Source organism: Mycolicibacterium parafortuitum, from assembly GCF_002086815.1.
Classification (GTDB): domain Bacteria; phylum Actinomycetota; class Actinomycetes; order Mycobacteriales; family Mycobacteriaceae; genus Mycobacterium; species Mycobacterium parafortuitum.
The window spans coordinates 112001-199975 of record NZ_MVID01000008.1; the positions used below are offsets into that span (position 1 = coordinate 112001).

83 protein-coding genes (1 of these 83 running past the window's edge) are annotated in these 87975 nt (G+C 69.8%); 34 read left to right on the forward strand and 49 right to left on the reverse strand.

Annotation, left to right across the window (positions count from 1 at the left end):
- Both fadD12 and BST38_RS11840 read left to right on the forward strand, forming a co-directional pair.
- Positions 1-45, forward strand: the 3' portion of a protein-coding gene (fadD12, locus tag BST38_RS11835; protein ID WP_083143482.1) for an acyl-CoA ligase FadD12. It extends 1590 nt beyond the left edge of the window; the window shows 45 of its 1635 coding nt (coding positions 1591-1635); its start codon lies beyond the left edge, outside the window; the stop codon is at positions 43-45.
- On the forward strand, positions 38-1294 hold the full coding sequence (locus tag BST38_RS11840; protein WP_083143483.1) for an alpha/beta hydrolase: 1257 nt from the start codon (positions 38-40) through the stop codon (positions 1292-1294). The genes fadD12 and BST38_RS11840 overlap by 8 nt, the downstream gene beginning before the upstream one ends.
- A 12-nt stretch (positions 1295-1306) precedes the next feature.
- Here BST38_RS11840 and BST38_RS11845 read toward each other — a convergent pair whose 3' ends face one another.
- Complete coding sequence (locus BST38_RS11845; RefSeq protein ID WP_083143484.1) at positions 1307-1858, reverse strand: TetR/AcrR family transcriptional regulator; 552 nt, start codon at positions 1856-1858, stop codon at positions 1307-1309.
- A gap of 98 nt (positions 1859-1956) precedes the next feature.
- Between BST38_RS11845 and BST38_RS11850 the strand changes: the two genes are divergently transcribed.
- Positions 1957-2322, forward strand: coding sequence for a hypothetical protein (locus BST38_RS11850; RefSeq protein ID WP_083143485.1), 366 nt, complete (start codon positions 1957-1959; stop codon positions 2320-2322).
- Positions 2323-2329: 7 nt separating this feature from the next.
- Here the strand turns inward: BST38_RS11850 and BST38_RS11855 are convergent, their stop codons facing one another.
- Both BST38_RS11855 and BST38_RS11860 read right to left on the reverse strand, forming a co-directional pair.
- A complete protein-coding gene (locus BST38_RS11855) occupies positions 2330-3754 on the reverse strand; it encodes a WS/DGAT/MGAT family O-acyltransferase (protein ID WP_083143486.1) in 1425 nt (474 codons plus the stop codon).
- A 26-nt stretch (positions 3755-3780) separates the two neighbouring features.
- Positions 3781-5001, reverse strand: a complete 1221-nt coding sequence (locus BST38_RS11860) for an alpha/beta hydrolase (RefSeq protein WP_083143487.1) — start codon at positions 4999-5001, stop codon at positions 3781-3783.
- 171 nt (positions 5002-5172) lie between these two features.
- Between BST38_RS11860 and BST38_RS11865 the strand changes: the two genes are divergently transcribed.
- Together BST38_RS11865 and BST38_RS11870 are read left to right on the forward strand one after the other, a co-directional pair.
- Entirely contained in the window at positions 5173-7347 is a 2175-nt protein-coding gene (locus BST38_RS11865) for an acyl-CoA dehydrogenase family protein (protein WP_083143488.1), read from the forward strand.
- 33 nt (positions 7348-7380) lie between these two features.
- Positions 7381-8286 (forward strand): alpha/beta hydrolase, encoded by a 906-nt coding sequence (locus BST38_RS11870; protein WP_083143489.1) that lies wholly within the window; start codon positions 7381-7383, stop codon positions 8284-8286.
- Here the strand turns inward: BST38_RS11870 and BST38_RS11875 are convergent.
- From BST38_RS11875 to BST38_RS11885, 3 genes are read right to left on the reverse strand one after another with little or no spacing between them, the layout of a single operon-like run.
- The gene (locus BST38_RS11875) at positions 8283-9557 is read right to left on the reverse strand and encodes an amidohydrolase family protein (protein ID WP_083143490.1); all 1275 of its coding nucleotides are present in this window, start codon (positions 9555-9557) and stop codon (positions 8283-8285) included. The two genes, BST38_RS11870 and BST38_RS11875, sit on opposite strands and share 4 nt — an antisense overlap.
- The gene (locus tag BST38_RS11880) at positions 9551-10642 is read right to left on the reverse strand and encodes a CoA transferase (protein ID WP_181792092.1); all 1092 of its coding nucleotides are present in this window, start codon (positions 10640-10642) and stop codon (positions 9551-9553) included. The genes BST38_RS11875 and BST38_RS11880 overlap by 7 nt, the downstream gene beginning before the upstream one ends.
- Before the next feature lie 33 nt (positions 10643-10675).
- Positions 10676-11674: a MaoC family dehydratase gene (locus tag BST38_RS11885; RefSeq protein WP_237160749.1), complete on the reverse strand. Its 999-nt coding sequence runs from the start codon at positions 11672-11674 to the stop codon at positions 10676-10678.
- A 67-nt stretch (positions 11675-11741) separates the two neighbouring features.
- Here BST38_RS11885 and BST38_RS11890 point away from each other — a divergent pair, with 67 nt between their 5' ends.
- Positions 11742-12923, forward strand: coding sequence for an acyl-CoA dehydrogenase family protein (locus tag BST38_RS11890; RefSeq protein WP_435404622.1), 1182 nt, complete (start codon positions 11742-11744; stop codon positions 12921-12923).
- Entirely contained in the window at positions 12923-13645 is a 723-nt protein-coding gene (locus BST38_RS11895) for a GntR family transcriptional regulator (RefSeq protein ID WP_083143493.1), read from the forward strand. Before BST38_RS11890 ends, BST38_RS11895 begins: the two co-directional genes overlap by 1 nt.
- Here the strand turns inward: BST38_RS11895 and BST38_RS11900 are convergent.
- The 3 genes from BST38_RS11900 to BST38_RS11910 are packed head-to-tail and all read right to left on the reverse strand — an operon-like array spanning position 13623 to position 17622.
- Positions 13623-14528, reverse strand: a complete 906-nt coding sequence (locus BST38_RS11900) for an enoyl-CoA hydratase/isomerase family protein (RefSeq protein ID WP_083143494.1) — start codon at positions 14526-14528, stop codon at positions 13623-13625. The genes BST38_RS11895 and BST38_RS11900 overlap by 23 nt on opposite strands.
- Entirely contained in the window at positions 14525-16045 is a 1521-nt protein-coding gene (gene fadD4, locus BST38_RS11905) for a fatty-acid--CoA ligase FadD4 (RefSeq protein WP_083143495.1), read from the reverse strand. Before fadD4 ends, BST38_RS11900 begins: the two co-directional genes overlap by 4 nt.
- A 53-nt stretch (positions 16046-16098) precedes the next feature.
- A complete protein-coding gene (locus tag BST38_RS11910) occupies positions 16099-17622 on the reverse strand; it encodes a carotenoid oxygenase family protein (RefSeq protein WP_083143496.1) in 1524 nt (507 codons plus the stop codon).
- A 97-nt stretch (positions 17623-17719) separates the two neighbouring features.
- Between BST38_RS11910 and BST38_RS11915 the strand changes: the two genes are divergently transcribed.
- Entirely contained in the window at positions 17720-18277 is a 558-nt protein-coding gene (locus BST38_RS11915; RefSeq protein WP_083143573.1) for a TetR/AcrR family transcriptional regulator, read from the forward strand.
- Between the two features lie 73 nt (positions 18278-18350).
- Here BST38_RS11915 and BST38_RS11920 read toward each other — a convergent pair whose 3' ends face one another.
- The 3 genes from BST38_RS11920 to BST38_RS11930 form a co-directional block, all read right to left on the reverse strand.
- The gene (locus BST38_RS11920; protein WP_083143497.1) at positions 18351-20180 is read right to left on the reverse strand and encodes a phosphoenolpyruvate carboxykinase (GTP); all 1830 of its coding nucleotides are present in this window, start codon (positions 20178-20180) and stop codon (positions 18351-18353) included.
- A 197-nt stretch (positions 20181-20377) separates the two neighbouring features.
- Positions 20378-21559 carry a hypothetical protein gene (locus BST38_RS11925; RefSeq protein WP_083143498.1) on the reverse strand — a complete coding sequence of 394 codons (1182 nt, stop codon included), beginning with the start codon at positions 21557-21559 and terminating at the stop codon, positions 20378-20380.
- On the reverse strand, positions 21556-22527 hold the full coding sequence (locus BST38_RS11930) for a hypothetical protein (protein ID WP_237160750.1): 972 nt from the start codon (positions 22525-22527) through the stop codon (positions 21556-21558). Before BST38_RS11930 ends, BST38_RS11925 begins: the two co-directional genes overlap by 4 nt.
- A gap of 169 nt (positions 22528-22696) precedes the next feature.
- Between BST38_RS11930 and trmB the strand changes: the two genes are divergently transcribed.
- The 3 genes from trmB to BST38_RS11945 all read left to right on the forward strand — a co-directional run bounded on the left by trmB (position 22697) and on the right by BST38_RS11945 (position 27643).
- Positions 22697-23506 (forward strand): tRNA (guanosine(46)-N7)-methyltransferase TrmB, encoded by an 810-nt coding sequence (gene trmB, locus BST38_RS11935; RefSeq protein ID WP_083143575.1) that lies wholly within the window; start codon positions 22697-22699, stop codon positions 23504-23506.
- Positions 23503-24216, forward strand: a complete 714-nt coding sequence (locus tag BST38_RS11940) for an NYN domain-containing protein (protein WP_083143576.1) — start codon at positions 23503-23505, stop codon at positions 24214-24216. Before trmB ends, BST38_RS11940 begins: the two co-directional genes overlap by 4 nt.
- A 61-nt stretch (positions 24217-24277) precedes the next feature.
- Positions 24278-27643 (forward strand): MMPL family transporter, encoded by a 3366-nt coding sequence (locus BST38_RS11945; RefSeq protein ID WP_083143499.1) that lies wholly within the window; start codon positions 24278-24280, stop codon positions 27641-27643.
- A 73-nt stretch (positions 27644-27716) separates the two neighbouring features.
- Here the strand turns inward: BST38_RS11945 and BST38_RS11950 are convergent, their stop codons facing one another.
- Positions 27717-28868, reverse strand: a complete 1152-nt coding sequence (locus BST38_RS11950; protein ID WP_083143500.1) for an AI-2E family transporter — start codon at positions 28866-28868, stop codon at positions 27717-27719.
- 77 nt (positions 28869-28945) lie between these two features.
- Between BST38_RS11950 and BST38_RS11955 the strand changes: the two genes are divergently transcribed.
- From BST38_RS11955 to BST38_RS11965, 3 genes are read left to right on the forward strand one after another with little or no spacing between them, the layout of a single operon-like run.
- Positions 28946-30100, forward strand: a complete 1155-nt coding sequence (locus BST38_RS11955) for a lysylphosphatidylglycerol synthase transmembrane domain-containing protein (protein ID WP_083143501.1) — start codon at positions 28946-28948, stop codon at positions 30098-30100.
- A 9-nt stretch (positions 30101-30109) separates the two neighbouring features.
- On the forward strand, positions 30110-31360 hold the full coding sequence (locus BST38_RS11960; protein WP_083143502.1) for a M23 family metallopeptidase: 1251 nt from the start codon (positions 30110-30112) through the stop codon (positions 31358-31360).
- Complete coding sequence (locus BST38_RS11965; RefSeq protein WP_083143503.1) at positions 31347-31739, forward strand: DUF3054 domain-containing protein; 393 nt, start codon at positions 31347-31349, stop codon at positions 31737-31739. The genes BST38_RS11960 and BST38_RS11965 overlap by 14 nt, the downstream gene beginning before the upstream one ends.
- 8 nt (positions 31740-31747) lie before the next feature.
- Here BST38_RS11965 and BST38_RS11970 read toward each other — a convergent pair whose 3' ends face one another.
- The 4 genes from BST38_RS11970 to BST38_RS11985 form a co-directional block, all read right to left on the reverse strand.
- Positions 31748-33091 (reverse strand): sensor histidine kinase, encoded by a 1344-nt coding sequence (locus tag BST38_RS11970; RefSeq protein WP_083143504.1) that lies wholly within the window; start codon positions 33089-33091, stop codon positions 31748-31750.
- A gap of 36 nt (positions 33092-33127) precedes the next feature.
- Positions 33128-33874, reverse strand: coding sequence for a response regulator transcription factor (locus tag BST38_RS11975; RefSeq protein WP_083143505.1), 747 nt, complete (start codon positions 33872-33874; stop codon positions 33128-33130).
- Positions 33875-33880: 6 nt separating this feature from the next.
- The gene (locus BST38_RS11980) at positions 33881-34279 is read right to left on the reverse strand and encodes a heme-binding protein (protein ID WP_083143506.1); all 399 of its coding nucleotides are present in this window, start codon (positions 34277-34279) and stop codon (positions 33881-33883) included.
- A gap of 147 nt (positions 34280-34426) precedes the next feature.
- Entirely contained in the window at positions 34427-34858 is a 432-nt protein-coding gene (locus BST38_RS11985) for a hemophore (protein ID WP_083143507.1), read from the reverse strand.
- Between the two features lie 271 nt (positions 34859-35129).
- Between BST38_RS11985 and BST38_RS11990 the strand changes: the two genes are divergently transcribed.
- Together BST38_RS11990 and BST38_RS11995 are read left to right on the forward strand one after the other, a co-directional pair.
- The gene (locus BST38_RS11990; RefSeq protein WP_083143508.1) at positions 35130-38066 is read left to right on the forward strand and encodes an MMPL family transporter; all 2937 of its coding nucleotides are present in this window, start codon (positions 35130-35132) and stop codon (positions 38064-38066) included.
- Positions 38063-38545: a transcriptional regulator gene (locus tag BST38_RS11995; RefSeq protein WP_083143509.1), complete on the forward strand. Its 483-nt coding sequence runs from the start codon at positions 38063-38065 to the stop codon at positions 38543-38545. The genes BST38_RS11990 and BST38_RS11995 overlap by 4 nt, the downstream gene beginning before the upstream one ends.
- A gap of 13 nt (positions 38546-38558) precedes the next feature.
- Here the strand turns inward: BST38_RS11995 and BST38_RS12000 are convergent, their stop codons facing one another.
- The 5 genes from BST38_RS12000 to BST38_RS12020 form a co-directional block, all read right to left on the reverse strand.
- Positions 38559-39830 carry a glycosyltransferase gene (locus BST38_RS12000; protein ID WP_083143577.1) on the reverse strand — a complete coding sequence of 424 codons (1272 nt, stop codon included), beginning with the start codon at positions 39828-39830 and terminating at the stop codon, positions 38559-38561.
- Positions 39821-41980, reverse strand: a complete 2160-nt coding sequence (locus tag BST38_RS12005; RefSeq protein ID WP_083143510.1) for an MMPL family transporter — start codon at positions 41978-41980, stop codon at positions 39821-39823. Before BST38_RS12005 ends, BST38_RS12000 begins: the two co-directional genes overlap by 10 nt.
- 102 nt (positions 41981-42082) lie before the next feature.
- Complete coding sequence (locus tag BST38_RS12010) at positions 42083-43531, reverse strand: glycosyltransferase family 39 protein (protein ID WP_083143511.1); 1449 nt, start codon at positions 43529-43531, stop codon at positions 42083-42085.
- A 12-nt stretch (positions 43532-43543) separates the two neighbouring features.
- Positions 43544-44233, reverse strand: coding sequence for a hypothetical protein (locus tag BST38_RS12015; protein ID WP_083143512.1), 690 nt, complete (start codon positions 44231-44233; stop codon positions 43544-43546).
- Positions 44230-44817, reverse strand: a complete 588-nt coding sequence (locus BST38_RS12020; RefSeq protein ID WP_083143513.1) for an Rv1363c family protein — start codon at positions 44815-44817, stop codon at positions 44230-44232. Before BST38_RS12020 ends, BST38_RS12015 begins: the two co-directional genes overlap by 4 nt.
- Positions 44818-44874: 57 nt before the next feature.
- Between BST38_RS12020 and BST38_RS12025 the strand changes: the two genes are divergently transcribed.
- Entirely contained in the window at positions 44875-46872 is a 1998-nt protein-coding gene (locus BST38_RS12025) for a M13 family metallopeptidase (protein ID WP_083143514.1), read from the forward strand.
- 7 nt (positions 46873-46879) lie between these two features.
- Here the strand turns inward: BST38_RS12025 and BST38_RS12030 are convergent, their stop codons facing one another.
- From BST38_RS12030 to BST38_RS12060, 7 genes are all read right to left on the reverse strand, one after another.
- Positions 46880-47323 (reverse strand): thiol-disulfide oxidoreductase DCC family protein, encoded by a 444-nt coding sequence (locus BST38_RS12030; protein WP_083143515.1) that lies wholly within the window; start codon positions 47321-47323, stop codon positions 46880-46882.
- Positions 47324-47394: 71 nt separating this feature from the next.
- The gene (locus BST38_RS12035) at positions 47395-47799 is read right to left on the reverse strand and encodes a hypothetical protein (protein WP_083143516.1); all 405 of its coding nucleotides are present in this window, start codon (positions 47797-47799) and stop codon (positions 47395-47397) included.
- Positions 47796-49010 carry a DUF58 domain-containing protein gene (locus BST38_RS12040; RefSeq protein ID WP_083143517.1) on the reverse strand — a complete coding sequence of 405 codons (1215 nt, stop codon included), beginning with the start codon at positions 49008-49010 and terminating at the stop codon, positions 47796-47798. The genes BST38_RS12035 and BST38_RS12040 overlap by 4 nt, the downstream gene beginning before the upstream one ends.
- A gap of 4 nt (positions 49011-49014) precedes the next feature.
- Complete coding sequence (locus BST38_RS12045) at positions 49015-49968, reverse strand: AAA family ATPase (protein WP_083143518.1); 954 nt, start codon at positions 49966-49968, stop codon at positions 49015-49017.
- Positions 49965-50447: a hypothetical protein gene (locus tag BST38_RS12050; protein ID WP_083143519.1), complete on the reverse strand. Its 483-nt coding sequence runs from the start codon at positions 50445-50447 to the stop codon at positions 49965-49967. The genes BST38_RS12045 and BST38_RS12050 overlap by 4 nt, the downstream gene beginning before the upstream one ends.
- On the reverse strand, positions 50444-51406 hold the full coding sequence (locus tag BST38_RS12055; RefSeq protein ID WP_083143520.1) for a DUF4129 domain-containing protein: 963 nt from the start codon (positions 51404-51406) through the stop codon (positions 50444-50446). The genes BST38_RS12050 and BST38_RS12055 overlap by 4 nt, the downstream gene beginning before the upstream one ends.
- A gap of 98 nt (positions 51407-51504) precedes the next feature.
- The gene (locus tag BST38_RS12060) at positions 51505-52527 is read right to left on the reverse strand and encodes a L,D-transpeptidase (protein ID WP_083143521.1); all 1023 of its coding nucleotides are present in this window, start codon (positions 52525-52527) and stop codon (positions 51505-51507) included.
- A 177-nt stretch (positions 52528-52704) separates the two neighbouring features.
- Between BST38_RS12060 and BST38_RS12065 the strand changes: the two genes are divergently transcribed.
- Entirely contained in the window at positions 52705-53004 is a 300-nt protein-coding gene (locus tag BST38_RS12065; protein ID WP_083143522.1) for a thiamine-binding protein, read from the forward strand.
- A gap of 13 nt (positions 53005-53017) precedes the next feature.
- On the opposite strand, the gene BST38_RS12070 is transcribed toward BST38_RS12065, so the two are convergent.
- From BST38_RS12070 to BST38_RS12085, 4 genes are all read right to left on the reverse strand, one after another.
- Positions 53018-54088: a glycosyltransferase gene (locus BST38_RS12070; RefSeq protein ID WP_083143578.1), complete on the reverse strand. Its 1071-nt coding sequence runs from the start codon at positions 54086-54088 to the stop codon at positions 53018-53020.
- 81 nt (positions 54089-54169) lie between these two features.
- Positions 54170-55450: an HNH endonuclease gene (locus BST38_RS12075; protein ID WP_083143523.1), complete on the reverse strand. Its 1281-nt coding sequence runs from the start codon at positions 55448-55450 to the stop codon at positions 54170-54172.
- A 57-nt stretch (positions 55451-55507) separates the two neighbouring features.
- Positions 55508-55822, reverse strand: a complete 315-nt coding sequence (ricR, locus tag BST38_RS12080; protein WP_083143524.1) for a copper-sensing transcriptional repressor RicR — start codon at positions 55820-55822, stop codon at positions 55508-55510.
- Positions 55819-56445 (reverse strand): DUF305 domain-containing protein, encoded by a 627-nt coding sequence (locus BST38_RS12085; RefSeq protein WP_083143525.1) that lies wholly within the window; start codon positions 56443-56445, stop codon positions 55819-55821. The genes ricR and BST38_RS12085 overlap by 4 nt, the downstream gene beginning before the upstream one ends.
- A gap of 77 nt (positions 56446-56522) precedes the next feature.
- Between BST38_RS12085 and ilvD the strand changes: the two genes are divergently transcribed.
- Positions 56523-58232 (forward strand): dihydroxy-acid dehydratase, encoded by a 1710-nt coding sequence (gene ilvD / locus BST38_RS12090; protein WP_083143526.1) that lies wholly within the window; start codon positions 56523-56525, stop codon positions 58230-58232.
- A gap of 10 nt (positions 58233-58242) precedes the next feature.
- Here ilvD and BST38_RS12095 read toward each other — a convergent pair whose 3' ends face one another.
- On the reverse strand, positions 58243-58767 hold the full coding sequence (locus BST38_RS12095; RefSeq protein ID WP_110781732.1) for an MBOE_33420 family protein: 525 nt from the start codon (positions 58765-58767) through the stop codon (positions 58243-58245).
- A gap of 144 nt (positions 58768-58911) precedes the next feature.
- Between BST38_RS12095 and BST38_RS12100 the strand changes: the two genes are divergently transcribed.
- The 3 genes from BST38_RS12100 (at position 58912) to BST38_RS12110 (ending at position 61381) form a co-directional block, all read left to right on the forward strand.
- On the forward strand, positions 58912-59325 hold the full coding sequence (locus tag BST38_RS12100; RefSeq protein ID WP_237160751.1) for a hypothetical protein: 414 nt from the start codon (positions 58912-58914) through the stop codon (positions 59323-59325).
- A gap of 102 nt (positions 59326-59427) precedes the next feature.
- On the forward strand, positions 59428-60120 hold the full coding sequence (locus BST38_RS12105) for a chymotrypsin family serine protease (RefSeq protein WP_083143580.1): 693 nt from the start codon (positions 59428-59430) through the stop codon (positions 60118-60120).
- Between the two features lie 79 nt (positions 60121-60199).
- A complete protein-coding gene (locus tag BST38_RS12110; RefSeq protein WP_237160752.1) occupies positions 60200-61381 on the forward strand; it encodes a YbfB/YjiJ family MFS transporter in 1182 nt (393 codons plus the stop codon).
- On the opposite strand, the gene BST38_RS12115 is transcribed toward BST38_RS12110, so the two are convergent.
- Positions 61323-62246: a LysR family transcriptional regulator gene (locus BST38_RS12115; RefSeq protein WP_083143529.1), complete on the reverse strand. Its 924-nt coding sequence runs from the start codon at positions 62244-62246 to the stop codon at positions 61323-61325. The two genes, BST38_RS12110 and BST38_RS12115, sit on opposite strands and share 59 nt — an antisense overlap.
- A 125-nt stretch (positions 62247-62371) precedes the next feature.
- On the opposite strand from BST38_RS12115, the gene BST38_RS12120 reads away from it, so the two are divergent.
- From BST38_RS12120 to BST38_RS12130, 3 genes are read left to right on the forward strand one after another with little or no spacing between them, the layout of a single operon-like run.
- On the forward strand, positions 62372-63085 hold the full coding sequence (locus tag BST38_RS12120; RefSeq protein ID WP_083143530.1) for an SDR family NAD(P)-dependent oxidoreductase: 714 nt from the start codon (positions 62372-62374) through the stop codon (positions 63083-63085).
- A 1-nt stretch (position 63086) separates the two neighbouring features.
- On the forward strand, positions 63087-63467 hold the full coding sequence (locus BST38_RS12125; RefSeq protein ID WP_083143531.1) for an SgcJ/EcaC family oxidoreductase: 381 nt from the start codon (positions 63087-63089) through the stop codon (positions 63465-63467).
- Positions 63468-63498: 31 nt separating this feature from the next.
- Positions 63499-64362, forward strand: a complete 864-nt coding sequence (locus BST38_RS12130) for a nitroreductase family protein (protein WP_083143581.1) — start codon at positions 63499-63501, stop codon at positions 64360-64362.
- On the opposite strand, the gene arr is transcribed toward BST38_RS12130, so the two are convergent.
- From arr to BST38_RS12150, 4 genes are all read right to left on the reverse strand, one after another.
- The gene (gene arr / locus BST38_RS12135) at positions 64327-64755 is read right to left on the reverse strand and encodes an NAD(+)--rifampin ADP-ribosyltransferase (protein WP_083143532.1); all 429 of its coding nucleotides are present in this window, start codon (positions 64753-64755) and stop codon (positions 64327-64329) included. The genes BST38_RS12130 and arr overlap by 36 nt on opposite strands.
- A gap of 111 nt (positions 64756-64866) precedes the next feature.
- Complete coding sequence (locus BST38_RS12140; RefSeq protein WP_083143533.1) at positions 64867-65304, reverse strand: hypothetical protein; 438 nt, start codon at positions 65302-65304, stop codon at positions 64867-64869.
- Positions 65305-65335: 31 nt separating this feature from the next.
- Positions 65336-66226, reverse strand: a complete 891-nt coding sequence (locus tag BST38_RS12145; RefSeq protein ID WP_083143534.1) for a formylglycine-generating enzyme family protein — start codon at positions 66224-66226, stop codon at positions 65336-65338.
- A gap of 26 nt (positions 66227-66252) precedes the next feature.
- On the reverse strand, positions 66253-66528 hold the full coding sequence (locus tag BST38_RS12150; protein WP_083143535.1) for a hypothetical protein: 276 nt from the start codon (positions 66526-66528) through the stop codon (positions 66253-66255).
- Between the two features lie 150 nt (positions 66529-66678).
- Here BST38_RS12150 and BST38_RS12155 point away from each other — a divergent pair, with 150 nt between their 5' ends.
- The 6 genes from BST38_RS12155 (at position 66679) to BST38_RS12180 (ending at position 75480) form a co-directional block, all read left to right on the forward strand.
- Positions 66679-69042 (forward strand): PEP/pyruvate-binding domain-containing protein, encoded by a 2364-nt coding sequence (locus BST38_RS12155; RefSeq protein WP_083143536.1) that lies wholly within the window; start codon positions 66679-66681, stop codon positions 69040-69042.
- 185 nt (positions 69043-69227) lie between these two features.
- Positions 69228-69758, forward strand: a complete 531-nt coding sequence (locus BST38_RS12160) for a hypothetical protein (RefSeq protein ID WP_083143537.1) — start codon at positions 69228-69230, stop codon at positions 69756-69758.
- 212 nt (positions 69759-69970) lie between these two features.
- Positions 69971-70564: a sigma-70 family RNA polymerase sigma factor gene (locus BST38_RS12165; RefSeq protein ID WP_083143538.1), complete on the forward strand. Its 594-nt coding sequence runs from the start codon at positions 69971-69973 to the stop codon at positions 70562-70564.
- 147 nt (positions 70565-70711) lie between these two features.
- Positions 70712-71113, forward strand: a complete 402-nt coding sequence (locus BST38_RS12170; RefSeq protein ID WP_083143539.1) for an ester cyclase — start codon at positions 70712-70714, stop codon at positions 71111-71113.
- Positions 71114-71271: 158 nt separating this feature from the next.
- Positions 71272-73314, forward strand: coding sequence for a toprim domain-containing protein (locus tag BST38_RS12175; protein WP_083143540.1), 2043 nt, complete (start codon positions 71272-71274; stop codon positions 73312-73314).
- Between the two features lie 9 nt (positions 73315-73323).
- Positions 73324-75480, forward strand: coding sequence for a DNA gyrase subunit A (locus BST38_RS12180; protein WP_083143541.1), 2157 nt, complete (start codon positions 73324-73326; stop codon positions 75478-75480).
- Between the two features lie 24 nt (positions 75481-75504).
- Here BST38_RS12180 and BST38_RS12185 read toward each other — a convergent pair whose 3' ends face one another.
- From BST38_RS12185 to BST38_RS12225, 9 genes are all read right to left on the reverse strand, one after another.
- On the reverse strand, positions 75505-76503 hold the full coding sequence (locus tag BST38_RS12185) for a LacI family DNA-binding transcriptional regulator (protein WP_083143542.1): 999 nt from the start codon (positions 76501-76503) through the stop codon (positions 75505-75507).
- Positions 76500-77150, reverse strand: coding sequence for a nucleoside/nucleotide kinase family protein (locus BST38_RS12190; protein WP_083143543.1), 651 nt, complete (start codon positions 77148-77150; stop codon positions 76500-76502). Before BST38_RS12190 ends, BST38_RS12185 begins: the two co-directional genes overlap by 4 nt.
- Before the next feature lie 4 nt (positions 77151-77154).
- The gene (locus BST38_RS12195; protein WP_083143544.1) at positions 77155-78066 is read right to left on the reverse strand and encodes a PfkB family carbohydrate kinase; all 912 of its coding nucleotides are present in this window, start codon (positions 78064-78066) and stop codon (positions 77155-77157) included.
- On the reverse strand, positions 78044-78823 hold the full coding sequence (locus BST38_RS12200; RefSeq protein WP_181791984.1) for an ATP-binding cassette domain-containing protein: 780 nt from the start codon (positions 78821-78823) through the stop codon (positions 78044-78046). The genes BST38_RS12195 and BST38_RS12200 overlap by 23 nt, the downstream gene beginning before the upstream one ends.
- On the reverse strand, positions 78820-79761 hold the full coding sequence (locus BST38_RS12205; RefSeq protein ID WP_237160753.1) for an ABC transporter permease: 942 nt from the start codon (positions 79759-79761) through the stop codon (positions 78820-78822). Before BST38_RS12205 ends, BST38_RS12200 begins: the two co-directional genes overlap by 4 nt.
- Before the next feature lie 73 nt (positions 79762-79834).
- Positions 79835-80842: a substrate-binding domain-containing protein gene (locus BST38_RS12210; RefSeq protein ID WP_083143546.1), complete on the reverse strand. Its 1008-nt coding sequence runs from the start codon at positions 80840-80842 to the stop codon at positions 79835-79837.
- Between the two features lie 128 nt (positions 80843-80970).
- Positions 80971-82098, reverse strand: coding sequence for a coiled-coil domain-containing protein (locus BST38_RS12215; RefSeq protein WP_181791983.1), 1128 nt, complete (start codon positions 82096-82098; stop codon positions 80971-80973).
- A 52-nt stretch (positions 82099-82150) separates the two neighbouring features.
- A complete protein-coding gene (locus BST38_RS12220) occupies positions 82151-82846 on the reverse strand; it encodes a nitroreductase family protein (protein ID WP_237160755.1) in 696 nt (231 codons plus the stop codon).
- Complete coding sequence (locus BST38_RS12225; RefSeq protein ID WP_083143585.1) at positions 82843-83937, reverse strand: NAD(P)H-dependent amine dehydrogenase family protein; 1095 nt, start codon at positions 83935-83937, stop codon at positions 82843-82845. Before BST38_RS12225 ends, BST38_RS12220 begins: the two co-directional genes overlap by 4 nt.
- Before the next feature lie 121 nt (positions 83938-84058).
- Here BST38_RS12225 and BST38_RS12230 point away from each other — a divergent pair, with 121 nt between their 5' ends.
- Positions 84059-84967, forward strand: a complete 909-nt coding sequence (locus tag BST38_RS12230) for an enoyl-CoA hydratase (protein WP_083143586.1) — start codon at positions 84059-84061, stop codon at positions 84965-84967.
- Positions 84968-85134: 167 nt separating this feature from the next.
- Here the strand turns inward: BST38_RS12230 and BST38_RS12235 are convergent, their stop codons facing one another.
- Complete coding sequence (locus BST38_RS12235) at positions 85135-85935, reverse strand: TetR/AcrR family transcriptional regulator (protein WP_083143547.1); 801 nt, start codon at positions 85933-85935, stop codon at positions 85135-85137.
- 225 nt (positions 85936-86160) lie between these two features.
- On the opposite strand from BST38_RS12235, the gene BST38_RS12240 reads away from it, so the two are divergent.
- Positions 86161-87348, forward strand: coding sequence for an amidohydrolase family protein (locus BST38_RS12240; RefSeq protein WP_083143548.1), 1188 nt, complete (start codon positions 86161-86163; stop codon positions 87346-87348).
- Between the two features lie 41 nt (positions 87349-87389).
- The coding region (locus BST38_RS12245; RefSeq protein WP_165761583.1) for an amidohydrolase family protein at positions 87390-87975 on the forward strand (586 nt) is incomplete at its 3' end.

The window sequence follows — 87975 nt, forward strand, 5'->3', positions numbered from 1 at the left end:
AAGATCTCCCGCAAGGATCTGAAGGAACGCCTCGAGAATGCCTAAACGCCGGCCGCTGCTGCGGGCCACCGCGGAGTTGCTCAACGCCGCCAACGGGCTGCGGCCGCTGGCCCGCGAGGGATATCCGACGATCCCGGTCTTCGCGTTCGGGTGGCCGACCTCCGAGTTGTCGCCGCTGTACATGGCCGGCTCGATGCTCGACGCGGTGCGCCGCGGTATCCGCGGCGACTTCGGCGGCCCGCGCGGCCGGATCGCGCTGGCGCTGACCGCCGTGTCCTGGGCGGTGCTGTACCTGATCCACCGCCGCAACGTGGCGGCCCAACCGCATTTCGAGGACCCGCTGCGGGAGGCGCTCGGCGCCGACTACCAGGAGATCGCCGAGAAGGCGAAGTCCACCCGGCGCCGCTACATCGGTGTGCCGCCCAACGAGATCGTCCGCCGCCGCTACGTCGAGAAGGCCGGCACCGTGCACTACGGGCCGCTGCGGGTGAACCGGGCCGACATCTGGCGCCGCGCCGACCTGCCGCGCGACGGCAAAGCCCCTGTGCTGCTCCAGGTTCCGGGCGGCGCGTGGGCGATCGGGATGCGCAAGCCGCAGGCCTACCCGCTGCTGAGCCACCTCGCCGACCACGGCTGGATCTGTGTGTCGATCGACTACCGGGTCAGCCCGCGCAACACCTGGCCGGACCACATCGTCGACGTCAAGCGGGCGCTGGCCTGGATCAAGGAGCACATCGCCGAGTACGGCGGGGACCCGGATTTCGTCGCGATCACCGGCGGTTCGGCCGGCGGGCACCTGTCGGCGCTGGCCGCGCTGACCGCCGATGACCCGACGTTGCAGCCCGGGTTCGAGGACGCCGACACCTCCGTGGTCGCCGCGGTGCCGATCTACGGCCGCTACGACTGGGTCTCGGCAAAGGGCAACGGGCGCAAGGAGTTCATCGCGTTCCTGCAGAAGTTCGTCGTCAAGAAGCCGATCGCGCAGAACCGGCAGCTGTACGTCGACGCGTCACCGCTGCACCGGCTGCGCGCCGACGCGCCGCCGTTCTTCATCCTGCACGGCCAGGACGACTCGATCATCCCGGTGCCCGAGGGCCGTGAGTTCGCCGACGCGCTCAAGGATGTGTCGACGTCGCCGGTGGTGTACGCCGAAATCCCGCACGCGCAGCACGCTTTCGACTTCTACTACGGTTCACCGCGGGCGCATTACACGGCCCAGGCCGTCGAGGAGTTCCTGTCCTGGGTGATGGCGACGCGCAAGACCGCGGCGGGGAACCAGGTCGAAGCCGGCTGATCTCCCGGCCGATCACTGTGACACGCGCAGGATTCCGTCCAGCAGCGCGGCCAGTCGGGTGACCCAGGCGTCACCGACGGCGCCGGTGCGGGCCAGTTCGGCGACGTAGCTGCCGACGATCACGTCGATCACGGTGTCGGCGGTGGCCGCGTCGACCTCCAGCGCGTCGATGGCATGCCGCCGGTAGGCCACCAGGATCGAGCGGAACGCGTCGCTGAACTCCGGGTCCTCGTCGGTCAGCAGCGCGGCGAATCCTCCGGCGCCGATCCCGCGCGCGATCACGTCGACGGACTGCTCGATCACCCAGCGCAGTCGCTGCGCGCGGTCGGCGTCGGCGGGCACCGACGGGCGGTCGTCGAGCGTTTCCAGCGCGGCGGCCAGCAGGCTGCGCCGGTTCGGATGGCGCCGGTAGATGGTGGTCTTGGCGATGCCCGTCGCGTCGACGATGGCGTGCATCGTCACCGCCTTCGGACCGCGCGCTCGCAGAAGTTCCAGTGCCGCGTCGAGGATGCGGGCCCCGACCGTGTCGTCGGCCCTGTCGGCGCTGTCGGCGTTCTCGACCATGGTCCACCTCCTGGTTCGACGGGTGCGCGTTCGCGGATTCAACGCTACACTGGACGTAGCGCTACGCTACTCGTAGCGTATTGATAGAGGAGGTTGTCATGCGACGGACGTCGTTGAGCACTGCACCGCTGCCGGCGATCGGCTATGTGCTGACCCTGTTCGGCTTCGTATTCCTGGGGACCTTCACCGCGTCGCTGGCACTCGGCAGCAGCACCCTCGCGATCGTGTTCGGTGTCGCGATGGTCGCCAGTTACGGGCTGGGGCTGACCTGCTTCATGCTGCGCAAGCGCTACATCGCCACGGCCGATCCCGACGCCGACATCGCGCTCGGATTCGACCCGATCCGCGGCAACACCGACCGCCGCGCGGCCGAACGTTACCTGGCGCGGTACCGCGGCCGGGAGGCCGAAGTGGCCACGCTGCCGACGGGCGTATCCGAACCCGCGGTCCGGCGCGCGGCGTGACCGGGAACTAGTCCACGTTCGGCATCGCGGTGTCGACGACCGAGAACTCAGCGGGAAGCCCTGCGGCACGCCGGATCTCGGCGAACTCGTCGAGCATCGCACCGCTGAGTTCGTGCGGGTCCTTGAGTGTCCTGCCGTCGGAGAGCACCGAGATGTTGATCTGGTCGACGTAGCTCCACACGGTGATGTTGAGGCCGCTGCCGACGGTCAGTGGACCCACCGAGAAGATCTCGGTGACCAGCGCACCGCCCACGCGGGCCCGCTCGCGGGGGCCGGGCACATTGGAGATCGGCAGGTTCATGATCTTGTTCTGGCCGTCCTTGGTCCCCAGCCAGCGGAACAACGCCTCGGCGGGCGCGGGCGGAAAGTACGCCGACCACCGGCTGACCAGTTCGGGCCCGAGCAGGTTGTTGCTCTCCTTGCCGATCACGGCGGCCTCGTGCGCGGCGCGCACCCGCTCCAGCGGGTCGTCCAACTCGACGGGGATCGCGACCAGCACACCGGTGAACCTGTTCCCCGAGATCCGGTCGCGGGAGAAGTCGAAACTCACCGGCACCGACGCCAGCAGCGGATGCTCGGCGTGACCGTCGTAGCGCAGCAACAACTTTCGCAGCGCCCCGGCCGCCAGCGCGAGCACCATGTCGTTGATGGTCGCGCCGAGCGCCTTGCCGGTGCTCTTGACCTCGTCGAGCGACAGCGTCGCGGTGGCGAATCTGCGGGTCGCGTCGACCTGGTGGTTCATGAACGACGGCGGAGGAGTGAACGGCCGGGTGAGCTCGGGTGAGAGCTTCTGGCCGCTGCGTCGCACCCGGCGCATACCGGCGGCGGTGTAGCGCATCACGTCCGGGATCCGGCCGATCTGGCGGAGGTGGTCGTTGAACGCGGTCCGCACCAGTTCGCCCCGCGACGGCGCGGGATCCGTTGCGTACGAATCACGGTCGGCCTGCGGACCGTCCTGCAGGTCCATCCCACGCGCGAGCAGGTTCGCCGAAGCGACGCCGTCGGCGAGCGCGTGGTGGATCTTGCCGAGCACCGCGATGCGGCCGCCCGCCAGGCCTTCGATCAGATACATCTCCCACAGTGGCCGGTCCCGGCTCAGCGGGGTGCTCGCGATCCGGCCGACGGCCTCGTCGAGTTCACGGCGTCCGCCGGGAGCTTCGACGCGGACCGACCGCACGTGGTAATCGAGGTCGACCTCGGCGTTCTCCCGCCACATCGGATGGTGGAACTTGAACGGGATGTCGACCAGTTCGTAGCGGAACGGGTCGAGCTTGTAGAGCCGGCCGTGGATGACCTTGCGCAGCTCCTCCACCCCGAAGGTCGCGCCGCCGAGACCGTCGAGCTCGATCACCGCGAGCTTGAGGGTATGCATGTGGACGCTCGGGGTTTCGCTGTACAGCAGCACAGCGTCCCATCCACTCAGCCTTTTCACTGTGCCACCTTCCGTACAGGAGGTGACTATATAACCTCTTTGGCCCCGATCAGGCTTCGGTTTCGATGGATGTGGTTGAGGAACAAGCCGATTGCCGTCGACGCCGCTCCGGTGCGGGCACCGTCGGTCATATCGAAGCCGTGACCCGCGCCGGGCAGTTCCACATAGCCCACCACCGAGCGCGACACGCTGCGCAGCCGTTCGACGAAGCCCTGCGCCTGATGGACGGGGATGACGCTGTCGCCGGTGCCGTGGATCACCAGGAACGGCGGCGCCTCGGAATGCACACGCGCCATCGGCGAGGCGTTGCGGAACACATCGGGGTGCTTGTCGAACTTGCGCTTGACGACCACCCGCTCGAGGAAATCCATGAACCGGACGCGCTCGACGGTGGACTTGTCCTCCCAGTCGTAGCGTCCGTAGATCCCGACGACCGCGTCGACCGAGGTGTCGGAACCCTCGGGGAGTTCACCCTGCATCTCGGGGTCGTTGGCGGTCAGGCCGGCCAGCGCGGCGAGGTGGCCGCCGGCCGAGGTTCCGGCGATCGTGACGAAGTTGCGGTCACCGCCGAACTTGTCGACGTTGGCGCGCGCCCAGGCGATCGCGGTCTTCACGTCGGTGATGTGAGCCGGCCACGGGTTATGGGGTGCGACACGGTATTCCACCGACAGACACACCCAGCCCATCTCGGCCAGATGGGACATCAGCGCGTAGCCCTGCAGCACCCGGCCGCCGTGCACCCACGCGCCACCGGGCACGAAGATCATCACCGGCGCGTCCGACGACACATCCTTGCGCTTCCACACGTCGAGCAACTGCGTCGGGCGCGGCCCGTAACGCACCGAGGTGCGGTGCACATGGCGCCGGTGCTCGCGCATCTTCCACACCGGCGGGGTCCGCTCGGCCTCGGGCCACTCGATCTCGAGGTCCTTCGGCGACACCACACCGCGCAGCGCGGCCTCGGTGACGGCATTCGTGCAGTCGCGCTCCTGCTGCTTCTTTTCGGCGTCGTTGGGCGTTACCAGCGACTTCGCCAGGGCCCCGACGAAATCCGGGGCGTGGCGGGCTCCCCAGACCCCGGCCGCGGTCAACGCGCCCAGCGGCTCAAGATGTTTCCCGATCACCGGCAGCGACGCGGAGGCGACGCTGAGGGCCAGCATGTAGTCCGACGGCCCCGCGTTCAGCAACCATTCCAAACGCGTGGTGAGGGTCGGGCCGGGATACCGCGTATCCGGTCTTGGGGTCATGGCGGCGAGCGTACCCCGGTGACATAGATCTCAAACGACAATCCGCAGCAAGTTGTCTACTCAAGTTTGAGAAGTAGTCAATTCGTGACCGGGGTCACAGATGGAAGGCAGAGTGACCTCCGATAACGTCGGTCGACGACCGTCAATTTCAGCGAAGAAGGCCTTACTTCTGTGAGCAAGAGCGCGAGCGCGTCCACGTTAGCCATCACCGACGACCACCAGGACCTGGCGGACGCCGCATCCGGCCAGCTCACCAGGCTGCAGGCGCTGGCCGCGGCCCGCGCGACCCTCGACGGAGGTCCGTCGCACCCGGCGGACATCTGGTCGGCCGCCACCAACCTGGGCTGGACCGGTCTGGCGCTGGCCGAGGACGTCGGCGGCTCCGGCTTCGGGCTCTCCGAGCTGGCCGTCGTGCTCGAATGCCTGGGTCGCCGGCTCACGCCGGGCCCGTTCCTGCCCAGCACCGCCGCGGCGGTGGTGATCGACCGGTGCGCACCGGACGCCGTTCGCGCCGCGACCCTGCCCGACCTGGCCTCCGGCGCCGCCGTGGCGGCGCTCGGCGTGTCCGGCACCCTCACCGTCGACGACACCGTCACCGGCCAGAGCCCCGCGGTGCTCGGCGCGCCCGACGCCGCGCTGCTCGTGCTGGTCACCGGCGACGACGTGGTGATCGTCGACGCGGCCGCCGACGGCGTCACGGTGACCCCGCTCGATTCCCTGGACCCGACCCGCAGCATCGGTTCGGTGGCGCTGAGCGGCGTGTCCGTGCCGGCCGACCGGGTGCTGCGCGGTGCCGCGCGCAACGCCAGGACGGTGTTCCGCACCCTCGCCGCGGCCGAGGCGGTCGGGGTCAGCTGGGCGACACTGGACATGGCCGTCGAGTACGCGAAGGTGCGCGAGCAGTTCGGCCGCACCATCGGTACCTTCCAGGCGGTCAAACACCACGCGGCGAACATGCTCGTGGCCGCCGAAACGGCGACGGCCGCGGTGTGGGACGCCGCCCGGGCCGATGATCTCGACGGCGCGTGGTTCGCCGCGGCGGTCGCCGCGGCGCTGGCCATCCGCGCTCAGGTGTTCAGCGCGCAGAACAACATTCAGTTGCACGGCGGTATCGGCTTCACCTGGGAGCATGACGCGCACCTGTATCTGCGCCGGGCGCGCACCCTGGCCGCGCTGATGGCCGACGGTGCCGACCCGCTCGTCGACATCGTCGACGCGCAGCGTTGCGGGCAGGCACACGGGGCGTCGTTCACGCTGCCGGCGGAAGCCGAGCAGTACCGCAGCCAGGCCCGCGCCGCCGCCGCCGAGATCCGGTCGCTGCCCGCCGACCAGCAGCGCGACTTCCTCGTCGACTCCGGCTACCTGGTCCCGCACTGGCCGCGGCCGTGGGGCCGCGGCGCGAACGTGCTCGAACAACTCGTCATCGAGGAGGAGTTCGGCTCCGCGGGCATCGAGCGCGTCGACATGGGGATCACCGGCTGGGTCGCGCTGACGATCGCCCAGGCGGGCACCGACGACCAGCGTGAGCGCTGGGTCGAACCGGTGCTTCGCGGGCAAAGCATGTGGTGCCAGCTGTTCTCCGAACCCGGCGCCGGATCCGACGCCGCCGCCGTGCGCACGTCGGCGAAGAAGGTCGACGGCGGCTGGCGGGTGACCGGCCAGAAGGTGTGGACCAGCCTCGCGCACATGTGCCAGTGGGGGCTGGCGACCGTGCGCACCGATCCGGACGCCCCGAAGCACGCCGGGGTGACCATGATGGCGATCGACATGACCGCCGACGGCGTCACGGTCAACCCGCTGCGCGGCCTCACCGGGACCGCCCACTTCAACGAGGTGTTTTTCGACGACGTGTTCGTGCCCGACTCCGACGTGGTGGGCGACGTGAACAAGGGCTGGCTGGTCGCGCGGGCCACCCTCGGCAATGAACGCGTCTCGATCGGCGGCGGGTCCGGCGGGGCCACCGGCACCACGCCCGCGCACCTGGTCAAGCTGCTCGACAGCGCCCCCGAACCGGAACGCTACGTCCGCCAGGCCGGTGAGGTGATCGCCGAGATCCACTCGCTGAAGCTGCTGAACCTGCGCCGCGCGACCCGCGCGATCTCGGGAGCCGAGCCCGGCCCGGAGGGCAACGTGACCAAGCTTCTGGTCGCCGAGTCCGGCCAGCACCTGACGGAGCTGGCGTTCGAGCTGGCGGGCACCGCCGCGGTCACCGAACAGATTCCGCAACTGACGACCAGCTACCTGGGCAACCGGGCCATGACCATCGCGGGCGGCACCTCCGAGATCACCCGCAACACGATCGCCGAACGGATTCTCGGTCTGCCACGAGATCCGCTGCTTCGCTGACGGAGTGCGTTGTCGCGCACGCATACTGATCCGATGCATGGCATCGACTTCCATCCGGAGCTGCGGCGCGCCGCCCGGATGCTGCCCCGACAGATCATCACCCCGGTCACGCTGCCGCTGCTGCGCCGCGCGTCGCGGCTGATGTGGCGCCGCGCCCCGGCCGACGACGTCGAGGTGCTGACGCTGCCGTCCGGTGTCGGGGTCCGGTTGTTCCGCCCGGCCGGCGACGCCGGGACCACCCCCGCGCTGCTGTGGATCCACGGGGGCGGGTACGTCATCGGTGACGCCGCCCAGGACGACGTGCTGTGCCGGCGGTTCGCGCGTGAACTCGGCGCGACCGTCGCGTCGGTCGACTACCGGCTGGCACCGGACTTTCCGTATCCGGTGCCGCTGGAAGACTGCTACGAGGCGCTGAAGTGGCTGGCTGCGCTGCCCGCGGTGGACCCGTCGCGGATCGCGATCGGCGGGGCCAGTGCGGGCGGCGGACTGGCCGCGGCACTCGCGCTGCTGGCCCGTGACCGCGGTGAGATCCCGCTGGCGGCACAGCTTCTGGTGTACCCGATGATCGACGACCGCACCGTGTTGCGCGGCGGGCTGGACAATCCGGGACACCGGCTGTGGAACCAGGCCAGCAACCGGTTCGGTTGGCGCAGCTATCTCGGTGACGCCGATCCCGACGTCGCGGTGCCCGCGCGGCGGGAGGACCTCGCCGGGTTGCCGCCCGCATGGGTCGGTGTCGGCACGCTGGATCTGTTCCACGACGAGGACCTCGCCTACGCCGAGCGGTTACGCGCGGCGGGAGTGCCGTGCGAGGTGGAGGTGGTGCAGGGCGCGTTCCACGGCTTCGACGGCATCGCACCGAAAGCCGAAGTGTCGCTGGCGTTCTTCCGCAGTCAATGCGCACTGCTGCGGACGGCGTTCGCGCCCGCGGCAGCCTAGCGCTGGTAGACGACCTCGCCGCCGATCACGGTCGCGGTGACCGCGCCGGCGTCGAGGTCGGCCAGCGCCTCGTCCGGCGGGGTTTCCAGGACGACCAGGTTGCCCGCTCCACCCTGGGCGACGGCGACCGGTGCGCCCGGCTTGCGGCTCAGGAACAGCGCCAATGCCGTTGCCGCGCCGATACGTTCGTCCGGGCCGAGCACGTCGCCCGATCGAGTGCGGCGGTGCACGGCGGCCCGCATCGCCGCCCACGGGTCGGCGTCGCCGAACGGCGCGTCGGTGGACAGCGCGACGGGCACCCCGGCACGCAGCAGCGCGGCCAGCCGCCACAGCTCGTGGTGTTCGGCCGCCGGGACGTCGACGAGGTACTGATCGCCGCGCTCGGCGACGAAGTTCGGCTGCGTCACCACCGCGATCCCGCTCGCCGCGAGATCGCCGATGCTGCCGTCGGGCACCACCGCGGCGTGCTCGATGCGGTCGAGGGGGTGCCGGCCCGCCGCGCCGAACGCCGCCAGCCCGACCACCAACTGGGCGGCGGTGACGCAGTGCAGCGCCACCGGGACCCCGACCGAATGGGTGTGGCGGATCCAGCGGGTCAGCGCGTCGAGGTCCAGATCGTCGTCGTGCAGGATCCGTTTCCCCGGCGCCAGGCTGCGCACCGTCTGCGGCAGCCGCTCGTGCAGGTCGGTGATGTCGCCCGCACCGAGATCCGGTGTCGCGTCGGTGACGTCGGTGACGCCGTACCGGGCGAGGAGCAGTCCGAGCCCGTCGAGGTCCGGATCACTGTGCGGCAGCGCCCAACTCGGGTCGTCACTACGCAGAATCCCGTCCGGATGCCCGGATGATCCGATCCGGCGCAGCCCGGCGGTGTTGAGCGTCCACTGCACACCGCTTCGGTGCTGGACCCGGACCGGGGTGCCCGCGGCGATCTCGTCGAGGACATGTCTGTCCAGTGGTCCGGCGACCGAGTCGTGGTAGCCGACGGCGCGGATCCAGCCCTCGTCGTCGGGGGTGGCGCGGGTGAGAACGTCGGCGAGACCGTCCTTGCCGCGCACGTTCTCCGGCCCGACGCGCACCGAGTGCAGCGCGGCCGCGGCGGCCCGCAGGTGGATGTGGTGGTCGTGCAGCCCGGGCAGCACGGTGCCGCCGGCTGCGTCGAACTCGGCCTCGCCGGGCCTCGGTCTGAGCCCGTCACATACCTCGATGATCGTGTCCCCGACCCGGATGTCGGTTCGGGTGCCGTCGATCAGCACGGCACGGCGGATCAGCACGATGCCGCCGACCGGTCGCCGACCATGCGATCCACGGCCTCGGTGTCGGCACCGAGTTCTCGTGCGGTAGTTCGGATCGGTGGTGGTGCGGTGCAGGCGATGTCGTCGCCTCGCGGCAGTTGCGCGTACTCGGCGGCGACGGCGGCCATCGAGATCTCCAGCAGTTCGCCGCCACCCCGGTTGCGCGCGGCGAGCACCGCCGCGGCGGCGTGGATACCGGTCAGCGGATCGGCGATCGCGTCACCACAGAACTGCGGGTTCTCACCGGTCCCGCTGACCAGACCGCCGGATACCGCGGCGTCGTCACCGAAGGCCACCCAGCCGGCGCGCGCACCGTCGGTGCCGTGGCCGGTGATCCTGATCCAGACCCGGCCGGGCCGCGCCGGGATGTCCGCCGGGCTCAGGCCATGGCGCCCCAGTGCGGCGGGCCGCGACGACTCGATCACCACGTCGGCCGCGGCAAGCAACCGGCGCAACCCGACAGGGTCGGTGAAATCTGCTTCGTACGACAGTTTTCCGGCGTTCATCCAGTCGAAGAATTCCCGGGGTCCGCGCCGGGGGCCGTCGGGCCGGGCCCTGCTCTCCACCTTGACGACCGTCGCGCCGGTGTCGGCCAGCAGGCGCCCGCACAGCGGCCCCGCCCACATCGCCGACAGGTCGGCGACCAGAAGTTCGCGCGATCCCGGGGTGGCGCGGTTTCCGCTGCGGCGCACCGTGATCGGTGCCGGGACGGTCTCTCCGAGCACACCGACGGGCAGCCCGAGCAGCCGCGCCTGCTCGGCGAGAGTGGTCACCCCTATCTCGGCGGCACGCCTGCCGATGGCCTCCGACGGATCGCCGGGCACGTCGTCGACCTCGAGCAGGGCGGGTACGGCCTGCAGGTCGTCGGGCCGCGACAGCGTCAGCGCGCACCACCCGTCGGGTCCGCGCAGCAGCCGGGTCGCGCCACCCGCCGAAATCCGGTTGCCGGGCTGCCACCCGAACAGCGCGGCGCGGCCGCCGATCAGCGTCGCGGCGTCGGCACGCAACCCGGCCTCGTCCAGCAGGGTCTGCGCGTGCGCCGGCACGGCGGCGGGGACGCGCATCGGGCTCACCGCTCCATTGTCGGGGACGGCGGATCAGAACAGGACGCCGGTGAACCGCCAGTCGAGCACCTGCCGGTCCGCGCCGTCGTCGTCGTCGTCGTCATCGGCGGCGGCGACGAAAACCTTGGAGCGCAGCGCGACGGTGCCGCCGCGGCCGTCCCCGCGGGGCTCGGCGGACTCGACGGTCAACTCGCTGTAGAGCGTGTCGTTCTCGTGCACCGGGCCGGTGTGGTCGCAGGACTCCCAGCCGAGCACGGTGACAAGGTTCGGCAGCAGCCGCGACGCCTGCGCGAGCGCGAGCCCGATGGTGTGCCCGCCGTACACCAGCCGCTGTCCGGCGACTCGCGAATCATGATGGGTGGCAGCAATGTTCAGTGACAGGCGGGCCAGCTCGGGGGCGCTGCTGACCACGTCGGCCGTGCTGCGCAGCACCGTCCCGGCCAGTGCGGGGTCGAAGTGCGGGCCCGGCACCCGGGAGCGGTACGCGTCGGCGTCCCACTCGGAGACCGGATCCGCCTGCGGGGCCGCGGCGCCGATCGCGGACAGGTCGTCGTTGTGACCGGTCTGCACGTCGTCGCCGCTCAGCGGCAGCATCGCGCAGCGGTAGAAGTCCAGCACCAGCCGGCCGACCCCGTCGATGGTCGTCATCCGCAGCGCGGCCAGCCCGGTCGGCGCGCGGCCCGGCTTGGCCGAGTTCTGTTTCAGCCCGACGACTTCGGTGCGGGTGTAGAGCGTGTCCCCGATGACCGGGAACCGGTGGAAGGTCAGCCCGCGATAGAACAGGTTGGCCTTCACCCGCTGTGTCACCAGCGTGGACTGCCCGATCGCGACGTCACACACCAACGCCGGATGCGCGAGCGGGGCCGCCGCCCCCGTCACCGCGAACGACAGCTCGGCGTCGAGCGGCAGCCGCAGCCGGTCACCGAGGATCGCCTGATGCGTCGCGGCGACCCCCGGGGTCAACGTCATCGACGGCGCGGAGTCGAACACCTGCCCCACGGTCAGATCGTCGAAGAAGGGGCCACCGGACATTTGGCCGTACAAAGTCACGGGTGGCATGCTGGCATCGGTGTGCGGCCGTGTCAATATGGCCGTACAAATGTGGGCGGGCCGGGAGGGCACTGTGACGGACGGGTTGAACAGCGAAGAGGCCATGCTGGTCGAGACGGTCCGCGCGTTCGTCGATCGCGACGTGAAACCCACCGTGCGCGACGTCGAACACGCCAACACCTATCCCGAGGCGTGGATCGAGCAGATGAAGCAGATCGGCATCTACGGGCTCGCGGTCCCGGAGTCCTACGGCGGCACGCCGGTGTCGACCCGCTGCTACGTGCTGGTCACCCAGGAGTTGGCCCGGGGCTGGATGAGCCTGGCCGGAGCGATGGGCGGGCACACCGTGGTGGCCAAGCTGCTGACGCTGTTCGGCACCGAGGAACAGAAGCAGCGCTACCTGCCCGCGATGGCCACCGGGGAGCTTCGCGCGACGATGGCCCTGACCGAACCCGGCGGGGGTTCCGACCTGCAGGCGATGGGCACCGTCGCCCGCCGCGACGGGGACGATCTGGTGATCTCCGGGGCGAAGACGTGGATCTCCAACGCCCGCCGCTCGGGGCTGATCGCGCTGCTGTGCAAGACCGATCCCGACGCCACCCCCAAGCACAAGGGCATCTCGGTCGTGCTGGTCGAGAACCCGAGCCCGGGGCTGACGGTGTCACGGGATCTGCCCAAGCTCGGCTACAAGGGCGTCGAGTCCTGCGAGCTGTCGTTCGACGGGTGCCGGGTGCCGGGTGCGGCGATCCTCGGCGGCACAGCGGGCGAGGGCTTCGCGCAGATGATGAAAGGCCTTGAGACCGGCCGCATCCAGGTCGCGTCGCGCGCTCTCGGGGTCGCCTCGGCTGCCCTGGAGGACGCGCTGGCCTATGCGCAGGACCGGGAGAGCTTCGGCCTGCCGATCTGGAAGCACCAGGCCGTCGGGCACTACCTCGCCGATATGGCGACCAAACTCACGGCTGCACGTCAGTTGACGCTGTATGCCGCCGACCGCTACGACAGCGGCGAGCGCGCCGACATGGAGGCGGGCATGGCCAAGCTGTTCGCGTCCGAGGCCGCGATGGAGATCGCGCTGAACGCGGTCCGGATCCACGGCGGCTACGGTTACTCCACCGAGTACGACGTCGAACGCTACTTCCGGGATGCGCCGCTGATGATCGTCGGCGAGGGCACCAACGAGATCCAGCGCAACGTGATCGCCGGACAGTTGGTGGCCCGGGGCGGTATCTGATGCCCCCCGCCTATCAGGTGCTGCGCGAACGCCTCCGCGAGGAGATCGCGGGCGGGCGTTACCCCGACGGCATCCGGCTGCCCACCGAGTCCGAACTCGTGGCGAAGTACGGACTTTCACGCCAGACGGTGCGGCGCGCGTTCCAGGATCTGGTCGCCGACGGCACCGTCTTCCGGGTGCCGGGACGGGGCAGCTACGCCAGCGAACACGGCCGCCGCTACCTGCGCCAGCTCGGTTCCATCGAGGACCTGATGAGCCTGTCCGACGACACCACGATGGAGGTGCTCGACGGTCTGCACCGCCGCGTCGACATCGACGCGGCCAGTCGGCTGCGCCTCGACGGCGACGTCGTCTACACGGTGGTGTTCCGGCGCCTGCACGACGGTGTGGCGTTCGGACACACGACGATTCACCTGCCTCCGGCGGTGGCCACTGCGGTACTGGACTCCCCCGACCTGGCGACCGGGGCCGTCAGCACGCACACCGTGATCGGCCTGCTCGAACCGCACCTGAGACACCCGATCGCCGAAGCCGCGCAGTCGATCACGGTGACCGCGGCCGACCCGGCCGCCGCGGCGGCGGTCGGATGCGGGCCCGGCCATCCGATGCTGCGGGTGGACCGGCTCTACTCCGACGATCAGGGCTGCCCGGTCGAGCTGGCGGTCAGCCAGTTCCTGCCCGAGCAGTACACCTACCGCGTCACGCTGCGCCGGTCGAGCTAGCGGATCCGATCTCGTCGACCAGCCCCCACCGCAGCGCTGTCGCGGCGTCGATCGAGCGGCCCGACAACACCAGATACGCGGTGCGCCAACGTCCTATCCGCCGGGTGATGCTGACCGTGCCGCCGGCTCCCGGGATCAGGCCGAGCGCCAGCTCGGGCAGGCCGAGCACCGCATCGGGATGGCACGACACCGTCCCGCAGAACGCCGCCATCTCCAACCCGCTGCCCTGCACCTGACCGTGGATCTGCGCACGGCATCTGCCGCCCAACCGGGCGGTGATCTCGTCGAGCACGAGCGCGGGGCTGTGCCGGGTGCGTGCGAGATGCGCACTGGCCGGGTCGGCGAACGTGCCGAATTCCGCGAGATCGCCACCGCTGCAGAACGACGGCCCGTTGCCGGCGAGCACCACGTCGGTCACCGACGGATCGAGCCGGGCCACCTCCAGCGCCTCCAGCAGCGCCGCCCTCGCGTCGGTGGAGAACGCGTTGTGCCGCTGCGGCCGGTTGAACCGGATGGTCAGCCGGTCGCCGTCGCGGTCCGCGACAACGGGATCGGCGATCTCGGGCACCTGCCTGGGCCCGCGATCGGCGAGCCAGCGGGCGAACTCCGGTCCGGACTGCAGCGTCGAGTACGCCAGCGATTCGGTGACCACCCCGGTGAAGGTGGCACCGCGCGGGTCGAATGCCCGCAGCACGTCGTCGCAGACCGCGGCCGCCTGCGGCCAGCGTGCGCAGCGCTCGGTCAGCTCGGCGAGCGCATCGGGCACCGACGGCACCGTGACCGCGCGACGGTCGTCGGTCGCGGCCTCGGTCAGCGTGAACGTCGCGTCGTCGGTGGGTGTTCCGACTCCGACGACGATGCCTGCGGCGAGTTCGACGGTCACGAGTACTTCTTGATCAGCTCCTGCTTGTACAGCTTGCCGGTGTCGGTACGGGGCAGCTGCTCCTCGAACGACAGCGACCGCGGACACTTGTAGTGCGCCAGGCGATCCCGCAGCCACGCGATGAGTTCTTCGGCGAACTCGTCGGTGGCGTCGGCCGGGTCGACGGTCTGCACGACGGCCTTGACCTTCTGTCCCATCTCGTCGTCCGGCACGCCGAACACGGCCGCGTCCATCACCTTCGGATGCGTCACCAGCAGGTTCTCGGCTTCCTGCGGGTAGATGTTCACCCCACCGGAGATGATCATGTGGTGCCTGCGGTCGGTCAGGTAGAGGAAGCCCTCGTCGTCCAGATAGCCGATGTCCCCCACCGTCTTCCAGCCCTTCGGGTGGCGCGACGACTCGGTCTTGTCGGGGTCGTTGAGGTACTCGAAGTCGTAGCCGCCCTCGAAGTAGATCTCACCGGCCTGCCCGGGCGGCAGCTCCTCGCCGTCCTCCCCGACGATGTGGATCACGCCGGTCAGCGGCTTGCCGACCGAACCGGGGTGCTCCAGCCACTGCTCGGCGGTGATCAACGTCGAACCGTGTGCTTCCGAGGAGGCGTAGTACTCGTCGACGATCGGCCCCCACCAGTCGATCATCTGCTTCTTGACCTCGACCGGGCACGGCGCCGCGGCGTGCATGACGCGCTCCAGGCTGGAGACGTCGTACTTTCTGCGGATGTCCTCGGGCAGCTTCAACATGCGGGTGAACATCACCGGCACGAACTGCCCGTGCGTCACCTTGTACTTCTGGATCGCGTCGAGGGCACCCTCGGCGTCGAACTTCTCCATGATGACCGTGGTGATGCCCCCCGCCTGCGTCTGCATCGACCACACCGACGGCGCGGTGTGGTACAGCGGCGCCGGGCTGAGGTAGACGGCGTCGGGGTGCATCCAGAACGACACCAGCGCCGACATCAGGCCGGGCACCTCGGCCGGCGGCAGATGCGGCAGTTCGCGTTTGATGCCCTTCGGGCGGCCGGTGGTGCCCGACGAGTACTGCAGCAGGTCGCCGTCGATCTCGTCGGCGATCGGGGTGTCGGGCTTGTCGGCCACACACTCGGGATAACTCTGCCAGCCCTCCAGCTCGCCACCGGCGACCAGCAGCAGCGGAGGCAGACCGTTGGGCAGTTCGGCCCCGAGACCGGCGAGGGTGTCGGCGAGCTTGGCCGAGCCGACGATCGCCTTGGCGCCGCTGTTGTCGACGATGTAGGCGACCTCGGCGGCGGTGAGGTGGGTGTTGATCGGGACGTAGTACAGCCCGGCGCGACGCGCGGCCCACATCACGGCGTGGAAGTGCTCGCTGTTCTCCATCAGCAGCGCGACCGCGTCACCCTCGACGAGTCCCGCGTCGCGGAACAGATGCGCCAACCGATTGGCCCTGGCTTCGAGCTCTCCGAACGTCACCACCGTCCCGGACGGGTACATGATGACGGCGGGCTTGTCGGGCGTGGCGACGGCAGTGTCACGGATCTGCATGGGCCGACTTTACTTGGATCCACTTGACACGTGTCAAGAACCCCGCCGCGGCATCAGCGCCGGCGCGCCACGAAGCTGCCGTGGAACCCCTGCGGAAGGTGGCTGGTGAGCTGCGCGGTCGCGAGCGGGCCGCGACTCGGATCCGCGGCATCGAGGACGACCAGTCGCGACGTCTGCTGTGCGGCGCGGTACTCGACCGTCAGCAACCAGCCGTCGTCCTCGGCGGTGGCACCCAGGCGCGGCGCGAACACCGGCTCGCAGAAGCTGTTCCCGGGTTCGGGTGAGCTGTAGGTGCGCTCGGTGCGGTCCACGAGATCAAGCTTGGTGACCGAGTCGTAGAACGCGCACAGCCGCGTCCTGGTGTTGTAGTACGCGTAGCGATGCGGCCGCCCCTCGTACGCCGGGTGATGCCGCGGGAACTCACACGAGTTGTCCGACAGCGGCTCGGTGAGCACCCGTCCGGACGCGGTGATCCGGAACCGGGTGAACACCGACGGTGCGTCGTCGAGCGGGCTGGTCTGGAACCGCGCGATGCGTTCCAGCAGGCACGGGTCGCTGTAGGTGATGACGTCGACGACGACGTCACCGCCGTCGTCGAAGGCGTTGCTGAGGTGGAACTGCAGGATCGCGGCGTGGTCGATGCGGCGGATCCTGCCGCCGTCGCGGGGCACCAGGATGAACGTGCTGCCCTTGTCGGGGCGATAGCGCAGGGTGTCCCCGATCGGCGCACGCCCCAGCAGCACCGCCATTGCGTCGGGCAGGATCGGCGACACCAGGAACACCAGATAGCGCTCGGTGAGCGCGAAATCGTGGACCATCGCCGGGTACGGCAGCGGCGTCGACCGGAAGTGGCGCAGACGTCCGGTGTGGTCGGTGTGATAGATCCGCAGGTGCGGCCGCGGCACCAGCTCGACCCCGAAGTTGAACATCGCCCCGCTGCTCGGGCAGAAGCACGGATGCGCGGAAAATGATCCCAGCCAACGTAATTCACCGCCGAAGCGACGAACCCCGATCGTCTCCAGGGTGTCCGGGTCGATTTCGTGGGGCGGCCCGGCCTCCCACAGCGCGTAGAGGTGCCCGGCATGTTCGACCACACCGGTGTTGGCCAGGTTCGGCGGAACCCGACCGATGTTGGCCCGCCAGCCGCCCGGCGCGGCGGTCCCCATGTGGGTGACACCCGTGCGGCCCTGGAAGTGCCGGGTGCGCACGTAGCGGTTGCGATAGCGCACCCCGGCCCCATCCGCCCCGCCGTCGATGGTGAACGCCGACAGCATGCCGTCACCGTCGAACAGGTGGTGCAGCGGCCGGCCCGTGTGGTCCTGCCAACGTCCGGGGCCGTTGCGGTACAGCGTCCCGGCGAGCCCGTCGGGCAGGGTTCCGGTGATGTCGTCGACCCGGTAGTCGTGCTCGACGAGCTGCGGTTCGCTGGCACCGAAACTGAGCAGGTCCTCGGGCGAGAGCGCCGCGAGCCGGCCCAGCGCGGAACGCCGTTCGTCGCCGGACAGGTGGTCGAGGTAGCGGCGCAGCGACGGGAGAGAGGCCAGATCGACCGACGGCGCCACGGACATATCGGTCATCGATTCCCCCGCCTCTGAGACTGATTCCGAAAGTAGTCTCAGTCGGAGCTGATCGTCAACGCCTCTGCGGCGAGTCGGCTGCGGCAAAATGCGGGTGATGCCCTCGACCCGGTCGTTCGACGCGATGGTGAAGTCGGCGCTGCAGCTGATCGCATGCAGCGGCGTGGACTCGCTGACGCTGAGCCAGGTCGCGGCGCACGCCCAGGTGTCGCGCGCGACGGCCTACCGGGAGTTCGGCGACAAGGACGGGCTGATCGGGGCGATCGCGCGCCGCGAGATCGAGCTGATGCTCGCCGCGGTGCGCGCCGACATCGATCCCGCCGCCGACCCGTCACTACTGGTCGCCTCGATCGTCGTCTCGGTGTTGCGCTACCTGCGCCGTCACGACGCATTCACCTACGTGCGCGATCACGAGCCGCAATGGCTGCTCAACGCCGTGCTCGCAGTCGGCGATTCACGGATGAACCTGGTGCACACCGTCGCGACCATCGTCGCGCCCGCGGTGACGGTCGACGCCGCGCATCTGAGGCTGCCGGTCCTGCAGTCGACGGAGGTGATGGTGCGCGCGATCTTGTCGCACAGCCTGATTCCCGACAGCGCGCTGACGGATCAGGAGGTCGGCGAGGCGGTCGCCCACGCGGTCATCGCCGGCTGAGCGTGCGCAAAATAGCGCCGCGAGCGGCGTGTCCTGGGACAGACACGCACGCTCGCGGCGCAGGGGGCCTTGGCTAGCTTTCTTCGGCCAGGCGGGTCTTCAGCGCGTCGAACTCGTCCTTGATGCCGGTCGGCAGCTTCTCGCCGACGAACTCGAACCACTCCTCGATCAGCGGCACCTCGGCCTGCCACTCGTCGACCTTGACGGCCAGCGCCTCGTCGACATCGGCGGCGTCCACGTCCAGACCCTCGAGGTCCAGATCGGCAGCGGTGGGAACGATGCCGATCGGGGTGCTCTTGCCGTCGGCCTTGTGCTCGATGCGCTCGACGGCCCACTTCAGCACGCGGCTGTTCTCACCGAATCCGGGCCACAGGAAGCGACCGTCGTCGCCGCGGCGGAACCAGTTGACGAAGAACACCTTCGGCAGCTTCGACTCGTCGGCGTTCTTGCCGATGTTGATCCAGTGCGCGAAGTAGTCGCCGACGTTGTAGCCGAGGAACGGCAGCATCGCCATCGGGTCGCGGCGCACGGTGCCGACCTTGCCCTCGGCGGCGGCGGTCTGCTCGGAGCCCAGGGTGGCGCCGATGAACACGCCGTGCTGCCAGTCGCGGGCCTCGGTGATCAGCGGGACGGTGGTCTTGCGGCGGCCGCCGAACAGGATCGCCGAGATCGGCACACCCTGCGGGTCGTCCCACTCCGGGGCCAGCGTCGGGCACTGCGAGATCGGGGTGCAGTAGCGCGAGTTCGGGTGCGCCGCTTTGGTTTCCGTCTCCCGCAGGATCCAGTCGTTGCCCTTCCAGTCGATCAGGTGATCAGGCTCGCCCTCCAGACCCTCCCACCACACGTCGCCGTCGTCGGTCTTGGCGACGTTGGTGAAGACGGTGTTGCCCGCGGCGATCGTCTTCATCGCGTTCGGGTTGGAGTCCCAGTTGGTGCCCGGCGCGACGCCGAAGAAACCGAACTCGGGGTTGGTCGCGTACAGGCGGCCGTCCTTGCCGAAGCGCATCCACGCGATGTCGTCACCGACGGTCTCGGCGCGCCAGCCGGGGATCGTGGGCTGCAGCATCGCGAGGTTGGTCTTACCGCACGCCGACGGGAACGCCGCGGCGATGTAGTACGCCTTGTTCTCCGGGCTGATCAGCTTCAGGATCAGCATGTGCTCGGCGAGCCAGCCCTCGTCGTGGGCCATCGCCGACGCGATGCGCAGCGAGTAGCACTTCTTGCCCAGCAGCGCGTTGCCGCCGTAGCCCGAGCCGTAGCTCCAGATCTCGCGGGTCTCCGGGAAGTGGGTGATGTACTTCGTGTCGTTGCACGGCCACGGCACATCGGCCTGGCCCGGCTCCAGCGGGGCGCCGATCGAGTGCAGCGCCTTGACGAAGAAGCCGTCGTCGCCGATCTTCTCCAGCGCCGCCGAGCCCATCCGGGTCATAGTGCGCATCGACACGACGACGTACTCCGAGTCGGTGATCTCCACACCGAGCTTGGGATCCTCGGCGTCCAGCGGACCCATGCAGAACGGCACCACCCACAGGGTGCGGCCGCGCATCGAACCGCGGTACAGGTCGGTCATGATGCCGCGCATCTCGGCCGGGTCCATCCAGTTGTTGGTCGGACCGGCGTCGATCTCGCGCTCAGAGCAGATGTAGGTGCGCGATTCGACGCGCGCGACGTCGGACGGGTCGGACAGCGCGAGGTAGGAGTTCGGCTGCTTTTCGGGGTTCAGCTTCTGGAAGGTGCCGGCCTCGACCAGGTGCTCGCAGAGCCGGTTGTACTCCTCCTCCGAACCGTCGGCCCACGCGACCCGGTCGGGCTGGGTCAGCTCGGCGACTTCGCGAACCCACTCGAGGAGACCCTCGTGCTTGGTCGGTGCGGAATCCAGTCCCGGGATGGTCGCTGCGGTCATGCTGTGTTGTCTCCCCTGCATCTGCTGAGCGATCGGTCTGCCGGGCACGGGCGCCAAGGGTCGGCGCCTTGGCCCAAATGTTCGGCAGCCGCGGCCGTCACTATCCAATGAGGTTAACGCGGGTCACATACCCGCGGGAATTCAGGACTATGTCCAATCACTCACAGGAACGATTCAGATGACGCTCACCGGGTGGTCTACCGCCGAGTAACTTTCGCGGGCAGGTCCGCGGGCCGTGTGAGCTGGCGAAGTTCGGCGTCCAAGGCGGCAATCCGGCGCCCGATCTGCCGGTCCGCGGCGGTCTCCCCGACAGCCCCGGTTTCGGCGACGAGCAGCCCGGTCCCGATCCGCTCCTCAGCGGCGGCGCGCACCGCCGCGGCGGCCTCGCCGACCCATCCCGCCAGCACCGCCCGGTCGTGCAGCAGGGTCCGGGCCCGCACCACCCATGTCGTGGTCGCCAGCCCGGCGGCGGCACCGGCCACCAGCGCCACCGCGGTCAGCCCGGGTGCCAGGCCGGCCACGAACCGGGTGACCACCAGCGCGACCCCGAGACCGAAGCCGGCGCCGAGCACCGCGGTCAGCCGGCGCTCCAGCCGCCACGACTGCGCGGGCGGTTCCACCAGGTCGAGTTCGGCAGCGCCGGCGGACGGCAGTTGCCCGGTGCGCGCGGCGATGTCGTCGTCGACGCCGGCGAGGACGTCCGCGCAGCGCTGACGCGCCCGGGCCGGGAACCGCGCCAGCGCGCGCCGGTCTGCCGCGGCCGCGTCGTGCAGAAGTTCGGTGCGCAGCGCCGCGCACCGGCGCCGGGCGCCATGGGTCAGGGCCAGCCGGGCCTGCTGGGCGTCGTGGCGCCGCGCGGCCGCCTCGTCGAGGCGTGCCTGCCTGCGCGTGCGCACCAGCCGGTCCCGTTCCTCGCCGAGCCGGCCAAGTCGGGCCTGGGCGGCCAGCCGCGCCGCACGGGCATGCCGCGCCGGGTCGCCCAGCGCCGCGTCGAGCGCGGTGAGCACGTCGTCGACCTGTGGCTCTCCGAGCCGAGGCGCGGCCGCGGCACCGACCCAGGGCACACCCGCCAGCCGCACCGAACACCGTTGCGCGGTGGCCAGGTTGGCGTCGCGCACCCGCCGCCAGTCCCGATGGTCGTCGACCTTGGCGAGCACCGGGATCGTCACCGGGGTCCGGGCGGCGACGAGATCGGCCAGCGCACAATCGGATTCGGCCATCGGCGCGACCGCGGAGACGACGAACAGCGCCGCGGCCGGTGAATCCTGCGGCGCCGGGCGCTCGGTGAACCGGTACGCCGAGGGGCGGCGGTTCAGTGCGGCCACCATCGCGCTGACCCCCGCCCGCGGCGGCCCGGCCACCACGACCAACGCGCTCACCGTGACCTCGCCAGCAGGCGCAGCGAACCGCGGCTGACGTCGGCGGCGCCGCGGCGGTACAGCGCTGCCAGTGGGCCGTCGGCGTAGCGGCGCCATCGCACCGCGCGCCGCAGATGGGCGTCGGCGTCGTCACCCCGGTCGATACGCAGTCCGCAACTCTCCAGGTGATCGACCGCGGCAGCCATCACCGCGACGACGACGGCGTCCGACACCAGGAACGCGCCGAGTTCGTCGTCGCGGGTCTCGATCGCCACCCGGGTCAGCTCGGCGACGACGGCGCGCACCCGGCGGTAGCCGACCTCGGGGGCGAACCCGGCCAGCGCCGCGACCACCTCGCCGCTGCGGCTGAGGGTCCGCAGTGCGGCCTCGACGTCGGCACCGCCCGCGCCGTCGGCGACCGCGAGGACGGCGCGGGCGGTGCCGTAGCGGTCCAGTCGGGCAAGCAGCCGCTGCCGCACCGGCGCGGGCACCGGATGCTCGCCGGCGACGAACGCGTCCACCGACGACAGGTCGGCCGGTGTCGCCGCCAGCGCACGCAGCGCCGCGAACAGCTCGTCGTCGATCTCCACGCCCGCTAGCAGCGCGACCATCGGCACCACGGGACGGCCCAGCGGCGCCGCGAGCCGGGCCGCGATGCGGTCGGCCTCGGCAGGCGGCCCGCCCCGCACCCGGCCTGCCAGATCGGCCTTGTTCAACACGACCAGCGCCGGCCCGTCCGTCGCGAGCAGCGCCCGGTCCTCGGGCTTGACGGCCTCGGCGACCACGACGACCCGCACGTCGGCACGGGCCGAATCAGCCACCCGCAGCCCTGCCGCGGCCAATGCCTGGGCCACCGCGTGCCGTCCGGTGCCCGGCCGGCCGCGGACCTCGACCGTCAGCGGCGCGCGCACCCGCTCGGCGGCCGCTCTCACCGCGGGACGCGGCGTGCGCTCGGCGAACTCCGTGATTACGTCGGTGAAAATCGGCATGGCCCGCTCCCCGGTCGGCACGGCGTTCCCTCACCGAAAATCGTGGCACCGGCCGGAGGTGGCCGACGACACATCTTTTTGCCGATCGGCAGGCGGGGTACTTCCATGTACCAGGAGAAGGCAACTGTTGGGTATCAATCTGTAACACGATGCGGGGAGCATGCTCTTGATGAGCGACCATGGACGGATGGATTCGACGGGTTCTGAGGTCGCCGCGTCCGTGGCGCCGGAGCCCGACCAACCCGACACAGAAGCCGCGCACCCCCATTTCCACCGCCGGGTGACCAGCTTCCGCGCCCGCCGCTCCTCCATCTCGGACAACCAGCAGGCCGTCTGGGACCGGCTGTGGCCGCAGCTGGGCACCCAGGCCCGCGACGGCGACGAACCGGCCGGACCGCTCGACACCACGCCGGCGGGCCGGCTCGATACTGGCGCCTGGTTCGGCAGGCACGCCCCAGTGATCCTGGAGATCGGCTGCGGCACCGGCACCTCGACGCTGGCGATGGCCCAGGCCGAACCCGACCTCGACGTCGTCGCGGTCGAGGTCTACCGCAAGGGGTTGGCGCAGCTGCTCAGCGCGATCGACCGCACGGGCACCACCAACATCCGGATGGTCCGCGGCGACGGCGTCGACGTCCTCACCTATATGTTCGGCCCCGCGTCGCTGACCGGGGTGCGGGTGTTCTTCCCCGACCCGTGGCCCAAGGCCCGCCACCACAAGCGGCGGCTGCTGCAGACCGACACCGTCGCGCTGATCGCCGACCGGCTGCGTCCCGGCGGGGTGCTGCACGCCGCCACCGACCACCAGGGCTACGCCGAGCACATCGCCGAGGTCGGCGACGCCGAACCGCGGCTGCGCCGCATCGCGATGGACTCCGACCGGCTCCCGATGTCGGTGCACCGCCCCGTCACCAAGTACGAACGCAAGGCCCTCGCCGGTCCGGTCGTGACCGAGCTGCTGTGGGAGAGAACGCCGTGAGCATGACCGAGAACATCCCGTCGCTCACCGACGTGGACGACACCGCGGACGGCGGCGGGAACACCCCCACCGAGACCGCGGCCCGGGTGCTGCTGGTCTGGGATGCGCCGAACCTGGACATGGGGCTGGGCTCGATCCTCGGCGGCCGTCCCACCGCCGCGCACCGCCCTCGGTTCGACGCCCTGGGCCGCTGGTTGCTGTCCCGCACTGCCGACCTGTCCTCGTCCTACGCCGAGAGTGGCCGGTCGGTGCCGCTGGAACCCGAGGCGACGGTGTTCACCAACATCGCCCCCGGCAGCGCGGACGTCGTCCGGCCCTGGGTGGAGGCGCTGCGCAACGTCGGCTTCGCGGTGTTCGCCAAGCCCAAGATCGACGAGGACAGCGACGTCGACAGCGATATGCTGGCCCACATCGCGCTTCGTCGCCGCGAGGGTCTGGCCGGTCTGATCGTGGCCTCGGCCGACGGTCAGGCGTTCAAACTGCCGCTGGAGGACATCGCCAGAACAGGCGTCGAGGTCCAGGTGCTCGGATTTCGCGAACATGCCAGTTGGGCGTTAGCGTCGGATACCTTGGAGTTCGTCGACCTGGAGGACATCCCTGGTGTCTTCCGGGAACCGCTACCGAGAATCGGACTCGATTCGCTACCCGAGCAGGGCGCATGGCTGCAGCCATTCCGGCCGCTGTCGTCGCTACTGACCTCGCGCGTCTAGACATACAAGAGTTTCGGTTTCGACGTGCGCGGACCGACGACATGAACTGAAGGAGCTGAACGTGTTCGCCTGGTGGGGTCGAACGGTGTACCAGTACCGATACATAGTGATCGGTGTCATGGTCGCACTGTGCCTGGGCGGCGGCGTCTACGGCATGAGCCTGGGACAGCACGTCACCCAGAGCGGTTTCTACGACGAGGGCAGCCAGTCCGTCCACGCGTCGCTGGTGTCCGACGAGGCCTACGGCCGTGACCGGGCGAGCCATGTCGTCGCGATCCTCACGCCGCCCGACGGCGAGAAGGTCGACAACCCGCAGTGGCAGGAGAAGGTCACCGGTGAGCTGAACGACCTCGTCTCCGACAACGAAGACCGGATCGTCAGCTGGGTCGGCTGGTTGCGTGCGCCCAACGCCGAGTCCGAGACGGTCCAGCAGATGAAGACCGAGGATCTGTCCAAGACCTTCATCAGCGTCCCGCTCCAGGGCGACGACGACGACGAGATCCTGAAGAACTACCAGGCCATCGAACCGCAGCTCTCCGAGGTCAACGACGGCCGCATCCAGCTGGCCGGACTCCAGCCGTTGGCCAGCGAACTCACCGGAACCATCGGCGAAGACCAGAAGCGCGCCGAGGTGGCTGCCATCCCGCTGGTCTGCGTGGTGCTGTTCTTCGTCTTCGGCGGTGTGATCGCCGCGGCCCTGCCCGGCATCATCGGTGGCCTGACGATCGCCGGCGCGCTGGGCATCATGCGGTTGTTCGCCGAGTTCATGCCGGTGCACTTCTTCGCCCAACCGGTCGTCACGCTGATGGGCCTCGGTATCGCGATCGACTACGGCCTGTTCATGGTGAGCCGGTTCCGCGAGGAGATCGCCGAGGGCTACGACACCGAGGCGGCTGTCCGGCGCGCCGTGATGACCTCGGGCCGCACCGTGATGTTCTCGGCCGTCATCCTGGTGGCGTCCTCGGTGCCGCTGCTGCTGTTCCCGCAGGGCTTCCTGAAGTCGATCACCTACGCGATCATCGCGTCGGTCATGCTGGCCGCGATCCTGTCGGTGACCGTGCTGCCTGCCGCGCTGGCCATCCTCGGTCCCCGGGTCGACGCGCTCGGCGTGCGCTGGCTCCTGAAATTCATCAACAACGAGGTCTCCTCGGATCCGTCGAACACCCGCACCAACGCGCTGGCGATCGCGTCGATCCCGGCAGGCCTGCTGGTGCCGCCGGTGGGCATCGCGCTGGGGCATCTGGCCCGCAAGCGCATCAAGCAGTCCGGTGAGCAGGGGCTCCCGCTGACGCTGATCGGATTGACGCTCGGCTACCTGGGCACCCTCGGCGGAATCGCCTACCTCGCCATCGCCAACAGGGAGTCCCTGGGCGACGGCCTGTACTGGGTCCTGATCGGCGCCGTCATCTTCGTCGCCATCATCGCCGGCGGGCTGGCTCTGGCGCGGTACGTCCCACTGGCCCGCGGGCCGATCGTGTGGTGGATCGAATGGCTGGCAGAGAAGACGCAGAAGACCAAGACGCGCGCCGAGGTCGAGAAGGGCTTCTGGGGCAAGCTGGTCAACGTCGTGATGAAGCGGCCGATCGCGTTCGCCGCGCCGATCCTGATCGGCATGATCCTGCTGATCCTCCCGCTGGGCCAGCTGTCCCTCGGCGGTATCAGCGAGAAGTACCTGCCGCCGGACAACAGCGTCCGGACGGCGCAGGAGGACTTCGACCGCACCTTCCCCGGCTTCCGTACCGAGCCGCTGACGCTGGTGATCGAACGCACCGACGGCGAGCCGGTCACCGACCAGCAGCTCGCCGAGGTCCGTGCGAAGGCGATGACCGTCAACGGCTTCATCGACCCGGACAACGATCCGTCCAAGATGTGGCAGGAGCGCGCCGCCCAGGACACCGGAACGAAGGATCCGTCGATCCGGGTTCTGCAGAACGGCCTGGTCAACCGCAACGACGCGGCCCAGAAGATCGACGAGCTGCGCTCCATCCAGCCGCCACGCGGTCTGGAGATCTCGGTGGGCGGCACGCCCGCGCTGGAGCAGGACAGTATCCACAGCCTGTTCGACAAGCTGCCGCTGATGGCGGTAGTGCTGATCGTCACGACGACGATCCTGATGTTCCTCGCGTTCGGCTCGGTGGTGCTGCCGATCAAGGCCGCGCTGATGAGCGCGCTGACGCTCGGCTCGACGATGGGCATCCTGACCTGGATGTTCGTCGACGGGCACGGCGCCGGACTGATGAACTACACGCCGCAGCCGCTGATGGCGCCGATGATCGGCCTGATCATCGCGGTGATCTGGGGCCTGTCCACCGACTACGAGGTGTTCCTGGTGTCCCGCATGGTCGAGGCCCGCGAACGCGGCCTGTCGACCGCCGAGGCGATCCGGATCGGCACCGCGACCACGGGCCGCCTGATCACCGGCGCCGCGCTGGTGCTCGCCGTCGTGGCCGGGGCGTTCGTGTTCTCCGACCTGGTGATGATGAAGTACCTGGCGTTCGGCCTGCTGATCGCGCTGCTGCTGGACGCGACGATCATCCGGATGTTCCTGGTGCCCGCGATCATGAAGCTGCTCGGCGACGATTGCTGGTGGGCGCCGCGCTGGATGAAGCGACTGCAGGAGCGCCTCGGCCTCGGCGAGACCGAGCTGCCCGACGAGCGCAAGCGCCCGGTGGTCCGCGAGGAGCGCGACGAGCCGGCCGAGGCGCTGGTCGGTGCCGGTGGACCGCCGGTGATGGCCGCCGCGCGGGCCCTGCCGCACGACCCGACCCATCCCGCGCCCGGACGTCCGGCGCCGGTGCGGCCGCCGGCCACCACGACGCGGATGAACACGCCGGGTTACCCGGTGGACCCGGCGGTTGCGGGGACCACGCGGATCCCGGCCCCGCCGCGGCCCCCGGTCGCGCCTCCCCCGCCGCCTCCGCCCGCCGACGAACCGCAGACCACGCGGCTGTCGGTCGCGAAGAACGCGGTGCGCAACGCCGTCAGCGGCGCCGCCGCGGCCGCGCGGGGAGCCATGCCGTCCTCGACGCCGTCGTCGACATCCCAGCCCCCGTCGGCCCAGCCCTCGTCGGCCCAGCCCTCGTCGGCGCCGGGTCGCGAGGACCGCGAGATCGAGTCCTGGCTCGGTGATCTGCGCGGCGGCGACAAGTCGGATACGGCGGCACCGCAGCCGATGCGCCCGTCCGCGGAGCCGACCCGGGCGATCGGCAACGCAGACGACACGACGCAGGCCGAGGACGACTCCGACGACGCGGCGACCAGGGCGATCCCGGCGCAGCGCCCACCGGACGCCGAGACCGCGACCGAGAAGCTCAACACCCGGCCCGATACCGAGACACCGCCCCGCGGTGGTGACGAGAAGACCCGCCGCGGCAGCGGTCCCGGGGTCAGCGCGCAGGATCTGCTGCGCCGCGAAGGCCGGCTGTAGCCGACCGCGGTCGCTTCGCGAGACGGCCGTCACGGTAGTGATCGGGGCCTGACCGCGACTGTGGTGGCGCCGGCTATTCGCGGGTCTCGACGTCGTCGGGTTCGGCGTTGACCAGGCCCTCGTCCTCGGCCTCGAACGCCTCCTCGCGGGCGGCGGGGTCGTCGGCGAGGAGCACCCGGATCGCGCTGTTCAGGAACGCCAGCACCGGCACGGCCAGAAGTGCGCCGACGATACCGGCCAGCACGCCACCGCCGGCGATCGCGAGCACGATCGCCAGCGGGTGGATCGCGACGGCACGGCCCATCACCAGCGGCTGCAGCACATGGCCTTCCAGCTGCTGCACCGCGATGATCAGCCCGAACGTGATCAGCGCGTAGATCCAGCCCTTCGCGATCAGCGCGACGATGACCGCCAGGAAGCCCGTGACGACGGCGCCGACGAGCGGGATGAACGCGCCCATGAACACCAGCGACGCCAGCGGCAGCGCCAGAGGGACACCCATGATCGCCAGGCCCACGCCGATTCCGATCGCGTCGACGGCGGCCACCAGGAACGTCGCCCGTACATAGCCGATCAGCGAGCGGAACCCGGCCCGGCCGGCGTCATGCACCCGGTCGCGGACGTGCACCGGGAAGATCCGGGTGACGAAGCCGAAGATGTTGCGGCCACCGTGCAGCAGGAAGATCAGCGTGAAGAACACCAGCAGCGCGCCGGTGACGATCTCGGTCAGCGTGCCCGCCGTGGACAGCGCCCCGCTGGTCAGCTTCTCCTGGTTGCTCTGCAGCGCCTCGATCGCCGTGTCGCGGGCCTGGTTGATCTGCTGGTCGCTGACCTGCAGCGGCCCGTCGGTGAGCCACCTGCCGACACCCTCGATGCTGGTCGAGACCTGGCTGACCAGATCGGGTGCGCCCTCGACGAACTGGGTGACGACGAACGCCAGCAAGCCACCGAACAGCGAGAACCCGGTCAGCAGCACGAGCGCCACCGCGCCTCCGCGCGGTGCGCCGCGCCGGTCCAGGAAGTCGACGACGGGCAGCAGCAGCGCCGCGATGATCGTCGCGAGCGCCACCGGCACCACCAGGATCTCCAGGCGCAGCACCACCCACAGCACCGTGAGCACCGCGGCGAAGATCACCAGCAGGCGCCACGACCATGCGGCGGCGCGGCGGACGAAGGGGCTGACCGACTCGTCGGCGAAAGAGTCAAAGGACGGACGAGCAGACATTCCGGTAGCGTAACGGCGCTGCGCTACCGCGCCTTGGATCTGCGATTCCTGTGAACTCGCGGCTTACCCTGTAGGGCGTGTCACAGGACGTGCCGGCGCGCGACACCCAGGCCGCGACGGCCGGGGCGCAGCGGACCCGCGGCAAGTACTGGTGGGTGCGCTGGGTGATCATCGCGGTGGCCGTCATCGTGCTGGCCGTCGAGATAGCGCTGGTGCGCGATCAGTTGGCCCAGGCGTGGAAGAGCCTGCTGACGGCGAACTGGCTGTGGCTGGTCGCGGCCGCGGTCGCGGCGATGGCGTCGATGCACAGCTTCGCCCAGATCCAGCGCACGCTGCTGCGGTCGGCAGGGGTGCGGGTGCACCAGTGGCGCTCGGAGGCGGCGTTCTACGCGGGCAACGCGGTGTCCACCACGCTGCCCGGCGGCCCGGTGCTGTCCGCCACGTTCCTCTACCGTCAGCAGAGACTTTGGGGCGCAACACCTTTGGTGGCCTCCTGGCAGCTGGTGATGTCGGGTGTGCTGCAGGTGCTCGGGCTGGCGCTGCTCGGTCTGGGCGGGGCGTTCCTGCTGGGCGCCAGCAAGAACCCGATGTCGCTGATCTTCTCCCTCGGCGGATTCCTCGCGCTGCTGTTGCTCGCACAGGCGGTGATCAGCCGGCCCGAACTGATCGACGGGATCGGCGCGCGGGTGCTGGGGTGGTTCAACGCGGTGCGCGGCAAGCCCGCAGGCACCGGGCTGTCGAAATGGCGCGAGATCCTGGCCCAGCTGGAGTCGGTACAGCTCGGCCGCCGCGACCTCGGGGAGGCGTTCGGCTGGTCGGTGTTCAACTGGGTCGCCGACGTGGCCTGCCTGCTGTTCGCGTGTTACGCCAGCGGCGGGCATCCGTCGCTGGCCGGCGTCACGGTCGCGTACGCGGCGGCCCGCGCGGTCGGGTCGATCCCGTTGATGCCGGGCGGGCTGCTCGTCGTCGAGGCCGTGCTGGTGCCCGGCCTCGTCTCCAGCGGTATGCCGCTGGCCGCCGCGATCTCGGCGATGCTGATCTACCGGCTGATCAGCTGGATCTTCATCTCCGCGATCGGCTGGGTGGTGTTCTTCTTCATGTTCCGCACCGAGGGCCGGCTCGACCCGGACTCCACCGGCGACGTCCCCGAGGAGGCGCTGCAGCCCCCACAGTTCAGTCCCGAACCCGAGGCATTCCACCCGCCGGATGATCCGGACGATCCACGAAAGTAGTTGTGCCACATGAAGGTACATGCTCTTCTCGCTGCCGCCGCAGTATCGGTGCTCGCTGCCGGCTGTTCGTCGGCGCCGGAGACCACCACCGCCGCCACCAGCATGGCGGCCCCGGCGAACGGCCCGATCCCCCCGCCCCCGTCCGCGGTGCTGCCGCCGGGACCGTCGATGGCCACCCCGGTGGTGGGCCGGGTGCTGGCCGCACCCATCCCGGTGCCGGCCAGCGACGGCAAGACCCACCTGGCCTACGAGTTGCAGCTGACCAACACCCTTTCCCAGGACGTCACGTTGACCTCGGTCGACGTCCGCGCTGGGGACCGCACACTGTTGCAGCTGCCCGGTGACCGCCTCGCCTACTGGACTCGTGTCCTCGGAAGCCCCGACCCGGCGACGGTCCTCGGTCCCGCCCAGACCGCGACGGTGATTCTGGATGTCGCGCTGTCCCCGGACGAGGCGGTGCCCGAACAGTTGATCCACGCCGTAGGCATCACCGTGCCCGAGCCGATGCTGCCGCTGTTCCCTGCGGCGATGACCGCCGACATCGCCCCTGTGGCCGTGCAGACCCGCAAGCCTGTGGCCATCTCCCCGCCACTGGCCGGGCCGAACTGGCTGGATGCCAACAGCTGCTGCGATATGACGGCGCACCGGTCGGCACTGAATCCGATCAACGGTCAGATCTGGGCCGCGGAGCGTTTTGCGATCGACTACCTGCAGATCGGCCCGGATGGCCGGTTGTTCACCGGGGCCGAGGACAACGTCGAGAGCTACCCGTTCTACGGCAGCGAGATCCTGGCCGTCGGGGACGGTCCGGTGGTGGACGTCCAGGACGGGCTGCCCGAGCAGATCCCGGGCGTGACACCGACGGGGCTGGCCCTGAACGAGTACGGCGGCAACTACGTCGTCCAGGATCTCGGCGGCGGCAACTACGCGTTCTACGCGCACATGCAGACCGGCTCGGTGCAGGTCAAGCCGGGTGAACAGCTCACCGCCCGGCAGGTGATCGGCTCGCTGGGCAACAGCGGCAACAGCGATGCGCCGCACCTGCATTTCCACGTGATGGACTCTCCGGACCCGTTGGGCTCCAACGGGCTGCCGTTCGTCTTCACCGAGTATTCACTGGATTCTCGGCTGACCTCCGACGTCGCCGTCGAGGGCTTGCTGACCGGTGGCGCCGCGGAGCTTGAGCCGGGCTTCGCACCGCGTGACGAAAAGGGCACCAGCCCACTGGTTTACGATGTGACGACCTATGCCGAACGATGATCTCCCCGACCGTGGACTGGCGCTGAAGGCGCTCGCCGCCGATCTCGTGTGTGTGGTGGTGTTCTGCACGATCGGGCGGCGCAGTCACGCCGAAGGGCTCAGCCTGGCCGGGATCGCCGAGACGGCGTGGCCGTTCCTGACCGGGGCCGGCGCCGGCTGGCTGCTGGCCCGGGCGTGGCAGCGGCCGACGGCTCTGGTGCCGACGGGGCTGATCGTGTGGGCGGCGACGGTGATCGTCGGGATGCTGCTGCGCAAACTGACCTCGCAGGGCACCGCGCCGAGCTTCATCGTCGTCGCGTCGGTGACGACGGCGGTGCTGCTGCTCGGCTGGCGCGGCGTGGTGTGGGCCCTGGCGCGCCGGTCGACGACCCGGTCATGACATCCGAGTCACGGTACTGAATCATCGCGTACGACAGGCGACGTCGAGATCGTCAGCGTCGCACGCAGGCCGCCGAGCGGACTGTCGCTGAGTGCGATCGTGCCGCCGTGCAAGGCGGCCTGCTGAGCGACCAGCGCCAGGCCCAGCCCGGAACCGCCCGGCGCGGCGGTGCTGCCGCGCGAGAATCTGCCGAGCACGGCCTGGTGCTCGGCGGCGGGCAGCCCCTGCCCGTTGTCGTCGACGACGATCGTGATGTCGGACTGGTCCCGGCGGGCCGCGAGCACGACGTGCGACGCGGTGCCGTGGGTGACGGCGTTGCGCACCAGATTGTCCACGGCCAGCCGAAGCCCGGTCGGCCAGCCCAGCACGGTCCCGAGGTCGTCGGCGGCCTCGATGTCGATGCGGACATCCCGGTTGACCCGCATGTTCTCCCGGGCCACCCGCTCGAGCAGATCGGCGATGTCGATGACCTCGCGGTCCTCGGCCTGCGCCAGCTCGCCGGACGCGAGCTGGCCCAGCGCGGTGATGATGCTCTCGACGCGGCGCTGGGCGCGGGCCAGGTCGCCGACGACCTCCGCGCGTTCGTCTTCGGGCAGGTCGTGGATGCGCAGGGTGTCCAGATCGGCGCGCATCGCGGTCAGCGGGGTGCGCAGTTCGTGGGCGGCGGTGGCGGCGAAGTCCTGCGCGGCCTGCAGTGAGCTGGTGGTGACGCGCTGGGCGGCGGCGAGGCGGTCGAGCATCGCGCTCATCGCCTCGGACAGGTCCTCGGCCTCGCGTACGCCGCGCACCGCCGGGATCTTCTCGGTGCCGTCGCCGAGCCGCTTGGTGTGCTCGGTGAGCCTTCGCAGCGGCCGGATCGCCGGACCGGCCAGCAGCCAGCCCAGCACCCCGGCGATCAGCACGGTGACGACGCCGACGCCGATGTAGAACGGGATCCGCGCCCGGCTCAGCAGGATGCTGTCGGCCCGGATGCCGATCGACATCAGCACCCCGCCCTCGTCGTCGACCGGGATGGTCCGCACCCGGTACTCGACCCCGTTGACGACGACGGTGTCGGTGCCGGGCGGCAGCGGCGGCAGCTGGAAGCCGCGCTGGAACACCACCTGCCCCGAGGACCGGGACCGGCCGGTCTGCAGCACCCCGCGCCGCGGGTCGGTCAGCTGGTCGGGGAACACGCTGGCGTCGACGATCGCGTCGAGGCGCCGGTCGAGCTGGGCGTCGTCATTGTTGGCCAGAACCACCGAGGTCAGCAGCGTGAACGCGGCCACCACGGCCGCGGCGGCCGCCGCGGCGGCGATCGCCACCCGGGTGCGCAGGGAGGCGGAGGTGAGGAACCTCGGGACGCGGGGCACCTCACGATCCTCGCGCTGTGCTGCCCTTGCGGACCGTCACGCCTCTTCCCGCAGCACGTACCCGATGCCGCGCACCGTGTGGATGACCCGCGGCAACCCGTCGCGCTCCAGTTTGCGGCGCAGATAGGACACGAACACGTCGGCGACGTTGGTGTCGACGTCGAAGTCGTATCCCCACACCAGCTCCAGCAGGCGCTGGCGGCTCAGGACCACGCCGGCGTTCTCCGCGAGTGCGGCGAGTAGGTCGAATTCGCGCTTGGTCAGCTCGACCCGCTCCCCGGCGACGAACACCAGCCGGCGCGCGGTGTCGATGGTCAGCGACCCGACCGTCATCGTGTCCGACGTCGGATCGGAGTGGTGGGCCCGGCGCAGCAGCGCGTGCAGCCGGGCCACCAGCTCACCCAGGTCGAACGGTTTGGTCAGGTAGTCGTCGGCACCGGCCTCCAGACCCGCGATGCGGTCGTTGACGGTGTCGCGGGCCGACAGCACGCAGATCGGGATGTCGTTACCCAGCGCGCGCAGCGCGGTCACCACCGCGACCCCGTCGAGCTCCGGCATCTGCACGTCGAGCACCAGCGCATCGTGCGATTCGCTGGAGAGCAGCCGCAACGCCTCTTTGCCCGTCGCCGCGACGCGGACGTCGAACCCGGAGTGGCGCAGACCCCGGGCCACCGAGGTCCGCACATCCGGGTCGTCGTCCACCATCAGGACCGTCCGGCCCGCGCCGTCCTGGGCGGACGACTCCCCGCCGCGAGCGGGAGGAGTGTCCACCCTGTCTCGCATCAGCGTCTAGAAACCGGGGCCGTCCGGGTCCTCCGGCGTGAAGCCGCAGCGGTGCTTGATGTCGGCCAGCGGCTGACGCACGCCGCGCAGCTCCGCCTCGATCTGCGGGTTGTCGGCGAGGTACTCGGCGATCTCGGCGTCGAGCTGAGCACGCGGAGCACCGTGCAGGCTGGTGAAGAAGTTGTTCACCTCGGGATGGGTGAACAGGTATGCCGACGTCCCCGCCGAGACACCGGACGCGACACCGGCGAAGTCCGCCGCGGTGCAGTTCGGCGGCGGAGGCGGAGCGGGCTGAGCCGAGGCCGGAGCGGCGCCGAGCACGCCGAACAGCACAGCACCCGTAACCGCACCAGCGCCCAGCGCGCCTGCAACCGCACGGCGCACGATGGGGGCCGAGTTCAACATGGAGGCTCCTTCTTCAGGGTTGACGAGCCGGGACCCATTCCAGTCTCCGGCGACGACCATCCTAGAAAGCTAAGCAGAACCAGTACGCACTTTCTTGCCTAGCGGTTAACCAATCGTGAGAAAGTCCGGTTCGCCGGGCGCCCGCCGCTACGGCTGCGCCGGCGGCACCGGGGCCTGCGCGGCGGCCTGCATCAGCCCGAACAACTGCGGCAGCGTGACCGGCAGCGTGCAGGTGCGCGACAGCGTCACCAGCGGCTGCTGCAGCCGTTGCAGGTCGGCGGCCACCTTCGGGTTCGCGTCGAAATAGGTCGTCAGCGCCGCGACCGACTCCGGGCCGCTGGGTTTCTGCGAGATCGCGGTGATCGCGGCGTTGGCCTTCGGGTTGGCCTCCAGATAGTTGCCGGTGTAGGTCGCGACCTCGGCGACGGTCTTGGCGACCTCGCTCGCCGCGCACGGATCCGGCGCGGCAGCCGCGGTAGGCGCTGAATCGACGCCCGCGATAATTCCGATCAGGGTGAGTCCGGCTGCGGTGACCGCCCACCGGGCGGAAAACGGCCGGAAACCGGCGGGTGAATTCATTGCGAACTCCTAACGGTTTGCGTACACGTCACCCGTCTCGCAAACCTGCTGTGATCATTGGCAAAGGATCCCCGACGCCGCCCGCGGCTGTCTGGCCATAGTGCCACCGAGCGCGCCGGGGTGACCGGCCACACCGGCGAACCCGCAGGTATTAAGGCTGCATGAGGCATTCCTGGCAGCGCTTCTGAGGACCGCCGACCTACAGAAAGCTGCTGTACGCTTCCGCTACGAAGAGCCCGGGAGAAAGTGGGGAGTTCCGATCCAGCAGTTCATGATGCGCGTGAGCAGCAACCTGCGCAGGTTCCGCTGGGCGGTGTTCGCGGTCTGGCTGCTGCTCCTCGTGCCGTCGATCTACCTGGCGATGAACCAGGCCGGCAATCTGACCGGCGGCGGGTTCGAGGTCGAGGGCTCCCAGTCGCTGTACGTGCAGCAACAGCTCGAAGCGCAGTTCCCGGACCAGGGCGCGTCCCCGCTGGCGTTGGTGGCCGCACCGCGCCCGGACGCGACGTTCGAGGACATGAACAACGCGGTCGCCTATTTGGAGAGCCTGGCCGCCGAGATCCCCAGCCTCAAGGTCGTCCCGACCCCGCAGCAGCCCCCGCCGCAGCCCGACCGGCCGTACGTGATCACCCTGCAGCTGGACTTCGAGAACACCGGCGCCGTCGACATCGCCAAACAGCTGCGGGAGAAGGTCGGCGTCGACGGCGAGGAGCCGGGTGAGACGGAGAACGGCAAGGTCCGGCTGTATGTGATCGGGCAGGGCGCGCTCGGCGCCGCCGCGACGGAGGCCACCAAGCACGACATCGCCCAGGCAGAGAAGTGGAACTTCCCGATCGTCCTGGTCATCCTGCTCGCGGTGTTCGGTTCGCTGGCCGCCGCGGCGATGCCGCTGCTGCTCGGCGTGTGCACGGTCGTGGTGACCATGGGCGTGGTGTTCGTGCTGTCGATGTACACCACGATGTCGGTGTTCGTGACCTCGACGGTGTCGATGTTCGGCATCGCGGTCGCGATCGACTACTCGCTGTTCATCCTGATGCGGTTCCGCGAGGAGCTGCGCGCGGGACGAGAACCCGAGGACGCCGCCGACGCCGCGATGGCCACCTCGGGTCTGGCCGTGGTGCTGTCCGGACTGACCGTCATCGCGTCGGTCACCGGCATCTACCTGATCAACACCCCGGTGCTGCAGTCGATGGCGACGGGCGCGATCCTCGCCGTCGCGATCGCGGTGCTGACCTCGACGACGCTGACGCCGGCGGTGCTGGCGACGTTCGGCCGCCGGGCCGCCAAGCGTTCGTCGTACCTGCATTGGGGGCGCGGGGCGGAGGCGACGCAGTCGAGGTTCTGGACCCGCTGGACCGGCTGGGTGATGCGCAGGCCGTGGCTGTCGGCGATCGCGGCCGCGGCGGTGCTGCTGACCTTCGCCGCGCCGGCATTCTCGATGCTGCTCGGCAACAGCATGCAACGGCAGTTCGACGCCACCCACGAGATCCGCGGCGGGGTGAACGCAGCCGCGGAGGCGCTCGGCCCCGGCGCGCTCGGCCCGATCCGGGTGCTGGTCACGTTCCCCGAAGGCGGTGAGGGCGCGGTGGCCGCCAAGGAACCGCTGCTGGCCGAGCTGCGCCAGACGATGTCGGAGGCGCCGAACACGCTGTCGGTGACGCCCCCGGTGTTCGGCACCGACTACCGCAGCGCGCTGCTGTCGGCGGTGCTGTCGGTCGACCCGGAGGACATGGGCGCCCGCGACACCGTCGACTGGATGCGGGAGAAGCTGCCCCCGGTCGCCGGGGATGCGGCCCGCATCGACGTCGGCGGACCGACCGCGCTGATCAAGGACTTCGACGACCGGGTGTCGGCGACCCAGCCGCTGGTGTTCCTGTTCGTCGCGCTGATCGCGTTCGTGATGCTGCTGGTGTCGATCCGGTCGGTGTTCCTGGCGCTCAAGGGCGTCCTGATGACCGTGCTGTCGGTGGCGGCCGCGTACGGCTCGCTGGTGGTGGTGTTCCAGTGGGGCTGGCTCTCGGATCTCGGCTTCGACCAGATCCCGTCGCTGGACAGCACCATCCCGCCGCTGGTGCTGGCGCTGACGTTCGGCCTGTCGATGGACTACGAGATCTTCCTGCTGACCCGGATCCGGGAGCGGTTCCTGCAGACCGGCAACACCCGCGACGCGGTCGCCTACGGGGTGTCCACCAGCGCCCGCACCATCACCAGCGCGGCGCTGATCATGATCGCGGTGTTCATCGGTTTCGCGTTCGCGGGCATGCCGCTGGTCGCGCAGCTCGGCGTCGCGTGCGCGGTCGCGATCGCGGTGGACGCGACGATCGTCCGGCTGGTGCTGGTGCCCGCGCTGATGGCGATGTTCGACGAGTGGAACTGGTGGTTGCCGCGCTGGCTGGACCGCATCCTGCCGTCGGTGGACTTCGAGAAGCCGCTGCCCAAGGCCGACATCGGCGACCTCGTCATCATCCCTGACGACATCTCCGCCCTCGCCCCGTCCGGCTCCGACCTGCGCACCGTCGTGAAGTCCGCAGCGAAGCTGAAAACCCTTGCCCCCCAAGCGATCACCGTGGCCGATCCGCTGGCGTTCAGCGGGTGCCTGCCGTGCGGGAAGATGAGCGGCACCCGGGTGGGCCGCGACGAGCGGATCACCGCGGCGGTCAGCAACCGGGCGCACGGCAAGACCGTCGCGGTCAAGCTGCCCAAACATCCGGTGACGATGTGGCGCGGTCGGCTGGATGTGGCGCTGGATGCGCTGGCCGCCGAGCGCGCGGACGCCGAGCACAGTCACCAGTTGATCGCGCGGATCAGCCCGATGGAGACCACCAACGTGTTGTTGCCGACCGGGGACCGGTTGCAGATCCCGACCGGGGCCGAGACCCTGCGGCTGAAGAGCTACCTGATCCTGCAACGCAACAGCTCCCGCGACTTCCAGGAGCTCGCCGAGCTGGTGGACTCGATGGACACCAGCACCGCTGCCGAAGTGCTGGCAGGCATGGACCGGTACTACTCTGGACAGTCGGCACGCGGGCAGGAAACCGCCCGTAACCGGCACTGGGTGGCCACCCAGCTGGTGCGCCGACTGGCCGAACCCCACCCGACGGACGGGCCGGACCTCGCGCAGGCGGGGGCCGACGCGGAGACGCGGTGGGCGCAGGTCAGACAGCGCTGCCTGTCTGTCGCAGTGGCCATGTTGGAGGAGACGAGGTGACCCCCAGTTTGTCCAAGACCGCCGGCTCCCCGACCCCTGCTCCCGACAGCCGGCCAGTCGAGTTCTGGCCGACGGCGGCGATCCGCGCGGCGCTGGAGAGCGACGACCTGAGCGTCTGGCAGCGCATCGTCGTCGCGATCAAGCGCGACCCGTACGGCCGCACCGCCCGTCAGGTCGAGGAGGTCCTGGAGACCGCGCGGCCCTACGGGGTGTCGAAGGCGATGCAGGAGGTGCTCAGCCGCACCCGCGAACACCTCGAGGCCAACGAGTGCGCCGAGGTGGCCCGCCACGTGCATCTGCTGCTGGAGCGTTCCGGGCTCGGCGAGCAGGAGTTCGCGTCCCGCATCGGGGTGCCCGCCGAGCAGTTCGCCGAATACCTGCGCGGCACCACCAGCCCGGCCGCATCGCTGATGATCCGGATGGGCCGGCTGTCGGACCGGTTCTCCAAGATGCGCGCCCAGCGCCCCGTCGAACCCTGAGCCCCGCGAAATATCATTCCGGGCTGCACTCCGGCGACAGATCACGACCGTGGCTTAACGCCGGCGAGTCGGCGAGTCGTCTTTCGATGACGTCGGCGCCACGCGCCACCCCTCCGGTCGCGGCGAAACCGGCGGCCACCCGGGCGGCGCCGCCGGTCATCCTCATCGCGGCCTGCACCGCCGCACGCAGCCGGGGGACGGTGAGCCTGCTCGCCGGCAGCCGGGTGCCGCAGCCGGCCAGCTCCACCCGCCGGGCCACCTCGAACTGGTCGCGGCCGAACGGCACCACGCAGACCGGGACGCCGCGCTCCAGCGCCTTCTGGGTGACTCCCATGCCGCCGTGGGTGATCACACACACCGCGCGCTCGAGGAGCAGCGAATGCGCGGCGAACCGCACCTGGGTCACCCCGGGCCGGGACGACACGTCGACGTCGGTGGTCGGGGCGGTGACCACGACGTGGACGGGTTCGTCGCGCAGCGCCGCGACGGCGGTCTCGACCAGCGCGGCGTCCGGTTGCCCGACCGAGGACGTGGTGACGAGCACGATCGGCTCCTCGATGGCGTCCAGCCAGGGCGGCCGTGCCGCGGGCGCGGGATCGAAGCCCGCCGGGCCGATCATCGTCACGGTCGGACCCCAGTCGGTGTGCGCGTACTCCAGCGGCTTACCGGTCGCGACGAGCACGGCCGGAGCGCGCAGCAGCAGTTCACCGGCGGTGCGCACCGGGGTCAGTCCGAGCGCACGCCGCAGCGGCGTCATCGCCCTCGCGAACGGCCGGTCGAACACCGTCTTGGTGACCAGGCCGATGCCCCAGTCCCGGATCCGGCCCAGCGGCCCCGGCCACGGTGCGGCACCCGGGCCGAACGGCGGGCTGCCCGGCGACTGCAGGTACGGCGTGAACGGCGACAACACCACCCACGGACGGCCGGTGGTCTCCGCGGCCGACATCGCCCCCCAGCAGTTCGCGTCCACCAGCACCAGATCCGGGCGCACCTGCTCGACCGCGGCGAGCAGGTCCGCGACCTCGAGGGGAGCCCGCCGGGTGAGCACGTCGACGGTGTTGCTCGCCGACCGGACAGTGCCGTCCAGATCGTCGGCGGCCTGGACGGCCTCGATGCGGCGATCGACCGGGGCGGTCGCGAACCCCTCGGCGCGCGCGATCTCCAGGCCGGACGCGAGGGTGCGGACGTGGATGACATGGCCACGGTCGGCCAGTTCCCGCAGCACCGCGCAGAACGGGAAGAGATGCCCGAGTGCGGGCGCCGTGTAGGCCAGGATCACCGCCATGACGGCGCCCACCAGTTCAGCCGGCCCATCAGTTTCATGTAGGCGGGCAGCAGCACCATCCGCACCAGCGTCGCGTCGACCAGTACCGCCAGCACCAGCCCGACGCCGAACATCCGCATGAACGACACCTGCGCGGCGATCAGCCCCGCGAACGAGATCGTCATGATCGCCGCCGCGGCGGTGACCACCCGGCCTGTGTAGGCCAGCCCCAGCACCACGCTGCGGTCCAGATCGCTCGCGGATTTCTCACTGCGCAGCCAGAATTCGCGGATCCGTGCCAGCAGGAACACCTCGTAGTCCATCGACAGCCCGAATGCGATACAGAACAGCAGCACCGGGATGGTGGCCACCAGGGTGCCCGTCGGCGTGGTCCCCAACGCCCCGAGGTGCCCTTCCTGGAAGATCCACACCAGTGCGCCGAACGCGGCGGTCAGCGAAAGGACATTGAGGACAAGCGCTTTCAGCGGCAACACTACGCTGCGTGTCAGCACGAACAGCACCGCGAAGATCACCAGTGCGGTGATGCCCAGCACCAGAGGGAGTTTCGCGGCGATCGAGTCGATACTGTCGCGGTTGACCGCCGCAGAACCGGTCATCAGCACCGCGCGGCCGCCCGGGCCGGGCACCGCCCGCAGGCCAGCCAATTGCGTCTCGGATTCCGGCGAGAACAGCGCCGCCTGACCCGATACGGTCAGATAGGCGCTGCCACCGGCGATCTCGGCTCCGGCCGGGGCCGGGCCGACGGGCCGCCCGTCGACGAAGGCGCCGACCGGTGCCGCCACCGCGGTGACGCCGTCGACCCGGGACAGCGCCGCCGCGTAGTCCGCCCAGTCGGCGTCGGTGAGTCCGTCGGCGTCGGGCACGACCACGGTGCTCTCGGTGCCGGACAGGTCCACGAAATCGGCGCGCAGCCGGTCGCCGACCTGGTGCGCCGATGCGGTCGCGGGCAGCACCCGGTCGTCGGGATAGCCCCACTTCACGTGCAGGAACGGCAGGCCGACCGCGACGAGCAGCACGGTGCCCGCCACCCCGATCGGCAGCGCGTGCCGCAGCACGAATTCCGTACTGCGGAACCAGAACCGGTGCTGTACCAGTTCGGGGCCGGCACCGCGCCCGTGCCGTCCCGGCGGTTTCGCCAGCCGGGTGCCGAGCAGCGTCATCAACGCCGGCGAGAACAGCAGCGCCGCGGCCGCGGACAGCGCGACGGTGACGACCCCGGCGTAACCGAAGGACCGCAGGAACGGCACGTCGAACAACAACAACGTCGACATCGACAACGCGACGGTCAGCGCCGAGAACACGATGGTCCGCCCGGCGGTGGCCATCGTGATGCGCAGCGCGGCGGGGGGCTCGCGGCCTGCCGCGAGTTCGTCCCGGTAGCGGCTGACGATCAGCAGTGTGTAGTCGATCGCCAGCGCCAGCCCGAGCGCGGTCGCGAGGTTCAACGCGAAGATCGACACCTCGGTACCGAGCGCGATCAGCCGCAGCAACGCCATCGAGCCGACGATCGCGACCGCCGCCACCAGCACCGGCACCGTGGCGGCCACCAGCCCGCCGAACACCCAGACCAGCACCGCGAGGCTGAGCGGGACCGCGATGGACTCCATGATCAGCACGTCGCGCAGCGTCTGCTCTGTGATCTGGCTGAACACCATCGCCGACCCACCCGCGGTGACCGTCACCCCGCTGCCCGCGACGATGTCGGCATCGATCCGCTCCAGCAGCGCACGGGCGTAGCCGGGCCCGTCGCTCTCGCCGCCGCGCAGGTCCGCGACGATCAGGCCGGCCCCGCCGTCCTCGCTGCGCAGCCCCTGCGCGACGGCGGGCGGCGACGTCCACGGCGACATCACGCCCAACACGTCGGGGCTGTCGGCCAGTGCGTCGGCGATCCGGCGTCCGACCTCGGCACCGGGGTCACCGACGTCCGCCTCGGTGACGAGCAGCACCAGCTGGACGTCGCCCTTACCGAATTTCTCGGCGAGAAGCTGGGTGGCACGCGACGATTCGGCACCTGGATCGGCGAATCCCCCGGCGGACAGGTCCGAGACGACCGGAAACGCGAAGATCGCCGCGCCCACCACAAGCAGCGCGACGCACGCGACGACGCGCCTGGGCGCGTCCAGCGCCCACTGGGTAGGGCATGACAACACAGGACCTCAATGTCGTGCGGGGGTTTCGCTCATCGCCGGACCCCGCCTGGTTACCCGGGATCGGCCGCGTTGCAGCCTGCGAACCGCGACGTCACCGATCCGTCACGATCGGTCGCGCACCGACCGCATCACCTGCGTCTGGTTGAAGCGCCACACCTCGGTCGCCACGAATCCGGGGACGGGCGCCGGGGTACCGGCGTCGGTGACGGTCCACAGCACCACGCAACCGGCCGCCTGGTCGGCGCCGACCGGGCGCAGCGCGTCGCCGTGCGTGCGGCGCGCACCGGCCAGCGCCGTCGGTGCCGACGGCGTGCCGTCGACGCGGACGCACTCGGCCTCCCCGCCGCGTTCGGCCAGCAGCGCGGCGACCTGGCTGTAGTCCGATCCGAACTTCGCGTACGGCCCGCGCTGGGCCACATAGTTCGGTGCCGCCGCGGCGGCGATGACCGCCAGCACCGCGGTGAGGTGGCGCGCGTCGCGACCCACGGTGGCCGCGCACAGCCCGACGAGCAGCGCGACGGCCGGGGTGGTGAAGGCCAGGTAGTGGGGTTGATACAGCGGCCGGGCCACCAGCGAGTAGCCGACCAGCGCAAGCGTCGGCACCACGATCCAGGCCGCGCACGTCCAGACCAGCACCCGGTCGGACGCACCGCGGCGGCGCCGGGCCCGCACCGCCAGCGCGCAGACCACGGCAATCACCATGATCAGCGGCGCCACCCGCGCCCACGCCCGGACCGCGACCTTGAGCTCCTCGGCGCCGAACTGCTGCTGATCGGGGCCGACGGCGCGCTCGCTGTCGGAGTACACCGACGGGAAGTACTGCTCGCCGGCGATCTGCCCGGCCGTCACCGGCCCGACCGGCCAGATCCAGGCGACCTGGTCCTGCTGGGCCACGATGACCGCGACCACCGGGCTGACCAGCACCAGGGCCGCGCCGGTCGCCACCGCCCAGGACCGCAGCGCGGCCCGATCCGCCCGCAGCGCCGCCAGCATCGCCGCGTGCGCGGCGAGAATCAGCAGCACCAGCACGTTCACCACCGCCGCCACGGTCAACGCCGCCGTGTAGCCCGCCCACCAGCGCCATCCGCCGCGACGCATCGCGGTCAGCGCCAGCACGGTCAGCCACACCGCACACGCGATCGACAGCGCGTAGGACCGGGCCTCCAGACCCGCCCACGTGGTGCGGGGCAGCACCGCGAAGACCACGCCGGCGGCGATGCCGACCGTGCGTCCCGACATCCGGGCCCCGAGCACGCACGTGCCTGCCGCCGCGACCCCGACCATCAGCGCACTCGGCACCCGCGCCCAGAACTCGCTGACCGGGAACACCGCGAACCATCCGTGCAGCAGCAGGTAGTACAGCCCGTGCACCGCGTCGACGTGCCCGAGGAGATCCCAGAGCTCGCCGACAGGCAGGGTGGCCGCCGAGATCGTCGCGGACTCATCCGCCCACAGCGACGGCCGGCCGGCCGCCGCCACGCTCAGCGCGAACGCCAGCAGCCCGATCAGGACGGCGTCGGCCCGGGGGGACAGTCGGTCGGGCAGCGGCACGCGTGACGTTCGCTAGCGGGCGTGGATCGGTGCGACGTCCTCGACGACCCACCGTCCGTCGGTCTTGGACAGCGCGACCCGCAGCGCGAGCACCGCGGTGTCGGGTTTCTGCCCGGGCGTGGACTGTGTGCCGCGCAGGATGACGGCGACGCTGGCGGCGTCCGGCCCGATCGCCTCGACTCCCGCCGACACCGTCCTGGCCTGCGCCGACACGTTCCTCTTACCGAGATCCTGGGCCACCGTGGCGAATTCGTTCTTGAAGCGTTCCGCGCTGGCGGCCGACATCATGCTGGTGGCGCGGTCGATCGAGCCGGTCGGGTTCTGCGGGGTGAACGTCGCGGACGCCTCGGCGACGCTGCTCGCGATACCGGCCACCTCCGCGGTGTCGTCGCGCAGCGCACGGTCGGGAAGGGTCCACTGCACATATCCGACGATCGCCGCGGTCACCACCGCCGCGGTGGCGGCGCCGACGACGGCCAGCCGCAGCCCGGGCCCGTCGTCGTCGGTACCGACGGTGACGGCGTCGCGGCGGGCCAGCACGAAATTCACCGCGACGCCCTCGACGATCAGCAGGCACAGCACCGAACACACCGACACCCACCACAGCGGCCAGCCGAGCGCGACACCGAGGTACACCAGCGCCGCGATCGCGACGGCGGGTGTGAGCAGGTCGAACGCGAGTACGCGCAGCCTGTTCCTCATCGGATCGACTCCAGCCGGGAGACCATCAGGTCGCCGTCGACGTCGGTGATGTCCAGGCGCAGATTCCAGCGCACGGTCTGCGGCGTGTCGGTGCCCGCGTTCTCGCTCAGCGACGTCGCGACCACCATGACGGTGTCGGTGCGCGACGCGAGCCCCTCCAGCTCCGACTCCTGCGGTTGCGGCGCACCCGGGTCGTCGTGGTGGATCGTCTCGATCGCGACCGAATCCACCTGCCCGGTGGTGCGTGCCTGCAACGTCTGCACCAGCTTGCGGAACGGCGCCATGCTGGTCTCGAAGTCGGCGTTGAGCTGCCCGACGGTGCCCTCGTGCAGCTTGGCCATGTCCGAGTCGACGGAGTCGGGGTTCAGGTTGATCAGCACCCCGGTCCATTCCGCGGCGGTCTGCAGCACCTGGGTGCGGTAGCGCAGTTCGTCGGTCTCGGCGCGGTGGCCGGACCAGATCACGGCGGCCAGGACGACGGCGACCAGGGCCACCACTCCCAGCACCGCGGACGCGACGCCGTAGCCGCTGAAGACACCGCCGGCGTGCGATTTCTGCTCGGGGACGTGCTCGTCGTCGGGCATGCGCGTGAGGGTACCTGGACGGCGGCCGGGTCCCGCGCCGTCTGGCACCCTGGTGGGGTGACGGTAGAAGCGACCTCTCCTACATCCCTGAAGTCCGGCATCGACCTGCGCTACGTCGACGCCGACGCCCGCCCGCAGGACGACTTGTTCGGTCACGTCAACGGCCGCTGGCTGGCCGAGTACCAGATCCCCGGCGACCGGGCCACCGACGGCGCGTTCCGCACGCTCTATGACCGTGCCGAGGAACAGATCCGGGATCTGATCGCCGAAGCCGCGTCGGGTGCCGCCGACGGCACCGACGCCACCCGCATAGGCGACCTGTACGCGAGCTTCATGGACGAGCAGACCATCCGTGAGCGCGGACTGGCACCGTTGCGTGACGAGCTGGCGCCCGTCGACGACGCGTCCTCGCCCGATGACCTGGCCGAGGCCCTTGGCGCGCTGCAGCGCACCGGAATCGGCGGCGGCACCGGCGTCTACGTCGACACCGATTCGAAGAACTCCACCCGCTACCTGCTGCACCTGACGCAGTCCGGGATCGGGCTGCCCGACGAGTCCTACTTCCGCGAGGAGCAGCACGCCGAGATCCTGGCCGCCTACCCCGGCCACATCGCCGCGATGTTCGCGCTGGTCTTCGGCGGGGACCCGGCGGATCACGCGGGGACCGCCGAGCGGATCGTCGCGCTGGAGACCAAGATCGCGGCCGCGCACTGGGACGTGGTCAAGCGTCGCGACGCGGACCTGACCTACAACCTGCGCACGTTCGCCGAGCTCGTCGAGCAGGCGCCGGGCTTCGATTGGACGCGGTGGCTGGCCGGCTTGGGTGCCGACCAGGAGAAATCCGCCGAAGTGGTGGTGCGCCAACCTGATTTCTTGACCGCGTTCGCCGGCCTGTGGGCGAGCGAGCCGCTGGAGGACTGGAAGAACTGGCTGCGGTGGCGCGTGATCCACGCGCGGGCGGGCCTGCTGACCGACGAGCTTGTCGCCGAGGACTTCTCGTTCTACGGCAAGCGGCTCTCGGGCACCGAGGAGATCCGGGACCGCTGGAAGCGCGGTGTTTCGGTGGTCGAGAGCCTGATGGGTGAGGCGCTGGGCCGGATGTACGTGGAACGGTACTTCCCGCCGCAGGCGAAGGCCCGGATGGACGAGCTGGTGGCCAATCTGCGGGAGGCCTACCGGGTCAGCATCAACGAGCTGGACTGGATGACGCCGCAGACCCGGGAGAAGGCGCTGGCCAAGCTCGACAAGTTCACCCCGAAGATCGGTTATCCGGCCAAGTGGCGCGACTATTCGGCGTTGGTGATCGCCCGCGACGACCTGTACGGCAACTACCGCCGCGGTTATGCGCTGGAGTATGACCGGGAGTTGGCCAAACTCGGCGGACCGGTGGACCGCGACGAGTGGTTCATGACGCCGCAGACGGTGAACGCGTACTACAACCCGGGAATGAACGAGATCGTGTTCCCCGCGGCGATCCTGCAGCCGCCGTTCTTCGACGCCGACGCCGACGACGCCGCCAACTACGGCGGGATCGGCGCGGTCATCGGCCACGAGATCGGGCACGGCTTCGACGACCAGGGCGCCAAGTACGACGGCGACGGAAACCTGGTGGACTGGTGGACCGACGAGGATCGCGCCGAATTCGGCAAGCGCACAAAGGCTCTGATCGAGCAGTACGAACAGTTCACCCCGCGCGGCCTGGATCCGTCGCATCACGTCAACGGTGCGTTCACCGTCGGGGAGAACATCGGCGACCTGGGCGGGCTTTCGATAGCACTGCTGGCCTACCGGCTGTCGCTGAAGGGGAAGCCGGCCCCGGTGATCGACGGATTGACCGGCGAGCAGCGGGTGTTCTTCGGCTGGGCGCAGGTGTGGCGCACGAAATCCCGTGAGGCCGAGGCGATCCGGCGCCTGGCGGTGGACCCGCATTCACCGCCGGAGTTCCGGTGCAACGGCGTGATCCGGAACATGGACGCGTTCTACGACGCGTTCGAGGTCACCGAGGACGATGAACTGTACCTGGAACCCGAACGCCGGGTGCACATCTGGAACTGAGGGCCACTCAGTCCAGGAAGCGGGCGCGTACCTCCGGTGACGGGATCGGGCAGGTGTCGTGGGTGCCGAAGATGCGGTACCGGACACGGGCGAATCCGTCGTAGAGCCGGTCGCGCAGCGGCGCCGGGATCACTGCCGCGGCGCGGAACGCGTGCCACGGCCCGCCGAGGTACTTCGCGACGCGAAGCGCCGCATCGGTTTTGATCGCGACCTGCTCACCGGCGCCGCCCGGGTCCTCGACGAACACGATGGAGTCGACGCCGGCCAGGAACGGGTGGTGGTCGATCACGCCTTCGGCGAAATCGCCCTGCAGCGGCGCGAAGCGCAGGCTGCCGTGCGGGTCGAGTCGCAGGATGGTCTGCACCGCGCCGTTGCAGACTCCGCAGATTCCGTCGTAGAGCAACACCGGTGCAGGAGCGGTCTTCAGATCGGGCGCCTTCGCATCGGGCATGTGTACCTCCTCGTACTCTGGCTGGGTTCCCCACGGGCCCGCGTCGACACGTGATGTGAGGGACGGAACTGCTATCGGGTGAACGGCCGCACCGCCAGCAGATACCCGGCGAGCAGCGCGGTCGGCGCCGCCAACGGTAGCCACGCCACCTGCACGGGCAGCACCACCACCGCGGCAGCCGCGGCGGCGAAACCGACCGCGAACGCCATCGTCGGCACGGTCGGATCGGTGTGCAGCACCACGAGATACACCGCGGCGGCGAGCCCGGCCAATACCGCGTGCATCGGCGCCGGCGCCCCGAGCACCACTGTCAGCACCGCCAGCAGCACCGCGGCGGTCGCGGCGGGCCGCACCCACGCCGACGCGAGAACCGCCGTCGCGGCGATCCCCGCGACCATCACGGCCAGCCCGTCCGCCCGGTAGGCGACGGCCCCGACCATCAGCAGCCCGAACGCGATGGCCGCGAACCTGCTCATCGGCGGCTCCGGTGCACCGGGACCAGTGCCATCGCCTGGTCCAGCGTCGCGTCCGCCGGCCAGCGCACGACGTCCACACCGACGGTCGCCATATCGCGGTACATGAAGGAGCGCTGCATCGCCCACATGCGGTGCACTAGCGGGTCGTGGTCGCCCTCGACCGGGCTGCCGTCGAGCACGTCGACCGCGATCACCGGGTGGCCGCGTCTGCGCAGGTCGATCAGCGCCAGCGCGAATTCGGTGTCCAGCATCGTCGAGAACGCGATCACGATCGCACCGGTCGGCACCGCGGCGCGCGGCGCGAGGGTGCCGGTCGCCTTCTCGAACGTGTCGGCCGCGCCGAGCATGGTGTCGAGGATGCGGTAGAACTGCCGCCGGCCGATGTCGGCGCCCAGCCAGCGGGTGGTGCGGCTACCCAATGCGACCAGGCCGGCGCGGTCGCCGTAGCGCAGTGCGCTCTGCACCACCTGCGCGGCGCCGCGCGCGGTGCGTTCGGTCGCCCGGGTGGCCGGGCCGGGCGGTTGCGGATAGGTGTCGACGAGCACCACCACGTCGGCCGCCCGGTCGGTGAGCCGTTCGGTGACGTGCAGGCTGCCGCGGCGGGCGCTGACCGGCCAGTTGACCGTGCGCAGCTGGTCGCCGGGAACGTAGGGGCGGATGTCGGCGAACTCCACCCCCGCACCGGTGTGCCGGGTCAGGTGTGTGCCGAGCCGGTCGAGCAGGTCGGTCAGCGGGATCCCGGTGGGTTGGCTTGGCGCGACCGGGAATACGCACACCTCGGCGGCATCGACGGTGCCGTGGCCCTCGAGCAGTCCACCGCGGCCGGTGACCCGCACCGAGGCCCGGATCGGATAGCGGCCCCACCGCGACGCGCGCGCCAGCACCGCACCCGTGCCACCGGGTTCGAGGTCCATCCCGGACACGGACTGACAGTCCAGCGTCACCGCGACGCCGTCGCCGGTGTCGGCGCGCACCGTCACCCGCGCGGGCTCGTCCTCGAAGCAGCGCTGGAAGTCCGGATCGGCGTGCACGGTGACGGTCGGAGCGCGGCGCTGCCAGCCGAGCGAGCACAGGATCCCGGCAAGCGGCGCGGCGAAGCCGACGAGCTCCCAGCGTCCGGTGACCAGCGCGGCGACCATCGCCGCCGCGACACACGTCGCGGCCGACTGCGTGACAACAGAAGCGCGCCAACGCAGTTCGACCTCGGGCATACCGCTACCCGGCCCTGGGCACCGGTGTGCGGCGCAGCAGTTCCTCGACGACGTCGGCACCCTGCACCTTGCGCACCCACATCTCGGGCCGCAGGCTGATGCGGTGCGCCATCGTCGGCACGGCGAGCGCCTTGACGTCCTCGGGGATCACGTAGTCCCTGCCGGCCAACAGTGCGCGGGCGCGGGCCAGCTGCACCAGGTCGAGTTCGGCGCGGGGGCTTGCCCCGACAGCCACCTGCGGGTGTTGCCGGCTCGCCGCGGCCAGCGACACCACGTAGTGCACCACGTCGTCGTGCACGCTGACCTGCTCCACGGACTCCTGCATGTGCAGCAGCTCGTCGGCGTCGACGACCCGGCGCACCGGCACCGGCTCGGACCCGCGGTCGAGCCTGCGGCGCAGCATCGTCGCCTCCTCCGGCTGCGACAGGTATTTGAGCTCGAGCCGGATCGCGAACCGGTCCAGCTGCGCCTCGGGCAGCGGGTAGGTGCCCTCGTACTCGATCGGATTGTCGGTGGCCAGCACCAGGAACGGGTCGGGCAGCCGATGGGTCGCCCCGTCGATGCTGACCTGACGCTCGGCCATCGCCTCCAGAAGCGCCGCCTGCGTCTTCGGCGGGGTGCGGTTGATCTCGTCGCCGAGCAGCAGGTTGGTGAAGATCGGTCCCCGGCGGAATTCGAACCGGCCCGACTGCATGTCGTAGATCGTCGAGCCGAGCAGGTCGGCGGGCAGCAGGTCCGGGGTGAACTGCACGCGGGTGAACTCCAGGCCCAGTGCGGCGGCGAAAGATTTGGCGATCAGCGTCTTGCCGAGGCCGGGCAGGTCCTCGACCAGGATGTGCCCGCGGGCCAGCACGGTGATCAGGATCAGGTTCAGCGCGGCACGTTTACCGACCACGGCGCGGCCGATCTCGTCGAGGACCGCCTCGCAGCGTTCGGTGGTCACCGCCGGTGTGCTCACAGCCGCTCCAGTCGTCGCAGGATCTCGTCGAGCGTGCGGCGGCCCGGTCCCAGCTCGGCGGCGCCGGTGCGGCTGATGTTCTCCGGATCGACCCAAGGCCAGAGCGCGTCGCCGAACACCATCTGGCCGGTCGCCTGGAATGCCCTGGCGTCCTTGGCTTTACGGCGCCCCGAGGCGAGCTCGAACTGCCGGGCCAGCATCGGGCGCAACCTTCGGTCCCAGTCCGCGCGCGACGACTCCGACCAGGAGATCAGCGTCTCGGTGCGCGCCAGCCACCGCTGGATCGCCGCCGCCGCATCGTCGGACACTCCGTCGTCGGGCGGTGCGTCCTCGTGCGCCATCCGGGTCCGCACCGCGATCAACGCACACGCCAGCGCCGCCCCGGTCACCGCGATCACCACATCGCGCTCCAACTGGGTCAGCGCGAACAGCTGCACCGCAACTACCAGAATCACCGCACCCACAACGATTTTCGTCATGTCGCCACCCGAAGCTCGACGAGCACGGCCTGCAGCGCGGCCACCGCGTCGGCGCGGTGCCCGTCGTCCATCACGTGCGGGCTGAACCGCGCCTCCTCGAACAGCTCAACCAGCCGGGTGGCGTGCCCGGCCTGCAGCACCTCGCGTTGGATCGCGCGGGCCAGCACCTCGGACGGGGTGTCGGAGTCCTGCGGTGTGGTGCCGGGCGACTTCCCGAGTTCCCGTTCCATCGCCAGGTAGCACGCGATGATGGCCTCGCGCGGGTCGCGGTCGGGGTCGTCCATCTCGGCCAGGCCGAGCTCGGCGGCACGGGCCAGGTCGGTGCCGGGCGCCCGGGGCCGGGTCCGCGGGCGGTCGGGCGCCGGCGGCGGGACGGGTTCACGGGGCCGGCGCCGCAGCAGGGTCGCGGTCACCGACAGCGCCAGCAGCACCATCGTCGCGACCGCGAGGATGCCGAAGACGTTGCCGCCCTGCGGCGCAGGCGGTCGCTGCCGGCCCGCGTCGGTGGCGTCGTCTGGGCGTGACGGTTCGTCGAGTACCGGGGCGTCGCCGGCCACCGCGTCATCGACCGGCACCGAGGCCCAGCGCATCAGCATCAGCAGTACCAGCGTCCACGCGACCAGGACGGCGGCGGCGATCAGCAGCTGGCGCCACGGCAGGGTGCCGCGGCCGGCGCGCATCTCCCGGCGGGGGTCCGCCGCGGCCGGGCCGGCGGACCGGTGCAGGGCCTGCGCCAGGATCGAGATCGCGATGGCCGCGATCGACACGGTCAGCATCACGATCACCGCGACGGTGCCGGAGCCGCCGTCGACGGGTTCGGGTTCGGGGCGGCGTTGTTCGCCGGGCAGGTATCCGCGTAGCGACACCATCGCGAGCGTGAGCAGGGCGACCACCGCGATCGCGCGCGTCAGCGCCCTGCGGTCACCGGGTTCGGTCGTGTCGGACTCGCTGTCGGGCATCGCCCACCCTCGGTTCCAGCGCCGACGGCCGGGCCGCCGCCGGCCTGTCCCCATCGTGGCACGCCGGGCGCGCCACCGACCGCGAAAGGACTATCCGGTCAGAACATCTGCCAATCCGACGCACCGTCGGGGAGGTCGTACAAGCCGCCGTCGGTGTTCTTGATGACCACCGCGTCGCCGCTGCCGAAGTTCTTCCGGAACCACGCCGCATCCTCGGCGCTGAGGTTGATGCACCCGTGGCTGACGTTGCTGTTGCCCTGCGCGCCTTCCGACCACGGTGCGCCGTGGACGAAGATCCCGCTGTTGTCGATGCGAACCGCGTCCTTGACCTTGAGCTTGTAGCCCTCACCGGACGGGTCGTCGACGGGAACCCCGTACGTCGAGGAGTCCATCACGATCTCGTCGAACTTCTCCAGCACGTAGTAGGTGCCGTTCCTGGTGTCGTAGCCGGGCTTGCCCATCGACACCGGGAAGGTCTGCTCCAGCACACCGTCGCGATGGACCTCCATCTGCTTGGTGTCGTTGTCGATGGTCGCGACCAGTTGCTCGGGCACGGTGAAGCTGGACTTGGTGCCCGCGGCGTCGATGGTGACGACGGTGCCCGCCGGCCAGAAGTCCTGAGGGCGCCAGCGCAGCTGGGTGTCGGTGACCCAGTAGAACCGGCCGGGAACCGGCGGGTTCGACGAGATGTGGACCGCGTCCTGGGCCATCTGCTTGTTGGCGATCGGACGCTGGAAGTTGATGTAGATCGGCTTGGCCGCGCCGACGATCGAGCCGTTGGTCGGGTTGAACGACGGCGGCACGAACGGCGGCTGCCCGACGAACGGGTTCGGGTTCTGGCCGGCGGGCGTGCCCTCGGGGATCGGCTGCGGGGTGCCGGGGATGATCGCGAACGGATCCCTGGCCGGAGCGGCCGTGTCGACGGAGGTGGCCGCCGCCGGGGCGGCGCCCGGGTTCGGCAGCGCGGCCGGATCCGCCGGCGGCGCGGGCACCGGAGCAGGGGCCGGGACGGGTTCGAGCGCCGGCTGGGCCAGTGCCGACGGCGCGGCGAGCGTCAGTCCCGCGACCACGCCCGCTGTCGTCAGCAGGGCGATGAGCCGTCTCCTGTTTCGCTGCCGCATGCGTTACCTCCAGTCCGGCGACTGACCCCAGTGTGGCACAGCGCCACGGTCGTTCCTGCTGGCGAACGCTGCGGCCGGACTCCGGCACCGTTCGACGAAGGGGTGTTGACCTGCACTGTTGTTCGCCTCCGGGGGACGATCCGTTACCGGTGAACGAGGCCGGTCACACTGGTCACCATGATCGTCGCGTTCAGCATCAGTCCGTCCGCCGGAGACGACACCGGCGGTGTCAGTGCCGCGGTCGCCGAGGCCGTCCGGGTGGTCCGCGCGTCGGGCCTGCCCAACGAGACCAACGCGATGTTCACCAACATCGAGGGCGAATGGGACGAGGTGATGGCCGTCGTCAAGCAGGCGGTCGACGCGGTCGCGGCGGTGTCGCCGCGGGTGAGCCTGGTCCTCAAGGCCGACATCCGGCCCGGCTTCACCGGCCAGCTCGCCGCGAAGGTGCAGCGCATCGACGCCGCATTGTCTCAATAGCCGCGTTGTCTCACTAGCCCCCGCGTTCGGCGACCAGCGCCTGATAGAGCGCGAGGTAGTTGTCGACCATCGCCGCCAGGCCGTGTTCGGCGACCGCGACCTTGCGCACCAGCGACCGCGACAACCGTGACGCGTCGGCGACGGCGGCGGCCATCGCGTCCACGTCACCCGGCGGGACCAGGCATCCGCACCGCTCGTCGACCAGTTCGGGCAGGCCGCCGGTGGCGAACGCGACCACGGGCGTTCCGCACGCCATCGCCTCGGCCGCGACCTGACCGTACGGCTCGTCCCACAACGGGGTCACCAATGCGGCCGCGGCGCCACCGATCAACACTGCCAGCGTTTCCCGGTCCAGGTGCCCGGCATAGGTGATCCGGTCGTCGAGGCGCGGCTCGATGTCGAGCCGGAAGTAGTCGGGGTCGCTGACCGGGCCTGCGAGCACGAGCCTGCGCCCGGCACGCCGCGCCGCGTCGATCGCCAGGTGCGGGGCTTTCTCGGGCAGGATCCGGCCCGACCACACGAGGTGCTCGCCGCCCGCGCCGAGCGGCCAGCCCTCGACGTCGATACCGTTGCGCACCACCGTCAACCGCCGGATGCCGACGTGCGCCCACGAGGCCGCCGACCGCTCGCTGACGGCGGCGAACATCAGCCGGGTGCGCGCGACGGCACCGACGGCGGCCTCCAGCATCGGGAACGGCGGGGTGTGCAGCGTGGTCAGCACCGGGGCGCGCAGTCTGGTCGCCGCCAGCACCGGTACCGGGTTGAGGCTGTGGTTGTGCACGACGTCGAACGCGTCCTCGGCAGTGGCGAGGTCGGCCATCAGCCCGGTGAACGCACGGTGGTGGGACTCCTTGACCGCGCCTGGCAACGGCCACGGCACCGAGGCCGCGGCGGTGCGGGGCAGCTCCTGGATCGTCAGCGCCGGGTCACTGCAGCCGAGATCGGTGCCCGGGGCGGCGAACAGCGTCACCGCGTGACCGCGGGCCACCAGTGCGCGGGTCAGGTGGAAGACGTGGGCCTCGATGCCGCCCGCGAACGGTTCCCGGATCGGGAAGTGGGCGTGTGCGATCAACGCGATGCGCAGCAATCGGGCACTTCCTCGTCGGTGGGCGGCAGCAACGCTGTCCCCATACCCGGCGTCGGGTCTCGGTGAACGTACCGATGTCTAGGCCGCCTCGAAGAGAGCGAGGTCGATGCTGAACTGGTCTTCGACAACGCTGCGGCGGATGATGCGGGTGCCTGGTTGCGGTGGGGCGATCGAGTAGTACACGGCATGGGTGGGAGTGCAGAATTCGGCGGAATGGGCGCCGTTGTCCTCGCTGGTGCGCACCCGCCATCCGGGCGCCTCTTTGGCGTAGTTGCACGCCTCGCACAGTCCAAGGCCGTTGAGCGCGCTGGTTTTTCCACCGCCGCGGTCGGGGGTGGCGTGGTCGTGGTGGCGAATCGGGGCGTTGCAGTAGGGGGTCCGGCACGTCTGATCGCGTAGCCCGATGAACATCGCGAGCCCCTTGGGGAAGATCCGCGACCGCGACTCCATCGCCACCAGCTGCCCTGAGTCGGGGTGGCGGTAGAGGCGGCGCAGAGTGACTTTGGCGTTCTCGTCGGTGATCGCGTCGCTGAGCAGCCGCCGGACCACCTCAGCCGGCACCGGCCCGTAGCCCTGCAGGTAGCCGGGGCTGTCGTCGCCGCCGAACAACGTGGTGTCTGCCAACACCAGGTTCAGGTTGAGATCCGGTGGTGTGGTCACCGCGCGCCCGGAGATGCGCTCGTAGGCCGTGTCGGTCATCACCTGCCCCCGCGAGCGACCGTCGCCGGTCACGTCGGCCGCGCGCCTGAGTGCGGCGTACATGCCGATACCCTGCGACAGCGGCATCAGGAACGTCACGTAGACCATGCCGTTGGGAGCGGGCCGGGTCGTGACACAGCGAGCGTTGGCGGCTCTGTTGTTGCGCTCGACCACGGCCGCGGCGTCCAGGCGGGCGGTGATCCGCTTGGCTTCACCGGCCACCCGGTTGTCGCCCCACCCTGCCAGTCTCGCCATGTCGGCGCACATCTCGGCATCAAGCTGTCGCCGGTGAGCCAGGGACAAACACGCCGATTCGCGCACGATCAGCGTGGCGCGATACTCCGACAACACCCCGGCCTGCAGCGCCGCGAGCGTGTACGGCATCTCATGGACCAGCGCCTTGGCCACACCGAGATGGGTGTTGCCCTTCACCGGGGCGTCGCGGCGCGCCAGCGCGATCTCCGACGCCAACCCCTTTCCGCGCCGCTTCTGCGGTATTCCGGCGGCCTGTTCGGCGGCCGCGCGCTTTGCGGCCCACAGCGCCGTTGCGCGGACCTGGGCCGCGGCGGCCTTCGACTTGAGCTGTTCGTAGTGCTCGACGAGGATCCGGAGGTCCTCCTCGGAAGCCCCCGGATCGATGTCGAACAGCTCGTCGAACATGTGTTCGATACTACTCCGCGCCCCCGACACGCGACGAGCTCGTCGAACTCGTTCCGGTCAGGACCGGACGAGGCGCGCGATCGCCGCGGAGGCTTCGGCGAGCTTCTCGTCCGCCTCGGCGCCGCCGGCGGCCACCGCGTGGCTGACGCAATGGCCCAGATGCTCGTCGAGCAGCCCGAGCGCCACCGACTGCAGCGCGCTGTTCACCGCGCTGATCTGGGTCAGCACATCGATGCAGTACTTGTCCTCGTCGATCATCTTCGCGATCCCGCGGACCTGGCCCTCGATGCGGCGCAGCCGTTTGGCGTAGTTCTCCTTCTGCGCCGAGTAGCCGTGCGCCTCGCTGGGCGCGGTGGTGGAACTGTCGGTCACGGCATGCCCTCCAGCATCTTCTTCATCTGAGCGATCTGAGGGTCCAGACCGGCCACGATCGTCCTGGCGACCGAGACCGCGTCCACGTTGGCGCCGTCGGCGATCTCGTCGTTGGCGATGGCGACACCGCCCTGGTGCTGGCCGACCATCGACTCCAGCCATAGTTTGTCGAATTCCGGCCCGGTCAGCGACTCCAACCGCGCCATCGTCGCGTCGTCGATCGTCCCCGGGACCGACGCCTCGGGGGCGTCGCTCGGCGACTCCCCACCGCCGTCGGCGCGGATGTCCGGGTTCTCGTCCCACTGCACCAGGAACACGTTGAGGATGTTGATCTCGGGTTGCTGGGTCGCGACGATCTGATCGGCCAGGCTGTTGAGCTCGGTGTTCGCCGACCGCGGCCCTGCCAGTTTCGCCAGCTCGATCGCCTGCTGGTGGTGCTTGACCATCAGGGTGGCGAAAGTGATGTCGGCGGAGTTGTAGCCGGCCGGGTTGCCGGTGATGACGGGCGACTCCAGGCTCGGCGAACCGGTGGACTCCTCCCCCGGGTTCTGCCCGCCACCGCAGCCGGACACCAGCAGCAGGGCGCACACCGCGGCGATCAGACGGACGAAGATCGACGTCATGCGGCCAGCGTACTAGTACCCCTCGGGGGTATCTACCTGGGTTTTACCGACCCACCGCCGGGCGCATAATCAACCGCATGCCCTCAGGACCTGCCGATACCCCGGACATCAAACCCCGCAGCCGCGACGTCACCGACGGGCTGGAGCGCACCGCGGCGCGCGGCATGTTGCGCGCGGTCGGGATGACCGACGACGACTGGGGCAAGCCCCAGATCGGCGTCGGATCGTCCTGGAACGAGATCACCCCGTGCAACATGTCACTGCAGCGACTGGCGCAGGCGGTCAAGGGCGGTGTGCACACCGCGGGCGGTTACCCGCTGGAGTTCGGCACCATCTCCGTCTCCGACGGAATCTCGATGGGCCACGAGGGCATGCACTTCTCGCTGGTGTCGCGTGAGGTGATCGCCGACAGCGTCGAGACGGTGATGCAGGCCGAGCGCATGGACGGGTCGGTCCTGCTGGCCGGCTGCGACAAGTCGATCCCCGGCATGCTGATGGCCGCCGCGCGGCTGAACCTGGCGAGCGTCTTCCTCTACAACGGCTCGATCATGCCGGGCACCGCTCGGCTGACCGACGGTACGGAGAAGGAAGTCACGATCATCGACGCGTTCGAGGCGGTCGGCGCGTGTGCGCGCGGGCTGATGTCACGCGAGGACGTCGACATCATCGAACGCGCCATCTGTCCCGGTGAGGGTGCCTGCGGCGGCATGTACACCGCCAACACGATGGCTTCGGCGGCCGAGGCGCTCGGAATGTCGTTGCCGGGCAGCGCATCCCCGGTGGCGATCGACAAGCGCCGCGACGAGTTCGCGCGCCGCTCGGGCGAGGCGGTGGTCGAGATGCTGCGCCGCGGCATCACCGCCCGCGACATCCTGACCAAGGAGGCGTTCGAGAACGCGATCGCCGTGGTGATGGCGTTCGGTGGGTCCACCAACGCGGTGCTGCACCTGCTCGCGATCGCATGGGAGGCCGAGGTCGAGCTGACGTTGGCGGACTTCACCCGGATCGGCCAGAAGGTGCCGCACCTGGCCGATGTGAAGCCGTTCGGCGCGTACGTGATGAAGCACGTCGACGAGATCGGCGGGGTGCCCGTGGTGATGCGCGCGCTGCTGGATGCCGGTCTGCTGCACGGCGATTGCCTGACTGTGACCGGTGAGACGATGGCGCAGAACCTCGCCCACATCGAACCGCCGGATCCCGACGGCAAGGTGCTGCGGGCGATGAACAACCCGATCCACCCGACCGGCGGCATCACGATCCTGCACGGATCGCTGGCCCCGGAGGGGGCGGTGGTCAAGTCGGCCGGGTTCGACTCCGACGTGTTCGAGGGCACCGCAAGGGTTTTCGAGCGGGAGCGGGCCGCGCTCGATGCGCTCGAGGACGGCACGATCACCCACGGCGACGTCGTCGTGATCCGCTACGAGGGCCCCAAGGGTGGCCCCGGCATGCGCGAGATGCTGGCGATCACCGGCGCCATCAAGGGCGCCGGCCTGGGCAAGGACGTGCTGCTGATGACCGACGGCCGGTTCTCCGGTGGGACGACCGGGCTGTGTGTCGGACACATCGCGCCCGAGGCCGTCGACGGCGGACCGATCGCGTTCGTGCGCGACGGGGACCGGATCCGGCTCGACGTCGCCAACGGCACGCTGGACATCCTGGTCGACGAGGCCGAGTTCGAGTCGCGCAAGGCCGGTTTCGAACCGCTGCCGCCGGTGTACAAGACGGGGGTGCTGGCCAAGTACACGAAGCTGGTGCGCTCGGCGGCGGTGGGCGCTGTGTGCAACTAACCGTCTGCCGCTAGCGCGGCGGGTCGATCGGGGTCAGGGATATCGGCACCCGGTGGGTGCCGGGCCCCTCCCCCGGGCACCCTGCTCCGCCGACGACCAGGGTGCGCTCACCGTGGAAGCTACCGTCGAGATTCGGGATCCAGTGATCCGAGCGCTGCGCGGTCACCGCGCTCGCCGGGTCGTTGCGATCGCAGAAGTACGGATACTCACCGCTGGTCTCCCAGCGGCCGTCGGCCCACCGGTACTCGTACTCCACCGGGGCTCCCGGGTTGCGGGCGTGGTCGTCGGCGTTGTCCATGGTGGCGACGCATCCGTCCACGTCGCACCGGGTGGTGAACGACGCCGGAAAGGTCACCGCGTCCATCGGCGTCGGCGCCCCGTCGAACGTCTGCCGGGCGAAGTCGATGTGCAGGTCGTAGAAACCGTAGATCGGGACGGGCTCGACACGGTCGGCGTGTGCCTGCGGTGCGGCGAGCAGCGCAACACCGCACGCGCCGAGAACGCGGAGGACACCGGCGGCCACCACCCGGGACATACCTGTGGATAGCACACCGGCGGCGGCCGCCGGGCGAAGTTTGCCCTCAATTCACCCGTGCGCCTTGCCTGGACGTGAGAGCATCGCTGGACTGGAGATGCTCGCGCTCAACGTGGAGGCAGCATGGTTCGTGCGTTTGCCGCAATGTCGGCGACAGTGGCGGTTCTCGGTGCGCTCACCGCGGCCCCGGCAACGGCCGCGGCCGAACCCGACCGGACGGTCCGGATTCTGGACGGCCAGATCCGGTGCCTGATCAGTGCCGACTGGCAGGGGCGTGGACGTCCCGCCACGGTGTGCGGCCGCGTCGACGGGCAGACGTTCCAGGCGACACCGAAGGGGATGAACCTCGCGGTGATGCTCGGCACGGGCGCGGTGTACTACATCGCGGGATCTGTTCCCGGCCCCGAGTCCGCCGACATCGTCGTCGGTGCAGGACAGACGGACCACATCAACGGGTGGACCGTCCGCTCTGAAGGGCTCCGCGCATTCATCAGCTACGACATCGGCGGACACGGTATGCGGATCAACCCGGTGGAAGCGACGTCGATATGGCTATGACGGCACCCAATGCCGCTGCGCCAGATGCATTTTCGCATAGATGACACCTTTGCGAGATCCATCACAGCGCGGCCGGGGGGCAAAGTGGGTACGCCAGTGGTGATGCGAAATCGACTCAAGGCCGCCGCGGGCGTCGTCGCCGCGCTGGCCGCGCTGGCGTTCACCCAGTCACCCGCCGCCCACGCGTTCGGCGAGTACCCCGTCGCCAGTCCGGGCGCCTACCTGGTCAGCACCACGCTCGCCGGGAACGGCCAGCCGTACCAGTGCACGGCCGGGTTCACCGTCCGCACCCCGAACGGGTCGCCGGCGATGCTGACGGCGGGGCACTGCGACCGGGATCCCGTCAACGACACGGTGCTGCAGCGCACCCCGACCGGTGATCGCGTCGTGGGCCGCTACGTGCGCTGGGATGTGCTGCCCGGGGTGCGCGACGTCGGCCTGGTGGACCTGGCGGGCAGCACGGTGCCGCTGGTCAGCGAGGTCGACAGGCTGCGGGTGTCACGGGTGATGGACGCCGCCGAGTTACGTGCGACGCAGCCCCAGTTGTGCAAGTCCGGGGCGCGCACCGGCCTGTCCTGCGGTCCGATCACGAACATCACCGACAACCAGGTGTCCTTCCGCGCCTGGGACGACCTGGGCGACTCCGGCGCCCCGGTGTACGCCCGACTGCCCGACGGCACCGTCGCGGCGGTCGGCATCCTGTTCGCCCACAGCGACGACCTGTTCGGCCGCATCGTGCACGCGTCGCTGGTGTCGCCGGTGATGTCACTGTGGGGGCTGAGCAACTGGGGCTGACGGTCCTGCGAGCCGGCACCTCATAGCTGGGAGGAAACCGGTCGTGGCGCGACCCCCGCGGCGCGGCCAGCATGGCTGAATGCACCTGCATCGGTCACACATCCACATCGCTTGTGGCGCCGCCGGATTGGCGGCCGCCATGGGTATCGGCCGGTTCGTCTACACCCCGATCGTCCCGTTGATGACCGCCCAGGCGGGCCTGCCGCCGGGCGGCACCGGCGCTCTGGCGACCGCGAACTACCTGGGTTACTTCGCCGGGGCACTCGCGGGGTCACTGCTGCCCCGGCTGGTCCGCACCGTGCCGACGTGGCGCGCAGCCCTGATCCTCAACGTCGCCGCGCTGGCGGTGATGCCGGCGGCCCACGACGTGCTCACCTGGGTGGTGATCCGTGGCCTCGCCGGATTCGCGAGCGCGGTGTTGTTCGTGATCGCCGTCGACTGGATGCTCGATCACGCCAGGGGCCGGTCGGCGCAGCTTCCCGGCTGGGGTTTCGGCGGCGTGGGGCTGGGCATCGCGCTGTCGGCCGCGGTGGTACTCCTCCTGCCCGTCACGGGGTGGCGGGCGGCCTGGTGGGTTTCGGCGGCTCTGGCTGCCGCGACCGGTGCCGTCGCGTGGCGGATGCGCCCCGCGGGCGCACCCGCGCCCTCGGCGGCGTCGGCGACCCAGGGCCCGCGGAAGTGGTTCCTGGTGCTGCTCCTGTGCTACACACTCGAGGGGGTCGGCTACATCATCGCCGGCACATTCCTGGTCGCCGCCATCGGTCAGGCTTCGCCGGGACCGCTCGGCAACGCGGCGTGGCTCGTGGTCGGTCTTGCGGCCGCACCGTCGGCGGCGTTGTGGGCGATGGCCGGCACGCGCTGGTCGCGGCCCGCGCTGCTCGTCGTCGCCCTGCTCGTGCAGGCGGGCGGAATATGCCTGCCGGCGTTACTCGGTGGCGCGACACCGGCATTGATCGGCGCGGTGGCGTTCGGCGGCACGTTCATCGGGGTGAGCACCACGGCATTGGCCGCGGGACGAGACCTGGCCTTCCCCGGCGCGGTGGCGCTGCTGACCGCCGGATACTCCGTCGGGCAGGTGCTCGGCCCGCTGCTCGTGAATCCTCTTGTCCACCACGGCTACCGCAGCACACTGCTGGTGTCTGCCGCGGTCGTGGCGCTCTCGGCGCTCACCGCCGCCTGGCTGAAGTCGGGCTGGGCCGAACTCAGTCCGACACCGCGCGGTGCGGATCGTCGGCAGGAAGCCACATCCCCGGCGCGATGACGGGCGAGTCGTCCACGCCGACAGAGAGCGCGTCGACGACGTTGTGGACCAGCGGGTTCGGCTCGTCCCGGCGCCACACCAGGGACCAGGTCCACATCGGCGTGGGGTGCTGCACCGCCCGACGGGTCAGGTCTGCCGGGGTTGAATCGTTCTGCCCCTTCGGGTTGTTCAGCACCGGGCGCCGGAGCCGGCGGACATGGTCGTAGAAGGTGGATCCGGTCACCCCGCCGTCCTCGACGTGCTCCACCCGCGCGCCCGTCGCGGCCGCGAACTGTTCTGCGTAGCGGTTCCACGACGACCAGCTTGCCTCGTCGGAGTCCAGCAGCACCGTGACGTCGCGCGCGGCGACCGGGCCGCCGTCACGTCCGGCGCTCACCGCGTAGAGGCGATCGGCGCCGACCAGTCGCGCGTCGAGCGACAACGCCTGCAGATCTTTTCGCTCGACCCAGCAGATCGCGAGGTCCAGGCTGCCGTCGGCGACCCTGGCGGCCTGCGCGTGTGACGGCATCACCCAGGTGTCCACCCGAAGCTGGGCGACACCCGCCGCGCGCTCCGCCCAGTCCGTCGGGCACCACTGCACATAGCCGATCCGGATCGGGTCCGAGGAGGACAGGCCGAGCGCATGGCGGCGCAACTCGTCGGCCTGGGCGATCAGGGCGCGGGCCCGCGGGAGCAGCGCGGAGCCGGCCGGCGTCAACTCCACCGACCGCCGGTCGCGGTCGAAGAGCTGCACTTTGAGGTCGCGCTCGAGCGCCTTGATCTGTTGGGACAGTGAGGGACCCGCGATGCGCAGCCGTTCGGCGGCCCGCCCGAAGTTCAGTTCGTCGGCCACCGTGACGAAGTAGCGCAGCTGTCGCAGCTCCACCCGGGCCAGCGTAATGCAGTGAGAGCCTGCGCCTATCAGGAGCGAGCCGATTGGTCCCAGCCGCGCGGACTTCGCCGCCATGTCGCGGGCGTTCGGACAAGCAACACCTCAGAAAGGACATCGACATGACCCCAACAACTCCCGTCGCGATCATCACCGGCGCATCGCAGGGAATCGGCGCCGGTCTGGTCGCCGGATACCGCAAGCTCGGGTACGCGGTGGTGGCCAACTCGCGCACCATCGAACCCGGTGACGACCCGATGGTGCTGGCCGTCCCGGGCGACATCGCACAACCCGGCGAAGGACGACGCGTGGTCGATGCCGCCGTCGAACGATTCGGACGCATCGACACCGTGGTCAACAACGCGGGCATCTTCATCGCCAAACCGTTCGCCGACTACACCGACGAGGACTACGACGCCATCACCGGTGTGAACCTGCGCGGTTTCTTCGACATCACCCGGGCCGCGGTGGCCCGGATGCTCGATCAGGGAGACGGCGGCCACCTCGTCACGATCTCCACGACGCTGGCCGAGCACGCCAACGCCGCGGTACCGTCGGCGCTGGCGTCGCTGACCAAGGGCGGCCTGAACGCCGCGTCCCGCGCACTCGCCGTCGAGTTGGGCTCGCGCGGAATCCGTTCCAACGCAGTATCTCTCGGCATCATCCGCACGCCGATGCACCAGCCGTCGGAGTACGCGGCGTTCGCCGCACTGCATCCCCTCGGCCGTGTCGGCGAGATCGACGACGTCGTCGACGCCGTCCTGTACCTGGAGAACGCGCCGTTCGTGACCGGCGAGATCCTGCACGTCGACGGCGGCCAGAGCGCGGGCCACTGACATGGCTGCCGCACAGATCGTCTCCGCGGTCATGGACGAGTGGAAGGCCGGGATCGATAGCCGCGATCCCGGCCGGGTGGCCGCCGTGTTCACCGATGATGCGGTGTTCCAGGGTCTGCGCCCGTACGGCGTCGGCAGGGCGGCTGTCGTCGCCTACTACGCCTCCCAGCCCGCGGGGATGACGGTGGACTACCGCGTGCTCGAAAGCCGCCGCCTCACCGACCGGTCCGCCACCGGATATCTGTCGGCGACGTTCGGCTACCCGGACCGCGCCGACGTGGTCCTGGCGATCGGGGTCACCCTGGTCCTGCAGGGCGGCCACTGGCTGATCTCGCAGTACCAGGCGTCGCCGAGCGCTCCTCCTAGAATGGCGACGGACTGAACCGCGGCGGCATCGGGTGGAGGTGAACGACATGCCCACGGCGTTCCCCGACATCGACGTGCTCGAGGATGTGCTCGACGTCGCGGCGCGGGCACCGTCGGCCGGCAACGCCCAACCGTGGCGCTGGCACGTCGACCGCGGCGGAATACGGCTGCTCGCCGACTGGACCCGCAGCCTCGGCGATTCCGACGACGACCGCCGCGACGTGATCCTCAGCTGCGGCGCCGTGCTGCACCACTGCGCAGTCGCGCTCGCCGCCGCCGGTTGGTCGAGCCGGATCCAGCGCACCCCCGACGACACCGTGCTGGCCGCGCTCGAACTGCACCGGTCGGACCCGGGCGAGGGCACCCGCGAGCTGGCCGCGGCCATCACCGGTCGCCGCGCCGACCGTCGCTCCTATCACGGGGCGCTGCCCGCGGGCACGGTCGAGCTGCTGGTGCTGCGGGCGGAACGCTTCGGTGTCCGGCTGGCGGTGGTCCCGAGTGCACGGTGGGCCCGGCTCGGCGACGCCGAGTTCGCGCTGCGCTACGGAGACCCGGCACCCGGCCACGCCGGCGACGACGCCGTGATGCTGGTGGTGGCGACCGAGACGGACAGCGATGCGGCGCGGCTGCGGGCCGGGGAGGCGATCAGCGATCTGACCCTGGCCGCCGCCTCGCTGGGGCTGGCGAGTTGCCCGCTCACCAATCCGCTGAAAGACCCCCGCAATCGGTTGGCGCTGACATGCGAGGTGTTCGACGGCGAGGCGCACCCGCAGGCGCTGATCAAGCTGGGACCGCGGCCCGACGGCGAGCTGCCGCCCGCCGAGGACCGCCGCTCGGTCGCCGAGACCACAACCTTCGACCTGGATCGAGACCGCTCAGTCGTAGATGACGTCGAGCCCTTTGCGCCGTAGTTCGGCCAGCCCGTCGCGCATCGCCTGCAGTTGTTCATCGGAATGCCCCACCCAGTCGGTGATTTCGCCGACGATCTTCACTGGTTCGCGGGTGCGGAAGGACCGGGTGGGGTTGCCCGGGAACTTCTTGTCGGTGACGTTCGGGTCGTCTTCGAGTGGGCCCTGCGGTTCCACGACGTAGATCCGGCAGGGACCGTCACCCGCTGCCAGCTCGGCTCCCCACACCGCGGCGTCCAGCGTCTGGGTCACGTACACGTGGTTCATCGCCCGGCCGTCGTCGTAGTTCGACCGGTGCCCTGGCACCAAGAGATCCCCCACCTTCAGATCGGCCTTGGTGCCGTGCAGGTACGCACCGGACTCGTGGACTTCAAAAGGCTTGGGCCGCTGCGGCATAAGACTCTCCCCCTTGCAGACTGACTCGGACCGCGCGATTGTGCCGCAGCTCGGGGGTCTTGCCGCAAGCCCCCGGTGTGCCTTAAAGTGAGAGTGGGACGGGGAGTTCAGTCACGTCGTGACGCGCAGCTCGGCATCCGGGTACGAGCTGAGCGTGACGACCACCGTGCCCGGACCTGTCACGAACGTGGTGTTCGCATAGCCGATGAAGCCGTAGTGACCGTCGATGGTCGACACCGCGGTCAGGTCGTGGCTGCCCGAGGATCCGGTGTCCAGGTTCGTCCACGTCACTGTCTCGGTCAGCGCGCATGATCCGTCGTAGATGCCCGCGTCGTAGCTGATCGCGACCCGCACCCCGTTCTCGACCTGGTAGTCGATCTGCACCGGCGTCACCATCGCCTCACCGCGGACCGTTCCGCCGCAGGTCGGGCTCGGCTGCACAGGAACCGGATCGAGATGGTCGAACTGCTCGGCGTGCGCCGGCGCGGCCGCAACCCAGGGCAGCGTCACCGCGACGGCGAGCGCACCGGCTGCACGTAACCACGTCATGCCCGATGTATCGGCGAGTTGCTCGACGGTGTTAACGCGCCGCTGATGCGATGCAGCGGAACCCGATATGGGTGGTGGCGCTGTCCTGCGACTGCGGCGAACGCGCGGAGGGCCGGTAGCGGTGGCAGTACTCCGGCGCGCACAGGTGCGAACCGCCCTTGAGCGCCTGGTTGACCGTCGGATCAGCCGACGGAGTCGGCGGACAGCAGCCGTTCTTCGTGGGTTCGTCGAGCCGGTGGTGGCGGGAGTACTGCGTGGTGGTCCATTCCCACACGTTGCCGATCATGTCGACGAGCCCGAACGCGTTCGGCGGGAAGGTGCCGACCGGGCTGGTGCCGACCCAGCCGAGCGCACCGTCGTTGCGGTACGGGAACTCACCCTGCCACGTGTTGGCCATCAGCTCGCCGCCCGGCGCGGCGTCGTCGCCCCAGGAGTATCGGGACGTCGATCCGGCCCGCGCCGCGTACTCCCACTGGGCCTCGGTGGGCAACGTGCGCCCGGCCCACGCGGCGTAGGCCGCCGCATCGGGGTAGGCCACCTGCACCACCGGATGGTCCATGCGGTCGTCGATCGAGGACTGCGGTCCGAACGGCCTGCGCCAGCAGGCCCCGGGCACCCAGGTCCACCACTGCCGCCAGTCCCGCAGGTCCACCGGGCCGGCCGTGGGCTTGAAGACCAGCGCACCGGGCACGAGATCGTCTTTCGGTACTCCCGGGAAGTCGGCCGGGTCCAATGCCCGTTCGGCGACGGTGAGGTAGCCGGTGGCCGCCACGAACTCGGCGAACTGGGCGTTCGTCACCGGGTGCCGTTCGACCGCGAACGGCTCCACGGTCACGGTGTGGACGGGGGCCTCCTCGGGATAGAAGTCGATCGACCCCATCCGGAACGCCCCGCCCGGCAGGTCAACGAGTTCCGTCAGCACCCCGCCAGGCTAGGCGCATCGGAACCTCAGTTGCGCACGCTGGTGTCGACCTGAGGCACCTTCACCCGCGGATACAGCTGGCCCAACCAGGGGTTGTTGCTGTCGCTGCCGTACCCGAAGCCGAAGCCGCTACCGCCCCAGCCGGGGCCCGTCCAGCCGATGCCGGGACCCCGGTCGTCCTGACCTCCGAACACCGGGCCGGGTCCGTCAGCCTGGGCCGGTCCGGCGAATCCGATCACCGCCGCCGACAACGCTCCCGCTGTGACACTGAGCAAGCCACTGAGCAATCCGATCTTCTTCACGGCTCTCGCCTCTTTCTTGCCGCTCGGGTCTGCGGGCTGTCGTCCCGCGATGTCTGCTGAAACCCCGGGGCATGCGGAAGAATTCCGTCGCCCGAAACAAGCCCGCCCGTTCCGGCCGACTATTTACGTGACTGGAGTAACGTTTTGCCGGTGTCTGACGCAGGTTCATCGGTCGTCGAACTCGTCGATGTGGTCGACGGCCGGTTCGGGGGCAAGGCGCTCGGGCTCGCCGAGTTGATCCGCCTCGGCGTGCCGGTGCCACCCGGTTTCGTGATCACCCACGCCACCCGGTCAGCCCTGACCGCAGCGGTGACCGACCGGTTCATCCGGATGCGGACGGCCGGTCAGACACCGGTCGCGGTGCGCTCGTCGGCGGCCGGAGAAGACGGCGAGCAGCTGTCCTTCGCCGGTCAGTACGACACCGTGCTCGGTGTCGGGTCCGCCGACGAGCTCGCCGCCGCAGTCGAAAAATGCGTCGGCTCAGCCGAATCCGCGCGTGCCACGGCATATCAGGACGGTGCCACGCCGGCCGCGATGCACCTGGTGGTCCAGCAGATGGTCGACGCGCGCGCCGCCGGTGTCGTGTTCACCGCCGACCCGACGTCGGGCCGGCGCGACCTGCTGGTCATCGACGCCGTCCACGGTCTCGGCGAGAGCCTGGTCGACGGATCCGTGTCCTCGGATCACCACGTGTTGACCCATGGCGGGGAACCGGTGGCCGGTGAGGTCGGGCCGGAGTCTGCGCTGACGGCTGCCGACATCGACCGGATCCGTGACGGCGCGCTGCTGGCCGCGCGGCGCTGGGGACGGCCGCTGGACCTGGAATGGGCGATCGACCGCACCGGTGCGCTGTGGTGGCTGCAGGCCCGGCCGATCACGACGCTGCCCGGTGACCTCAACGAGATGGACACCCCGGTCACCGGGCCCGACCACGTCTACACCCGGTGCAACATCGGCGAGATGATGCCAGGTGCGTTCTGTCCGCTGACGGCGTCGGTGAGCGGGCACGCGATCGACTACGCGATGCAGATGGTGCAGGTCGCCGGTGGGGTGCAGAAGCGTTACGAGGACCGCTGGCGTCAGGTCGGCTACTTCTTCGGCCACATGTTCCTCAACATGACCGAGGGCACGGCGCTGAGCTCGGGAATCCTCGGCAACTCGCTCGAGCAGTTCTCGCTGTCGGTCTGCGGCCGGGTGATCGACGAACTGGAGCCGGGACCGCCGAAACCCTTCGCGCGCAAGCTGATCAACACCGTCCGGCTCTCCACATTCGCGCTCAGCTCCGGGCCGGCGATCCGCAGGCTGCCCGACACCATCGCGCGGTTTCCGGTCATCACCAGCCGCGACCCCGCGGTCGTGCTGCGCCGGCTCGACGCGGGGCTCGAGATGTACCGCTACGTCACGCTGGTCCACGTGCGGTCCTCGTCGCGCTCGGCGGTGGCGGCCAATGTGCTGGAGAGCCACCTCGTGCGTCAGGCGGCCAAGCGGGGCGCGGCCGAGACCGCCGGCAGTGCGGAGGCGATCCGCCTGATGACGGGCGCCGGTGTCGAAAGTGCGTTGATGGTCCAGGAACTCAACGCCGTGGTCACCACCCTGCGCCGCGACCCGACCGCGGTCGGGGAGTTCCTGGCCGCGTCGCCCGGCGAGGCCGTGACCCGGCTGCGGGACAGCGACAACCCGAGCGGCGCGGCGCTGCGCGGGTTCCTGGACCGGCACGGCCACCGCGGGTACCGCGAGCTGTGTATGCGGGATCCGTCGTGGGCCGACGACCCCGAGGGTCTGGGGGCGATGATGCAGGTGATGCTGCGTGCTCCGGCGAAGCGGGATCCGTCGCAGACCGCCGCCCCCGAACCGGAGTCGCGCACGCTACGGGTGCTCGCCCGGCTCGCCCAGGGCGGTGCGCGCGGGCGTGAGGAGACCAAATCCCGGATGGCGCTGGTCGCCCATCTGCTCAAGCGCGGTTACCGCCATCTCGGCGAGGTGCTCTGCGACAACGGTGTTCTTCCCGACGCCGACCTGGTGTTCTTCTTCGACCGCCGCGAGTTGCCGCGGCTGGTGTCGGGCGGCGACGTGACCGAGCTGGTCGAGCGGGCCCGGCGCCGCCGAGGCGCCCTCGCGTATCAGGCCGCCCTGGAGTTCGACGACGTCTCGGTCGGACGTCCGACACCGAGTGTGCGCCAGCGGGTTTCGAGCGACGGTCAGATCGCGGGGCGCCCCGCCGGGCATGGCTCGGTGGAAGGTGTGGTCCGGGTGGCCCGTTCGGTCGTCGAGGCCAGGGATCTGCAACCCGGCGAGATCCTGGTCGCTCCGGTCACCGATGTCGGGTGGACGCCCTACTTCGCGGTGATCGCCGCGTTGGTCACCGACATCGGCAGCTCGGTGTCCCACGGCGCCGTCGTCGCCCGCGAGTACGGGTTGCCGTGCGTGGTGAACACGTTGGTGGGCACGCAGGTGCTGCGCACCGGCGACCGGGTGCGGGTGGACGGTGACCGCGGACTGGTGACGGTCCTCTAGTCGTCTCAATCCCGGGCGATCCGCGGGGCTGTCCCGGGTGGTATGCCCGGGTGGTAGTAGTGCTGCCACCTCCGCGGGATGCGAAATATTGCATTTGGAGTTGTCCTCACCGGGAGAGCCGAACCCGGCCGCCCAAGCGTCAGGCCCCGACCGAGTCCTGACCGCGACGGTGTGAGGGAGAACCCATGGGCGGCGATCGAGCTGCGAACCGATACGACGACGATTCCATCCGGTGGTGGTGCGAGCTGCAGGACGAGTCCTGCGCCGGGCACCGTGCCGCGATGGCCAGGATGTACGACTACCTGTTCCGGTCGACACGCCGCGAGCTCTACCGCGGTGGTTCGTCGTACAACGACAAGGAGCTCGACGACATCGCCAACCAGGTCGCGGCGGACGCGTTGGTGGCGCTGTTGGCGAAACTGCCGACCTTTCGCGGTGACTGCAAGCTCACCACCTGGGCATACCGTTTCGTCGTGCTGGAGTTGTCGCACAAACTCAAGACCCGCCGCAGGCACGCCTGGACACGCCGCCTGCAACTGCATCCGGACGACTGGAGCGCGCTCACCGATCCCCTCGTCCACAATCCCAGCCGGCATGCCGAGGCCCGCGAGATGATCCGCGCGGTCGGCCGGGCGTTCGCGGGTACTGACCGAGCAGCAGCGGCACGTGTTCGTCGAGACCGTTCTCGAGGGCGCGGCCCCGGAGGCCGTCGCTGAGAAGTACGGCATATCGCGGAATGCGCTGTACAAGAGCATCTTCGACACCCGCCGTAAGATTCGCGGATTCCTGACCGCTAATGGTTTCGAAGTCGATGGTTGTTCTCTGAACCCGCCTGACCCTCACCGGGCCGGCCCATCGATTTCGCACGGCCGAGCAATACCGCCGGCCTGAGCGAACCGAAGCAACCCACCACGAAGCAGGTCCATTAATGCCCACAGCCGACTACGACGTCGTATCGACACCCGGATCCGAAACGGACAGAACCGATTCCGGGGACTCCTTTGCCGTCGAAGCCCTGCCCCTGCGGCCCTACCTTCTGCGCGTCGCGTACCGCTACACGCGCAATGCCGTCGATGCCGAGGACCTCGTCCAGGAGACGTACCTGAGGGCCTGGACGAGCTACGGCACGTACCGACCGGGGACGAACATCCGCGCCTGGCTGGTGCGCATCCTGGTGAACTGCTGGGTGAACAACTATCGGAAATCGACGCGGAGCGTGCGGGAAGCCCTGGCCGACTCCTTGTTCCACGAATCATCGATCCATGCCCTGAGCACCACGCCGTCCGCGGAGGACGTGGCGCTGCGAGAGCACATCGACGAGGCCGTGACGCGCTGCCTGGCAGCGTTGCCGACCCGGTTTCAGTCGGTGATCTTCTACGCCGACATCTGCGATTACACGCTCATGGAGGTCGCGGCGATCGAGGACATCCCGCTCGGGACGGCCATGTCGCGGCGGCACCGCGGGCTGAAGAGATTGCGCACCCAGCTCGGCACCCCCGATAACCGGCCCAGCACGCGGTGACAGACGTGATCAGCTTGTGGCGCACTGATATCGATCCGCTGTACACGTCTGTACGGGCATGCGTGATCACCACGGTGCTGATCGCGATTCTGCTGACGTTCGTCGTGGCGTCGTGGTGACACCGCCTGGTACCCCTACCGTTGACTCATGACCGAGTCGAACAAAGCTCTGGTGCGCAGGTTCTTCACCGCGGTCGAAGAGGGTGCCTTCGACGTCTTCGACGAGATCGTCGCCGAGCATTACGACGACCACCTTCCCGGCACCTCACCCGGCCGCGAATCCCTCAAGACCTACTTCCGTGGGTTGCGGTCGGCGTTCCCGGACCTCCGGCTGCCGATCTCGCAGATGGTCGCCGAGGGAGACCGCGTCGCGGTGCTCAACGCCGTCCAGGGCACCCACCGCGGCGAGTTCCTCGGCATCGCCCCCACCGGCCGCAGCGTGGACGCCTCGGCGTTCCAGCTGTACCGGATCCAGGACGGTCGACTGGCCGAGCACTGGGAGGTCGCCGACTTCGCGACGCTGCAGCGGCAGCTGACCGGGCCGGCCTGACACAGATCACACCGGCCGGCAAAACACCGGTTCGCCTGCGCCTTCGCGGCGATTCGATCACAGCTGCACGCCCCCGGCCTGCAGATACCGGGGAAAGTCGGACCAGCCGTCTACCATTCCCTCGGCACCCCTCCCCGACGATGGAAAAGACACCAGACGTGAGTTACACCGCCGCTGACATCACCGAGCTCGACGATGTCCAGCACACCCGCCTGCGGCCGGCGGTCAACCTCGGTCTGGACGTCCTGAACACCGCACTTCGCGAGTTGATCGACAACGCCGTCGAGGAGGTCGCCGACCCCAGCCACGGCGGGTCGACGGTGACCATCACGCTGCACGCCGACGGGTCGGTCAGCGTCGCCGACGACGGCCGCGGCCTGCCAGTCGACACCGACCCCACCACCGGCAAGAACGGCATCGTCAAGACCCTCGGTACCGCGCGTGCCGGCGGAAAGTTCTCCGCGCACACCGACGCCACCAGCACCGGCGCCGGGTTGAACGGAATCGGCGCCGCCGCAGCGGTGTTCATCTCCGCGCGTACCGACGTCACCGTGCACCGCGACGGCAAGACCTACGTGCAGTGCTTCGGCCGCGGTTATCCCGGGGTGTTCGAGGACACTGATGAGCGGGGGTTCGACGCGGATGCACCCTTCAGCCGCAACGACACCCAGAAACTCCGCGGCGTCGGCAACCGCAAGCCCAAGCTGCACGGCACCACCGTGCGGATCCTGTTCGACCCGTCCGTCGTACCGGACTCCACCGTCGACATCGGCGAGGTGCTTCTGCGCGCACACGCCGCGGCGCGGATGTCCCCGGGTGTGCGGCTGGTCGTCGTCGACGAGGGCTGGCCCGGTGACGAGATCCCGCCCGCGCTGCTCGAACCGTTCGACGGCCCGTGGGGCACCGACACACTGCTCGACCTGATGTGCACCGCGGCAGGCACCCCGGCCCCGGGTGTGCGGGCGATCGTCGAGGGCCGCGGCGAGTACACCACCGGGCGCGGGCCGACCCCGTTCCGCTGGTCGCTGACCGCCGGGCCCGCCGAACCGGCGACGGTGGCCGCGTTCTGCAACACCGTGCGCACCCCCGGCGGCGGCTCGCACCTGACCGCGGCGATCAAGGGGCTGTCCGAGGCGCTCGCCGACCGGGCGTCCCGCATCCGCGACCTCGGTCTCGCCAAGGGCGAAGAAGGCCCGGAGCCACAGGATTTCGCGGCCGTCACCGCGCTGGCCGTCGACACCCGCGCCCCCGACGTGTCCTGGGATTCGCAGGCCAAAACCGCGGTGTCGTCTCGGTCGCTGAACCTGGCGATGGCACCGGATGTGGCGCGCAGCGTCACCGTGTGGGCGGCCAACCCCGCCAACAACGACACCGTCACGCTCTGGACGAAGCTCGCCCTGGAGTCAGCGCGGGCCCGGCGCAGCGCCGAGGGCGCCAAGGCCCGTTCCCGGGCGGCGTCGAAGGCCAAGGGCCTGGGCACCAACCTGTCGCTACCACCGAAGCTGTTGCCCAGCAGGGAAACCGGCCGCGGCTCGGGAGCCGAACTGTTCCTCTGCGAGGGCGACTCGGCGCTGGGCACCATCAAGGCCGCCCGCGACGCGACGTTCCAGGCCGCGTTCCCGCTGAAGGGAAAGCCGCCCAACGTGTACGGTTTCGCGCTGAGCAAGGCCAGGGCCAAGGACGAGTTCGACTCGATCGAACGCATTCTGGGCTGCGGCGTCCGGGACAACTGCGATCCGGAGCTGTGCCGCTACGACCGGATCCTGTTCGCCTCCGACGCCGACCCCGACGGCGGCAACATCAACTCCAGCCTGATCTCGATGTTCCTGGACTTCTACCGTCCGCTGGTGGAGGCCGGCATGGTCTTCGTGACGTTGCCGCCGCTGTTCGTGGTGAAGAACGGTGACGAGCGGATCTACTGCCAGGACGAATCCGAACGTGACGCGGCGGTGGCCCAGCTGAAGGCCACCTCGAAGAAACGCGTCGAGGTGCAGCGCAACAAGGGTCTCGGCGAGATGGACGCCGACGACTTCTGGAACACCGTGCTCGATCCGCACCGCCGCACGGTGATTCGCGTGCATCCCGATGACGCGGACAGGAAGCTGCACCACACGCTGTTCGGCGGACCTCCGGAGGGAAGGCGCACGTGGATGGCGGAGATCGCCGCCCGCGTCGACACCGCTTCCCTCGACCTCGACTAGGAATCTGACGTGACCGCCACTCTCGACATCCCCGAGCAGAACCCCGATCTGGTACTCGAGCAGAGCGCCGACGACTACTGGAACCACTATCAGCTGACGTTCGCGCTCTACAGCGTCAGCGACCGCGCGATTCCGTCGGCGTTCGACGGTCTCAAGCCCGGCCAGCGGCGGCTGCTCTACCAGATGCACGAGTCGCGGCTGCTGCCCGGCAACAAGCCGCAGAAGTCGTCGAAGGTGTGCTCGGCGGTCACCGGCAACCTTCACCCGCACGGCGGCGCGTCGATGTACGGTGCCGCCGCGCTGATGGCCGCGGACTTCCAGCGCGTGAAAGTCATTGACGGACAAGGCGCCTTCCCCCGAATCCAGGGCGACATCCCGGCCGCCGACCGCTACACCGAGATGCGGCTGTCCGCGCCTGGCGCGGCACTGACCGCCGAACTCGACAGCCACGCGGTGCCGATGGTGCCGACTTTCGACGGCGAATGGATCGAGCCGACGGTGCTGCCGGCGCAGTGGCCGGTGCTGCTGTGCAACGGCGCGGTCGGTATCGCCGAGGGCTGGGCCACCAAGGTGCCCGCGCACAACCCCCGCGAGATCATGGCCGCCTGCCGGGCGCTGCTGAAGACCCCGAACATGACCGACGACCGGTTGTGCAAGCTGATCCCGGGACCCGACTGGGGCTGCGGTGCGTCCGTGATCGGCACCGCCGGGCTTCGGGAGTACATCACCACCGGCCGCGGCCAGTTCACGGTGCGGGGCACGATCAGCGTCGAGGGCAAGAACTGCATCATCACCGAGCTGCCGCCGGGAGTCGCGAGCAACACCGTGCAGGACCGGATCCGGGCGCTGGTCGAGTCCGGCGAGATGTCCGGTGTCGCCGACATGTCCGATCTGACCGACCGCCGCAACGGGCTGCGCATCGTCGTGACGGCCAAGCGCGGCTACAACGCCGAGCAGATCCGGGATCAGCTGCTGGCACTGACCCCGCTGGAATCGACGTTCGCCGCCAGCCTGGTCGCGCTCGACGAGAACCGGGTGCCGCGCTGGTGGTCGGTGCGCGAGCTGATCGCGGCGTTCCTGTCCCTGCGGGATTCGGTGGTGCTGCACCGCAGCGAGTACCGGCTGGAGAAGGTTTCCGCACGCCGGCATCTGGTGGCCGGTCTGATGAAGATCCACCTGGACATCGATGCGGCCGTCGCCGTCATCAGAGGCTCCGAGACCGTCGACGAGGCGCGCCGGGGTCTGCAAGAACGCTTCTCCATCGACGAGGCGCAGGCCGATTACGTTCTGGCGCTCCAGCTTCGACGGCTCACCAAACTGGACGTGATCGAGCTGCAGGCCGAGGCCGAGAAGCTCGACGCCGAGTTCGCCGAGCTCAGTGAACTGGTGGCGAATCCGGACGCCCGCCGCAAGGTGATCGACGAGGAGCTCGTCGAGACCGCGAAGCTGTTCAAGGGTCCCGAGTTCGACCGCCGCACGGTGCTGGACTACGACGCGACCCCGGTGTCGTCCAACAACGGCGAGGACGGTGCCCGCGAGCGCAAGGTCAACACCGCGTGGCGCCTCGACGACCGCGGCGTGTTCTCGGACAGCCACGGCGATCTGCTCACCTCAGGTCTGGGCTGGGCGGTGTGGTCCGACGGCCGGATCAAGTTCACCACCGGCGGCGGGCTGCCGTACAAGACCCGCGACATCCCCGTCGCGCCGGACATCACCGGGTTGGTGCGCTCCGGGGTGATGCCCCTCGGCCATCACCTGGCGTTGGTGACGCGGCGCGGCCGGATCCTGCGCATCGACCCGGCGGCGGTGAACCCGCAGGGTGTGGCGGGCAACGGGGTGGCCGGGGTGAAGCTGGTGGCGGGCGACCCCGAAGACACCGTGATCGCGGCGCTGCCGCTGACCTGTCAGAACGGTGAGGCGATCCTGTCGGTCGCCGAAAAGAGCTGGAAGGTCACCGAAGTCGCCGACATCCCGGTCAAGGGCCGCGGTGGTGCCGGCGTCGGATTCCACCCGTTCGTCAAGGGCGAGGGTCTGCTGCTCGCGGCCGCGGTGTCGCCGACCGGGTACGTGCGCGGCAAGAAGACCGTGCGCGCCGAGAACCGCGCCAAGGCCGCCGTGAAGGGCTCCGGCGCCGACGTCACGCCCGCACCGCCGCCCGAAAGCTGAGCCTGCGGGCTAGGCCGGTGGCAGTCAGCCGCAGCCGCACGAGTTGCGGTGGTGGAACGCCGTCGGCACCTGGATCCGTTGTGGCGCGGCGTCGTCGCCCCGCATGCGGCGCAGCAGCAATTCGACCGCGGTGGCGCCGATGGTGTCCACGTCCTGTGCGGCGGCGGTGAGCTTCGGTTCGAACAGGTCTGACCATTCGAAGTCGTCGTAGCAGACCAGCGCGACGTCGCCTGGGATCGACAGCCCGAGGCTGCGTACGGCTTTGAGCGTGCCGATGGTCATCGCGTTGTTCATCGACACCAGCGCACTCGGCCGGTCCGTGCTCGACATCAGCGCGCGCACTTCACGTTCGGCGGTATCGGTGTTGGAATCGCCGTCGAGCACCAGATCGTCGTCGAGTTCGATACCGCGGCCGGTCAGCGCCGCGAGGTGACCGTCGAACCGTTCGGTGGTCGACGAGATCCCGGGCTTACCGCGCACGACACCGATGCGCTGGTGGCCGAGGTCGAGCAGGTGCTCGGTCAACGACCGTGCCGCGTCGAGGTTCTCCGCGGACACCTGGTCGGCGGCGATGTCGGCGCCGCGGTCGATCAGCACCAGCGGCGTTCCGGTGCCGGTGATCTCGGGCAGTGTGGCCCGCTCAGATCCGGCCGCCGGGGCCACGATCATCCCGTCGACCCGGCGACCGAGCAGCGAGTCCACCACCCGCTTCTCCGAATCCACCTCGTCGTGCGAATCACCCACGATCAGTACGTATCCGGCGTCGGAGAGGGCCCGTTCGACCGCGTGCACCAGCCCGCCGAAGTACGGGTTGGTCAGTGCCGAGATGGACAGCCCGACGGTGTGCGTCCGGCCACCGGCCAGGGCGCGCGCGACGACGTTGCTCCGGTACCCGGTCTCCTCGATCGCCGCCTCGACGCGTAGCCGGGTCTCGGCGTTGACCTTGCGGGTGCCGTTGAGCACGTGTGACACCGTGGACGCCGACACCCCGGCGATGCGGGCCACGTCACCCATCGTGGTCATGGCACGCGCACGATCCGGTCCGCGCGATGCGCGGTCGACTCGATCAGCCGGGCGTTGTTCTCGTCGGGCCCGAGCGCCCAGCGCTGTGCGTCTTCGGCGGATTTGCCGTACGCCTGGTGCCGGCGCACCAGCCGGGTCCGCCGAATATCGGTGTCGGGGGCCAGGAACCACACCTGGTCGACGCAGGAGCGCGCCGCGGGCCACGCATCGCATTCCAGCAGCAGGTAGTTGCCCTCGGTGACGACCAGCGGCACCTCGGACGGTACCGGGATCGCCGACCCGATCGACTCCTCGATCTCGCGCTCGAACCGCGGCGCGTACACCACCGGATCCCCCGGGCGCTGGGCCCGCAGCGTCGCGAGCAGGCGGGCGTAGCCCCCGTCGTCGAAGGTGTCGTGCGCCCCTTTGCGGTCGCGGCGGCCCAGGTCGATCAGCACCCCGTTGGCGAGGTGGTACCCGTCCATCGGGACCAGCACCGCGGTCTGCGGCCCGAGCGCGGCGACGAGCTGTTCGGCGACGGTCGACTTCCCGGCCGCGGGCGCGCCGGTCAGGCCGAGGATGCGGCGTTCGCCGGGAACGACGAGCGCCGTTGCCCACTCGACCAACTGGTCCAGCGTGGCATCCTGTACGTCCTGCACGATGGTCACCGTCTCACTTTCGCGTCTGTTCACCGGCGAGTTTGCTCAGCCAGGCCCGTGGGCCGATCACCGAACACCGTAGTGCCGCGACCCGTGCCGAGCGACAGATGCCCTCTGCGACCCCGACATCGGGGCCGACCGCGTGGTAGGCGTACGCGCCGTGGAACACGTCGCCGGCGCCGAGGGTGTCGACCACGTCGACCGGCGGCACCGCCACCGACCCGGAATCACCACCGGCCCACCATTCGACGGGATCGCCACCGTGGGTGATCACGACGGTGCCGACCCCGGCGCCGATCAGCGCTTCGGCGGTGGCCGCGGGGTCCGCGGCGCCCGGGGTGCGGAAGTCGGCTGAGCACACCATGTCCGTCGCGTGCGGGATCAGGTCGGCCATCACGGGTTTCCACCGGCCCGCGTCGACGACCAGCGTCTTGCGGTACGACGTCGCGTGTGCCGCGGCGGCGCGCGCCATCAGCGGGTGGTGGCCGTCGACGAGCACCACGTCGGCCCCGGCGATCAGGCCGGCGAGGTCTTCCGGTGGTGCGGCTTCGGAGTTCACCGCGTCAGCCGAGATCACCGAGCGGTCCCCGGTCGATTCGACGACCGCGACCGCCGAGACGGGTACCGAGCGGACCGTGCCCGCCGCGGCGTCGACGACGGTGACGCCGTGCGCGGTGAGTTCGGCACGGATCAGGCCGGCGATCGGGTCGTCACCGAGGGCCGTCACCAGGATCGCCCGGCCGCCCAGCGCCGCGAACGTGACCGCCGCGTTCGCGGCGGGACCGCCCGCGGCGACGAACTGTGCGGTCGAGGTGATCTTCTCGTTCGTCCCCGGGGGTTTCGTGATGCGGTGGATCACGTCGAGGGTGGCCAGCCCGACGAAGACCCCGACCGGGGGCCGCTCAGAGACCGCCGCGTTCCTCATCGGTCGGCTCCTCCGCGCCGGTCATGAGCGCGACGACCTCGGACATCGAGCGCTGCTTCGGGTCGACGACCCCGGCCCGGCGCCCCAGTCGGTGGATGTGGATCCGGTCGGCCACCTCGAACACGTGCGGCATGTCGTGGCTGATCAGCACCACCGGGATCCCGCGGTCGCGAATCGACTTGATCAGGTCGATCACCTGTCCCGACTCCCGCACCCCGAGGGCTGCCGTCGGCTCGTCCATGATGATCACGCCGCGGCCGAACGCGGCGGCCCGGGCCACCGCCACGCCCTGACGCTGTCCGCCGGACAGCGTCTCCACCGGCTGGCCCACCGACTTGATGCCGATCCTCAGGTCGGCGAGATGCTGCGACGCCTCCTCCCGCATCCGCGGCATGTCGAGCCGGCGGAACAGCGTGCCCGCCAGTCCTTTACGCCGAACCTCGCGGCCGAGATACAGGTTGGACGCGATATCCAGCGCCGGCACCACCGCGAGATCCTGGTAGACGGTCTCGATCCCGGCGGCCCTGGCATCACGGGTGTTTTTGAACGACACGGCCTTTCCGTGCATCCGGATCTCGCCCGCGTCGGGGACCACCGCACCCGCGAGCGCCTTGATCAGACTGGACTTGCCGGCACCGTTGTCACCGATGACGGCCAGCACCTCGGCTTCGCGCAGCTCGAAGTCGGCCCCGTCGATCGCGGTGACGTGGCCGTAGCGCTTGACCAGCCCGCGGGCCTCCAATACCGGTGTGCTCACTGGGATCTCCTGCGGGCGAACTGGTCCACCGCGACCGCGACGATCACCAGGATTCCGGTGGCGATGTTCTGGTAGAGGCTGTCGACGCCGGCCTGGGTGAGCCCGTTGCGCAGCACCGCGACGATCAGCATGCCGACCAGGGTGCCGCCGACGCCGCCGCGCCCGCCGAACAGGCTGGTGCCGCCGATCACCACGGCGGTGATCGTCTCGAGGTTCGCGTTCTGGTACGCGTTCGGGTCGGCGTTCGGGATGCGCCCGAGCGCGGCCCACGCGGCGATCGCCGCGATCACCCCGGTGGTCAGGTACACCGAGAACAGCACCCGGCCGGACTTGACGCCCAGCAGGTCCGCCGACTGAGGATTGCCCCCGACCGCGTAAACGTGTTTCCCCCAGGCGGTTTGGGATAGCGCATACCACACGACCGCGTAGACCAGCAGCATCGCGACCACGCCGTACGTCGTCGAGAACGAGCCGATACGGAACGACGTGCCCAGGAACGTCAGCACCCCCGGCTCCACCCGGTAGGTCTCCGAGCCCGCGAGCAGACGGGTTCCTGCCAGGATCGCGGTGAACGTTCCCAGCGTGACGATGAACGGTGGCAGCCGCAGGGTGGTGACGAGGCCACCGTTGATCGCGCCGAACGCGACGCACACCAGCACTGTCGCCGCGAGCGCGAGGAACGGCCCCCCGGGGCCGGCGGTCTGCGCCATCACGATGGTGCCGAACACCGCGATCGCTCCGATCGACAGGTCGATCCCGGCGGTCAGGATGATCAGCGTCTGCCCGACCGCGAGAATCCCGACGACCACCGACTGCTGCAGGATCAGCGAGACGTTCTGCGGGTTCAGGAACGAGTCGGAGATCGCGCTGAACACCACGACGGCGATGACGAGCGCGATCAGCGGCCCGACGAGCGGTTCCCGCAGCAGGCGTCCCACGTTGAACCGGTCGGCCGCCGGTTCCTTCGGTCTCGCGGGAGGCGTCGCGGTTGTCGCGGATGACTCCGACACGTCAGCCCCAGCAGTTCTGTTCGCCCCAGGCGGTGTCCTTGGAGTCGAGCCCCGGGACCGGCTTGTCGGTGATCAGCTCGGAACCGGTGTCGTTGAATCCGCTGGGCTTGGTGCCGTCCTTGGCGAACTTCACCACGGCCTGCACCCCGAGTTCGGCCATCTTCGCCGGAAACTGCATCACGGTGGCGCCGACCTTGCCGTCCTTGACGTCGGCGACGCCCGTGCAGCTTCCGTCGATGGAGCCGATCACGATCTGGCCTTCGCGGCCGGCGGACTGGATCGCCTGGTACGCGCCCGCCGCGGCCGGCTCGTTGATGGTGTACAGCGCGTTGGCCCCCGGCGCGCGCTGCAACAGGTTCTCCATCGCGGTCTGCGCCTTGGTCTGGTCGCCGTTGGTGTTCTCCTGGCCGACGATCTCGGGCGAGCCCTCGGCGATCCCGAATCCCTCAAGGAAGCCCTCGTGCCGGAAGGTGTCGACGGTGCCGCCCGGGGTGCCGTCGAGCATCAGCAGCTGGGCCGGCGCGGCGCCGAGTGCGGCGCGCACCCACTTGCCCTGGCTGACCCCGGCGGCCAGGTTGTCGGTCGCGAAGGTCGCGTCGACGGCGTCCTCGGGATCGGTCGCGGTGTCCAGCGCGATGACGACGACGCCGGCGTCGCGGGCCTTGGCGATCGCGTCGAGCACACCGGTCGAGGAGTTGGGGGTGATCAGGATGCCCTTCACTCCCTGACCGACCATGTTCTCGATCGCCGCGACCTGACCTTCGTTGTCGCCGTCGAATGCTCCCGCCACCGCGATCAGTTCAGCACCGTCTTTGTCGGCCTGCGCCTTGGCGGCTTCGCGGATCTTCACGAAGAACGGGTTCGAGTCGGTCTTGGTGATCAGGCCGACCTTGATGCCGTCCGATCCCGAGCCGCCGCAGGCGGTCAGTCCGAGGACCAGCGATCCCGCCATCACCGTGGCCCCGACCATGCGCGAGATTCTGCTGCCGTGCCCGAACGTCCCGAACATCTAGACTCCCGTCGCCGATGCGACGCCCGGCGCGCCGCTGTGCTCTGCATCACACTAGAGCACCAGGCAAGCGCTTACGCAAGCGCTTGCGCCATTTTTCGGCGTCGATTTTCGTGAGGCGCGAGGGGCTAGCGGCGCGGTGTCACCGTGAGGTGGACGTGGTCGTAATGGCCGTATCCCGTGGCCTGCGGACCGGCCGGCGTGTAGTAGGTGCCCCGCCAGATCACGTCCTGCAGCCCGAAGCGGGCCGCGTTGGCCAACGCGTACGCCATGATCTGGTCGCCGAGCGCGATGCCCTCCGGGCTGCCGTGGTTCGGGATCATGATGTCGATCGCCAGACCGCTGGGATGCCACGGCTTGGAGTCCGGACGGACCCCGCCGATGTTCGCGATCTGCGGGAACTGCTGGCTGACGGCCCGCGCCGCGAGGATCGCGTTCGGCTGCAGCCCGGCCTCGACCGCAACGCCCATCGGCAGCGCCTCGGGGACATCGGGGATCGGCGCCGCCGGCGGCGGGGCGACGTCGCCGGGCGGGATCGCCGGCAGCGCTTCGATCGGCGGAACGGGAGGCGGCGGTGCCGCGGGCGGGAGCGCGACCGGCGGCGGCGCGGCGTCGACGATCGCCTGCTGCTGCGGGGTCAGCGCGGCGTACTGGGCTTCGGCCGCGGCGATCTGCTGCAGCAGCTCGGCGAGCTTGGCCTGCAACTCGGCGCGTATCGCGGCGGCGGCCTCGGCGGCGGCACTGGCGTCGGCGGCGGACTTCTCCGACGCCTGGGCGGCGCCGGCGGCGCGCTCGCGCGCCGATCGGAAGGCCCGCATCTGGTCGGCGATCCTTGTGCCGAGCGTGCGCTGCATCGCGAGCTGATCGATCAGCTTCTGCGGGGACGCCGCGGTCAGCAGCGCGGCGAACTCGGTACGGCTGCCGCTCATGTAATCCATCGCGGCGACGCGGTCGACCGCGCCCTGCAGCGCGGCGACGTCGGCGGTCGCGGCGTCCAGCGCGGCCTGGTCGGCGCGGTGGCGCTCGGCGGCGGCGGCCTGTTCGGCGAACTTCACCTCGGCGTCGTACTGGGCGGTCGTCAGGGCCTGCCGGCTCTGTACGGCTTGCTGGGACAACTCGTTGAGCCTGGCGAGCGCATCGGCGGCCGGGTCGGCGATCGCACCGCCGACGGCCATCGCCGCGACCAGGACAGCCGTCGCAAAACCGCACGTCGTCCGCTTGAGGGCGTAGCGCACCCCGGTCCTGCGAATGGTCACGGTCCTTCACTCGTGGACCGCCACCGGCCCGTCGTCGATACCCCGGGAAAGGCTACGAACTGGCCCCGGCGATGTCCACTCGGACCGTGTCGGCACCGGCGCCGGTCCAGGGCCGGTCCCACCGGTCCACCACCGCCACCTCCGCCAGCGGCCTTCGCCGCACCGGCTTGTGCCCGCCGCGGGGCCGTCCCACGGTCAACAGCGCGGCGAGCTGCCAATCGTGCGGGATTCCGATCAGCTCGCGCAGATCGTCCTCGCAGAGGCTGTGCCACAGCGTGATGGCCGCGCCGAGACCTTGACTGCGCGCGGCCAACAAGAAGTTCTGCATCGCCGGGAAGACCGAGCCGCCCTGGTGCAGGTCGGACGCCCCCGGCTGCGGCTGGACGCAGAACAGCACGAGGGCGGGAGCCGAACCGCCTGCACGCATATGTTCTGCCATCGCGCTCAGCACCCGCGATTTCGGATCCGTGGCCCCGTCGTCCAGATCGGGCAACCGGTAGAACTCCCGCATGCTGTCCCACGCCCGCGCGGCGGCCGCGCTGATCAGTGCGCGCGCCTCCTCGGAGCGCAGCACCACGAAGCGCCACGGCTGCTGGTTGCCGCCCGACGGAGCCCAGCTCGCCGCGGTCAGGCACCGCTGTAGCGCGCGGTCGTCGACCGGATCGTCGCGGTATCGCCGCACCGCGGACGCCGTGCTCATGACGGTCCAGAGGTCGTCGGAGGTGGCCGGAACCGCGTCGCGGGTCATACCGGCAGGGCAGAACGGGTCGACGGCAGCACGCCGCGCCAGGTCCCGCCGCGCACCGGTCCGGTCACCAGGGGCAGGTCGAGCGTCGACAGCGGCCCCGGCGGTGCCGCGATGACCGCGGGGATGGCGTTGAGCTCACGCATCACCGTCGCGTAGGTCAGGCCGCGCATATTGTCACCGCGGCCGTGCATCTCGATGTCCACGGTGTAGGTCGGCAGCCCGTCGACGATGACGCGGTAGCCCCCGTGCGGGGACGGATGCCGGGGCCAGTCCGGCGCCGACTCCTCACCCATCCGCGTGATGTGCTCCAACACCACCCTGGGCTCCCCGTCGACGATCCCCGCCAACTTGAACCGCATCCCGCCCATGGTGCCCGGTTCGATCCATCCCGAGGCGACCTCGTAACGCCGTGTGGCTAGCCACTTTTCGATGGTGGTGTCGACACGATCCAGCGGCAGTCCCACGCCGTCGGCCACCAGATGCACGGTGGGTGCCCACAGCGCGGCAAGACGTTCGGGGTCGAACAGCGGGGCGGGATGGTCGGGCGGATGCCCGAAACCCATGAAGTCGAACATGATGTCGGGCTGATCGATGGGCCCGTAGTCGAGGATCTCGAGCATGGTGATCGTATCGACCCGGCTACTGAATCCGGTCATGGTCAGCGCGATCACGTCGTTGGCCCAACCGGGGTCGACCCCGCTGTTGAAGAAGCTGGTGCCGCCCTCCTCGCAGGCCGATTCGATGAGCTCGGCGGTCTCACGATCGGCCGCGGGCGGGTAGCACATCGGCACCAGAGACGTGCACACGACGTTCTTGCCGGCGCGAAGGCACCGTGCGATGTCTTGCGCGGCTTCGCGATAGCGGTAATCCCCGGATGCGAAGTAGGCCACCGCGTCGGCGTCGAGGGCCAGTGCCGCGTCGATGTCGCGCGTCGCCACCACCCCGGTGGCCGGCATGCCACAGAGCGCGCCCGCGTCCATGCCGTCCTTGGCCTCGGCATGCACGACCACGCCGGCCAGGTCGAGCCCCGGGTGCGCGATCAGCGCCCGCAGCGCACCCACCCCGACCTGGCCGGGACCCCACAGGATCACCTTCGGGTTGTGTCGGATCTCTGTCATGTCCACCTTCCCCGGCGAAGAAGCGATGTGTGAGAACATAGCTTCTCACTAACGGATAACACCATTACCACAGTGCGCGACGATGGAGGAGCCGATGACCGATTACCAGTTCTTGACGTGGGAGGTGTTCGACGACGGGCAGATCGTCCGGATCTCGCTGAACCGTCCGGAACAGCGCAACGCCCAGAACCGGGGAATGCTGGTCGAACTCGACGACGCTTTCGCGCGCGCCGAAGCCGACGACGAGGTCCGCGTCGTCATCCTCGCCGGCGAGGGTCCGATGTTCTCCTCCGGCCACGACATCGGCTCCAAACAGGCCCGCGCGGAGTTCTCACCCGGCCCGGACCAGCACCCGACCGCGACCATCAACGGTGGCACCCGCGAGGGCGCCGAGAAGATCATGCTGCAGGAGTGGCACTACTTCTTCCAGAACAACCTGCGTTGGCGCAATCTGCGCAAGATCACCATCGCACAGGTCCACGGGGACGTGTTCTCGGCGGGTCTGATGCTGATCTGGGCCTGCGACCTGATCGTGGGAAGCGAGGAGGTGCGCTTCGCCGACGTGGTCGGCACCCGGCTGGGCATGTGCGGCATGGAGTACTTCGGCCACCCATGGGAATTCGGCCCGCGGCGCGCCAAGGAGCTGATGCTGACCGGCGATGCGATCGACATCGAGGAGGCCTACCGGCTGGGCATGGTGAGCAAGGTCTTCACGCGCGAGGAACTACCCGAACGCACGCTGGAGATGGCGCGCCGTATCGCGACCGTGCCGACCATGGCCGCCCTGCTGATCAAGGAGTCGGTCAACCAGTCCGTGGACAACATGGGTTTCTACAACGCGCTGCAGTCCTGCTTCACGCTGCATCAACTGAACCACTCGCACTGGGTCGGGGTACGCGACGACAAACGTGCGACCGCCGGCGAGGAGCAGGGTGTACCGAACTGGCGCACCGCACCGCCCATCGTGCTGTCGGTCAAAGACCAGGTGCGTGCCGAGGCATGACGACCGTCCCGCGACCGATGGACGTCACCATCCCGAGCCCGTAACCGCCGTGGATGTGCAGCGCGCGTTGCGTTGCGTCGCGGGCGGTTTCGTCGGCCCTGGGGACCACGATCTATACGGGCACCAGCGAGGTGCAGCGCACCAACATCGCCCAGCGCGGGCTCGGTCTACCCCGTGAGATCTTTGGCCTTGCGCGGGGTTCGCTTGCGGGGCGCCGCCTTGGCGGCGACAGCCTTCTTCGCCGGAGCCGCAGGCGGGGTCAGCGCCTGCAGGCACCACGCCCACAGCTGGTCCTCTTCGAGTTCGGCGCCCTTGACGCCCAGGTGGAACACCCCGATCTGGGCCAGCGCGACGAGCGTGGAGTTCAGCAGGGTGGTCAACTGGGCGGGGGTCAGATCCTCACGCACCAGGCCGGCGCGCGAGCACGCGGTCAGGATCTTGGTCAGCAGCTTCTGGTGCGGCTCCCAGATCTTCGCGAAGTCCGCGGGCCGTTCGATCTCCAAGCTGAGGTTGTAGATCGTCATGACCCGGCCGCCGACCGCCTCCGAGGACTCCGCGCGGGACAGGAATCCGCGACAGAACGCCTCCAGCTGAGCCATCGGCCCGTCGGCTGCGGCCGCGGCGACTTCTTGACGAATCCCCTCGGTGAACTGACTGGTGGCGTTCTCGTACAACGCGAGCAGCAGCTCTTCCTTACCCGCGAAGTGCTGGTAGAAGGCGCGCAAGCTCAAGTTCGAGCGGTCGATCAACGTCTGGATCGTGAAGTCGGCCCGCCCCGACTCCTCGACGAGCTCAAGTGCGGTGGCCAGGAATCGCGAGCTGCGCGCGAGCGCACGGGCACGAGCCTGACTGAGGCGACGCTCGATGGTGCGCTCCTGCCAGCTGCTCGGCATCCCGGCCTCGACCTCGGCCTCGACCAGCTCCAGGTCAGCGTTCACGTCGGGCTCGGTGCGTTTCTTCGCAGTCATGATGGGTTGAGAATACGCGTTCCCCGTCGAACACACGCTGCCGACCGACACGTGCATCTTGCCGGGACCTCCACACCTGGCCGTCCCCCGTCACCGGTGCGCGGCGCGACGGCCGAACCCGCGCGCGGGTGCACAACGATGCGGTAGCGTGAAAACGCTTATTCTCATTTGCGGAAACAATTGTTTTGCGGCTGTGTCGCAGCCCGTCCCCGGAGGAGTGCAGCGTTGAGCGCAGACATCCTGATCGTGTCGCCGGATGACCATCTGGTGGAGCCGGCCGACCTGTGGACCAGCCGGCTACCCAAGCGATTCCACGACGCCGGGCCGCGGATCGTGCGCCATCGCGGCCGCATGGATCCGAGCGTCACCTCCGATGTCGCGTTCATCGACGATCCGGACGGCCGGGATGCCGACATCTGGCACTACGAGGACTCGATCATCCCGATCCCGCTGATCAGCGCCGCGGCCGGCTACGACCTCGACGAGCTGACCACCGATCCGATCACCTACGACGAGATGCGGCCCGGTTGCTATCGCCCCGCCGACCGTCTGGCCGACATGGACATCGCCGGGATCGAAGCCTCGGCATGTTTCCCGAACACCCTGGTGCGGTTCTGCGGGCAGCGCTTCCTCCACGGTAAGGACAAAGAGCTCGCCGAGCTGTGTGTGAAGGCCTACAACGACTTTCAGATCGACGAATGGGGCGCGAGTTCCAACGGGCGGCTCATCCCGCTCGGCATCATCCCGCTGTGGGACGTCGACCTCGCCGCCAACGAGGTCGACCGCGTCGCGGCCAAGGGGATGAAGGCGGTGTGCTTCTCCGAACTGCCGTCCCGGCTGGACCTGCCGTCCATCCACAGCGGCTACTGGGACCCGTTCTTCGCCGCGTGCGAACGTAACGATGTCGGCATCATGCTCCACATCGGATCCAGCTCGTCGCTGACCAAGTCCTCACCCGACGCACCACACGTCGTGACCAGTGCGCTGATGGCGGTCAATTGCACCATCGCACTGGTCGACTGGCTGTTCTCGGCCAAGCTCAAGCAGTTCCCCCGGCTCAAGATCGCGTTCGCCGAGGCGCAGGCCGGCTGGATTCCGTACTACCTGCAACGCGTCGACGAAGTCTGGGAGGACCGCCGGGCCTGGGGCGGCATCCACCCGCTGCTGACCGAGCCCCCCAGCACGCAGGTCCCCGGCCGGATCTGGTTCTCCACCTTCGGTGACCCGGTCGCGTTCCGCATCCTCGACCTCGTCGGCGAGGACCAACTGATGTTCGAGACCGACTACCCGCACAACGACACCAACTGGCCGCACAGCACGGACGTCGCGAACAAGGCCACCGAAGGACTCGACGAGGAAACCAAACGCAAGGTGCTGTCCACCAACGCCAAGAACTTCTTCGGCCTAATCTGATCGTCAGCACGATCTGGTCACCAGCACAAAGGAGTGCCGTTGTGAACAAAGAGGACATGATCCTGATCAGCGTCGACGATCACATCGTCGAGCCGCCTGACATGTTCAAGAATCATCTGCCGCGCAAGTACCTCGATGAGGCGCCGCGGTTGGTGCACAACCCGGACGGCTCGGACACGTGGCAGTTCCGCGATGTGGTGATCCCGAATGTCGCACTCAACGCGGTCGCGGGGCGCCCGAAGGAGGAATACGGCCTGGAGCCCCAGGGCTTGGATGAGATCCGGCCCGGATGCTGGCAGGTCGATGAGCGGGTCAAGGACATGAACGCCGGCGGCATCCTGGGCTCGATGTGCTTCCCGTCGTTCCCGGGGTTTGCGGGCCGGTTGTTCGCCACCGAGGATGCGGAGTTCTCGCTGGCGCTGGTGCAGGCCTACAACGATTGGCACGTCGAGGAATGGTGCGGGGCGTATCCGGCCCGGTTCATTCCGATGACGTTGCCGGTGATCTGGGACCCCGAAGCGTGTGCGGCTGAGATCCGCCGCAACGCCGCGCGCGGGGTGCATTCGTTGACGTTCACCGAGAATCCGTCGGCGATGGGGTATCCGAGTTTCCACGATTTCGAGCATT

What these genes read in the sequence shown, in the direction of transcription:
- BST38_RS11840 (WP_083143483.1), top strand. Translation starts at nt 38, where the DNA reads ATGCCTAAACGCCGGCCGCTGCTGCGGGCCACCGCGGAGTTGCTCAAC.
- BST38_RS11845 (WP_083143484.1), bottom strand. Translation starts at nt 1,858, where the DNA reads ATGGTCGAGAACGCCGACAGCGCCGACAGGGCCGACGACACGGTCGGG.
- BST38_RS11850 (WP_083143485.1), top strand. Translation starts at nt 1,957, where the DNA reads ATGCGACGGACGTCGTTGAGCACTGCACCGCTGCCGGCGATCGGCTAT.
- BST38_RS11860 (WP_083143487.1), bottom strand. Translation starts at nt 5,001, where the DNA reads ATGACCCCAAGACCGGATACGCGGTATCCCGGCCCGACCCTCACCACG.
- BST38_RS11870 (WP_083143489.1), top strand. Translation starts at nt 7,381, where the DNA reads ATGCATGGCATCGACTTCCATCCGGAGCTGCGGCGCGCCGCCCGGATG.
- BST38_RS11880 (WP_181792092.1), bottom strand. Translation starts at nt 10,642, where the DNA reads ATGCGCGTCCCCGCCGCCGTGCCGGCGCACGCGCAGACCCTGCTGGAC.
- BST38_RS11885 (WP_237160749.1), bottom strand. Translation starts at nt 11,674, where the DNA reads ATGTCCGGTGGCCCCTTCTTCGACGATCTGACCGTGGGGCAGGTGTTC.
- BST38_RS11890 (WP_435404622.1), top strand. Translation starts at nt 11,742, where the DNA reads ATGTGGGCGGGCCGGGAGGGCACTGTGACGGACGGGTTGAACAGCGAA.
- BST38_RS11895 (WP_083143493.1), top strand. Translation starts at nt 12,923, where the DNA reads ATGCCCCCCGCCTATCAGGTGCTGCGCGAACGCCTCCGCGAGGAGATC.
- fadD4 (WP_083143495.1), bottom strand. Translation starts at nt 16,045, where the DNA reads ATGCAGATCCGTGACACTGCCGTCGCCACGCCCGACAAGCCCGCCGTC.
- BST38_RS11910 (WP_083143496.1), bottom strand. Translation starts at nt 17,622, where the DNA reads ATGACCGATATGTCCGTGGCGCCGTCGGTCGATCTGGCCTCTCTCCCG.
- BST38_RS11915 (WP_083143573.1), top strand. Translation starts at nt 17,720, where the DNA reads ATGCCCTCGACCCGGTCGTTCGACGCGATGGTGAAGTCGGCGCTGCAG.
- BST38_RS11920 (WP_083143497.1), bottom strand. Translation starts at nt 20,180, where the DNA reads ATGACCGCAGCGACCATCCCGGGACTGGATTCCGCACCGACCAAGCAC.
- BST38_RS11930 (WP_237160750.1), bottom strand. Translation starts at nt 22,527, where the DNA reads ATGCCGATTTTCACCGACGTAATCACGGAGTTCGCCGAGCGCACGCCG.
- trmB (WP_083143575.1), top strand. Translation starts at nt 22,697, where the DNA reads ATGAGCGACCATGGACGGATGGATTCGACGGGTTCTGAGGTCGCCGCG.
- BST38_RS11950 (WP_083143500.1), bottom strand. Translation starts at nt 28,868, where the DNA reads ATGTCTGCTCGTCCGTCCTTTGACTCTTTCGCCGACGAGTCGGTCAGC.
- BST38_RS11960 (WP_083143502.1), top strand. Translation starts at nt 30,110, where the DNA reads ATGAAGGTACATGCTCTTCTCGCTGCCGCCGCAGTATCGGTGCTCGCT.
- BST38_RS11965 (WP_083143503.1), top strand. Translation starts at nt 31,347, where the DNA reads ATGCCGAACGATGATCTCCCCGACCGTGGACTGGCGCTGAAGGCGCTC.
- BST38_RS11975 (WP_083143505.1), bottom strand. Translation starts at nt 33,874, where the DNA reads ATGCGAGACAGGGTGGACACTCCTCCCGCTCGCGGCGGGGAGTCGTCC.
- BST38_RS11980 (WP_083143506.1), bottom strand. Translation starts at nt 34,279, where the DNA reads ATGTTGAACTCGGCCCCCATCGTGCGCCGTGCGGTTGCAGGCGCGCTG.
- BST38_RS11985 (WP_083143507.1), bottom strand. Translation starts at nt 34,858, where the DNA reads ATGAATTCACCCGCCGGTTTCCGGCCGTTTTCCGCCCGGTGGGCGGTC.
- BST38_RS11990 (WP_083143508.1), top strand. Translation starts at nt 35,130, where the DNA reads ATGATGCGCGTGAGCAGCAACCTGCGCAGGTTCCGCTGGGCGGTGTTC.
- BST38_RS12000 (WP_083143577.1), bottom strand. Translation starts at nt 39,830, where the DNA reads ATGGCGGTGATCCTGGCCTACACGGCGCCCGCACTCGGGCATCTCTTC.
- BST38_RS12015 (WP_083143512.1), bottom strand. Translation starts at nt 44,233, where the DNA reads ATGAGGAACAGGCTGCGCGTACTCGCGTTCGACCTGCTCACACCCGCC.
- BST38_RS12020 (WP_083143513.1), bottom strand. Translation starts at nt 44,817, where the DNA reads ATGCCCGACGACGAGCACGTCCCCGAGCAGAAATCGCACGCCGGCGGT.
- BST38_RS12030 (WP_083143515.1), bottom strand. Translation starts at nt 47,323, where the DNA reads ATGCCCGATGCGAAGGCGCCCGATCTGAAGACCGCTCCTGCACCGGTG.
- BST38_RS12035 (WP_083143516.1), bottom strand. Translation starts at nt 47,799, where the DNA reads ATGAGCAGGTTCGCGGCCATCGCGTTCGGGCTGCTGATGGTCGGGGCC.
- BST38_RS12040 (WP_083143517.1), bottom strand. Translation starts at nt 49,010, where the DNA reads ATGCCCGAGGTCGAACTGCGTTGGCGCGCTTCTGTTGTCACGCAGTCG.
- BST38_RS12050 (WP_083143519.1), bottom strand. Translation starts at nt 50,447, where the DNA reads ATGACGAAAATCGTTGTGGGTGCGGTGATTCTGGTAGTTGCGGTGCAG.
- BST38_RS12055 (WP_083143520.1), bottom strand. Translation starts at nt 51,406, where the DNA reads ATGCCCGACAGCGAGTCCGACACGACCGAACCCGGTGACCGCAGGGCG.
- BST38_RS12060 (WP_083143521.1), bottom strand. Translation starts at nt 52,527, where the DNA reads ATGCGGCAGCGAAACAGGAGACGGCTCATCGCCCTGCTGACGACAGCG.
- BST38_RS12065 (WP_083143522.1), top strand. Translation starts at nt 52,705, where the DNA reads ATGATCGTCGCGTTCAGCATCAGTCCGTCCGCCGGAGACGACACCGGC.
- BST38_RS12075 (WP_083143523.1), bottom strand. Translation starts at nt 55,450, where the DNA reads ATGTTCGACGAGCTGTTCGACATCGATCCGGGGGCTTCCGAGGAGGAC.
- BST38_RS12085 (WP_083143525.1), bottom strand. Translation starts at nt 56,445, where the DNA reads ATGACGTCGATCTTCGTCCGTCTGATCGCCGCGGTGTGCGCCCTGCTG.
- ilvD (WP_083143526.1), top strand. Translation starts at nt 56,523, where the DNA reads ATGCCCTCAGGACCTGCCGATACCCCGGACATCAAACCCCGCAGCCGC.
- BST38_RS12095 (WP_110781732.1), bottom strand. Translation starts at nt 58,767, where the DNA reads ATGTCCCGGGTGGTGGCCGCCGGTGTCCTCCGCGTTCTCGGCGCGTGC.
- BST38_RS12100 (WP_237160751.1), top strand. Translation starts at nt 58,912, where the DNA reads ATGTCGGCGACAGTGGCGGTTCTCGGTGCGCTCACCGCGGCCCCGGCA.
- BST38_RS12105 (WP_083143580.1), top strand. Translation starts at nt 59,428, where the DNA reads ATGCGAAATCGACTCAAGGCCGCCGCGGGCGTCGTCGCCGCGCTGGCC.
- BST38_RS12110 (WP_237160752.1), top strand. Translation starts at nt 60,200, where the DNA reads ATGCACCTGCATCGGTCACACATCCACATCGCTTGTGGCGCCGCCGGA.
- BST38_RS12120 (WP_083143530.1), top strand. Translation starts at nt 62,372, where the DNA reads ATGACCCCAACAACTCCCGTCGCGATCATCACCGGCGCATCGCAGGGA.
- BST38_RS12125 (WP_083143531.1), top strand. Translation starts at nt 63,087, where the DNA reads ATGGCTGCCGCACAGATCGTCTCCGCGGTCATGGACGAGTGGAAGGCC.
- BST38_RS12130 (WP_083143581.1), top strand. Translation starts at nt 63,499, where the DNA reads ATGCCCACGGCGTTCCCCGACATCGACGTGCTCGAGGATGTGCTCGAC.
- arr (WP_083143532.1), bottom strand. Translation starts at nt 64,755, where the DNA reads ATGCCGCAGCGGCCCAAGCCTTTTGAAGTCCACGAGTCCGGTGCGTAC.
- BST38_RS12140 (WP_083143533.1), bottom strand. Translation starts at nt 65,304, where the DNA reads ATGACGTGGTTACGTGCAGCCGGTGCGCTCGCCGTCGCGGTGACGCTG.
- BST38_RS12160 (WP_083143537.1), top strand. Translation starts at nt 69,228, where the DNA reads ATGGGCGGCGATCGAGCTGCGAACCGATACGACGACGATTCCATCCGG.
- BST38_RS12165 (WP_083143538.1), top strand. Translation starts at nt 69,971, where the DNA reads ATGCCCACAGCCGACTACGACGTCGTATCGACACCCGGATCCGAAACG.
- BST38_RS12170 (WP_083143539.1), top strand. Translation starts at nt 70,712, where the DNA reads ATGACCGAGTCGAACAAAGCTCTGGTGCGCAGGTTCTTCACCGCGGTC.
- BST38_RS12185 (WP_083143542.1), bottom strand. Translation starts at nt 76,503, where the DNA reads ATGACCACGATGGGTGACGTGGCCCGCATCGCCGGGGTGTCGGCGTCC.
- BST38_RS12195 (WP_083143544.1), bottom strand. Translation starts at nt 78,066, where the DNA reads ATGAGGAACGCGGCGGTCTCTGAGCGGCCCCCGGTCGGGGTCTTCGTC.
- BST38_RS12210 (WP_083143546.1), bottom strand. Translation starts at nt 80,842, where the DNA reads ATGTTCGGGACGTTCGGGCACGGCAGCAGAATCTCGCGCATGGTCGGG.
- BST38_RS12220 (WP_237160755.1), bottom strand. Translation starts at nt 82,846, where the DNA reads ATGACCCGCGACGCGGTTCCGGCCACCTCCGACGACCTCTGGACCGTC.
- BST38_RS12230 (WP_083143586.1), top strand. Translation starts at nt 84,059, where the DNA reads ATGACCGATTACCAGTTCTTGACGTGGGAGGTGTTCGACGACGGGCAG.
- BST38_RS12235 (WP_083143547.1), bottom strand. Translation starts at nt 85,935, where the DNA reads ATGACTGCGAAGAAACGCACCGAGCCCGACGTGAACGCTGACCTGGAG.